The sequence below is a fragment of the Paenibacillus rhizophilus genome, from assembly GCF_003854965.1.
Lineage (GTDB): Bacteria > Bacillota > Bacilli > Paenibacillales > Paenibacillaceae > Paenibacillus_AQ > Paenibacillus_AQ rhizophilus.
In genome coordinates this window covers 1-115,343 of the sequence record NZ_RQPI01000007.1, presented here as the reverse complement: position 1 = coordinate 115,343, position 115,343 = coordinate 1, and the positions used below count along the sequence as shown (strand labels likewise).

Genomic DNA, 115,343 nt, shown 5'->3' with positions numbered 1-115,343 from the left:
CTCCGCCAGCTCCGCGTACGTGATGACTGCGCCATACGGGATATCGCCCAGCGCTGTCCATACCTGCCGCTGAAACGCCGTTCCCCGAAGATCGAGCGGCAGCTCCCGGAAGTCGGGATGAAGCCCGGCAAAGTAGTCCTCCAGCAGGCGAACCGCACCCCATTCCTCAAAGGGCCGTTTATCGTCTGCTACGCTGCTGCCCGGAGCGTAGCGGTCCAGCCAGGCTTGTGCCGTCTGCTCCGTATCATGCTGAAAGGACAGGCGGCACAGGCCGTCCGCGCCTCCCCAAAGCGTCCATGTCCGGCCCCCAAAGTTAAGGGTGTGCCGGTATATTGTACTCTGGCTCATCCGCCGTTCCTCCTTGAAATCGTTCTCTGTATTCCGTGGGCGAAGCGCCCGTGTTCCGGTGAAACCAAGCGGCAAAATGGGAAGCGCCGCGAAAGCCGACCGATCTGCCGATTTCGGACACAGGCATCCGGCTGTGGCGCAGAAGCCCGCAGGCCTTGTCCAGCCGCACCTGGTCCAGCTTGGCAGCCGGAGTAAGGCCGGTCACTTCCTTGTAGACGCGGTGAAGATGAGAGGCGCTGACCTTCAGCCGCTCGGCCAAGCCGTTCAGCGTCAGCCGTTCTCCGTACTCGGCGGTGATCACGGCATCGGCCTGGGCCGCCAGAACGGCGTCCGGGCGCAGCGGCCCACCCTCTTCGGGACGGCATCTTTTGCAGGGCCTGAAGCCTGCCTGAATGGCAGCTGTAAGCGACGGATAGAACGTGACATTGTCCGGCTTGGGCGTTCTGGCCCTGCAGGATGGCCGGCAAACAATGCCGGTGGTCCTTACCCCGGTATAATAAATCCCGTCATACCGGGCGTCACGTGAAGCGACGGCCCGGTACACAAGGTCGAATAATGACTGATCCATGATGCATCCCTCCACACCGCCATTATAACGCATTGCGCCGCGTCTTGGCAGGACGGCAAATAAGAGGGCAAGAATACGACAGTCTTTCAAATCCATTTATAGATCAATGCTAACGCTGGTTGTTTCTTCATATACATCCCTGGACCGAGTGCAGAATCGGCTTGCGGACGGTTTGGGCATTCCCGGCCCCGGCTTATAATAAAGTCGATGTTTTCTGGGGACGGATCTATGGGAGGGGTTATTGTTGTAATTTGGTAAAGGCTTCATTAGTCGCAAGACCATTATTTCAATTCGAGGTGAGTTCCCATTAATACCAACGCTCTTGGCAACAACAAGTATCTGGTGCTGGCCGCGCTGATGATCGGCCTGATCTTTACAGAGCTGGACGAGACGATTGTAGCGACGGCGATGCCCACGATTATCCGCCAGCTGCACGGCCTCCCTCTCTACGGCTGGGTGGCGGGCATTTATATGTTGGCCGTCACGATGTTCATGCCCATTCTCGGCAAGCTCGCCGACCTGTACGGACGCAAGCGGGTGTACTTAAGCTGCATGGCTCTGTTCATCGGCGGTTCCATCGTCAGCGGGTTCGCGCAGTCCATGACGATGCTGCTTGTCGGGCGGGGCATCCAGGGCGTCGGCGCGGGCGGGCTGATGCCGCTTGCGCTCGTCATTATTGGCGAGATCTTTCCGCTGGAGCAGCGCGCCAAAATCCAGAGTCTGGCCGGCCCGATGATGATTATTCCGCAGCTGCTCGGTCCGACACTGGGCGGCTATATCGTCGGACACTTCAGCTGGCATTGGGTGTTCCTGATTAATCTTCCGGTCGGCGTTCTGTCCGCGCTCCTGCTCGGCAAGGGGCTGAACGAATCGCGAAGCGAAGAGAAACGGACCATCGACTGGGCCGGGGCCGGCACGCTGATACTGGCGCTGCTGTCCCTGCTGCTTGCGCCTGTGCTGATTGACAATCAGGGCTATGGGTGGTCCTCTCCCGTTATTATCGGGCTGCTTGCGGCCTCCGCCCTTTTAATCACTCTGTTCATCAACATCGAGCGCCGGGCGGAAGAACCGGTCATCCCCTTGCATTTATTCAAGAATCGAAATGTCGTCGTTCTCTCCATTCTTGTCTTCATCTTGATGCTGGGCATTATGGGCGGGATTGCCCTCTTTCCTTTCTTCTCGCAAAATGTCATGGGTCTGACGCCGACCGCCTCCGGCTATCTGTCGCTGGCGTTTATGGCCGGAGTAATCCCGGCAAGCATTGTGTTCGGTTCTCTGATCACGCGCGTGGCTTACCGGAACCTGTTTATCGTTTTCTTTACGCTGCCCATTGTCGGCTTTTTCCTTCTGTCGCGCATCGGCATCCATACCAGCGTTCTCTACATTATCGCCTGCTTTGTAATCCTGGGCGTCGGCATGGGGGCTTTGTTCGGCGGAAATACGCTGATCGTTCAGGAATCGGTGGAGAAAAAACACAGCGGCATCGCCCTATCCACAGTCCAGCTCTTTCAATCGCTCGGGGCGACCATCGGGCTCAGCGTGTTCGGCAGTCTGCTCTCCGGCCATATCGGCAAAGGCGTGGAACCGCTAAGCAGCCAGCTGCCTGCCGGCTCAGCGGAGAATCTGGCGGCCGGCGGAATCCCCTCCGGCATCTCGCCGCAGCTGCTGACCGAAGTCAAAACGGTGTTCGCGCATGCCTTTCAGAATGTATTCTCCATCTCGCTCGTTTTTGTTATTATTACTTTCTTCATCTGCTGGTTTCTTAAAAAAGAGGTGCTGTCCCCAAAAAAAGAGGACTCCGCCGAAACCATCGCCAAGACGATTCCCGAGACTCTATAATCTTCGCATGCTTGCGCAAAAAACGGCTGCACCTCCCAAATGTTGGGGGTGCAGCCGTTTCGCGCGGCAGAGCCTACATCTGCCGAACTGTGATAAAAATCGCATTTTTCTTAAAAATAAACAGGATTATTATTCCAACCGTCGAACTCGTATTAAAGAAAATGGAGTCAGACCTACATTAGGGGGCGTTGGAAATGAAAAAATTCCCATATTCGGAAATACAATCACAGAGGCAAACAGGCGATTTGATTCTATTCACGGACTGTCCGAACCTGAATGCAGCCATCATGGCGTCCACCTAACCGGACGAAAAATGAAGGATATCATAAAAGCATTATTCGAAGCCTCTAAAATCCGAATTAGCCGGACTGGACGGCTCGCGATCGGACTGATCGTTCTCCTTCTCCTTTTCTACAGTCAAACGGCGGATTCGGCCCGCCTGGAAGAGTCGCCGGATACCGTCAGCCTCCGGACGAATACGGATCTTCAGGACGATCTGAAAATATATGAGGACGAGGACAGCCGGCTCACGATAGAGGATGTGGCTAATCCGGGAATGGATTCGTTGTTCGTTCCGTACAAGACCAGCGGGCTCGGCGGTTCGATTAAGGGTTCCACGTATTGGGTCAAATTGAATTTGTACAACACCTCTTCGAATGCGAGGGAGCTTCTGCTTGAACTGAGCAAACCGCAGCTCAGCCGGGTGACTCTGTACCAGTTTGACGATGAGCGCCAGTTTTTGCGGCAAACCCGTTCAGGAAGAAGCCTGCCTTTTAACGAACGGGCCATTGAACATCGAAACTTTATTTTCAACCTTTCGTTTCCAGCCGAATCCGGAGAGCGCCTGTATTTTCAAATTCAGACCGACAGTTACCTCCAGCTTCCGATGAAGCTGTGGGAGACGCGGAGCTTTCTGGAAAGGGAACTTCACGAAAACCTCCTGTTCGGCATATATTACGGGATTATGTTCGTGATGGCGATATACAACAGCTTTCTCTATGTTTCAATCAGGGACAGGGCATATCTGTACTATGTGCTCTTTATCATTTCTTTTGCCGTCATGCAGGCAGTTTGGGACGGATATGCCTACCAATACTTATGGCCGGGGCATCCCGCCTGGGAGCTGAAATCGAACCCCGTCTTTATTGTGCTAACCTCCCTCTTCGCTTGTCTGTTCTCGCAAAGCTACCTGTCGGTTCCGAAGCATTCGCCGGGAATGGGCAGGATTTTGTCGGTATTTATCGCCGGACTGGTCCTGACGCTGCCACTGATGACGTTCATGACGCCGGGCGCATGCACCAAACTGGCCGTCTGCCTTGCATCCGCCAGCATTCTGCTCTGCGTGTTCACGATTGCGTCCTTACGGTTTCGGATCAGATCCGTTTTGTTTTACATGCTTGCATGGATTGTGCTGCTGGCCAGCTCACTGCTGAACATTATGGCCGCTTACAAACTGGTTCCCTTGAACTTTCTGTCGGTGTATTCCATGCGGTTCGGCTCGGTAGCTGAGACCATCTTGCTGTCACTGGCGCTGGCCGACAGGTTTAGCCGCATCAGACAGGAGAAGCTGCTTGAAGAGAAGCAGGGCACCCTGCTGAAGAATCTGCATGATACGACCAAAAAGCTGACCTCCACCTACGATGTGGATAAGCTCCTTCATTACACCTTGGACTGCTTATCCAAAATCACGGGCTGCGAGAGCGGGTTTATTCTATTAAGAACCGAGGAAGGGTACGGGCTTAAAGCGTCGGTTGGCGCCAGGCCGGGGGACGAGCTGCGTTATATGGAGCGTGAAACGGAGCCCTTTTTCCAAAGCTTGCTCCGGAAAAAAAGGGTGGCGGTCCACGAAGGCAGCAGCGACATTCCCTACGGGGTAGACCCTGGCACGGCGACCTGTATCGAAATCCCGATTCTCTACCACGAGCGTTTGCACGGTCTGGTCGTGCTGTACAGCCGTTTCCCCAGAACCTTTACCGAAAGTGAAAGGGAAATTCTGTGTGATTTTGCAGGACAGGTCGGCATCTCCATTGAAAATGCCCGGCTGTTCTCCGAGATCAACCGAATGGCGACAACCGACGGTCTGACCGGGGTGTATAACCGAACCTATTTTCTCAAACTGGCCAATAGGCATTTGTCCCAGTCCTGGAGCATGGATAAGCCCTTGTCGCTCATCATGGTCGATATCGACTACTTTAAGAGCATCAATGACCGGTGCGGGCATCTTGCCGGCGACAAGGTCATTCAGGAAACAGCGAGACGGCTTACCGAATTGGCGCAGCCCCGCGGGATTATCGGCCGTTTCGGCGGAGAAGAATTCATGATCCTGCTTCCCGGAATTGCATCCGATCGGGCTTACCGCCTGGCGGAAATCATGTGCAAGAGCATCTCCGGCTCCCCCGTCCCGCTCGAGCATTCGGACAGCATCAGGTACACGATCAGTTTGGGCGTCGCGGCGGCCTCGCCGGACACAAACGGCATTACGATGCTTATCGACCAGGCGGATCAAGCGCTGTACAAAGCCAAAAAGTACGGGCGAAACTGCGTAAAGGAATATGAAACCACGGGGCACTTCGCTTAACCCCTCTCCCGGACGAATAATAAACTCGCGCCGGTCCTGCTCATAAGAAGTGGTATAATGGAACAACCTTATGCTTACGGGAGAGTAACTTTATGCAATCGACACACCTCCTTGATGACGCCGGTTGGGGCCGGCTCATCCAAGATGCGGCGTATTATTTCGACGATCTGGCCCTTAAACGGGGCTTTCAATATTATAAGCAGAAGCGCGTTTCCGGATTGGCGGCTGTTCCGCCCGGACTCGTTACGGCCTTCGTGGACGGAACAGAGCGGTATAACGTGGAAATTATACTGCGCGCTATCTCGATCAGCAGTTGCACCTGCCCGGTCCTTGGGCCGTGCAAGCATATGGCGGCCGTTCTGATGGACTACGCCGGAACGCAGGGACGGCCGGTTCAGCAGCTGGCCAATGCCAAGTCGTCCGCCCAGGCTCGGGCGGCTATGAATTCCGCCCGCCCCGTACCGGGGGCCGGGAATGCCGATGGCGGGGCGGGAAGCCGCTCTGGGATGGGTAGCGGCGCCAATAGAACGGGCTACGCCGGCGGAGCAGACCGCAAAGGCGAAGCCACTGGCGGATTCCTGCACGGAAGCCGCGAATCCTTGAGGGAGCGAGGCCGGCTCATCCCGGTCATGAACGTCGCCCAGTGGCATGAATTGTTCGCCCATTGTGTATCTGCTCTGGCCGGAGATACGCGGAATCCCCGTTATGTAGATGAAGCACTCACGGCGATTCTTCGCATCAAGCCGCCGCTTACGCCTGAACTTGACAAACTGTTCAGTCTGCACGCCCGTCTCTTTGTTCTGGAAACGCTGACCAACCGCTCCGGCGGTCGCGAAGGCGCCTTTGCGCCTTCGCTCGGCTATTATACCCATATAGCCGTAACGGAACTCCAAGATGAAATCGAACGCGGCTTCCATACGGAGCTGCCCCTCGCCTCCGAGCCGGAGCAGTGGAACCGCATAATGGACACGCTCGATTATCTGCGGCAGGAACTGCTGGCGGAGTCCAGGGAACACAACTTCTATTCCGCTCTTTATTATTTGCTGTGGAGAAAATGGATTATTCCCGAAATGCAGGGCAGAACGCTGTTTAAGGAAGAACTGCGGCGGCTGGAACGGGAAGAAGAACAGCGGACGGATGCTCCGCCCCTTCAGGCCCTGCTGACCGCCCGCGCCTGGATGCATTTCCTCCAGTCCGAAGATGATAAGGCCTTAAGCTTGCTGCGCGAGGCGGCCGGACGGCCGGGATTCCATCCGGAACGGCTGGATATGTTCTGGGAGCCGCTGGCGGAAGTCGGGGAGCCGCAGCGTCTTGTGGACTGGCTGACCGAGACCGGCGAACTGCTCGCCGGGCATCGGCGTCACGGGCTTGAGAGCTATGCGCGCTACTGGGAGGAAGCCGTCCGGCTTCTGCCCGAAAGCGAGCCGCAAATGTGGAACGAACTGACCGGCATGCTTCCGCTGAGCGGCGACATTTACGAGGAGAAGCTGCTGGAGCGCGGCCGCTGGCGGGAGTGGATGGATTACCAGCTTAGCTCAGGCAAAGATCCGGCGGATTTCAGGGTGCGGGAGCTGCAGCCTCTTGAGAAGCACGCGCCCGAGCTGCTGCTGCCGTTCTATCATCAGGCGGTAGAGCGGTACGTTTCGGAGAAGAACAGAAGCAGCTATAAAGCGGCGGTAAAGCTGCTGAAACGGTTGAATAAGCTTTATAAGAAACTGAAAGCGGAGGAGCGCTTCGAGCGTTTTCTCGAATCGTTTACCACTCGCCACAGCCGGCTAAGAGCACTCCAGGAAGAGCTTCGGAAAGGAAAACTGACATCATGAACGGACGATTGCGGAATATTGCGGTTCGGATCAGCCTCAGCGAATTCGGGGATGCGCTGTTGTATGGCCTGACGGAAAATGGGGATGATCTTCCCGGCATGGCTCTGAAGCAGCTGCTCTTTGCCTGGCATCAGGAATCATGGTACGGCACCGAGCTGGCCATCCATAAAGCGGGAGAGATCGAACTTGTCGTCCTGCCCGCCGAGCAGGTTCTGCCCTTCTTCGCCGCCGGGCGGCTGCTGACGCATATCGGCTGGTCGTGGGAAGGCGAAGCGGCGCCGCTGGCTCTGCTTGCTCCCTGCTTGTCCTTCTGCCTGGAGAATAAGCGGTATGAGCCAAGCCTTGCCGCATACCGGGAAGGCCGGCTGGAGTGGGCCTGGGATGAGAAGGCTCTCCGGACGGCGGCGGAAGCCGCGGACCGGGAAGCGGGGGCGGGGCGGGAGCTGGAAAAAGCCCTTCCTTATAGCGCCGCCGCCAAGACGGGCAGCGACCGTATTGGAAGCGGCAGTCGGCCTGAAGACAACCCGAACGCGCAGGGCGCGCTGGCCCGGCTGAAAGAAGACGAAGACTTGATGAGAGGTGTCCGGGCGGCCTTCTCCGCCGCCGTATTCGGGCGCCATTACAGCACGGAAGAGCTGGCCGCTGACCTGCGGCGGGAATACCCGATGCTGTTCGAGCGCAGCCGCCTGGCGGCGGCCGGCATGGACGCGGAAGCCTGGCTCGTCTCCATCGGCTGGAAGGCCGATGTATTGCCGTTTCGGCCCGCGCTCCAGCTGCTGGAGCCGAATAAAGCCGAAGCCGCCTGGCGGCTTCGGCTCGTCCTGCAGGACAAGACCGACGCGGCGTCGCTTGTCCCGGTGAAGCTGGCCGCGGACGGCGCCGCCCATGGCGCCTGGCCCGCATCCTGGTCGCCGCATGTGCAGGGCCGCTCGGCAGGCTGGCTGGAGCGCCTGCGCGCCTGCCTGCCCGCCGAGCGCTTCGGGAGCGGCGACGACCTGCTGGGCCGGCCGCTGGACAGCGCGGCCGCCTGGACTTTCCTGACGGCGGACAGCCGCCGTCTGCTGGATGCAGGCTGGCTGGTACTGCTGCCGGCCTGGTGGGAGGCCGCGAGCCGCCGGAAGCCGCGCCTGCGGGCGAAGCTCAGCCCGGAGAGCGAGAACCGGAGCGGCCGCTCGCTGTTCGGCCTGGATGCCATCATCGATTTTGATTGGCGCATCTCGATTGGAGACGCCGACCTCACGGAGGAGGAATTCGCGGCGCTGGTTGCCCGCGGTGAACGTCTGGTGCGTTTCCACGGCCAGTGGATTCCGCTTGATCCCGTGCTGCTGGCTCAAATCCGCAGAGCGATGGACGGCATAGACAAACGCCGGGGATTGTCCTTTCAGGACGTCCTGCAGCTTCATCTCCTGAATACGCAAGAGGAAGCCGGGGATCAAGCAGCGGATGAAGCAGCGGCCCTACCATCTGAAGAGACAAATCGTCTGCAGCTTGAGGTCGAGCTGAACGAGCAGTTCGTCAAGCTTGTCGGGCAGCTTGGCGGCAGGGAAGCCTGGCCTCAGCCCGGGCCGCCCGCCAGCCTGAACGCCGAGCTGCGCCCGTATCAGCTTGAAGGCTATTCCTGGCTTGTCTTCCTGCGCCGATTCGGACTGGGCGCCTGTCTCGCCGACGATATGGGCCTTGGCAAGACCGTCCAGCTGATCTCTTATTTGCTCCGCGTGAAGGAGGACTTCATGGATCGGCCAGAGGGTCCGCGGCCATCGCTTATCATCTGCCCGACCTCGGTGCTCGGCAACTGGCAGAAGGAACTGAACCGGTTCGCGCCTTCGCTCTCGGTCATGCTTCATTACGGGAGCGGCCGCCTTGGCGGGGAAGGCTTTCATGCCGCTGCCGGAGGGTCCGACATTGTGCTCACATCCTACGCAACGGCGGCGCTGGACCAGGAGCTGCTGGCCGGCTGCACCTGGTCGGCGCTGTGCCTGGATGAGGCGCAAAACATCAAGAATGCCCAGACCAAGCAGTCGTTAGCCGTCCGCAGCTTTCCGGCCCTGCACCGGATCGCGCTCACCGGAACGCCGATCGAGAACCGGCTGGCCGAGCTGTGGTCCATTTACGACTTCATTACGCCGGGCTTTCTCGGACCACTTCGCGCTTTTCAGGAACGGTTCATCAACCCGATCGAGAAAGAAGGCGACGCCAAGCGAACGGCCGATCTTCGACAATTGGTCAAGCCATTCATGCTTCGCCGCAAAAAGAAAGATCCCGCCATCCAGCTCGACCTGCCCGACAAGAACGAGATGAAGACCTATGTTCATCTGACAGCCGAGCAGGCGGCCCTTTATGATCAGACGGTAAACGAACTGATGAGCAAAATGAACAAGCTGGAGGGTATTCAGCGCAAAGGCGCCATTCTCGCTGCACTTACCCGGCTTAAGCAGCTATGCGACCACCCGCTGCTCATCACGAAGGAAGCCGCGCCCAACGAAGAGACTTCATACGCCGAACCGATAGACACCGGCCTGCTGATCGAACGCTCCGCCAAGCTGGAGCGGCTGCTCGCTATGGTTAAGGAGCTGCGGGATGAGGGAGAACGCTGTTTGATTTTCACCCAATATGTCGGGATGGGGCTGATGCTTCAGCGCGTGCTGCGGGAAGAGCTTCACGAACCCGTGCTTTATCTGAACGGAAGCACCTCCAAATCGGCGCGGGACCGCATGATCGAAGACTTTCAGGCCGGACGCGAAGCGCTGGTGATTCCGGGGGGAACTTCGGCGGCTTCCTCCCCGGAGAAACGGCAGCAGCCCTGCATCTTCATTCTGTCGCTCAAGGCCGGGGGCGTGGGCCTGAATCTGACCGCTGCCAATCACGTCTTTCATTTCGACCGCTGGTGGAACCCCGCCGTGGAGAACCAGGCTACGGACCGCGCCTATAGGATGGGCCAGACGCGAGATGTCCAGGTGCATAAATTTATTTCCCTTGGAACACTGGAGGAACGGATCGATGAAATGCTGGAGACCAAGCAGCAGCTCAGCGACAGCATCATTACCAGCTCCGAAGGCTGGATTACCGAGCTTTCCACCGACGCTCTGAAGGATTTGTTCGCCTTGCGGCGCGGGTGGTCGGATGCATAGGGCTCCGCTTGAAATGCTCAAAAGCCATCCTCCGCGTTTATATGCGAAGGATGGCTTCTTTATTATTAGCCGCAGCCTGTCCGCCTAATGCTTCCACACATCCTCATACTCCGGATTTCTTCTGAACTGGACGCCGACATACGAGCACTGAGGGATAATCTTGGCCCCCTCCGCTCTCGCTTCCTCCGCCAGACGTTTCAGCAGCCGCTGGGCGATATTGCCGCCCCGGTAATGCGGCGATACATACGTATGATCGGCTATCCAGGTATGCTCGTCTTTTGGCACATAGGTGATTTCTCCGATCGGCCCCTCGTCCGTACGGATAACGAAGGCATTATGCTCTTTATAAATAACGCCAATTTCACTGAATTCTTTGCTGTCCATGTCATTCCCTCCTTGTTGCTTTCCTTGAGCTCTACTATTACTTTACCCAATCGGCTACTTTTTCTTCAGCACCTTCTTATGGACACACCGGCACGGGCTTCAGTCGATCTGACATTCTATTTCAAAAACCTTTATTTCTCTTTTGAATGTTACATAAAGTTTTTTGAGCATGTAAGTTTTGGCGAGAAAAAAAAGAATTTTATCTGGATTTTCCAATTTACCAGTGGTAGAATCTTCTTATCTTTTTTCCTACTAATCTAGGTGGAAATAAACAAGGGAATTAATAGAAAAGGAGAATTCTACATAAGCGATTCACCCGGACGGTAGGAAGCAAACCAATTACACAGAATCTTTGGGAGGGATTTTTTTGGAGTGGGGCAAATTAACACGCAAGCTGTCCGTCGTGGCTCTGGCTTTGGGACTGACAGCTGGATCTATTCCGGGTACGGTCTTTGCCGCCGGCAGTTTGCAAACGCATTTATCATCGAAAAGCATTTCTTTGACTCATACCTCGCCGGGAACGTACATCTCGCCTAAGATCAACACCCATTCGTCTGCGGATGTCCGCGTTATCGTGCAGCTTAGCGGCCAACCGGCGGCCGTAGGGAAATATGCGGTGAAGCAAGGCATTTCCTCTCTGGCCAAATCATCTACTGAAGCGGCTGTAGAAAACCAACAGTCCTCCGTTCTCGACAAAGCTGAGGGCGAAGGTCTGGACCTTAAGGTCAATTATAAGTACAACACGGTATTGAACGGCTTCGAGGTTACCATACCAGCCAATGAGATTCCGGAGCTGGCCCAAATTCCCGGAGTTAAATCTATTTACGAAAACAGCACCTGGTATCCGATACCGGTTGAAGAAGCGGACGCCGCTATACAGGGAACGCTCGAGCATGGCGCAGCTCCTCTGCACCAAATCGGGGCCGATGCAGCCTGGGCAAAAGACTTTACAGGCGCAGGGCTCAAAGTAGGTGTAATTGATACCGGTGTCGATTATCTTCATCCGGATATCGCTCCCGCTTATAAAGGCGGCTGGGATTCTTTCTATAATGACGATGATCCTTACGAGGAAGAACCTAACGCAGACAAGAAGTTTGAAGGCACCTCTCACGGTACACACGTTTCTGGTACGATCATTGGGCGGTTCGCGAATCCGACCAGCGAGATCGTTCAAAAAGGGGTTGCCTATGGTGCGGATCTCTATGTTTATAAAGTGCTGGGTTATAATCCGGCCAATCCGAGCTCCGCATCCGGATCCTCCGCTCAAGTTATTGACGGGATTGAGCGCTCCGTAAAAGACGGCATGGATGTCATTAACCTGTCGCTCGGCTCCGACGCTGAGAAGGATGTCAATTCTCCGGACGCCATAGCCATCAATAATGCTATTCTTTCCGGTGTCACGGCGGTAATTGCCAACGGCAATGCAGGACCGGGTGAATATACGCTCGGCTCTCCGGCCACTTCGCAGCTGGCCATTTCGGTTGGTGCGGTAACAAGTCCAACCAAGAACTTCTCCGGAAAATTTGAGACCACCTTTACAGGTGACAGCGTGACGACCGCAACTTATGCTACTTACGGCGATTTTAATGTAATGGCATGGGAATTGGGCAGCGAGAACTTTGCCGACCCAAGCCTTGTAGGCACGGCGCCGTTAAAAGTCGTTTACGCAGGTCTCGGCGCGGATGACGATTATAAAGGCTACACTGCGGATGAGGTCAAAGACTCGGTAGTCTTCGTCTCGCGCGGGCTGCTCGCGTTTACCGAAAAAATTGGAAACGCCAAAGAACGCGGAGCTAAAGCTATCGTAATCTTTAACGGCAACGCAACCGCGGACGGTAAAGTCGACCTGAGCGAAAACATCAAAAACCGCAACGGCTATATAAACTCTTACCTGGGTGACACCTATGACAGCCTTCCGACCTTTGATATAGAAGGTGCCAAGGGACGCGCATTGGCAAGAGCTATTCTTGCAAACCCCAATACACCCGTCACCTTTACATTCGGGAATGATTACCACAAAACCCAATCTTCGGGAGATGAGCTCGCCAGCTTTACTTCCTGGGGTCCGAACGTTGACAAGAATTTAAGCATTAAACCGGATTTCGTCGCTCCGGGTGTAGGTATTTTGTCAACCTGGCCCGCTTACAAGAAATACGACGCCTATAAAGGCGCGTCTTATGACGAAGCCTACAACCGCATTAGCGGAACAAGCATGGCTACGCCGCATGTGGCCGGTCTTGCCCTTCTTTTGAAACAAGCGCATCCGAGCTGGGGGCCATTTGAGATTCGGGCGGCACTTGCCAATACAGCTGATATTCTTGACGAGTACAGCGTGTATCAGCAAGGAGCCGGACGCGTAAATGTTGCGAAAGCCATTGATACGCCGGCAGTGCTTGAATCTGTTGAACCGATCACGATTCTCGACAAAAACTTCCAACCGGAGGACATTACCAACTATAACTCTTCAGCCAATTTTGGTGTTGTGGCTCCCGGAAGTTCGAAGGTTGAAGATTTGCGTCTTTACAATACCGGGGGTACCAGTTTAACTTATACGGCCTCCGTGACATGGCATGGTGCAGCCCCAGACGGAATCGCAGCTGCACTAAGCCAAACAGACGTAACAGCAGCCGAGTATCAGGCAAAAGCATTTTCTCTGAAAGTGGATGTGGCCAACGGGGTTAAATCCGGCTTCTATGAGGGTCAAATCAACCTCACATCCGGAAATCTGCCTGCACTGCACTTGCCGTTCTCAGTATATGTAGGCACTGATCTGCCTGACAGCCCTGTGGGCATTCAGGAAATTTCATTGACTCATCCTATCATTTATCCAAAACGAAGCGCTCAGGCGACGACTGATCTCAGCTTTAAATTGACTGCTGACGATGCGAACCTGTATGAACTCGACGTCTATAACCTGGATGATGAACTCATTGGATATAAGGATTATTACGATACGGTGTATGAAGCTACGTATTTTGAACCAAAAGTTTATAATTTCGAAGGCCTTGATAATTCTTATTACAAGTATGATGAAGAAGGCCATCCAGTATTCGACGCTAATGGCAAACCGAGTGTCGGGTATCTGACAGATGGCACTTACAAACTCAATATCGTGTTCGCTCATATCACCGCCCAAGGCAATGTGACCAATATTTACAACGGCTTTATCTCGCTGCGTGTCGATAACTCCACAAGCAGCAGCGGCGAAGGCGGATCAACTGGCGGCGGAGCAGGCGGTGGCGGTGGCGGCGGTGCAGTTACACCAACTACACCACCTGCACCAACGGTTTCCGAGTCCGCCACAGCCCTAGTCGACCAAGGCTACAAGCAAGTAACCGTCACTTCGGCAACGACTGTGCAAAACGGTCTTACAACCATCACGGTGTCGGATAGCGACCTAAAGGCAGCTTTGGCTAATGCCGCCACTACCCAAACCGCTGTGATCATTTCCGCTCCTTCGGTCAGCGGTTCCGCCGCCAAAGTCAGCCTGACTTCGGATCAAGTGAAGCTGCTTGCAGCGATCTCTTCCGGCAGCAAGGTCATCGTCAGCACGAAGGATGCCGCGGTTTCCCTGCCGGTATCGCTGCTGAGCGGTTCACCTACTGGCGCAGCCTTTGAGCTGTCCATCAAGCCGGTTTCGGAGGAAGCTAGCAAATTCACCGCAAGCACGGCCGGTTCGTCCGTTATCGGAACGCCGTTATCCTTTGAAGCGAGCTGGGCAACGGCAACCGGCAGCACGTATCTGACGGTGCCTAGCAACACATTTATCAAGCGATCCTTCACCGTTCCGGGAAGCATCACTCCAAATACGGCCGGTGTTCTGTTTGAAGAGAACGGCAAGATTACTCCGGTATCTTCCGTATTCAAGACGCAGGCTGACGGAACGACGCTGGTTACCGTTAACCGTCCGGGCTTCTCGACTTATGCCGCGGTAAGCCGTCCGGCAACGTTCACCGATATCGCGACTTCACCTGCGGCTGCGGACATCACGGCACTGGCTAACAAGCTGATCTTCAAAGGCACTTCGGCAACGACCTTCTCGCCGAAGAGCAACCTGACCCGCGCCGAATTTACGGCCATCCTCGTACGCGCGCTCGGTCTGCGCTCAGGCGCAGCGGCAACCTTCACCGATGTGAAGGCGACCGACTGGTTTGCAGCCGATGTTGCAGCCGCTACGAAGGCCGGATTGATTCTGGGTGTTGGCGGCGGCAAGTTCGCACCGAAGGCCAATGTCTCCCGTCAGGAAGTGGCCGTTATTCTGGATAGAGCCGTGAAGCTGGCCGGAATTGAGCTGACCCCAGCCAACCCGTCCTTCACCGCTTACAGCGATAACGCCAAGATCGCGGCCTATGCGAAGGACAGCGTACAGTCCTTGTCCGCAGCAGGCATCCTCACCGGTACCTCCGGTTCGGTATTCAATCCTACCGCTCCGGCTACCCGCGAGACGATTGCCGCTACCCTGCACCAGCTGCTGGTCAAAGCCGGACTGGCTGAGTAACACGTAAACAGCAACGGGCCGATCAAGGATGATTCCTTGACCGGCCCGTTTTTTTTCACATAGCGGCACTGATTAAACTATCGTTTCCCGAGGGAGCGTAATGAAAAAGCAGCCGTAGTTTGGCTGCCTCTGCTCAAATGGGCTATTACAATATAATTTCAGGTAAGTGAAGTTCAAAAATTAAGTGCGCTGTTCGGTGAGATACGTTTTGACTGAAGGAGCCTTATAAATCGAGAACTGCTTCAGAATCCCTTCTGGAGTATTATCTGTAATGACCATAGCACGATACTTCGATTGCATGAAATGGTCGCGTTCCATAGTATCAAACATGGATACAAGTGGATCAAAATATTGATTGATGTTCAGCAATCCACATGGCTTTTGATGCAATCCTAACTGACCCCATGTAAAGATTTCAAAATACTCTTCTAATGTTCCAGGTCCACCAGGAAGAGCAATAAACCCATCTGCCAATTCCGCCATCTTTGCTTTACGCTCATGCATCGAATCCACCATTATAAGCTCTGTTAAGCCCGTATGCGCTATCTCACGGTTTTGGAGAAATTGAGGGAGTACTCCAATAACAGAACCTCCATGCTCCAGCACAGCATCAGCAACAATACCCATAAGTCCGACATTAGCTCCACCGTAAATTAGAGTGACTTGTTGTTTGGCAAGCTCTTGTCCTAATTTAAGTGCGTTTTCTTTATAAATTGAAGAAGCTCCTTCACTAGAACCACAAAATACAGCGATTGATTTCATAACCCATCTCCCATTTATTTTAATTTTCTGAATAACGTGCCTGAAGCTTTTGTTTATGCGATATCAGGATATCTTCAAGCGATATATCATATTTATTGGCGATCACAATGAGATTTCCTAAAACATCTCCAAGTTCTTCTGTTAATTCAGATTTATTCTCTTGAAATGTGCCTGCAACCTCATCTGGACGATCCCTACCAATCTCTAATGCACGAATTGCACGAGCTACTTCCCCAGTTTCCTCAGCAAGAAATCCAATACGGACAAATATATCTAAGTCTGACCAGTTACGATTCTTATAATATTCCTTAACCCATTGTTGAAATTCAACGATATCCATGTTTCCCTCCAACATAACAAGATTGCTCGATCTCAAAAACTCGAAAATAATAATACCATATTGAAGTTTAATAATCTATTTAGCCAATTTCATCGGTTGCTTTATGTGAATTAATCATTGGAACTAACCTGCCCTTTAGCTTAATGAAAAAACAAGGAGCAGTTGCCGTGGCAGACTGCTCCTTGTTTCGTTTAACTAACGTTTCCCGTTAAAAACCTAAGGTGAATTTCCTTCCTTCTTCTCATGTCGGTTTTTCGTTTTTACGTCTATCTAACTCAGCATGTTTAAGTTTGCTTCTTCAAGTGAAGGTAAGAGAAATTTATGATCGATAGGCGATGACATCACGATTAGAATCGTGTAGGTCCCGTATTTATCACATTGATTTCCGAACTCCTCGAGGGATCGTGTGGAGTCCGATATTACTTTCAATAAGTAGTTGTGTTCTCCACTTATGCGGTAACATTCGACGACATCGGGAGTTGATCGGCAGAAATCAAGGAATGCATGACAATCGCTTGTACGAAATAGGATGTAGGCAGCAGCATGTTTTCCGATTTTTTCTGGGGAAACAATGATGCGATACTCCCTGATGATCCCCTTTTCCTCCATACGCCTAACTCTTTCCGTTACTGCGGGTTGTGATAAACCGACACATTTGCCTAGTTCCGTCATAGAAACTCTCGCTTGGGATTGAAGGTGGATAAGGATTTGCTTATCAACATGGTCCATCGAATCGACTCCTCCCTTTAAATTTAAGGATTTTCCCACAAACTAGCTTGTTTTTAATTGTTACAAGGCCAATATAACTTGATTGCCTTATGTAATCAATTTAACTTATTTTATATAATTAACTCACAATAGTAAAGTGTTTAAAGCTTTAACTATTCCGAAAGGATGAAGGATGTTGAGTATGTTGAATTCGAACAAAGTTAATCCAGACTGTTTACCAGGTCGCATCGATGAAGTAATCGATCGAACGCTTGCCGACAACAGGTTGGTCGGCGCTGTCATTAAAGTGGCGATAGATGGGGAACTGGTATATAGCCGCGCTGCCGGTCTTGCCGACCGCGAGATGAACCTGCCCATGCGAGAAGATGCCTTATTCCGGCTAGCCTCGGTTTCTAAACCTATCGTGACAACGGCTGCCCTAGTACTAGTTGCGCAAGGTCACTTAAAGCTTGACGACCGTATTGATCGCTGGCTTCCAGAGTTTCAGCCACGTTTGCAGAACGGTGAATTTGCCATATTGACGATTCGTCACCTGATGACGCACACCGCGGGTCTGACTTACCGCTTCTTTCAGGAAGAGAATGGTTCATATCAGCTCGCTGGGGTATCGGATGGCATGGATCACTCCGACATCACGTTGGAAGAGAACCTGCGTCGCATCGCCTCTGTTCCACTCCTTTATGCTCCAGGCACCGAGTGGAAATATTCTATCGCGACAGATGTACTTGGGGCAGTGATTGAAAAGGTTACAGAAATGCCACTCAGCGAAGCCGTTCGTTCACTGGTGACAAAGCCGCTAGGCATGAGCGACACCGGTTTTACTGCAGCCGACCCAGAGCGACTTGCTACTGCCTATGCCAATGAGGCTCCAGAGCCACGGCGTCTACATGATCCCGATAGCATTGCCTTTTTGAAGGGCACAGCGGGCTTCCGGCTTGCCCCTGGTCGGGCACTTGACGACACTGCCTATCCCTCCGGAGGAGCCGGCATGGTCGGCAGCGCCGGGGACTTTTTGCAACTGCTGGAAACATTACGCAAGGGCGGATCGCCCCTGCTGCCGGAATCTATGGTTCGCGAAATGACTACCAACCAGATCGGTGATCTGCCAATGGCCTTTTGGCCAGGGCGAGGCTTCGGCCTTGGTATTACGCTGCTCAAGGATCCTGTCGCCGCAGCCACTCCGGAATCCCCGGGTACATGGCGCATGGGTGGCACCTATGGTCATTCGTGGTTCGTCGATCCTAAGCAGCGGCTCAGCGTCGTGGCGTTCACCAATACCGCACTGGAAGGCATGTCGGGTCAGTTTACTGTTGACCTTTGTCAAGCCGTTTATGATGAGATAACTAAATAGAGAATGAACACAAGAGCCTTGGTCCGGTATGAACCGGCCAAGGCTCCTTGTGTAGTAAGATTGTTGCAAATAGAATCAAAAATAAAACTCTTAAACACTATATTCTTTATTGCTCTGGACTTATTCGAAGTGCATATCATTGAGTTTGGCATTAGCAGAATACTACCGACTATTTTTGAACATTACAACATAAGTCGCCATTTAATCTATTAGGCATTAATCGCTTTTAATTTATAAAAGAGAGGTGCTTCTGAAATGAGCCAAAACACAACTTCTGTCACACAGAGTGCCTTCAGCACTCCCTCTTCTGAACGTCTCCCATGGACTGGATTACTCGCCCTTGCTATAACGGGGTTTATCTGTATTCTTACCGAAACGATTCCGGCCGGCTTGTTGCTCCAGATAGGTGAGGGGCTTGGAGTCTCGGAGGCCCTTGCGGGTCAACTCGTCACCTTGTACGCCCTTGGTTCACTTTTGGCCGCGATTCCCTTAACCGCCGCGACACGCGGATGGCGGCGGCGACCACTGCTACTAATATGCATCCTTGGTTTTCTCGTATTCAACACCGTCACCACTCTTTCTTCCAATTATACACTGACGCTGACAGCACGGTTCTTCGCGGGCGTATCCGCTGGTGTCTTATGGGGTATGATAGCAGGTTATGCCCGGCGCATGGTGCCGGAGTCACTCAAGGGACGAGCTATGGCGGTGGCGATGGTCGGTACGCCACTCGCCCTGGCACTCGGTGTCCCTGCTGGAACACTTTTCGGTGCCCTTGTAGGCTGGCGCTCTGTCTTCGGGATCATGTCACTGCTGGCTCTGATACTGGTTGCCTGGGTGCTTTGGAAGCTGCCGGACTATCCAGGGGAGGCCGCCGATAAGCGGCTCCCACTCTACAAGGTCTTTGTTATTCCTGGGGTGCGGCCGGTACTGTTTGTCGTTCTGACTTGGGTGCTAGCACATAACATCCTGTATACCTATATTGCACCGTATCTTGCTCAGGCTGGGCTTACCCAGCGCGTTGACTTGGTACTGCTTATTTTTGGAATTACAGCGCTTGTTGGCATCTGGGTCATCGGTGTTTTGATCGATCAGAAACTGCGGCCATTGGTTCTGATCAGCCTCGCTACTTTCACCTTGGCGTCCGTTGCATTAGGCATAAGCAGCAGCCAGCCCGTCGTGATATACCTAGTGGTAGCTGTGTGGGGGTTAACGTTCGGGGGCGCGGCGACATTGCTACAGACAGCAGTTGCTGAAGCTGCTGGCGAGAGTGCAGATGTAGCCCAGTCGATGCTGGTGACGGCATGGAACCTAGGAATCGGCGGCGGTGGTGTGATGGGCGGTATTCTTATCGAAACACTTGGTGTCGGCTCCTTCCCATGGGCATTGTTTATTCTACTGATCCTTGCGTTACTAGTAGCGTGGCGCGCTAGAGAATACGGATTTCCTTTAAAAAAGCGTTGAGGCACACAAACTTGCAATGACATAATAATCAGCTGGATACGGATTGTTTATAGCGAATTGCCCGCTAAAAATGTACCCGTCGCGCAAAATAGAATCTAAAGTCTAGCTTACGTTTGCAGCAAGCAGCCCGCAACAATTCATATTTTCGATTTTTCAACAAACGGGCGATTTAATGGAGCAACGAAAAAAGCCTAATTTCTCAATTTTAATGCTGAGAAATTGGGCTTTTTAAAATTAGAATTTCCTTAAAATTGTAAATCAGCCACATTTTCCTGACGCTCCCCTAGAAGTGTCTGTTACCTAATATAAACTTTCAGCATCATTTGATTCGAGCAATTTAAGAACAATCCTCATCGACTTTTAGTAACTCCCCTAAGTTAAGAACTCAATTAATTATTATCTGGCCCATTCTTTTCCCACTTCTTATTCAACTATCCTGCCCGTTAGCGCAAAACCTCTGCTAGTCTACCCTAAACCAAACAGAAGGCTGTCCCGAGCGGATCCCACATGACCCTTAACGGAACAGCCTTCTACTATATCACCTATGCGTAAGCGAGCGGTTTCCATTCAACCCGAACCTTACTCCCCACTGTCTCCCAGCAGCGTAAGTACCGTCTCCAGCATTACATTGACGCCTTTTTCGCAATCCTCGTACGAGGTCAGCTCTTCTTCACAGTGGCTCTTGCCCTTCACACTCGGTACGAAAATCATCGCCGACGGCAGGTAGCTTGCGACGAACTGGGCGTCGTGTCCGGCGCCGCTGGCCATTACTTTATGGGAATAGCCAAGCGACTTCACCGAGCTTTCAATCGCTCCGCGCACCTTCTCGTCGAACCAGACTGTATCGCGGCCCCACAGCTTCTTCTTTGTCACGGAGCAGCCTGTCTGCGTCTCCGGAAGCGAGTTAATGATCGACACCACTTCGGCGATAACCTCTTCATTCTTATGCCGCGCCTCGACCGTGAAGACGACTTTATTCGGGATTACCGTATGAATATTGGGATACACATTGACCCGGCCCATTGTATAGACCAGTTCGGAGTCCAGCTCGCCCAGCTTGCTCCGCAGCTCCGCCACCAAATCCGTAGCGGCGAAAAAAGCATCATTCCTCATCCCCATCGGCGTCGTTCCGGCGTGATTGGATTCTCCGGTGACTTCGATTTCATAACAGACCATGCCGACCACGCAGTCCACGAGCCCGATCGACAGTTCTTCTTTTTCAAGCACGGGCCCTTGTTCGATATGCAGTTCCAAATAAGCGGACGCTTCCTTGATGCGGTTTTCGATTTCCCCTTCGTATCCGCTGGCCTTCAGCGCTTCCCCGAAGGTTACACCCTCCGGATCTTTGCTCTTCAGCATGACCTCTTTATCGAATTTGCCCGACAGCACGCCGGACGCCATCATCGAAGGCTCGAACCGCGCGCCTTCCTCATTGGTAAAGTTCATGACCGTCACCGGAATGCGCGGCTTGATGCCATGGTCCACCAGCGTCCGCACAACCTCAAGACCCGTGATCACGCCCAGAACGCCATCGAAGCGCCCGCCTTTCACTACGGTATCGAGGTGGGACCCCATTACGATCGGGGGTTTATCCTCGGTGCCTTCCAGCGTCGCATACATACAGCCCATATCGTCCACTTTGACCGTCATTCCCAGTTCTTCGCAGCAGGAACGGAAGTAATTCCGCACCTTGATATCCTCTTCGCTAAAGCACAGCCGGGTGACCCCGTTCGCGGGCGTACGCCCGAAATCGGCAAAGGCCTCAATGGTAGCTTTCAGCCGGGCTCCGTTAACGAATATGTTTTGCGTCTGCATTCCTATCCCTCCGTCCATGATCTGGTCGTTCCTAACACTATGTTACGACCCGTATCCTCGCTTTTCATTGTACAGAGTGTAATAAGATTGGCTCGAGAATGCCCGGTTTATGTTACATCCATGTATATATTTTCTGCCATATCATTCGCGCATCCGCCATATCTTCCATCAACCTTCCGTAAACCACTGATTCAACTGCCGGGTCTCTTCGGTCAAAATATCCAGGTAGATCGAGAACCGGTAATGGGTGTCCTTCAGATTTTTCCCCGTGATTTCGGCGATCCGGTTCAATCTGTACATCAAGGTATTGGTATGGATATGCAAAAAGGAGGACGACTCTTTCAGATTACCGTTAAAGGTAAGATAGACGGCAACGGTTTTGACAAAATCGGTCTTGTGCACCCGGTCATGCTCCTTCAGCGGATAGAGCAAAGGGCTTCTGCGGTTGCGGCTTCGTTTCTGCTCGATAATCGCCGGAAGATGCGCCCAAAATCCCATATCCTCGTAAAGCAGAAGCTCGCGGGCCTGAAAAGGCAGCAGCCGCTTGATCTCGGCAATCGACGCCGCCTCCATATAGGCGACTGCCGCAGAGAGATACTCCCCGTAATAGAGACTGCATCCCCCGGATATCCGGCAGTCTTCGTTTTTGTTCGTCTGGTCGATGAGCAGCCGCATAAAGGAAGACAGCGCCTGCGTGCCCTCAATCGGAAAATGAAAAGAAAACAAAATAATGATCCGGTTATGCTCCGTGGTCAGGAACACAAGCGATACGCCGGAATACCCTTCCGCGGTCTGCCGGAATTTCAGCAGAAAATGATTGTCCACCGTCCGGTCCGATTCGAATACGCCGATAAAATAACCCGAAGGCAGCGTAATGCCATCCGCCCCCGCATCCCTCCGGATATCCTGCTCCGTACCGTAATGCGAGGTCAGCAGCTTCCAGAAAAAATCCTCCTGCACCTGGGTCTGCTTCGTCTTCCAGCCCCGCTGCTTCAGCAGGTAACGGGCGGCGATCTGCGCCGCCTTGCTTACGACGCTCTCCGCATAGCCTTCCTTCAGATTGCCCGCATCGACAACCCAGATATAGCCGAGGACTTCCTTCTGGTGCTTGATGCACATCGCCAGGCGGGGGCCAAGCCCCACCTCCATCACCCCGGAAATCCGGATCGGATGGGGCGTATTTTCAAGCTGACGCATGATTCCCTTTTTGCGCAGGCCGATAATGACGGAGTCGGGCACCCGCTTGCCGATAATGGTCGAAATCCGCGCCGGATCGCTCTCGAATTGATGGGAGCTGTAGCCGATCACATGATGGTTGTCATCCTCAATGGTCACTTGAGATTGCAGCGATTCGCTGATGGCATCCGCCAAGGACTCCATGCTGTCAAAAAAACGGTCAAAGGATAAGCTTGCTTCTGTCACTGTCCCCACTCCAACCTTCAGAATAGCCGCGTGTTACACGCAAATCAGCCTTCGTACTACTAATCGGTTGTTTCATTATAGTACGCTTCGTTTGCGCTGACTATAGGCTGGGCAAAGTTGTGAGAGGAAACCTTCCATCCCTTCAAAAAAACAACCGAATCCGCTGCACAGAACCTTAATCGTTCACGCCAAAAAAGAACAGCCCCGTATTAACGGGCACTGTCCTTGATTGGGGTTCCTCTTCTTCACCGGGAAACATCCTTATCTCTATAAGCCGACTTATCTTTTTCTGTATTTTAGATCAGTGTAAACTCCTGGGACATGGCTTGGGCTACCGTGTAGTATTCTTCGCCGAGCGCGTCGGCAACGGCTTTGCAGGTAATTTTGCCGTTAGCGATATTGACGCCGTTGAGCAATCCTTCATTCTCTTGGACAGCCTTCAGCGCGCCTTTGCCTGCGATTTGCAGCGCGTAAGGAACGGTAACGTTCGTCAAGGCAATCGTCGATGTCTTGGCGACGGCACCCGGCATATTGGCTACCGAATAGTGAAGCACGCCGTGTTTTTCGAATACCGGATTGTCATGTGTCGTAACTTGGTCAATCGTCTCCACGATACCGCCTTGGTCAATGGCCACATCGACGATTACAGAGCCCGCTTTCATCGTCTTCACCATTTCTTCCGTTACCAGCTTCGGAGCTTTGGCGCCCGGAATGAGCACTGCGCCTACCAGCACGTCCGCTTCGGCAACAGCTTTGGCGATGTTATACGGGTTGGAGATCAGGGTATTGATTTGTGCGCCGAAAATATCGTCCAGCTGGCGCAGTCTGTCGGCGCTCAGGTCAACAATTGTAACATCCGCTCCGAGTCCGATGGCCATCTTGGCCGCATTCGTTCCGACAACACCGCCGCCGATGATGCTGACCTTGCCTCTGCTTACTCCGGGAACGCCGGCAAGCAGAATGCCTTGGCCGCCGTGGTTTTTTTGCAGGAATTGAGCGCCCAGCTGCACCGACATGCGGCCGGCCACTTCACTCATCGGCGTCAGCAGCGGCAGAGTGCGACCTTCGGTAACCGTTTCGTAGCCGATGGCGAATACACCTTTTTCCTTAAGCGCCGTTGCCAGGGCAGGCTCGGGAGCCAGATGCAGATAAGTGAACAGAACCAGACCTGCACGGAAATATCCGTACTCGCTCTCCAGCGGTTCTTTAACCTTCATTACCATCTCTGCGCTGTTCCACACCTCGGCTGCGCCGTTAATCAGCTCGGCTCCGGCTTGTGCATATTCCTCATCCAGAAATCCGCTGCCCAGACCTGCGCCTTTTTCTACCAGAACCTTGTGACCTTCTTTGACAAAGCTGACTACACCGCCCGGCGTAATGGCTACACGATTTTCATTGTTTTTAATTTCCTTGGGTACTCCGATGATCATTTTCTTCACATCTCCTGTCTTGTGGATGTCTCTTATGTAAAGAATGATAACATACCCTGCGGCTTTTCCATTTGGTGAAAATTAAAAACTTTATCTGCCATGATTGTGTTTTATCACAATGCGGCTGCCAGTTTTTCATTCAGCAGGGCAAACGCCCGCCGCAGCTCGTCCTTGGGAATACGGGCATACCGGTCGCCGATGCTGGTCTCGAAATAGCACGATGCTTCGCCTTTTTCCCGCAAATAATGCGTTAATCCGACACCCGTTTCCTCATATAGCTCCATCAGCAAAGGCTCCAGTCTTTCTTTAGGCAGCTTCACATGGACATGGAACATATTGGAGACAGGCTCCTCCGGAAGAGTAGAGATTTGGTGGCATTCATTAAAAAAACCGGCCAGTTCCCTCGCACCTTCATAGTACCGTTCCATGTTAGGAAACCTTTCTTCAAAATAAAAATCAGCGGAGAGTATGTAAGGATAAAGGCTGATCAAGTCCCCGCCGTGACGTCTTTTCCAAACCTTGGACCTTTCCATGAATTCGGCATCACCCGCGAGAATCGCTCCGGCAATACCGCCAATGCCTTTATAAAAGGATACATATACGCTGTCGAACAGCGCACAGATCTCCGCCGCCGATTTACGGTAATACGGCAGAATCTCAAACAGTCTCGCTCCGTCCAGGTGCAGGGCAATCCCCCGTTCGCGGCAGTACGCCGATATGGCTTCAAGCTCGCCGTAATCCGGCAGCTGCCCGCCGATTTCGCGCTGGGGCAGTTCAAGCAGCAGGCAGGCGATGGTGTCGTCCAGCTCCTTCACATCGCCGAGATCAATTAACCTGTCCTTGCCTCCAAGCAGCACCGGCTCGATCCCGTGAAGCTCGTGAAGCCCCCGCTGTTCGTGAATCTCCAGATGACATAGCGGGTGGTAAGCGGCCCTCTTTATTCCCCTGCGGTCGCACCAGATCCGCAGCGCAATCTGCTGCGCCATTGTTCCGCTGGGGAAGAAGACGGCCGCTTCTTTTCCGAGAATCCCGGCCATTTTGCCCTGAAAATCTTCGATCAGCCTGCCGGCGCCGTACACATCGCTGTCCAATTCGCCCTCATAAGCATCCAGCGCTTCCTTTAATACTTGAACATTCCGTTTGCCGTGGCCGGTGATCGGGTATGCTGTCCGGTTAAACGCTTCCTGAAGCGGATTGCTCATTGTTATACTTCTCCTCTATTCTAGGATATCGTTATGACTTCGTACTGGGCGGAAAGCTCGATGAAATGTCCCATGCTTGAGACTTCCCCCGCATACAGCTGATCCCCGACTCCATAGTAGTTCACGCATGTGGAGCAGGCCAACACCGGAACTCCGCGTTCGGCCAGTTCTTTTAAATGAAGGGAAGCCATCGATTTCCCCGTTAGCGCGAGCACTCCACGATTGACGCAGAACACGGCGGCCGGAAGCTGCTCCTGCTGCTTGAGAAGCGTGAAATACGTTTCCAGAAGCTGTTCTCCGAGCCGAACGTCTCCGTTCCCCATACTTTCAGTTGTCAGAAAAATAATTTTACGATTCATCTTCTTCATCCTTTCTCATGTAAAAAACGGCGGGCTGCGCTTATGGCGCTCTGGTTGGTGTAATAAGTATATAACATTGGCAGTGCAGGATGAAAAAATGGAGCCTCTGTGCTACAATACTGGAATTGGCAGAGGGAATTTCTTAGGGAGGTTTATGAAAACGCCATGCTTATTATAGGTATCGCCGGCGGAACAGGCTCCGGCAAAACAACGGTGGCCCGTTCCGTCATCGACCGGCTCGGTCCGGGTAAAGTAACTTTTATCTCTCAGGATAATTATTATAAGGATCATTCGCATCTCAGCCTTGCCGACCGCGGAGCGATCAATTACGATCATCCGTTTGCCTTCGACAATGCGCTGCTCATCGAACACATAAAGTGCTTGAAACTGGGGCAGCAGGCGCAGGCTCCGGTATACGACTTTACGGTTCATGCCCGGTCGACGACGGAGACGGTTGAGCTCCTGCCCAATCATATCGTCATTATCGAGGGGCTTCATGTGCTGTCCGACGAGAGCCTGCGCGAACTGCTCGACATCAAGGTATTCGTCGATACCGACCCGGACGTCCGCATTCTCCGCCGGGTTCTGCGGGATATCGAGGAGCGCGGCCGCACCATCCAGTCGATACACCAGCAGTATTTGACGACGGTCAAACCGATGCACGAGGCTTTTATCGAGCCGTCCAAGAAATACGCCGACATCATTATTCCCGAAGGCGGGCACAACGAGGTCGGCATTCAGCTCCTGTCCATCCTGACCGAGAAATATTTGACGGGCGAGAACTGGTCCAGAGCGTAAGAACCGCCGTCCTCAGGTAGAAAAAAGCCATTATCACGTTGCGGCCCGATCCAAACGCAGCAGCCGCAAGTCCTCATCAGACAGCATTTTGGGATGGTAGCTGTCGCGGCCACCGCCGGGATAAGCGGCGTCAAAGATCGAATCGTCCAGGCGGTTTACGGCAATTTTGACGACACGAACGAGGGGATTTTCTGGAATGTCTTCTTCTAAATCCATTGGCAGGAAAAGTTGGTCCATGGTATATTGAATGTACAAAGAAATCGCTCCTTTTAGAGATGGCGGGTGGTACTTCCATTTTACCAAAGGGCGATTTCTTTTTGTGTTTTTAAGAAAGAATTTTAGTAACAGTTACAGCTGAAAGCAGCGGAGGGGACGAAACGATTGTGGAAAAGCGGTAGCGGTCGCCTTTGTGTCCGGATTTTCACCGCTAAGGGGAATGAAAAAAATCTGGACACAACAGCGATTGGAACAACGGTCCGTTCGCGGAGCGTCCACACCAAGTGCTTACCTAAATCCTACTCAAAAAACGAGGGGCGTCCCAAGCAGCCATTTCATGGCTTTTGGGACACCCCCTTGTGTTTTTCATTCGGATTCATTAAAGCAGTATAAGAACGGTTGTGGCATCCTGTTGGGGGATGACAAAGCAGCCCTGACTATTCTTCAAAATCCACGTTATGATAAACTTGCTGCACGTCTTCCAGATCCTCCAGAACATCGATCAGCTTCTCGAACTGCGCCTGGGAATCTTCCGAAATCGTCACATAGTTCTGGGGAAGCATCGTCAGCTCGGCAACAGTAAATTCGTCTACACCCGAGTTCTTTAACGCTTCCTGAACGGCATGGAACTGATCCGGCTCGGCGTATACAATAACGGCCTCGTCTTCTTCCAGAATATCGCGCGCATCCACGTCCGCTTCCATCAGAGTTTCCAGCACTTCGTCTGCGCTCTTGCCGACAAGGCCGATGACCGCCGTCGAATCGAACATATAGCTGACCGATCCGCTGACGCCAAGGCTTCCGCCGTTCTTGCTGAATGCGGCGCGAACTTCGGAGGCGGTACGGTTCACATTATTGGTGAGCGCGTCGACGATAATCATCGATCCGTTCGGTCCGAAGCCTTCATAGCGCAGCTCATCATAAGTCTCATCCGAATTGCCTTTCGCTTTCTCCAGCGCGCGGTCGATAATCGCCTTTGGCACATTGTACGTCTTGGCACGCTCCAGCACGACCCTCAGCGCCCGGTTCGATTCCGGGTCCGGCTCGCCCTGCTTGGCCACCACATAAATTTCACGACCGAATCTTGCATATATACGACTTGTGTTGGCGTCCTTGGACGCCTTCTTTTCCTTAATATTATTCCACTTACGGCCCATACGTTATCGCTCTCTTTCAACAGTAATTAGACGCAGTCCCTTATATTATACTCCTGTCATTATATCTCTTAAAGGGGGTACGGTACAAATAAGCGGACTTAGAGCCGGTTAAATCGAAAATTCGGTGTCCGGCAGCAGCCTGACGCTCATATCCAGCGGCTTCGCGAAGAACAGGCCGGTCGTCACCAGCACGTCGACGCCGGAAGCCGCATAGGCTGCGGCGTTGTGCTCGTCGATGCCCCCCGCCGCCAGCAGCACCACATTGGGATTCACGGCCCGAAGCTCCGCGCTTCCCGCAAGCAGTTCATCCGGGGACAGCTTGTCGAACTGCACACAATCCACCCCGGCGCGGCAAAGACGGAGGGCGTATTCCACAGAGTCCGTCTCGACCACCAGCTTTTTCTCCGGGACTCTGGATTTCAGTTCTCCGATCCGCTCGACCAAAGCATCCGGACCGCCGCAAAAGCCTGCATGTTCCTTGAAGACGAGCACGGTCTCGGACAACCCCAGCCGGTGGGGAGCGGCGCCTCCGCACAGAATCGCCTTGACGCTCATCGCCTTGGTGCCGGGAAAGCTTTTTCTCGTGCTTGCCACGGAAACAGCCGGATTAACCGACTTCACTTTGTCTACAATTCTTCTTGTCTTGGTTGCAATGCCGGAGCAGCATTCCAGCAGATTTTGCGTCACTTTCCAGGCCATCTGCAGCGACTGCGCCGTACCCGTTCCCGACAGAAATACCTGCCCCGGTTCAACCGCCGTACCCGACGGAAGGCTGAACTCGGGCGCAGCCCCCAGCTTGACCAACATGCGCAGCACCTCTTCCGTCCCGCACAGCACCGCCTTCTCTCTGGAGAAATATTCAATTTTCCCCCGTTTTCCGCCGATATCAAGCGCCCATGTCGTCAAATCGAGATAAGGAATATCCTCTCCGATCATCCGGTCAATGGCCTCATCGGGAATGTAGATCATAGCTTGACCCTCCTGTTCAGGCGATAGCCCCTTCCCATCCTTCCATGATGCTAATAAACGGTTCATCTGCCTATTCTTTTTTGAATTAAATATGGCGCTTATTGTATTCCTTATTCAAGTTAATACAAATGAAGAAATTCATAGAGCAGGCGGTGTCGCCACCATCTTGTGAGCTTTCATAACATAAGACCGATTAGAACAGCCCTGGTTTCCCCTCATTTTGCCAAAATGTCAAGTTATCTATTATACTCTCCTTAGAAATATTTAAAATTTTTGTGAACCCGGCTGTTTACGTTCGCTTATAACTACCGTATGACATTTTTGTTGTCGCTAGATGATAGAGTTTGTGCTACACTTTATAGACAACTAAATATGCAAGAACAATGTCTCTACTGCTCTGTCGGAATGGACGTGCCGGCTATATGCCCGGCGCTGCATCTGTCACCTGAACCTTTCACGAATCACATTATTAAAAAGGGAGGCGGTAAGCATGACGTTCTTGGAAAAATTGTTAACGTATCGGGACAAGGAGAATGATCTCTTCTGGGAAGGCTCCTTTCTCGATTACTTGCAGCTCGTTAGAGAAAATCCGCGAATCGCCGGGACATCTCACGAATTAGTCTACCGGATGATCGAGGCGGCAGGCATAACCGAGCTGGGGGACGGACGGCGGGAGTACGCTTTTTTCAGCGGCACGCTGTTCGGCCTGGAGGATGCGATTCAGCTGCTCGTGGAAGAATACTTCCGGCCGTCGGCCCAGCGGCTTGATGTCCGCAAGCGTCTGCTGCTGCTTATGGGTCCGGTCAGCGGCGGCAAATCGACGCTCGTCACCCTGCTGAAGAACGGACTTGAATCTTTTACACGTACGCCGGAAGGCGCGCTCTACGCCATTCAAGGGTGCCCGATGCAAGAGGAGCCCCTCCATCTTATCCCCCGCGAGCTGCGCGAGGAATTCCGCAAGGAGTACGGGGTGCATATTGAAGGCGATCTCTGCCCGGTCTGCCGGATGAGACTGGAGAGTGAACACGGAGGCCGAATCGAGGATATGCCCGTGGTCCGGGTGCTGTTCTCGGAAAGCGACCGGACGGGAATCGGAACGTTTGCGCCGTCAGACCCCAAATCGCAGGATATTGCCGATCTGACCGGCAGCATCGATTTTTCCACGATTACCCGTTACGGTTCCGAATCCGACCCCAGAGCCTACCGTTTTGACGGCGAACTTAACAAGGCCAACCGCGGCCTGATGGAATTTCAGGAAATACTGAAATGCGATGAAAAGTTTCTGTGGAATTTGCTCTCCCTGACACAGGAAGGCAATTTTAAAGCGGGACGATTTGCGCTTATCTCCGCCGACGAACTGATCATAGCCCATACGAACGAAACTGAATACCGCGCATTTATCTCCAATAAGAAGAATGAAGCCCTCCACTCCCGCATGATCGTCATGCGAATACCCTATAATTTGAAAGCCAGTCAGGAAGAACGGATCTACCGCAAGCTCGTCGACGCCTCGGGCCTGAACAATCAGGTGCATCTGGCTCCGGGAGCGCTGTGGACAGCCTCCGTCTTCACGGTCATGTCCCGCCTGAAAGAACCGAAGAAACCGGGCATTGATCTTGTCAAAAAAATGTACCTCTACGACGGCGTCGAAGTCGACGGCGTGAAAAAGGCCGATGTGGAAGAGCTGCAGCGGGAGCATCAAGACGAGGGCATGTCCGGCGTCGATCCCCGGTATGTCATCAACCGGATTTCCAGCGCACTCATCAAAGGCAGCAAGTCCTGCATCAACGCCCTGGACGTTCTCCGTTCCCTCAAAGAGGGGCTGGATCAGCATCCATCGATCTCCAAGGAAGAACGCGAGCGGCTGATGAATCTGATTACGCAGGCCCGCAAGGAATACGATCATAAAGCGAAGACCGAAGTTCAGCGCGCGTTTGTCTACTCCTTCGAGGAATCGGCGCACACGATGCTAAACAACTATCTAGATAATGTCGAAGCCTACTGCAGCGGTCACAAAATGAAAGACCCGATCACCTCCGAGGAGCATGATCCCGACGAGAAGCTGATGCGTTCCATAGAGGAGCAAATCGGCGTGACCGAGAATCAGAAACGGGCATTCCGCGAGGAAATTCTGATCAAAATTTCGTCGTTCGCGCGCCGCGGCCGGCAGTTCGAATATACGTCGCATGAGCCGCTGAAGGATGCCATCGAGAAGAAGCTGTTCGCCGACCTGAAGGACGTCATCAAAATAACGACCTCGACGATCAATCCGGATGAGGGCCAGCTCAAGCGTATGAACGAAGTGTCCCGGCGTCTGATCGACCATCACGGCTACTGCGCCACTTGCGCGAACGAGCTGATGAAATACGTCGGCAGTTTGCTGAATCGGTGATACGATACCATCATTTTCCGGGAGGTGGGCGGCATGGACAAACGATTGTTCGTGATCGCGCGCGACGACTGGTCGCTGCACCGCAAGGGAGAAATCGACCAGGAGCGTCACAAGCGCAAAGTAAAGGAAGCGATTCGTGAAAATCTCGCCGACCTTGTCAGCGAAGAGTCGATTATAATGCCCCAGGGCGATAAAGTGATCAAGGTTCCGATCCGCAGCCTGGATGAGCCGAAATTCCGCTACAACTCCCAGGACAAGCCGCAGGTTGGACAGGGACAGGGCGGCACCCAAGTAGGCGATATCATCGGCAAGGCGGGGCAAGGCGAGGCGGCGGGGCCGGGCAAGGGACGCGAAGCGGGCGATCAGCCGGGAACCGACTATTACGAGGCGGAGCTGACGATCGATGAGCTGGCCGAGCTCGTGTTCGAGGATTTGAAGCTGCCGAAGCTGAAACCGAAGGCCGCGCCGGATTTGACCGTCGAAGACGTCCGGTTCGAAGACGTCCGCAAGCAGGGCATGATCTCGAATGTCGATAAAAAGCGGACGCTGTTTGAAGCGATCAAACGCCAGGCATTAAGCAGCGGACTGCAGGGAGCGCCGGGCGCGGCGTGGTCGGAATCCTCCGCCGATTACGGCGACTACGATATCGATACCGGCGGCGGGAATGCCGGGGCCGCTTCTGGCCCTGGGGCGAATAATCTGGTCGGAACGGCGGCGCGGCTCGGACTGACTCTCGGGTTCCAGTCGGCGGAAAGCGCAGGCTACATGCCGGACTCCGGCGCATCGGTACCGGTTCTCGGCCCGATTATCGGCGAAGATCTGCGGTTTAAGACATGGGAAGATATCCGTAAGCCCCAGTCCTCGGCCGTCGTACTCGCCATGATGGATACGTCGGGCTCCATGGGCAGTTTCGAGAAATATGTGGCCCGCAGCTTCTTCTTCTGGATGGTCCGCTTCCTGCGAACCAAATACGAAAATGTGCAAATCCGGTTTCTGTCGCACTGTACGGAGGCGAAAGAGGTGGACGAGGATTCCTTCTTCCGCAAAGGCGAAAGCGGCGGTACGAGATGCTCCTCGGTCTACGAACTGGCGCTGAATATCCTGGAGAAGGATTACCCTCCTGGCCAATACAACGCCTACGCCTTTCACTTCTCGGACGGGGACAATCTCGACAGCGACAACCTTACGACCGTAAAGCTGGCAGGCGACCTGCTGGAGAAAGTCAATGTGCTTGGTTACGGCGAAATCCGGCAGCATGTTTACGGAAGCAAACGGCTCTGGGAGTCGATGTCCGGTCTGAAATCGCCCGATTTTATCCGGTCCGTCCTGAAGGAGAAAGAGGATGTGTTCAAGACGCTGAAGGCTTTCTTCGGCGACGAAGTAGAGGCAAGCTGAAACAAGTCCGAAGCGGGATTTGGCTTCGAAGTCTGATGGGGTGCTTGGCTGGCCCCGAAAAAAACCGGCGGCGGTCTTTGCGGAGATGGAAATCTCGGAACGCAAAGGCCGCCGTATGACATAGGAGGAGCAGCGCTTATGATCGATCATGATGCGGAGCAATTGGAACAAGCGGCGGAGCGCTTGACGGAGCTTGCGCTGGAGAGCGGGCTCGACTTCTTCCCGATGCGCTACCAGGTATGCCCGGCGGAAGTGCTGTATTCCATCGGAGCCTACGGCATGCCGACCCGGTTCGCGCACTGGAGCTTCGGCAAAGCCTATCAGCGCATGAAGACGGAATACGATCATGGGCTGAGCAAAATTTACGAGCTGGTCATCAACTCCGATCCCTGCTATGCTTTCCTGCTGGATAGCAACACCCTGCTTCAGAACAAGCTGATTGTGGCACATGTCCTGGGACACAGCGATTTCTTCAAAAATAACGCCATGTTCGCAGGCACAGACCGGCAGATGGTTGACCGTATGGCCGTATTCGCCGACCGCATCGAGCATTTCAGCCACGAATTCGGCGCGGACGAAGTCGAAGCCTTTCTGGACGCCGGCATTGCCATTCAAGAGCATGTCGACCCGTTTGTACGGTTCGGCCGAACGGAGGGCTTCCGAGAAGCGGACGGAGGTGTGAAGGATGTTATCGGCTATATCGCGGGACAGAGCCGGTATCTGGAGGAATGGCAGCGGGAAATTTTGTATATGCTCCGCGCCGAAATGCTGTATTTCTGGCCTCAGATGGAGACGAAGATTATGAATGAGGGCTGGGCTAGCTATTGGCATCTGAAGCTCGTCCGCGAGCTTGACCTCAGCGATTCGGAAATTGTCGAATTTGCGAAAATGAATGCCGGCGTCATCCAGCCCTCCCCCGGGCGGATCAATCCGTACTATCTCGGTCTTATGATGCTCCGGCATATCGAGAAGAAGGAAGGGCTTGAAGCGCTGTTTGAAATCCGGGAGACGGAGTCGGATGTATCGTTCATCCGCAACTATTTGACGAAAGAGCTGGCGGAAGAGATGGATCTGTTCGTCTTCAAGCAGGAAGATCAGGTATACAAAGTAACGGCGAAAGACGTTGAAGAAATCAAGGATAACCTGATCCGTTCCCGGACCAACGGCGGCTTCCCCTACCTTACGGTCAAAGACGACGACCTGTACGGCCGGGGCGAGCTGCTGCTGGACAACCGCTTTGAGGGCCTGGAGCTTGACCGAAAATACATCGAGCGTACGCTTCCCCTTGTTCACCGGCTGTGGGGCCGGAATGTGCATTTGAAGACCGTGGTCGACGGGCAGGAGAAAATATACATGTATGACGGCAAGCAGCTGGCGGGATAAGGCGGTAACGCAGTCCCAACCAGCGCCTGAAAGCCCGATCCTCCACTTAACTCCATATGGCCGAAAAACGGCCGGGAGGCGTTCGGCCTGTACTCTCGGCCGAACGCCTCCCGGTTTTTTATAGTTAGACAACGGCAGTCTCGCTGCGGAATATCGGCAGCCGTTCATCCTCAATTTTGTATATATCATTCCAAATTCCGTCAGCCGAGGCGCTGGAATCATACAGCTGCTCATAGGTAAACCCGGCACTGCGGAAAATATCAACGGTCTTGTACGCAACGTCCAAATGCCATTCCGGAAGCGGCGACCGGTGGCCCTCATACTCCGAACCGAGATTCGGAATCCAGGACCCGGCGTAGGCGATTACCCCCTGGGAGGCAAGATATTTCACGCCTTCCAGCGTTGATTTCTTCGTATCCATGCCGCCAACAAAGTTGGAGCGGACACGGCCATGACCGAAGACGACCGCAGCCCGTTCCAGCGCTTTCACCCAATGATCCCAGCCGCCGCAGTGAATCACTTTTCCGGGGCAGACCGAATTAAAAATATTTTTATCCCATATCTCGAGATTCATGGCAACCGTACGGTAGCCGGCATCTTTGTAACGCTCCAGGATGCTGAGATCCAGCGGCGCGCCGATTACAGCCGTACCATTGAAGTCCTGAAGTCCGGTATGCTCCTGAATCGCCTCCGCCACGTCGAAGTAATAATCAATCTCCCGCCGCTCGGGGATAAATCCTCCGCTGATTGTAATATGCTTGGCTCCCTCTTTGTAAGCGACCGCAGCGGTTTCGCCAATCTGGCGCGGGTATTTCCAGCTTACGCCATGCTCTTCCCCATACGTATCATGCGTATAGTTGATATTGCAATATTTGCAGTCATGGCCGGTTTCCTTCAGGAAGCACTCGTTGCTGTAGGAGACGAAGATGGCCCCTTCCCCGTTGTGAGTCGCAACCTGATTCATATTGGCGCCGTCAGACGTTTTCAGGCTGTAGTACTTGGGGCGTTTTTTCAGGCTTACCGGAAACAGTTCCTTGCGCTCATTGTACAGGATGAACTGGTTGCCCTCTCTGCGCAGCTTGTAAGGAGAGCGGTCATTCCAGCGGTAGGCCACCCGCAGTCCCCCCGGTGTATAGAAGCACATCGGCAGCACAACACCCGTATGATTATGCAGATTGTAATCAAACAGCGTCTGGATTTGTTCCTGGTAGTTGTCGCCCAGCCCTACCCCTTCAAAAATGGCAGGATCGGCGTTGATGCCCTCAACCTGACAGGCGTTCTTGATGGCAAGCTCCTCATGGAGCCGGATTTTCAAATCGCTCATTGGTATGCATCTCCTTTATTTTTTACTTAATATCGACTTTATCGGGGAAGGCTTCCTTCAGACCATCCAGAGCCAGCTTGTCGTCAAGATTGAAATCCTGCTCGATATAGCCGTTGGCAATGCTCCATTCCTTGATCTCCTTCAACTGGTCATAGTCCTCCTGCTTGAAGCGGACATCAAAATCCCATTGATTCTTAATCTCGTTCAATGCGTTTTCCTTGGGAATCTTCAACTCCTTGAATGCCAGTTCGGCGGCCTCTTCCGGATGATCGATAATATACTGGGAAGCTTCCGCCAGCGACTTGTTCAGTGCCGCCGAGATTTGGGGATTATCCTTGATCAGGGAGCCCTTTGCAACCAAAAATCCCTTCGTCCGGACGTTGATGGCGGATTGGTCGATAAGCGCTGCCGAGCCCTTTACCTTTTCGGCCTTGTCAAAAAACGCGGTGCCGAACCAGGCGGCCTGAATGTCGCCTCTGTCGTATGCAGCCAATATTTCAGCAGTGGATTGCAGCGGGACGAGCGTAACAGCCTTGCTGTCGATATGGAACGTTTCAAAATATTTGCCCCAAATGTACTCGTTCACGGTTCCCTTCTGTACGCCAAGCTTCTTGCCCACCAGATCCTCCGGCTTGCTGATTCCGTCTCGGGCGAAGAGCTTCGAACTGGTCGCTTTCGGCGAGGAGAACAAGGACAATACCTTGAGGTCTCCTTTGGAAATCGCGCTAAGGGCCGCATAGTCCATCGCCTCCCCGACGTCCACCCGATCGGTCAGTACGGCATTAAGTGTGTCGATCCCGAAGGAGAATGTCGAGATTTCGGCGTCAATTCCGTTCTTTTCAAAGATTCCCTGTTCCTTGGCTACCCGAAATTGCAGCGAGAATATGGCAGAGTCTCCCCCGATGCGCACCTTCTGCAGCGCCGGGGCGCCCGAAGCTTCCTTCGTCTCCGCCTTGGCGTCTCCGCAGCCTGACAGCGAAACCAGTATTCCCGTCAACAACATGGCTCCTGCTATCGCTTTCCAAATCCGACTTTGCTTGTTTCTCACTTGTCTTGTCCCCCCATTGGTTACTTTCAAATTCACCTTCCAAATCTTGTTTCCTTGGCAATTCCATAGCGCTTCAGCGATGTCTTTCCCAGCCAGCGCAGCAGCTGATCTCCGATAAAGCCCATCAGTCCAAGCAGCAGCAGACCAACGAAAATCCAGTCCGTCTTGGAGTACAGCCGCGAAGTCCAGATGAGATAGCCGACCCCTTCGTTGGCGGCGATCATTTCCGCGCCGACAATGGCCATGAACGAATTCCCCATCGCCAGCCGAACCCCGTTAAAGAAGGCGGGAACGACGGCGGGAATAATCACATGGATTAAAATCTGCCGCTCCGAGGCTCCAAGCGACCTTGCCGAGCGGATTTTGTCGTCCTCGACGTTCACTACGCCGGCTGCCGTGTTCAGAATGACGATGAACAGCGTCGCATACATAATCAGAATGACCTTCGACTGCTCTCCGATCCCAAACCACAGAATGAACAAAGTGATGAAGGCCAGGGCCGGAATGAACCGGAAGAAGTTCAGGTAAGGCTCGACCAGCTGCCGGAGCCATTTGAACCGGCCGATCAAGAGGCCCGCCGGAATGCCCAGCAGGCTGCCAAGCAGCCAACCGAGCAGCACCCGTTTAAAGCTGATAAAGACATAAGTGAACAGCGAATTGTCCGCAATCAGCTCAATCGCTCCGTGAAGCGTCTGAACGGGAGTCGGAAAATAGTCCTGATTCGAATTCATGGCAAACAGCTGCCACAGGACCAGGAACAGCAGCCAAGAAACAATTCCCATCTGCAGTCCCTTCCGAACATAACGCATACGTTTTCCTCCTTTCTGTTACAAATGGAAATAAAGATCGTCTTGAAAGATACCCTGCAGCTTCTTCTGTATCAGATTAAATTCCCGCGAGGTCAAATCACGGGGATACTCCAGGCGATTGTCCATAATTTCGAATACCCGCGAGTCCGGACCTATGGACATGATCCCGATCCGGCCGCCGAGTAGCACCGCTTCCTGGATATCATGCGTGACGAAAATGATCGTCTTCTTCGTCTCCGACCAGATTCGCACCAGCTCCTCCTGCATAACTCTGCGGGTGAACGCGTCCAAAGCTCCGAGCGGTTCGTCCATCAGCAGAATGTCCGGCTCATTGGCGAGCACTCTGGCGATTTGCACCCGCTGCTTCATGCCCCCGGACAGCTCACGCGGAAATTTGCGTTCATGTCCCGTAAGACCCGCCAGTTCAATGTAACGGTCGGATATCGCTTTGCGCTCCCCCTTCTTCATCCCCTGCATGCGAAGGCCAAATTCAATATTTTCTCTCACATTCAGCCAGGGGAACAAAGAGGCATCCGGATGCTGAAATACCATCGCGCGCTCTTTTCCGGGACGTTCGATTGCCTGGCCATCCACAAGCAGCTCGCCCTCGGTTTGCTTCTCAAAGCCGGCGATCAGGTTAAGCAATGTGGATTTGCCGCAGCCGCTGGGGCCCAGGAGGATAAAAAACTCCCCTTTATTAATGTTCAGATCGACATCTTTCAGCACCTGATAGCGAACGGCATTCTTACCGGCTCCGGACTGAAAAGATTTGCCGAGCTGCCGTATAGATATAATGGGCGACTGGACATTCTCCTCAGGGGAACCTTCGATGATCGTGCCGGATGAGATCAAAGGATAATAGGACACCTCAATCACTCCTTTTAAATTAGATTTTTTCAATGTGAATACTCGGTTTTAAAGTTACATAGTTTCTGCACATTATAAAAATTACGCCGGCAACATCCAAATTTCTACAAAAAAAGCCGCTACATTCCCCTTAAGAGGAAAGTACGGCCTGCGGTTATCCGCTCGACTTTAGCTATGGCTGGTGCATTCTTTCACAAGGTTTGGGTCAATCCCTACTTACTTGATAGGATTATATTGTTTTTCCCATTGCTGCGTCAATGACCAGATTGCATACTTTTCATGTTTTTATGAGATTGTTACAATTTTGTGTTTATGATTGACCGAAATAACGGGTGCGGAATCCCTCATCCGAACGGATGAATAGAAGGTGAACTATCGAGGTATATACACTTGTTTGGTATAAGGATTAAACTAAAGCTAAAACCATTTATTATCAAAAATATAAGACATAAAGCATTGGATTCCCGTTATACTCAGCTGGCGGAATAACCCGAAAGAGGTGAACCAACCATTGACTGACAGCAAACGATTGTCTGTTGTGATCATCACTCAGAACGAAGAAGAGAAAATCGAGCAAGCTATTCTCTCCTGCCGCCCTTTTGCGGATGATATCGTCGTCGTCGACGGAGGCAGCACAGATGGAACGGTTCTTATCGCTGAGCATCTGGGCTGCAGCGTCTACCACAATCCTTGGCCGGGGTATGCCAAACAGCGTATATTCGGAGCGGAGAAAGCCCCCAGCAACTGGATCTTTTTTATCGATTCGGATGAAGAAGTCAGCGAAGAGCTTCAGAAATCGTTGTCGAACTGGAAAAGGCAGCCGGAAAATGAGGTAAAAGCCTATACAGTCTACCGGATCGGCGATTTTCTCGGCAAGTGGATGCCGAAGGGCGAGCATCTCGTCAGACTGTACAAAAAAGACGAAGTGCGGATGAAAGATGTCCTCGTTCACGAAGGACCGGATGTCGACCCTGCCGCCGTGCCTTGTCTGGAAGGTACTCTCTGGCATCATGGCTACCGCAGCATCCAGGACCATGTGCGACGCTTCAACAAGTACACCGACCTTGAGGCGCGAAAAGAATATGACAGGCAGCGGCCGTTCAGCCTGATGAGACTTCTGTTCCGTCCGCCCGCCAAGCTGGTCTATACCCTGTTCGTCCGCAAGATGATTACGAAAGGAATTGCCGGGTTCAGCGTCGCTTTTTTCTGGATGTATTATGAGTTCCTTAAGGAAATCAAGTTATACGAGCTGTACGGTCGAGAGAAAAAGCGCGAGAAGCCGGTCTATGTTATAGAAAGCGAGAAACGGCCTGTATAAGGAGGGAAGCTTGATGCGTATCCTTCATGTTGCCAATCACGTGAAAGAGTCGGGCAACGGCATCGTCAACGTCATGATCGACTTGGCCTGCGAACAGACTGCAAGAAATCATCAGGTAGGAATTATATCGGCAGGCGGCCAGTACGAAGAACTTCTTACCCGATATCATATTCGTCACTACCGCCTGGACCAGACGAGAAAGCCCGCCCAGCTTATGCGGGCTGTTTTTGATTTCAGACGGATGGTTGCGGACTTCGCACCCGATATCATTCATGCGCATATGATGACCGGCGCGGTGCTCGCCCGCTTTCTGAGGGGCTTCCGCAAATACAAGATCGTGACCCATGTCCATAACGAATTTCAAAAGAGCGCCGATTTCATGAAAGTCGGCGACAGGGTGATCGCCGTCAGCCAGGCGGTCTGCGATGCTATGGCGAGCCGGGGCGTCAAACGGGACAAGCTGCGCGTCATTCTGAACGGCACGATCGGAAGCCCGCGCAATTCGGATTCCGGCCCCGAACCCTTGGAAGGGCGGGCCATTGTCACGGTTGCCGGCATGTACGAGCGCAAAGGAATCTCCGACCTCATTGACGCTTTTAATCTCCTTGCAGGCTGCCATCCGGATGTAAAGCTATACATCGTAGGCGACGGTCCGGACAGGGCAAGGTTCGAAGAGCACGCTTCGTCCTCCCCATATTCCGGCCGCATCCGGTTCGCAGGCTTCCAATCCGAAAGCCGCCGGTGGATGAAAGCGGCCGATGTGTTCGTCCTCGCCTCCCATAAGGAACCGTTCGGACTTGTCCTGATTGAGGCCAGGGAATCGGGTTGCGCCATCGTCGCGACCGAGGTAGACGGCATTCCCGAGGCGCTGGATCATGGGGAATCCGGCATATTGGTGCCGCCCAGAGACGCCAAGACGCTCGCAGACGCGATCGCCCGGCTCCTCGACGATGATGTAATGCGGCAGCACTACCGCGCCCGTTCCGGAATGGGGCTCGACTACTACCGTGCCGGACGCATGGCGGAAGAGATGCTCGGCGTTTATCGCGAATTGCTGCCGGGAGCGTCACCACTGGCGGAAGTGCCGGGAACAAAACATGGATTGTAATGTCCGCAGACTGAAAGCGCCATGATTGAACAGTTCCGGAGGGAAAAAAGCATACGGGGAACAACATCTAACTTCCGCTTCAGATAACATCTATAATTGACGGAGGACTCAGGCAATAACCAGCTTCTCTTGCGCATGCTTAAGCGAGATATAATCGGTACTGAACGCAATCCCGAGCTCCTTCAGCTCCTCCAAGGCCCCCATGCCGATCCGGCTGACAAGCACGGTGCCGCAATCGGATAAAAGGCCGATGATTTTGTTCAACTGCTCCTGGCTGTGCCTCCCTGTGAAGCTGTCGCTTCCCGTTTTGCGTATTTCCACCAGCGTCCATGTGCTCTCTCATTTCAAACGCCGCTATGAATAGTTCAACCTTACTCACGATTGGGAAGATGGGCAGGCGCTTCCCTGGTCATTCATCTGGCATCCTGTGTTGTATCCCGAGGGAACTTCACAAAGACCGATCTCCTTCAGGTATTCCGAATCGAAGCCCGCAAGAAGCTGGCTGCCGGTATTCATCAGCGGGCGCTTAATCAGGATAGGGTCGCTGCATAATAAGTCCAGCGTCTCCTCCCGGGAAAGGGCTCCCGGAACGACCCGGCCCGCTTTGACCGAGGGGGCATTAAAATAATATGCGCCATTCATGTACCCCCTAAAGACGGATTTGTTAAATAAGACGGTGCTGATACCATTTTTTCCCGAGGAACCGTTTGAGAAAAATCCCGCCCCGTACGGCCCATTCGCAATCCATCGCGAGCCAGACGCCGAGAATGCCCAAATGCAGAACAATCCCCAAAATATAACCGAGCACGACGCGGAACAGCCACATGGACAGCATGGAAACGATAGACGTAAATTTGGAATCCCCCGCCGCTCTAAGCGCAGAAGGCATTACAAAGCTGGCGGACCACAGCGGGATTTGGGCAATTGTATTGATAAGTACGATCAAGAAAATATCGTCAACAATTTCAGCGGGGGGATGAAACAGCGATACAAGCGGTTTGAAGATCGGCAGGATCAACAGCCCCATGACTACAAAGGAAAGCGAAGATGCCACAGTAAAAGATTTAGTGAATTTTCTAGCATCTTTGACATTTTCGCTTCCCATACACTGGCCGACCACCGTAATAATCGTCAAAGCCAACGCATTCGCAGGAATTTGCATAACTCCGGCAAGAGCGGAGCAGATCGCGTTGGTGGCAATCGCATACGTGCCCAGGCTGACAATGAAAATTTGGGTCAAAATTTTGCCACCGTTAAAAAACATCTGTTCCGCCGCGAACGGCAGGCCGATAAACATGATTTTTTTTAGCATGGATAGATTAAACGTAAGGATATCACGAAGTTTGATTTGCAGGCTGCTGTCCATCCGGAACAAATAATACAGAGCGCAAGCCGCCCCCAAATAGCGGGCTGCATTGATGGAAATCGTCATGCCAAGAACGCCCATATGCAAGAGATTGATAAACAGGAGATTAAGGAGGACATACATCAGATTCATGATCAGCGAAAGCACCAGCGACGCCCGCGTTCTTCCGATTCCCCTGAGGGCTCCGCATACCGCTTCCACGACAGCAATGCCTAGGTAGGACACGCTGCTTCCGATCAAATACGTTCGGGCATTGGCCATAACATCCGGTTCAGCCGCGCCGAACAGCAGGTTAAGCAGCGGACCATGGAACAAAATGCCGAATAAACCGACGAACAGCGCGAGCAGAGACACCGAAGATACAGCTCCGGCGGTCGCCTTGGAGACCATGGCATCGTTGCCGCTTCCTTTATACTGGGCCACTACAACCGTCCCGCCCGTCGCAACGGCGATAAACACGCTGAGAAGAAAAATATTAAGCGAGTCAATCATGTTCACCGCGCTGATCGCTGCCACTCCCGCCGAGCTGATCATGGCCGTGTTGATCAAATTAAGACCGACCACGAAAGCCTGGTCAATCAGAATCGGGATAAAAAGCGAGATAATCTGCCGGTAATCTATCGCTTCGCCGGAAAAATATTTATCAAGAAATCCTTGTTTAACGTTCGCATTGGGCGAAATCATAACCTCACTTCATTTCAAATAGAATATGTCGCCGAAAAAGAAAAAGGCTCTTCATATTGAAGAGCTGCTCAAGGGATCGGCCTGCATTGATGTTGTCTGTCTATTTAAAATGCGGTCGAGAGGACTCGAACCTCCACGGGGGGTTAGCCCACACGGACCTGAACCGTGCGCGTCTGCCAATTCCGCCACGACCGCGTATGCAATAAAAAATAGTGCGGGCACAAAAAATAATATAGCATGAATTAATTGAAAGGACAATAAGAGTTTTTTAATTATAAATAGAGACCGAAAAAGACACCATGTTTGGTGTCTTTAACGTCTCTAGCTGTATTTTACATTAAGCTCCTTGCTTACGAACAGGACCATCCAATCCGAGTGAATTCAAACCTGCCGGCCTCTTGTTCAAAGCCTCCATCTTCAGAAACCGCCGACGAGACGGTAAAGCTCTTCCATATTGTTAAGCACAACATCCGGACAGGACAGAATCTGGCCCGGCTCCCGCTTCCAGACGGAAGAATCGGCCGGGGCGCCGTTGGTAATCCATACGGATTTCAGTCCGGCGCGTGCGCTGCCCAGAATATCGGTATCCGGATTGTCCCCGACCATCACGCAGCTGTCGGGTGCCGCATCGTACAGCTTCATGCCGTATAGGAACATGTAAGGCTCAGGCTTGCCGATACACTCCGCCGTAGTCCCTGTCATGGCCTCAATAGAAGCCAGCAGAGCGCCGGTCTCCGGAATTTTTATGCCATCCGCGCCCGGGTGGTAAATATCCGGATTGGTCGCGACAAGCCGCGCCCCGGAGAGGATGTCCGACGAAATCTGCTGCAGCTTGTCGTAATGAAAGGCCGTATCCCGGCCAACGACGACAATGTCGGCCTTCCCTTCATCCCAGCTCACCGTCCGGTGCCCCGCCGCCGAAATTCCGCGCTCCAGACTTTCGCTTCCGATCGTCTTCACGGTGACGGCTCCGTACTTGTCCCGGATGAATCTTCCGGCAATATCTGTTACCGGAAGAATACATTCGGGGGCGACCTCCAAACCCATGCCGGCAAGTCTTCCGCCAATTTCAGCAGCGCTCAGCCTGGAGTTGTTCGTGAGAAACGCGTAGTCGATGCCGAGCTGCCGCAGCCGCCCGAGGAGCGGGATAATCCCCGGGGATAACTGGTCTCCGTGATAGACACATCCGTCAAGATCAAAGAAGTACACTTTTGCGCGGGTAAGAAAGCCGTGATCCAATATCCATACCCTCCGCTTCTATTTCAGCAAGGCGTTGGCTTCGTTTGCCGCGTCCTTGACCGCTTGATCGACGGATTTTTGCTGCAAGAGCGCCGCCTGGATGTTATCCTGAACAATTTTGTATACCTTCGATCCTGATGTCCCCGGGAAGTTGTACCAAGGCACCATGTTATCGACCTGATTATACGTAACCTTCGCCGCCGGTACTTCGTTGAGGAAATTCCCCATCATTGCCGGGTTCTCCAAAGCGCTTTGGCGCGTGACCATATAACCGATTTCCTGCGCGATCATCGTTGTCGCTTCAGGCGAAGTGGCATATTTAACGAAATCCCAGGCGGCTTCCTGCTTCTTCGGGTCCTTGGCGAGAATGACAAGGTTGTTGCCGCCCGCCGGTACGGTACGGTTGCCGTCCAAAGAGGGGAAGAGAGCCGTTCGCAGGTCGAACTCGGACTGCTTGCGGAATCCGGTAAGCGCCGCCGTTGTCGTCACATACATGGAAATTCCGCCGGATTGGAAGCTTTGGGAAGCCTGCTTGCTGTCCAGGTTCGGCATCGATTTATCCTGGTTCACCAGATCCACCCAATACTGAAGCGCCTTGCGTCCGGCATCGGAATCAAATCCGACCGATTTCAAATCCTTGGACATCATTTGTCCGCCCGCCGTTTCCGTCATCGCCTGATACAGCCAGTTCCCGGTAATCTGATAGTCAAAAAATATGCCGTAGCGTCCGTCTTTCGTCAGTTTCTTGGCGGCTTCGCGCACTTCTTCCCAGGTTGTGGGCGGCTTATTCGGGTCCAGCCCGGCTTCCTTGAAATGATCGGCATTGTAATATACAAGCGGAGTGCTGACGGCAAAAGGCATCATATACTGTTTCCCGTCATCGCCTTTGCCCAAATTCAGCATCGATGGGAAGAAATCCGACAGATCGGTCTTTTCCTTGTCGATGAAGGTATAGGCCGGCACAACCGGCAGCGTGTCGATGGCAAAACGGTTATATACGAATCCGTTCGTAAATACGTCCGGGAACTTTCCTGACGCCGCCTGCGTCTGGATTTTCTCGATCACGCCTTCGTAAGAACCCTGTACGAACGTCGGCTTTACTCTGACTTTATCCTGCGATTGGTTGTACTTTTCCACAAGCCTGTCGATGATATCGCCGGAATGCTGATGCAAAAATTCGATTTCCACAACTTCTCCGGACACCGCCGCTCCGTTCTGCTTTCCCGTTTCCGCAGCTGCATCCCCTTGCCCGGTTTTGCCGCAGGCTGACAAAATAGCCGTTAGAAGCATGATTATGGCGAGCAGGCAGATCTTCATTTGTTTTTTCATTTATTGTTATCCTCCCTATATGTGGTGATACCAAATCAACGTTATTGTGATGAGACAGATTAACCTTTCAGACCGCTGTTCATGAATCCTTCAATAAATTGCTTTTGCGCCGCAAGATACAGGGCGAGGATCGGCAGCATGGACAACGTGGCCACCGCCATCGTCGGCACCCATTCCAGGGATTCTTCCTCGCGGAACTGGACGAAAGCAACCGGCAGCGTCTGCATGCTTTTCTCAGCCAGGACGAGCAGCGGCCAATGATAATCGTTCCAGTTTCCGACAAAGAGAATAACCGCCAAGGCGCTCATAACCGTACCCGATAATCGCAGATACACATGCCACATGGTGCCGAAAGCGGTACAGCCGTCGATAACGGCCGCGTCTCCCAGTTCGCGGGGAATCGTCATGAACGTCTGCCGGAGCAGGAAAATCGCATAACCGCTGGCCAGATGGGGGACAATGACTCCGCCAAAAGTATTCAGCAGGTGCATCTCATTAACGATCATGTAGACCGGCACCATCGTTACCTGAGGGGGGATCATCATGGTCATCAGAACAAAGAAGAACAGTGCGTCGCGGCCGGGAAAGCGGTAATGGGCGAAAGCAAAGGCCGCCGCCAGGCCGACAACAAGCTGTCCCAGCGTCTGCAATGCGGCAATAAACGAGCTGTTCCAAGCCCACAAGGCAAACGGAATATCCCGAAATACCCGGAGATAACCGTCCAGGTTAAAGTGTGCCGCCCAGAACAGATGACCAGAGAAAACTTCCTGTGGCGCTTTTACCGATGTGACCAGCATCCACAAAATTGGAATCAGAGTAACAAGGGCGATGGCGACGAGCAGGAGATGCTTTCCCCCTTCTTCCATCAAGCGCAAAGTGCGTTGCATTCAAAAAGCCTCCTTTCTGAAAACATGTTTACTGGTAATGGACCATTTTTTGCGACAGCCGGAGCTGCACAATCGTAAGAGTGCCAACAATAACGAGCAGGAGTGTGGATGAAGCTGCCGCCGCTCCGATATTGAAGAATTGAAAGGCCTCCTGATAAATCTGGTACACCAGCACATTGGTGGAATTGTTCGGACCGCCGCGTGTAATGATCTGGATCGTCGCAAATACCTGAAACGAAGAGATGATGCTCATAACCAGAATGAAAAAGGTAACCGGAGACAGCAGCGGTAAGGTCACATGACGGAATTGCCCCCGCCGTCCGGCGCCGTCAATGGCTGCCGCCTCGTAAAGGCTGCGGTCAATCGACTTGAGTCCGGAGATATAGAGCACCATGTTATAGCCGAACCCCTTCCAAATCCCGACAATGGCCAGCGCCCATAGCGCCATCGCCGGATCGTTAATCCAGTTCGGTCCCTGAATACCGAATGAAGCAAGCAGCGCATTGACGGCGCCGACCTGCGGATTATACATCAGGCCCCACACGATGCTGATGACGCCGATCGAAGAGACGACTGGGAGAAAGAACACAAGCCGGTACAGCCGCTTACCCTTCCACATGCTCTCCACGAGCAGCGCCATCGCCAGGCCGATTCCTACGGCAAGCGGAACGGTCATCAGAACATATAGAGCCGAGTTTCGCAGCGAAATCCAGAACACATCGTCATGCAGCAGATGGATATAGTTCGCAAGTCCGACGAATTCCTTGTCGGGACTGATCAAATTCCATTTTTGAAAGCTCAGGCTGAGGGAGAACAAGAACGGATAAACAAAAAACACGGCATACAGGCCAAGGGCCGGGAGTAAAAAGGCTAACGGAATCCACAATTTTTTAAGCTTGCCGCGTCTGCGTCTGCGGGTTCCGGCTTTGCCCCGTTCGTTCATAGCGGACACAGCCTCATTCTGCTCGCCGTCCAACCGGTTCAAAATGACCAAAGCCTTACCTCCTCCTTCCAAAGCGAATCCAGCTCGCTGCCGTCCGTATCTTTAAGTTCCGTTCCCAGAAGACGGGCGATAGTCGGAGCAACATCTACGATACGGATTTCAGGAAGGCTCGCTCCGGGCCGAATGGACGGGCCGGATGCGACGAACACAGCCTTCAGCTCCTCCCGCTGCGGGAGAAAGCCGTGCATCCCCTTGAACTTAGTAAAGCTCGTGTTGACCTCATCACCGCTATAATCGAAGTGAACGAAGCAGTCCGGCTCGGCTTCAAAGGCGAAGTCCGGGCAGTGGTCGTCCATTTCTCCTGCCGCCGGCAGACCCAGTGACGGAAAGTCTTCCTGTTCGAACAACCGTCCGACCCCCTCGCTTTCGGCCAATGCGCGGCGCACCTCGTCCATAAGCAGCTCTTTAGCTCCGGCATTGTCTTCAAGCACATAGACATATCCCGAACCTCCGTTGGATACGGCAACGACCCTGCTGTCCTTCAAATCATGCTCATCTTTCAAATTCTGGGCGAGCCAGCCTTTATGTTTAAACAGCACGTTCGGATAGAACGTCCTGGTTGTATTTACAAAGCCATGGTCGGACAAAACAATTACATCCGTCTTGTCCAAAATGCCCTTCTGTTTCAATGCTTTCAGCACCTCGCCGATCCGCTCGTCCACATATTCGAGCGACCAGTATACTTCTTTGGACCGAACGCCATAGTCATGCTGGTAGCTGTCCGGCAGCAAGTAGTGAAGCTGAAGGAGATTGGGGCTGTGCCGATCGATAATGTATTTGGCGATTTCTGTCGTAAGCCAGTCCTGCATCGGTCCGCGGGCATGGTCTTTGCTCCACTCGCCGTAAAGCTCCATCGGAAGCCCTGCCGCCTTCAGTTCATCCCAGAGAGAACGAGTACAGTGCGACTCGAACAGCTCCTGCTCGTAAAACTCGGGAATATTGTAATCAATCGTGTCCGCTCCCCGCGTAACAGGCCAGCAGATCGAAGCGGTTGTCCAGCCCATTCGCTTGGCGGCGTCGTACCAGGTTTCTCCCCGCAGCACATCCTGCTTGTCCCACATGCGGTCGCCGAAGTGCTCGCCTACTCGGTAGTTCGGCCGGTCGACAACCCAGTTGCCCAGAACGCCGTGCTTGCGCGGATAGTTCCCGGTCACCAAGCTGGAATGAATCGCCCAGGTCGCTGTCGGAAAGACGCTTTCCATCGCTTCAGCGCATGTGCCGCTGCGGATAAGCTCCCTCAAATTGGGCATACGGACATTCGGGTCCTGCAAATAGTAGTTGGCCATGCCGTCAATACTGATGACGAGTACATACCTATCGGGCTTCGGGCGACTAGCGGATTCCATATAATACCTCCTAAGTTTTGTAATGCAAAAAAGAGAAAGCGAAAGGCAATAAACCAAGGCATTAAGTCCCTCGTTCATTGTCTTAGAGCTTTCTCTCGTCCCTCACTCCAACAGACAGTGTATGAAATTGTACGGAATAACAGGTTATTGCAGATCGTCAAACGAACAGTTCCAGAGCGCCGGAGCACTGACGGACAGTGCAGTCGCACCGGCATGCAGGCTTTCCCCGGCTTCCGCTTTCGTTTGAATCAGACCGCTTGCGACAATCGGAATATCTTCCAGACTCTCGGCAAATGTGCGGATAATCTTGCAGATTGTGCCCGGCATAAGTTCAATGGCATCGGGTTGGATATTTTCGGCCACTTTGAGGCCGTTTTGCAGGGCTGATGAATCAATGACGAACAGATGCAGAATGCCGTAGAGCCCCGCTTTCTTCGCTTCCTTGATTAAATGGCCTTTTGGGGTCACAATCCCGTCGGCGCCCACGTAATCCGAGATGAAATCGACGCTTTCCTTATCCGTGCTGGAAAGGCCACGAATCAAATCCAGATGAACAAAAGCGCCTTTCTTGCATTCCTTCGTCAGCCGGACCGCTTGAATGATTTCTTTTACATTGCAGCCCATAAAAAACAGATTCTCCACCGTGCTGTCCAATGCAGCCTCGATATCCGCCGGTTTGCGTACCGCTGCGATAATGGGATTGCTCCCAATCTTATAAAGTAAGGACATCGGGAATTGTTCCTTTCATTCCTGACTTCTACTTCATATTAACGGCCAATTGTTCGATGATTATAAAATGGAGTGTCGGAATTTGTAAAAGAGTGTCGAGCAATGAATATACACCCTAATTAGCATTGCTTCCCGCCCACTGCTCCGCTATTTCCGGAAAATCGATAAACGGGTTGCGGTTGCCCTGCAGCTCGAAAACCGCCAAATTCCGGTGCTGTTCATAAAGCGTAACCGGAAACCGGTAGTGCCATTCCAGCAACAGCTTGCTATCCACATGGCTGCTATCGATGACGCCGGGGTAGCGGAGCAGGAAATAAAGGGTTGCGCGGGCGACGATGCCTTTGCCGTATTCAGGCTCAAACCGGCCGTCCTCCTGCTTGCCGCAGCCCGCAATGACACTCTGCACACCCGCTTCCGGCGTATAATCCAAAAAATCATAATACGGATGATTCCCTCTCCGGCTGTTGCAGCCCGGCTCGCAGGCAAACAGATGATGCAGGTCGCCCCGCATCGGCTCTTGCTTCCTGAACCATGACTGCGGCACGACATGCTCGCAATTCAGCAGACCCTCGCCCGCCAGGCTTACATCATCCGCCGCTTGAAGCAGCCGGATATCCGCTTCAATCGCTTCAAGCGGGGACATAGCACGGCCGGAATACAGGCTTTTGATCTGCCCATTCTCCTGCAGATCGACCCACGGATAGACGTAGCGGTAAGGCTTGTAAGGCAGCCGGTGGTCATGAGTCCGCTCCAGCAGCTGCTGGAGTTCACTTATATTCGTAATGCCACCGCTGTAGTAACTAGCTTTCAGCTCGTTATCCCGGTCTTTGTCGTAGTAAGGACGTTCGCTGGTCATCGCGAGGTGTATTTTCCTGGCCGCGTCAAGCTCAAGCGCCAGCATCCGTATATGCGTCATAGACTTAATACCTTCGCGACGACAGCGGGCGTGAAGACTTTGGCCAGTTCCTCCTGAGCCGTCAGGTACAAGAGTCCGTTGCCCTCCAGCCGCGGCGAGTTGCCAAGCGGGATCGTCCGTTTGATCAGCTGCGCATACAGCTCGGGTTCGGTCAGGTCACGGCCGAAGCTTTCGTTCGCGATCAGCTTGATAAGCGCCATCGCACCCGATACGTGCGGCGTCGCCATGGAGGTGCCGCTGAGCGTCGCATAGGTCTTGTTCAAATAGGTTGACAGAATTCCCGCACCCGGCGCGACAAGGTCCACTTCATTATTCGAATTCGTAAAATTGGTCGAGTTCCGCTGTAAATCGACGGCGCCCACGCTGATGACTTCATTATAGGAGCCGGGATAGCCGAATTCGTCGGTAGCGAAATTACCGTCGCCTTCATTCCCCGCCGCGCAGATCACCAAAATATTCGCCGCCACCGCCCGCTGGATCGCTTCATGCATCTCCGGCACATCCTCCGGTCCGCCGAGCGACATGGAGATGATATCCGCCTTTTGCTCAACAGCGTAATTGATTCCATTGATAATCCATTCATATTGGCCTGAGCCGTCCTTGTTCAGCACCTTCAGGATCAACAGATTCGCTTCCGGCGCTGCACCAACCACGCCGGTATTATTGCTGATCGCCGCTATTGTCCCGGCTACATGCGTACCGTGCCCGTTATAATCCACGAACACGTCCGGATTACCGTTGTCATCGTCCGTAAAGTTCCGCCCGCCTGCGACCCGTCCCTTCAAATCCGGATGCGAGACTTCGCACCCCGTATCCAGAATGGCTACCGTAATACCTTTGCCCCTTGTCTGACCCCACACCGCCGGCGCCTGAATCATCTCGATGCCTTTCGGGATTTCGCTCACCTGCTCAACCCGCGCTTCCACCCGATAAGGAAAAAGCTTGATTTTCCGTCGTTCCATTTCTCTCCTCCTCCTCAAGAGTAAAAATGAAAATCGCCAGCCAATAAACCCTTAATATCTTAATTCTAGTATTTTTTGGAGCAACTAATTATAACATCCGTAGATGCTCACACTCAATAAATAGGAACATAAGTTCTTAATTATTATTAGTTTAACAGAACATTCCAAATAAAACAAGCGGATTCATGTCGGCAGAAAACCGGCAAACCCGCTTGTTGATCTCACATTTTTTATACAATTTAGACGTTCTTAGGTCCGCCGCTTCCTTCGATCTGCTGGGCACCGGGTATTTGTAACATTTTATCCACGAATTACACTTCTATATATAATATAATTAAGCGGTCTGGCTACAATTTCACGTTCACGAAACATGTCGACATGTATCGCCAAAGAATTGGAGGAGGTGAAAAATCATGAATCAAATAGACGTGTACCAGGCGCTTGAAGCTTCGCCAAAAATGCCCGTTATTCCACCGGCAATCCGTGATATTTTTGAAATGATCAGACAACCGGATCTGCTGGACGTCGACCTTCTGGCGGAAAAAGTATCCCTATACGATGGATTGAATCAAGCGGTTCTGGCAAATGTGAATTCCGGATATTATCAAATATCCAGAACGATCAATAATATAAATGAAGCCATAGTCTTCCTGGGCATGAAAACGATGCGGAACTTGTTGATTTATTTTATTACAGAACTGTTATTCCATGATGAATTAGGAAAATCGACGCTTTTCTCAGCCCATCAATATTGGAAACATAACCTTGGAACCGCGGCAGCCTGCAATATGCTCTCGTCCAAACTGAAGATCGGGGACAAATTCCAGCTTTTCTCCTATGGCCTATGTCATGATATTGGCTTCGCCATCCTCAACGCGTGTCTTCCGGAGCTTGTTGATAAGATATATGAAGCTATGCATAGAGGCGTCCATCATATCGTGGCGGAAAAAATCTCCTTGGGAGGAAAGACTCACGCCGATATCGGCTCCTGGATTTGCGAACGATGGGGTCTTCCCGAAGATCTGGGGCTCGTTGTTAAATACCACCATTCCCCTTTGCTGTCCACAGACAATTTAAACGAAATTGAACTCATTCACGTAGCCGACTGCATCAGCACAGAATACTATCAAAGGCTGATCGGACTCGAAGTACAGCATCCCATAAATGCAAGAGTCATGCAAAACCTGGGAATCACAAACGATATGGTAGAAGAAATAGGAAAGTCGCTTCCGGACGAAGTCGAGAAAGTTAGCAGGATCTTTGCATGATCATTCAAAAAAAGGAGCTCGCAATCTCATTTAGTGGCAGGCTCCTTTTTGTTGTTGGGATTTTCGCGTATGGCGGCGCGGCTTAAATGCTGCTCATGGAAGTTGCATACCCCGATGGCGCGCACATGGGCTTCTGCGGGTCCAACTTTAATGTGCCGAACGATAATCTATGTATGTAATAACGATATGCGTGACTCCAAAAATCACGGTCGGCACAACAGCAGGAATCTTATGAAGCCAAATTTCCGCCAGAATGAAATACGCCACAGGTACAACAGCCATTCCAAGCAGCACGGTGAAATTTTTGTAGCCTCGAAAATAGAATATCCATAACAAATAATATAAAAGCAATAATATTGCCATGCCTATAGTATATGGACTTAACATGGGGGCGCCTTGTTTACTTATCAAAAACACTAGAAGAAAAATGAAAATAGCTTGACTTCCATGTTCCATAATATCCAAAATCAAATGTTTGCTTGGGGTTCTTCCCGATCCACTTGAATTTGGAAGCCAAAAATAAAACAGATTAGGTATCATAACCAATATGAAAACCACAAGCCCTTCCCACGAAAATCCCCAGAAATAGTTCACTCTAATATATATCCCCTTTATAAAAAATGGATAATATGTATTTAGTATATCAGCAATTCAAGCGGAATCAGCTCTATTCGTTATTATATCATTTAAATGCTTCTTATCGCTCCACTGATGCTCCTGTGATACTCACTCTATCTATTAAAAGCGGATCTCAAGAACCGTATCATAACGGGCTCTTTAACCGCCATGTATAAGTCCAAAACAGCCGAGAAAACGAAAAAGACACCCTTTCGGGTGTCTTTCGCTGCCATATAGAGCCGCCGTGCAGATAATTTGGGCTTCAGAATATTTCTTCGGCTTGGAAAGAGCCTCTCACATTAACAACGTTACTCTATATACGCTTTATTGAGGAAAGGTTTGTTGCGCCGGCCTGGCATCTATCCGATTTCGGTTCGCCTGCTTCCCTGTCGTTCCGACGAGCCACCGCCCGAACGACAGCTTGCTGAGCAGCTTGGCAAGCGTGATCGAACCCGCCGCCGTTAGCACAAAGGTAAGGACCGCCACAGGCAGATGGTAGCCGGTGAGCGCAAGCGGCCTGGTGATGGTGCTGATCAGCATCAGAACAAAGGCATGCGCGAGAAAACCGCCAAAGGAATAAGTGCCGATAAAGCGAAACATCTTGCGCGCAGCTCCTCCCCTCTTCTGTACGATCCATACCACACCGTACAACAGCAGCAGCTGGGACACGATAAGAACGAAGGTAAAAGGCCTCAAGTATCCGGCATAGTTCAGGTTTATGGTTTCCGTGGAATGGTTAAGGATCTCATGACCTTGCCAGATGTACAGCGCAATAAATGCAAATCCGAACCAGACAAAGCCATCTTCCACAAAACGCCGCCAGCGCTGAATTCCATAGGCGCAAACCGCACCAAGCAGAAAGTAGAAAAAGTAAAAAACAAAATAGTACGACCGATAAGAGAGTGCGCTCGCCCAGAACCCGCCCCAATCGGCCGCCCAGTCCGGCATCCGGTAACTGGATAACCACATCAGGATGCCGTATAACGCACCCATCACGGCAACAATCATAAACACGCGGCTGAAGGACGCTTCTCCCGGCTTCGCTTGAAGCTTTTGGCGCACCTTTTGGATCACGAGCGCAAACAGCGGGAACAAGAGATAATATTGAAAAATCATTGGAATAAACCACAGATGATAACCGTATGTCGGCAGGAACAACTCATGGAGCAACGTCCTCGGCCAGTCTGCCGGATTTCCCAATTGACCGAACGCAAGCCACTGTACGGCGATCCAATAAATGACCGTCCAGCATACAAACGGTAAGTAAATATCCATCAGCCTTTTTCGAACAAAGGGCCAATAGGAAAGCTTGCCGTTGTTGTTGTAAAACAGCAGCAGCCCGGAAAGAAACACAAATGTCGGCGTCCCGAAGCGTGTGAAATCAAACAGCATCGCCAGCATGATAGCATCGGACTGCAAAATATCGCTCCGGTAAATATATTCCGCTATGCTGTGCTGCATGGTAATTGCAAGAAACGCAAACGCCCTTAGCAGAGTTATTTCTTCTATTCGTTCTTTCTTTTTCGTCGACATTCTCATCATTCTCCCCTCATTTCTGGCTTTCCTGACATTAAGAGATTCTTACCCATCTATATTAATAGAAGCTTAAAAACCGGAATTCAATTAAATAATCGTCCGCAAAAAATGGTTTCCCTTATCCGCCAGGCGGAGGTTCCGACGTATTGTTCCGGTTGGTCGCCTCTTACGCCGAGAAGCATCTGGGCAAACCGATTGTACCAGTCAATATGGCAGGCGCATCGGCAACTATTGGTTCCAGGTATGTAAAAGATGCCGCTCCGGACGGCTATACGATTCTCGGATCTCACCAGGTTGTTGCCGCAGCGCAGCATACCGGAATTGTAGATTACAGCTTTTCTTCTTTCGAAGGCATCGCCCAGATTACGTCCACCCCGCACATTCCTGCAGTCACCAAAGAATTCTCCCAAAAGAACAATGTCAAAAACATGACCGATTTTATCAATTATGTGAAAAAAAATCCCGGTAAAGTGATTTGGGCCTATACGGTCGGATCCGAGGACCACTACACCATTGCGTCGCTTTTGGACAAAGCGGGCGTAGATACGAAATCGTTGAAATACGTAAACTATCCGGGTACCGGGCCACAATATGCCGCCATGGTCGCCAATCAGGTCGAAGGTATGGTTGCCGACTACGCATCCGGTAAAGGATATTTTGAGTCGGGCGATCTGGTACCGCTCGGTATCGTTAACACGGAGCGCGATGCCGCATTGCCGAATGTGCCTACAATGATTGAACAGGGTATCGATTTCTCCCTTCCGGTATCCCGTGGAATGTTTGCACCGAAAGGAACTCCGGCCGAAATTCTCGATGTGCTGGACAACGCATACGAGAAAGCTTTGGCAGATCCGGAGCTGCAGAAAAAAATCAAAGACTTGGGCAGCAATCCGAAGTTCGTGCCGCATGACGAGTTCAGCACTTTTGTGAAAGATCTGGACGCGGAAATGGCCAAGCTTGCAGACAAAATGAAGTAAGGGGTATTTCTATGGCAGACAAAATCTTTTCAATCGTTACCTTAACCATAGCCGGGATTTTTCTTATCAATTCCCGGCTTTTCGCGGAGAAATCTGGCACACAGGCCGTTTCCTCCGCTTTTTTCCCAAGAATAATCATTTATGCGCTCATCTTCTCTTCACTCATCCTTCTAGTATCAAGCTTCCTCAAAAAGAGCAAACAACAGGGCGAAGGCGCTAAAGGAGCTTCAATCGCTTTCTTGCGGCATCATTGGCGCGTACCCTTCATGTTCGCATGGTTTATGATTTATTTGATCTTAATGCCGATTCTAGGATTTTTTCCAAGCACGGTTTTGTTCCTTTTTGTCGGATATCTTGTGCTCAATATCTCGTTTCTGAAGAAAAAGCTTTTGATATATATTCCTCTGTCTTTGATTTTAACTTTTGTCATTCAGTTTATTTTTGAGAATGAATTGCAGGTTATCCTGCCTTAGTATGATACACAGGAGTGAATACGCATGGATTACGTACACGTCCTACAGGCTTTTTATGAGGTCCTTAAACTGGTCAATCTTTTTTATCTGTTTATCGGAACGTTAGCTGGAATCATTGCCGGCACCATACCGGGGCTCACATTTACGACCGCTATCATACTTGCTTTGCCTTTTACTTTTGGCATGGACCCGATCTCAGGCTTGACCTTGATGATCGGCATCTATACCGGCGGCGCGTCCGGCGGTTTGGTAACAAGCACTCTGATCGGTATCCCCGGAACACCGTCGGCGGTGACCACCATGTTCGACGGACACCCCATGTCTCAGAAGGGAGAGTCGGGACGGGCGCTTGGCCTGGGCATCATAGCGTCGGTTTTCGGTACAATATTCGGAGCGATCATTTTGTTTTTCTTTGGTCCGCTGGTGGCAAAAATTTCACTTAAATTCGGTCCCTGGGAAGTGTTCTCTCTCATGGTATTCGCATTGACGCTCATTGCCGGGTTGAGCGGTGCATCGCTGCTTAAGGGGCTGATCGCGGGATTGTTCGGTTTATTGATTGCCACGATCGGATATGATCCGAACGGTCAGCTCCGATTCGACTTCGGTATGGACAGTCTGGCTTCGGGAATTGCACCACTGCCTGCTCTCATGGGACTTTTTGGATTATCCACGCTGCTGAAAAATATAGAAGAATTGCGAAATCCAATTAGTAAACCCAAAACGAAAGCAAACATTCGCATCCCGATGCTGCAAGTATGTAAAGATATGATTCGGGAGAAATTTGTCGTCGTACAATCATCGATTATCGGCGTCTTGATCGGAGCGCTGCCTGCCGCCGGAGCGGAAACGGCCGCCTTCATTGCCTATGACCAGGCTAAAAAGTTTGCCAAAGACAAGGAAAAATACGGCACAGGGCATCCGGGCGGAATTATCGCATCTGAAGCGTCCAACAATGCAAACGCCGGGGGATCGTTTATCCCTTCGATTACGCTTGGCATTCCGGGAGACATGGCCTCAGCGGTCATGCTTGGCGTCCTGATTATGCACGGAATTACACCAGGACCCGGATTGTTTCAAGCCCAGCCGGTTTTGGCCCAATCCATTTTCGTCGCCCTCTTGTTGAGCGCCTTTATGCTGTTGATTACCCAAACCGCCTTACTGCCTTTACTGGTCCGCATTTCCTACATTCCGATGGCGGTACTCGTTCCGAGCATTATTGTGTTCAGCTGCTTGGGAGCATTTGCATTGAACAACCAGATGGTCGATGTATGGATGGTCGTCATTTTCGGATTAATCGGTTATGTGTTGGATAAAATAGACGTCCCTATAGGTCCGATCATTTTGGGTCTGCTCCTGGGTCCGAAAGCGGAAGAGGAACTAATGAAGGCTTTGCAAATCAATTCGGAAATTACCCCCTTTTTCGCTCATCCAATCTCATTAATCTTTTTGCTTCTAACCGTTTCATCCATTGTGCTCACCATTTGGAAAAACAGAAAGAGTAAAACGATAACGAAAGCAGAATAAATTCCCATTGCAGCGGGAATGCGGTTTCAATGCAGGTGACTTTTAGACTTAAATAAACAAGCCCAGATTCATCTGGGCTTGTTTATTTAAGTCTGCTGTTACCCGGATTGATCACTCGCCGCGATACGCTCAACAATTCCCTGCAGGCGTAAGAAAAAATGAACAGCAATAACCCCTGTCCGAAGATAACGCCACATAGGCTTCTACGAGTATAGTGACAAATTTGATGTCACCTGAGTCTTGCACAGACCACGAAAGATTTTCAATTAAATTTTATATATTTCACAAAAAAGGAAAGTATAATAGAAGAGGCAGGATGTCAAAATACTGGAGGAAATCATGGGCCGACTAGTTCATTTCGAAATTCATGTAGATGACATGGAACGCGCTAAGAAATTTTATGGCGAGGTGTTTGGATGGACATTTGAGGATTGGAGTGATTATGCTGGAATGTCCTATTGGGGAGCCGTGACAGGCGATGTAAATCAGCCCGGAATCAACGGGGCTTTGATGCAGCGTCAAGGTGCTTCCCCACAACCCGGTCAGGCAATGAATGGATACGCGTGTACCATGGGAGTAGAAGACTACGATTCTACTGAAACCAAAATTCTAAATCTTGGAGGTAATCTCGCACTGCCTGGAATGGCGTGGCAAGGGTATTACATTGATACAGAAGGAAATCTTTTTGGTATTCATCAGCCAGATAAGCATGCAAAATAGAGTTGTAAAATCCATGGCACGGGAGACCGTCCCGAAGAGCCTCCTCAATATCCTATCCTCTCCGCGGAAACGGCAGAGCTTCTTTATCTCTAACGATTCAAACCCATACCTATCAAAAAAGACACCCCTCAAGGTGTCTTTTCTTCTCCATATGGAGCCGAGGGGAGTCGAACCCCTGTCCGAAGATAACGCCACATAAGCTTCTACGAGTGTAGTGACAGATTTGATGTCACCCTAGAGACTCCCTGTCACCGGATTCCCTTCGGGTCAGCCTGATTATCTTCTTCCGTCCTCTAAGAACCAAATTTCAATATTCCCAGTCAATACTCTCTAATTTTTTCAATAAAATATCTCCCAATGGTTTATTTACCATCCTTATATAATATACTCTACCAAACAAATGATCTTTATAATTTGATTTATTTATTCTGGAATTTAATATATGGTTAGAGACTCCAAAACGTAAACAATAGTGAATCTCTTGACTTAATTTACGTATAAATTCCTTCTTTATTGCTACCTTATCATTTACCACCAAGCCTGTAACTACTTGTCGCTGATTACGGAATAATACTTGGCTTTTATCTTCATTGATGACAAAACCATGCTTGGTTATAGTCTTTCGAATGTTCGGAATATAATTCTCTATTTCAACGCCACCAGAAAAAGTCATATCATCTGCGTAACGAGTAAATCTTATAGCTCTTGACTGACAAAATATAGCTAAGTCTTGATCTAGATTTCTACAAATCAAATTTGAAAGATATGGACTTGTCGGAGCACCTTGGGGCAAACATTTCTCAAGAGTACATATTTGAGTGAAAAGTGTAGCTAGTTCTTTAGTATACCCAGCCGAACGGAATATTTTATGTACTCTTACAGACGTTATACTATCAAAAAAATTCTTTAAATCTAGATTAATTACACAATCTTGTTTAACATGAACTTTAGCATTCTTGATAATAGATGTTCCTGGCTTGTAAGCAGTCGCCCAACTAGATACTTTAAGTGGTTTTAAGATAAAGACCTGTATCCATTTCTGCACTTGTTTTAATAAAGGGTTTGGAGCAAGTATATTTCTTAATCGATAATTCACCAAAAGTTCAAATTCATGATAATGCTCTGGCTTATTTGTTAGTATATTTCTTAATTCGCTTGTTTTTAGTCCAGTTAACAAAAGAAAATGAGCCTTATCAAAAATAACTGGAACATTATTATTCTCTAGATCATTTGCATATTTTATACATAACTCTATGTACTCAGTTGAGTAACCTGTGCTAACCATTTTTCCACGAAGGCTATCTAGATATTCACTCATTGTTCCACTTCCGAGGCTAGATTTTAGACAACAAAGCAATGGGTTGTTACAGAAAAAAACAAATGATAAATTTAGTACCATTACTTTTTTGGAAAGGCGACATCGCCCCCCAACTTACCTAATCAACCCATTGCCTTGTCATTTTATGATATCATATTTTGAATTTGAAGTCTTTAGGGATATACAAATCTAGAAAATTTGGTTTCATGTTTATGTACCTATGGTCATCCTTGAGAGAACCTATCACTGAAAAGTCCGACAAATTATATTGTGAAAGAAATGATTCCCCTTTTCCAGTGACTATGTAACCTCCATATGACGTATATTTGATGTATTCATTATCGATCAATTTCTGGACTAAATTATCCAATTCACGAAAGTTAAGGGATAATAAAGTTTGTAAATCCTTATGAGAGTATTCCGTCCCCTGTTCAGACAAGTAAAGTATAATAACTATTTCTTTTATTTTCAATTTCGGTGCTTTTCTTCGAGCTACTCTATCGCGTTGTTCCATTTGTTAGTTTCTCCTTGATTTTTGAGTAAATCACCTTTGCTAAATTATTCTTTTTAATGTCTCTTTTCTTTATTGCCTCCAGTGTATTCACTGAATTCTCGATTGGAAGTTCCTCTCCTCTAATTGTACGTGGGAATATGGGATGCCACGTTACCTTTGCCTCCTGTTCCCAAAATGTTGATAAGGTATTGTTGGGTGTATTATGAAAGAAAGCAACTAATCCCTCAGAATTTTGGAAACCCATTATATCATCATTGCGTTTCGCGACTTTTTCTTCATAAAATTTAACAATCTGTTTTGCTGCTATTCTTTCTTTTTCTGTTTTAAAAAGCATTCCTTGCTCAAAAGCCTTAGATAATCCATATCCGTTGATGCAGTGTATTTCAATTCCATGTTGCTTACCTATAGAATTCATCTTGTTAATTCCTTTAGGATGGGCCACTAAACATAAAACATATATTTTTTTATTTTTAAATTGGTGAGAAAATTCCTCAATAAGAGGATTTAGAAAATCCCTGAATGTTGTTCCTGTTCCGATGATATCATCAATAAGAACAATATTAGATACCTCTGAAGTATTGAACATCTTCAAAAAATCACGAAGCTGGAATGCTATCCGTGTAGGTCTTACCTCTGGATTACATACCTCCCTAAAAATTGAGAAAAACTCGTTAGTTCCATTGTAAATGGGCCTTTTAGGCGTGATTGGTGCGTATATGGTATTTTCCCAACTAGTCTCGCTTAATCTGAATCGCTCGTAAACTGATACGAAGGTATTATGAACTTTCTCTCTATTAAAGTAATTTAAATACTTTAGAAGCAATAAAAAAATCGGTCGATGTGGCTCTTCAATTTCACTTAGCCATTGAGGTATTCTCTCGTATAAGCCTTGAAGCCGCTTGTCATTACTTATTGATTCTTCGGATAAATTATTAATGCTTAAAAATTCTTTCAGATACTGTTCCATACTTCCCCCGTTTGCAATAAACATAATTTCACTTAATGTATACATATTACATAATATTTCCCTAAATTTACGGGTGAAATACTGCAAATTATAAATGGCACTCAATAAAATCGTCACACTATCCAATGACTCTGCTTCCACTCGTTCATCGGCTTTTCGTGCTTTATTGGAGCGAAGCTACCCGAGAGACATCCTGGAACCGGCTAGTAGTGACATACTAAAATCCACATACTATAAACCAGATATCATAAACTCTCAACTAGATATGTCCCCGCTTCATTAAATCCTTTGAATGAACTCATATTGGCAACTTCAAAACCTTCATCATCATATTCATATATGAAGGACAGGAACGCTTCTTCCTCCACATCCATAACAATGATGCCAATCCTTTGACCTTTTAGCAACCAACATTTTTCAGGATACTTCGGCAATTCAACTCTACTTGGAATACGTCTATCGACGTCTGTCTTCATAACTCTCTTAATATTTTCAGGCAAAATTAAATTATCTTCAAATTCAATTGCTAATGTCTTAGAATGATATATATGAAACTCTGGCAAGAATGATAAAACTTCTCCATTTTCTAAATAATGATATGCTGCATCATCGAAAAAATCTTTTGGTAACGGAAATTTTGCATTGGGGTTATGAAAAACTTCTAATCCTTCCCCCCAAGATTCATCAATACGATCATCGAGATCGTACTTAAATTCTTTAGGTCTTAAAGCCTTCGGATCAAAGTCATAACACACCCCTTCTCGGTACATCTTTATAAACCTACTAACACATCCGTAATAGTAACCCATTCTTTTGAATTTCGCCGTTGTTCCGCTGTTAGTAAATATAATTGCACTAATATTTTCAGTGTTAGGTTGTTGAAAAAATACGGATGGAATAACTTTGTTCCCCGATCTGTGCTCATTAATATCACTCTTATATACCGAATCTCGACCCTCTTGGTCAACATGCAGTTCTTGCCTTTTACCATATAGATACTGTATTAATGCATTACTTGTAAAACTCAATGAATCTTCTTCATGAAATGCTTCTATAGCTAAAACGAGAGGCATATCTTTGCAATGATCGAGTTCCCAATATTTTTTCTTTAGCTTTGAAAAAAGTGGGCTTCCAAACTTTATTGGTAGCTCATTACGCAATTTTTCATATAATTCCTCTACAGATAAATCTCGATGGGCTTTCTTTCCGTCAATTCTTTGTTTCTTATCTACAGTTGGATTAACTGTTGTAGCCTCAATAGCAACTTTTAATCCGTCACGTTCTACTATAAAATCAGGCCGCTCATAATCGCGATTAAGTTTATATCCTGACTCCAAAAAGTAGGAGGACAAGTATAACTCAAAGACTCGGGCGTCAAAACCAGTAGTTTGAAATTGTTCCAAAAAGTTTCCATCAATGTCATTGAAAAATTCAAATGCCTTATTCATCATTACTCGTGTTGGTTCATTCAATGCACCATCTTTTAATATTGAAAAGTTTCTATTCAGCTTATCCATAGGAACAATTGGCTTAAACAAATCTACTGACATACAATACTCTCTCCCCTACAAATTATCCTCATTCGTTCAGATGCCTTGAAGTCGTTTCATCTGTGATATAACAGCATTCAGCACCCCTGCTATCCACAACATCTCACCCTGTCCAAGGATAAGATTTGCCAAAGGGAGTTGCCCAGTGTTTTCACGTTTTCGATCAATAACGTTTTCCAAATATGATTTAGTTCCGCTCTCTGAAATCCCCCTTGTCTGCACCAGTGTGCTTGCAACAATTTGATCGAGAATACGATTACTTTCCGCTATAGCTTGTTCAACACTAAGTTATAACTCTTCCCAGTCGATATCAAGTCCCGAAACATGGAGAACATCGCCTTCACGCTTTGCCACCCACTGCTCCCCATGGTCATTTTCATAATATGAAAAGTATGTACCGCTCTGATCGCCTATCGCCCACGACGGTGGATTTTTGCCCTGAATACTGATGCGAAGCTCGGCCGACAATCGCAACAACTCCTTCAATATATTGGAATGAGATATCCCAATATTCCCACACCATGAATTCACTGTCAAAGCATTTTGTCGGCCGAGCTAATTTATAATTGCATTACAGCGTGCCTACAATGTTCTTCTCATACAAAACCTCATCCGCGTTCGCAAATCGCACCGTAATATGCAGATGCTTCGTCTCCCTCTTCACCCGTACCTGCGATACAAACTTGCCAATCAACGAATGCAACAATCGGATTCTGCACCTCCGCATCCAGTAATCCAATCAGCGTCTGAATATCATACTTTACAGAAGTACTGTATTCTTCCGGCACATCGATCTCATGTAGTCCTGCTGACAACGTCTCATGCTCGGCCTTCTTCTCCGTTAATTCCGTCTGCATCTCATCCAGCATCTCTTGATGAAACGACTTGCCCTTACAAGCCTGTATATCGTCCTTAATCGCATCCACACGTTTCTCCAAAAAAGCGATCTCCGCCGCCAAGCTGGATATCTGAGCGACGACAAGCTTGTTATTCTCGTTATGATACATGCGGATTTCTTCCTCCAACTGGTTGTCCATCGACAGCTGCAACAGTGTTGTACGGAGCTTGTTGGTGACAATCTCTTCAACCAGTTCTTTCCGCCAGCCTACATACGGGCAGAACTCTTTGCCTTTCCGCAAATAACCACCGAATACATAATACCGTTGCCCGCCGCTTTTACTCCGTGTAGAAGTTGAGTCCCGACCATCCTTGACCCGCATTTATCGCATACCATAACTCCACGCAACCAGAAGGGCGATGCGGGCTTGGAGCCAAATGGCTTATGCGTTTCACCCCCGCCGTTGTTGCGTTGCTTGGCGACAGTCTGACATTGTTCAAACAATTCCTTGGTAATGTTAGCCGGATGAGCATTCTCCGTGATGATCCATTCCGAGCGATCCTGCCACTTTTTACCCTTGGTCTGATAATCTTGCTTGTTCCACACCTTGCTTCCGATATAGGCTTCATTAAAGATAATGGCTCTTATCGTACTTGCCGACCACGTACGCCCCTTCTGCGTCGGTATCTGCCGCTGATTCAGCTCAGACGCGATCTTGTGGTACCCCATACCTTCATACGCATACTGATTGAATATCCAGCGTACAACGTCGATTTCCTCTCGCGGCCCCGGCACCCACACGGCCTTTGTATTCTGATGCCCGAGAGCAATATGCTCCGTCCGATAGCCGTACGGAGGTGTGCCGCCATTGTTGTACCCTTGCTTCGCGTTCTGCGTCATTCCTTTCTGAACCTCGGTCGCCAGATTCACGTTGAAGAACTCACTGATGATCTCCAGCATCCCCTCCAAAAGCATATCCTGCGGCGTCTCCGCTTCTGTTTTCTCCATCACCGAAATGACTTTGACTCCCCATTGGTGGAGCAGAGCTTTGTAGATGACATCGTCATAGCGTTTCCGCGAGAAACGGTCGAACTTATGGACAACAACATCGTCAAAAGGACGGTTGGAGCGTTTCGATAATGCAATCATCTTCTGAAACTCCGGCCGATCATCCGTTTTGGCCGATTTCCCTTTTTCAATGAATTCGCTGACGATGTGCCACCCCTTGTCTTAGCAATACTGCTGGATGGCTTTGATTTGAGCAGGAATCGACAATTCCTTCTCGGCCTGACGCTCCGACGACATACACACATAAATAGTTACCTGGATACAGTTTCCATTGGTATATTGGATTTTGGGCATGAAAAAGCAGGCACTCCCGCTTAGGACATACCTGCTAATTATCTACAACTATTTAGAAAGGGCTCAGACAATTATATAACTTCATCCAGCCGATAAAATACTCCATCGCCTACTCGAGAACTTTCTTCTATTATTTCTTCTCCATTTTTCCACTGTTTAATTATACGTTTCGAGTGCTCCCAATAAGTTTTTACCTCTGCAGGGTCAAAAACTCTGTGTCCGTTGATTCGTAGCTCAGGCCGCTTTAGCATATCGTCATAAATGAAAAGTACTGCCTTTGCAGCCAAGCTTTCTAGTGTGTACGTTACTGTAAATCCCCTAGATCTTCTTCTTAAATGATCAGCTTCTTTCCAAGCATTAATATTAAAGTAAGTCACAAGTTCTCTTTGCTCGGAGTGACTGTAACAATCACCACACACTTCACAAGTAAGCTCGATTCCATTATCATGCTCGCGGCTAAGTCCAGTGCAGATTCTAAATGTGTAGGGCTTATTGCATTTTGGACAGGTCACATTTTCATCCACTACTTGCTTCAATATTTCCATGAAGTCAAATATCATTTCTTGTACAAGCTCCTCATCGTCGCCCGATGAGTGCTTCCGGATTAACTCCGTTTGTAATTTAAAAAGAGAAAAAACTGAACCTTTTCTTACCAAACGCTCAGCTAACTGCTTATAATCCTGAAGAGCTTGACTTATTTCAGATTCAACTATAACTTGACTCATTAGAATCACTCCAAATCTATTATTTGATTACTTCTATCATCTCCAAATAATAGATCTTCATACCAAAAAGACACCCCTAAAGGTGTCTTCACTGATACTCCATATGGAGCCGAGGGGAGTCGAACCCCTGTCCGAAGATAACGCCACATAAGCTTCTACGAGTGTAGTGACAGATTTGATGTCACCCTAGAGACTCCCTGTCACCGGATTCCCTTCGGGTCAGCCTGATTATCTTCTTCCGTTGACCCCAGGCGGAGACCAAGCGGCGTATCCCACTACTTGTTAGCCCCTATCCCTGTCACATGGGCGATGCAGGGTAGAAGCACGCACACAGTTTCTTAGGCTGCGAAAGCGTAGTTTGTTTGTTGTTTGCCGTTTAATAGGCTTTAGCGTTGATGAAGCGGACGCGTCCCCACTACTCGCTACCCATGCTCGAACTACCCCCGTCGAATCCAAAAACGGCCCCTCATTAAAAGGGCTTCCTGGATCAAGGGAATCGCCGGCAAGAGCGATCCGTATCCATTATCCTTCCCGCCATCTGGCGAAAAGATAATCTGAAGCATTTGCCTTACATAAAAGAGTATATCACATTTTGCAGCATAATCATATAGAACTTGCAGGAAACAAAGGCTGAGTTTGGCAGTCTTATCTTGCGACTTTCTGCTTCTCCCGCAATGCCCGCTGTATATCGCGCTGCGCGTCGCGTTTGGCAGCGGAGTCGCGTTTGTCGTACTGTTTCTTCCCTTTGCCAATGCCCAGCAGCAGCTTGGCGTAGCCGTTGCGGACGTAGACTTTCAGCGGCACAATCGTGTACCCTTCCTGCTTGGAGTGCCCGAGCAACTTGCTGATTTGTTCTTTATGCAGCAAGAGCTTGCGCGTACGCGTCGGGTCGTCCGGATTGGCTCGGTTGCCCTGATCGAATGGACTGATATGCATGTTGTGCACAAAAATCTCGCCGCCGCGGATCGTAGCAAACGCATCCCCGATATTCGCACGGCCATTGCGCAGCGATTTGATCTCCGTTCCCGTCAGCACCATGCCCGCCTCGTAGGTGTCCTCAATAAAATAATCATGGGAAGCCTTTTTGTTCTGGGCGAGCACTTTCCCGTCTGCTTTTTTACCCATGACAATCACTCCTTGATCCGATAGTTACGGCGTCTCTTCATCTGCTGTTGCTGCATGCAAATCAACCGAACAGAAAACGTCCGACTTCTATTGTATCAAAAGCGCTCCCGCTAAAGCAAGGAACGATAAAAGCGTTTGCTCCCGCCCATTTCCTCCGGATAAAATGAACGGTTCAAAGTACTTCGGGCAGTCAGAGGAATCGTTGGCTCAATGAAATCGCCGAGAAGCTGCCGATTTTCAACGTGTATCCTTACGCCAGGTTAAAGTCAGGACATCTTTATAGTCGGTCATCTATCAGTAAAAAAAGCGCCGCTCCCCGTCACCGAGAGACACAGCGCTTTGATTATCATGAAAAGTTAAATGATCCAGCTTTATTTTTTCTTCTTCCGCTTCCTGCCTTCGCCGCTTTTAGGGCTGAAATCGGTAGCGGCCTCGACGTTACCCGGCGTCACCGACTCGCCGATAAAGACGCCGTTTTTCGATTTTCTCTTGCGGCGGCCTTTGCCTCCTGCCGCTCCTGCGGCCCCACCGCCACCGAAGTCGCCCCCGAGGTCCTCGCGGGTACGGAACTTCGTGTCGCCGTTGATCCCGGTGTACACGTCGCCGCGGCCGTTCGGCCCGCTTGGCGGCGCACCGTAGCCGCCCTTGCCGGAGCCGAAGCCGAAGTTGATGCCGCGGGAACCGCCGGCATCCCCGGCTTCGCCCTTCGGGCTGCGCGCACCAGCGCCCGGCCCTGCGCCGGCGGCCAATGCGCCGCCGTTGCCTCTGCCCCGGCCGGCCGGCGCTTCGCCGCCGCGTGCCCGGCCGCCGCTGCGCTCGGCGGCGCCTCCGGCCTGTTCGGCGCCGAGTACGCGCCCGCCGCGGCCTCGCTTGCCGCGGCCGCCCGCACCGGCGGCGGCACCGCCTTTACCGCCGCCGCGGCTCTTGCCGCCTCCGGCGCCAGCGGCAGCCGGAGCACCGTGGCCGCCTCGGCGGTCGCGCCCGCCCTTGCCTCCGCGGCCGCCGCCAAAGCCTCCGCTGCGGTGCTCGCCTGCCGCGCGCGGCTTCATGTCGACCAGCTCGAAGTCGATCGTGTGGTCGTCCATGTTCACCTTGGCGACGCGGATCTTCACCTCGTCGCCGATGCGGAACACCTTCGAGGTGCGCTCGCCGATGAGCGCCATGTGGCCCTCGTCGAAGTGGTAATAATCATCCGTCAGATTGCTCAGACGGATCAGCCCTTCGACGGTATTTTCCAGCTCGACGAACATGCCGAAGCTGGTCACGCTGCTGACCATCGCCTCGAATTCCTCGCCGACCTTGTCCAACATGTACTCCGCCTTTTTAAGCTGCTCCGTATCCCGCTCCGCCTCTACCGCGACGCGTTCGCGCTCGGAGGACTGCTGGGCGATGTCCGGCATCCGGCTCGCCAGATACTCTTGGCGTTTCTCGCTGAGCGCCCCGCCGCCCTCCAGCACCTCGCGCATAACCCGGTGAATAACGAGGTCGGGATACCGCCGGATCGGTGACGTGAAGTGGGAATAATATTCGGCGGCCAGCCCGAAATGTCCTGTGCTCTCTGCGTCGTACTTCGCCTGCTTCATAGAGCGGAGCATCATCGTGCTGATGACCGTCTGCTCCTTCGTTCCCTGAATATCCTCCAGCAGCTTTTGCAGCGCCCGGGGATGCACGGAGTTGCCCCGTCCCTTGACGTGATAGCCGAAGTTGGCTGCGAACGCCATGAAGTTCTGCAGCTTCTCGGGGTCCGGGTCCTCGTGAATCCGGTACAGGAACGGCACCTTGAGCCAGTGGAAATGCTCAGCCACCGTCTCGTTCGCCGCCAGCATGAATTCTTCAATGATCTGCTCCGCGATAGAGCGTTCCCTTTTTACGATATCGACCGCTTTGCCGTTTTCGTCGACGATGATTTTGCTCTCCTGGAAGTCAAAATCGACCGCACCGCGCCGCATACGCGCATCCCGCAGCTTCATCGCAATTTCACGCATCAGCCGGAAGTCCTCAATAAGGGGAGCGTAGCGCTTCAGCAGCTCTGGGTCTTCATCCAACAGAATTTTACGCACATTGGTGTAGGTCATCCGTTCCTTGGTGCGGATCACGCTGGTAAAAACATCGTGCTTCACGACCTTCATATTCTCGTCGAATTCCATCTCGCAGGACATCGTCAGCCTGTCCACCTGCGGATTCAAAGAGCAGATGCCGTTCGACAGACGGTGCGGCAGCATCGGAATGACCCGGTCGACAAGATAGACGCTGCAGCCCCGGTCATACGCTTCCTTATCCAGCGGCGAGTTCTCGCGCACATAATAGCTGACGTCGGCAATATGCACGCCAAGCTTGTAATGGCCGTTCTCCAGACGGGCGACGTTGACCGCGTCATCCAGGTCTTTGGCGTCTTCCCCGTCGATGGTGACGATATTCAGGCCCCGCAGGTCGCGGCGGCCCTGTTCCACGATTTCTTCTTCCGTAATGGAATCGGGAGCGGCATTCGCTTCGGCCATGACTTCTTCATGAAAAGCCTCCGGCAGTTGATGCTTGCGGATAACGGACAAAATATCGACGCCGGGATCATCCTTATGTCCCAGAATTTCGATAATTTCCCCTTCCGCCGCCGCGCGCCCTTCCGGATAGTTTACAATACGGACCACGACTTTTTCCCCATCGACTGCACCGTTAAACGATTCCTTCGGGATAAAAATATCGCGGTTAATCCGCTTATCATCCGGCAGCACAAAGCCGTAAGTCTCCAGATTCTGAAACACGCCGACCGTCTGCAGCACGCCTCTGCGCACAATGCGCACGACTTCACCTTCCATCCGGCCGCCGGCATGGCTCCGCGAGGTAACCCGGACAAGGACGATATCGCCGTTCATGGCGCTTTTGATATCGTTGGCATGAATGTACACGTCGGGATGCTCCCGGTCGTCGGGTATTAAAAAGGCAAAGCCCTTCGCATGGGCCTGTAGACGTCCGCGCAGCAAATCCATCCGCTCCGGCACGCCATAGCGTCTGGTACGGGTCAGCACGATCCGTCCTTCTTGCTCCAGGGAGTTCAGCAAAACGTTAAACTCCTTCAGCACCTCTTCTTCCGCAAAATGAAAATGGTCAATCAATTCCTCGTAAGTCATCGGTTTATAAGCGGTTTCCCGCATGAAATCCAGCAGATTCTCTTGTGTTATCATCATCGTCACCTCGGCCCGCCGCGGCGCAGGCCGCCGGCTGGTATGTACTTTTATGTCTTATATACTTCATACCCTAGTATACACGAAATCAATCCTCGGCATCCCTTCCCGCCGCTGCAAAATCCCGTTTCGAACAAGACGCCGCTTCCTCCACCATTTTATAGCGATTCGGTAAGTTCCGTCCTTCTTATTGTTATTCTTGCTTAGAAATCCAACTTCTATCCCGCATCTGTCTTTGCCTAAGGAATGTCGGCTGGGCAATAGGATCCACGTTTGCAGAGTTCCATTTTCCAATTCTTACATATCCCAAGCCAGCTACAAAAAAACCCCCGCTCCATCGTAAAGAGCGAAGGTTCCATTAGTCTATTTTAGTCAACCACAACGGCAACAATAATGGACAGAATAAAGAATCCCGCCGCCAGTCCTACCGTTATACGCTGCAGCACCAGGTCCATACCCCGCGCTTTCGTCTTGCCAAACAGATGCTCAGCTCCACCGGAGATGGCGCCTGCAAGGCCTGCGCTCTTGCCTTTTTGCAGCAGAACCACCGTAATCAGTCCGATAGAAAAAATCAGAAGCAGCACTTTCAGAAAAATATCCATTCATTCCACCCCCTACGCCTAAGCATCACTATCTATGGGAATTTACTACTCACGTTTCATAAACAGCATTTTTATTTTACCATACAGCCTGTAGTAATACAACTTAATTGATTGCTGAGACACGTTGCAGGCCGCACACTATTGAAAAAAGACTGCCCCTCGATCATTAAATGACCGGGAAGCAGTCTCTATATCTTAACCGTTCATAAGGTTCGAGTGAACCCTATTATCTTTTCAGGTTGTAGAAGGATTTCAGGCCGTTGTATTGAGCCAGTTCGCCCAGTTCGTCTTCGATACGAAGCAGTTGGTTGTACTTGGCGATACGGTCAGTACGGGAAGGTGCGCCTGTTTTGATTTGACCAGCGTTGGTAGCAACGGCGATGTCGGCGATGGTGCTGTCTTCGGACTCACCGGAACGGTGGGAAATAACAGCAGTGTAGCCTGCACGTTTTGCCATTTCGATCGCGTCGAATGTTTCAGTCAGCGTACCGATTTGGTTAACTTTGATCAGGATGGAGTTGCCGATACCTTCTTCGATACCTTTGCCCAGACGCTCGGTGTTGGTTACGAACAGGTCGTCGCCAACCAGTTGGATTTTGTTGCCCAGTTTCTCGGTGAGCAGTTTCCAACCTTCCCAGTCATCTTCGGAGCAGCCGTCTTCGATTGTGATGATCGGGTATTTGTCAACCCAGGAAGAGAGCAGGTCAACGAATTCCGCAGGAGTGAAGGATTTACCTTCGCCTTCCAGGTGGTATTTGCCATCTTTGAAGAACTCAGTGGAAGCAACGTCCATGCCCAGGAATACGTCAACGCCCGGTTTGTAGCCGGCTTTTTCGATGGCTTCCATGATGGAGGACAGTGCGTCTTCGTTGGAAGTGAAGTTAGGAGCGAAGCCGCCTTCGTCGCCAACCGCAGTGTTCAGGCCTTTGCCTTTCAGTACGGATTTCAGGTTGTGGAAGATTTCCGCGCCTGTACGCAGAGCTTCTTTGAAAGTAGGAGCGCCTACTGGGAGAACCATGAACTCTTGCACGTCAACGTTGTTGTCGGCATGAGCGCCGCCGTTAACGATGTTCATCATCGGAACCGGAAGCTGCTTAGCGTTGAATCCGCCGAGGTATGTGTACAGAGGCACGTCCAGAGCTGCGGCTGCAGCGCGGGCTACTGCCATGGAAACAGCCAGGATGGCGTTGGCGCCCAGTTTGCCTTTGTTGTGCGTTCCGTCCAGAGCGATCATGGCTTTGTCGATGCCCAGTTGGTCCAGAGCGTCCATGCCGATAACTTCAGGAGCGATGATTTCGTTAACGTTCTTCACTGCGTTCAGAACGCCTTTTCCCAAGTAACGGGATTTGTCGTCGTCGCGAAGCTCAACGGCTTCGTGAGCGCCAGTGGAAGCGCCGGAAGGAACGATAGCGCGGCCTTTCGCGCCGGATTCCAGGTAAACGTCAACCTCAACAGTAGGATTGCCGCGGGAGTCAAGTACCTCGCGTGCATAAACGTCGGAAATAATGGTCATGTCAATTCAATCTCCTTTTTAACAAAGATTTAGTCTTGATAAGCCTTGCAGTACATCGTAAAGTCTTGTCCTTATTACTTGCGGCTGGCAATCATGGATTGTCCGGTCATTTCCGCAGGCTGCGGAAGGCCCATCAGGTCCAGAATCGTCGGCGCCACATCCGCGAGAATGCCGTGATCGCGAAGAACCACATTCTCATCCGTCAAGATAAACGGAACTGGGTTGGTCGTATGCGCCGTAAAAGGACGGCCTTCTTCGTCGAATACCATATCGGCATTGCCGTGGTCGGCAATAATGATCGTCACGCCGCCTTTGGCGCGAACAGCCTCGACTACTTTGCCTACACATTCGTCTGTCACTTCAACCGCCTTAATCGTCGGCTCCAGCATGCCGGAGTGCCCAACCATGTCGGGATTGGCGAAGTTCAGAATAATGGCATCGTGTTTGTCTGCTTCAATCTCAGCCACACAAGCGGCAGCCACCTCGTAGGCGCTCATTTCCGGCTGCAGGTCGTACGTTGCCACTTTCGGGGAGTTGATCAAAATACGGGTCTCTCCCGGCAGTTCGACGTCGCGTCCGCCGCTGAAAAAGAACGTTACGTGCGGATACTTCTCGGTCTCCGCAATGCGCAGCTGCTTCTTGTTGTTCTGAACCAGCACTTCGCCGAGTGTGTTGTCCAGATTCTTCGGTTTGTAGGCGACATATCCCTGAACGGTTTCGCTGAACGTGGTCAAGCAGACGAAATGAAGATTTTGCGGGAACAACGGGCCCCGATCAAAGCCGCGGAAATCCGCGTTCGTAAATACTTGGGACAGCTGAATGGCACGGTCCGGGCGGAAGTTCAGGAATACGACGGAATCGCCGCTTTCCACGGTCGTTACCGGTTTGCCTTCTCCGTCCACGATCACGCAAGGCTCAACGAACTCATCATACACGGAATTCTGGTACGAAGCTGTGATCGCCTGCAATGCGTCCGTAAATTTCGGTCCTTCGCCGTAAACCATGGCGCGGTAAGCCTTTTCCACCCGATCCCAGCGTTTGTCGCGGTCCATTGCGAAGTAACGTCCGGATACCGTAGCGATTTTGCCTACCCCTAATTCTTCAATCTTCGCAATAAGAGATTGAACGAACTTCTGGCCGCTGTCTGGCGGCACGTCGCGACCGTCCATGAAGGCGTGGATGAACACGTCGTTCAACTCTTCCTTCTTGGCAAGCTCAAGCATGGCGAACAAGTGATTGATATGGCTGTGTACCCCTCCGTCGGATACCAGCGCGTACAAATGCAGCTTTTTGCCGGTCGACTTGGCGTGTTTTACCGCTTCCACCAGCGTTTCATTCTCAAAAAACTCTCCGTCGCGAATGGACTTATCGATGCGGGTCAGATCCTGGTATACAATCCGGCCTGCGCCGATGTTAAGGTGTCCCACTTCGGAGTTGCCCATTTGACCTTCCGGAAGTCCTACGGCTTCGCCACAGGCGGTAAGCGTCGTGTTAGGGTATTGCTTCAGGTAACGGTCGTAGTTAGGCTTGTTGGCCTGTGCGACGGCGTTGCCTTCCGCCGTGTTACGCAGACCGAAACCGTCCATAATAATCAGTGCTACCGGTCTAGGTGCAGACATTACTTCGCCCCCTCAACCAACTGGATGAAGGAAGCAGGCTGCAGACTTGCACCGCCGACGAGAGCGCCGTCGATGTCGCTTTGGCCCATATATTCGGTAACGTTCTCCGGCTTCACGCTGCCGCCGTACTGGATACGGATAACTTCGGCAGTCACTTCATCATAAAGATCCTTGATCAGGCTGCGGATGTAAGCAATAACCTCATTGGCATCCGCCGAAGTGGAGGATTTGCCGGTACCGATAGCCCAGATTGGCTCATAGGCGATAACGGTTTGGGCTGCCTGCTCCGCGCTCAGACCTTGGAACGCGCCTTCGGTTTGCACTTTGCAGACTTCCTTCGTTTGGTCGGCTTCACGCTCTTCGAGCTTCTCGCCTACGCATACGATTGGAGTAATGCCGTGGCGGAATGCCGCATGCATCTTCTTGTTCACGATTTCGTCCGTTTCACCGAAGTAAGCACGGCGCTCGGAGTGGCCGAGAATAACATAGTCTACGCCGAGATCCTTCAGCATAACGCCGCTGATTTCACCCGTGTAAGCACCGTTGTCCTCGAAATGCAGATTCTGGGCGCCGATCTTGATGTTCGTGCCTTGAGCCGCTTTCGTCAGAGCCGGCAGATTGGTGAATGGAGCGCAGATTACCGTTTCTACGCCTTCTACTTCCGCCTGGCCTTTAACCTCGGCGAAAAAGCTTTCGGCTTCCGGAACCGTCTTGAACATCTTCCAGTTGCCAGCAATGATTGGTGTTCTACTCATAGCAAAGCTTGCCTCCCTTTATACGTCTTACTTGTCGTTCAGCGCCACTACGCCAGGAAGAGCCTTGCCTTCCATGAATTCAAGCGATGCGCCGCCGCCGGTGGAGATATGGTCCATTTGATCGGCCAGCTTGAACTTCTCAGCCGCAGCTGCGGAGTCGCCGCCGCCGATAACGGTGTAGCCTTCGGTTTTCGCGCAGGCTTCAGCAACTGCTTTCGTGCCTTCTGCGAAAATATCGATTTCAAATACGCCCATCGGTCCGTTCCAAACGACCAGCTTGGAGTTCTTGATTACATCTGCATACATTGCGGCGGTCTTCGGACCGATATCCAGACCCATCCAGTCTGCCGGAATTTCGGAAATGTCTACGGTCTTCGTGTTTGCGTCGGCACCAAATTTGTCGGCCACGACAGCGTCAACCGGCAGCAGAAAGTTCTTGCCGAGCTTCTTTGCTTTTTCAATAAAGCCAAGTGCGGTATCGATTTTTTCTTCATCGAGCAAGGATTTTCCGACTTCGTGTCCTTGAGCTTTGGAGAAAGTATAAGACAGCCCGCCGCCGATCAGCACGTTGTCTGCCAGCGTCAGCAGGTTGTCGATAACGTCGATCTTGTCTTTAACCTTCGAACCGCCGATAATCGCGGTGAAAGGACGCTCCGGATTGGACAAGGCTTTGCCCAGAACGTTCAATTCCTTCTCCATCAGAAGTCCAGATACGGCCGGCAGATAATGGGCTATACCTTCGGTCGAAGCATGCGCACGGTGCGCCGCGCCGAATGCGTCGTTAACGAACAGATCGGCCAGTTCGGAGAACTGCTTCGCAAGCTCCGGATCGTTCTTCTCTTCACCCGGGTAGAAACGGACATTCTCAAGCACGAGAACGTCGCCCTCTTTCAATTCGGCGATTTTCGCTTTTACCGCTTCGCCAACCGCTTCGTCAGCTTTGGCAACCGGTTTGCCCAGAAGCACGGACAGACGCTCGGCAGCCGGAGTCAGACGCATGGAATCGACGAATTGGCCTTTAGGACGGCCCATATGGCTCGCCAGAATGATTTTAGCTCCGTTTTCGATCAAATATTTGATCGTCGGCAGCGTCTCGCGGATACGCGTGTCGTCGGTGATTTTGCCATCTTCCAGCGGCACGTTGAAATCCACGCGGACAAATACGCGTTTACCTGTTACTTCTACATCACGGACACTTTTTTTGCTCATGACTTTTAACCTCCACACCCGGAATTGTTCCACTCTTGGAATACAGGGGCACCGCATAGAGTTTGCATCAAGAAGAAACGGCTGCGACCTTCTAAAGGACGGCATCCGTTTTTCCGAAAGAACTATAACATACGATTAGGCGAAATATGCTGCGATTGTCTTGTATTTCGGAAAAGAGCGGAAACAATAAACTGCTGTTTCCGCTCTATGAATGATGCTATTTAAAATCTTTAAATTATTTAGTCAGTTTTGCGAAGTGTTCCAGCGTACGAACGAGCTGAGCAGTGTAGGACATTTCGTTGTCGTACCAAGCTACAGTCTTAACGAGCTGCTTGTCGCCAACGGACAGAACTTTAGTTTGCGTAGCGTCGAACAGGGAACCGAAAGTCAGGCCTTTGATGTCGGAGGATACGATTTCGTCTTCCGTGTAGCCGTAAGTTTCCGGATCGGAAGCTTCTTTCATTGCCGCATTAATTTCGTCTACCGTTACGTTCTTCTCCAGAACAGTAACCAGCTCTGTCAGGGAACCTGTAGGTACCGGTACGCGTTGAGCAGCACCGTCGAGTTTGCCTTTCAGCGCAGGAATAACCAGCCCGATTGCTTTTGCAGCGCCAGTGGTGTTAGGGATAATGTTCTCGGCAGCAGCACGGGCGCGTCTGAAGTCGCCTTTGCTATGCGGAGCGTCCAGCGTGTTTTGGTCGCCGGTGTAAGCATGGATTGTAGTCATCAGGCCTTCAACAACACCGAACTTGTCGTTCAGAACTTTGGCCATAGGAGCCAGGCAGTTCGTTGTGCAGGATGCGCCGGAAATAACGGTTTCGGAACCGTCAAGAACGTCGTGGTTAACGTTGTATACAACAGTCTTCATTTCGCCTGTAGCAGGTGCGGAGATAACGACTTTTTTCGCTCCGCCTTTCAGGTGAAGCTCAGCTTTTTCTTTGGAAGTGAAGAAGCCTGTGCACTCCAGAACGATATCTACGCCCAGGTCGCCCCAAGGCAGTTCTTCAGGGTTGCGGTTAGCCAGAACCTTAACTTCTTGGCCGTTCACTTTGAAGAATCCGTCATGAACTTCAACTTCGCCTTGGAATTTGCCTTGAGTTGTATCATATTTCAACAAGTGCGCCAGCATCTTGGCATCGGTCAGGTCATTAATCGCTACCACTTCGATACCTTCCACGTCTTGAATCCGGCGGAAAGCGAGGCGGCCAATACGGCCAAATCCGTTAATACCTACTTTTACAGTCATTGAATAGTTCCTCCTAAGTTTCGTTTTATTTATTCAAGACAAGCCTTAGGCTTATCAAGACAACAGGTTTAAGTATAAAGCATAATAAATGCTAATGCTCGCCGTAATGCGGAATCTGCTCGGACGCGGCGTTATATTCGTCAATTTCCCTGACGATTTCGGACGCGGCAGCTTCATCTATGACGAGTATGTTCTCTTGGCCGAACCGCAGCACGGCGTGAATGGCTTTGGCCTTCCGCTTGCCTCCGGCTATGCCGATGACGATCTCCGTCCGAATGATATCCTCAAGGCGGAGTCCCATGGTCAACATGGAATGGACCACCTTGCCCTGCTCGTTAAAGTAGTGACCAAAGGATTCGGCAACGGCGCCCGCGCTCTTGATCTTGCTGACGGTCTCGTCGTCCAGTCTTCGGCGGCGAGTCATTTCCAAAGCATCTCCGATTCCATGCACAATAATTCTCGAACGGCGGATAATCTGGACAATTTCCGAAATGTTCGGTTCGTGAGCCAGCGACTGATAGGCATCCTCGCTGAGCAAGTCCGGCACATGCAGCAGCCGGTAATGCGCTCCGATCCGCTTGGCCATCGTCGAAGCGATGGTATTCGCCTGAAATTCCACGCTCTCTCCTAGTCCGCCTCTTGCTGGAACGATCAAGGCGTCCCGGTAAGACAAGGACATTGGAGCGGTCATCTGCTCCGCCAATTCAGACAGCGTCGAGCCGCCTGTGACAGCAACCGTGTCGTCGGTGCGCAGCACGCTCAGCAGCGCTCTGGCTCCGGCTCTCCCGAGCTCTCTCTTGGTAAAGGGCGAAGCTTCACAATCGCCCGGCACCACGACTACCTTCTTCAAACCGTAAGTCGAACGAATTTTCTCTTCCAGATCATCAAGGCCAAACAAGCTTTTGGCCACAGGCTCGAGCAAGTCAAGCAGTTTCCGTCCGGCATCGCTGATCCGCATGCCAACACTCTCGATCTCGATGAGCCCCTGCGACTTCAGAAGGTCCGTTTCCGCACGAAGCACCCGCTCAGTCATATCAAGCGAAGCGGCGAGCGTTCTGCGGCCGATAATATCCGACAACAGGATCTGATGAAGAATCGTATACCGTCTTTTGAGGGTTTCCATGAGATCAGGCAGAAGCTGCTTTTGGATTTCCAATAAGTTACGCATGCTTTCACTCCTGCAACTTCGTCTTTCACTTCTTCCCCTTCTCTATGGTCTTAAAACGTCCCGGGTTAACTTTTTAAGTCCCACCAATTATTCTACCCAAATATTGCCCTGAGCGCAAGGGCTCCGAAACTAGAATTCACAACCTCTTTTCTTCTTATGCATGAACATTCGCATTGTTATCGCGGAGAATCGGTGCTGTTGACCTATATAATGAATCGGGAGTTGCAATGCTCCGTATTTTATATTATAATAATTTCTGTTGCGCCCGTGGTCCAATGGATATGACGTAGGCCTCCGAAGCCTGAGATCCAAGTTCGATTCTTGGCGGGCGCGCCACATTATTTCTTTAACCAAACCTTGAATGTTTAACCCAAGCGCCATGCGATGGCGCTTTTTTTTATGATGAGTTTGACTTTCTTTGACTTTTTGTTTGATTTTGTTTATCATGTGGGTAATACGGTAACAGTTAAGAAGAAGCGGCCAAGTCGGCTTTTTTGAAGACGGCTTTCGTTTCCCGTAAAAAGGATGACGATGATGACATGCGCACAGCATATAAATCCTTGTCCTTTTAAAAAGAAGCTGTACGAAATCCATTTTTGAAGATCTAATTCAAGGAGGTTTTCCACGTGAGTTACATTCCTATGGTCGTAGAACAAAGCAGCCGCGGCGAGCGGGCGTATGATATCTATTCCCGCCTGCTGAAGGACCGCATCATTTTCCTTGGAACTGAGGTTAATGACGTGGTAGCCAATTCCATCATCGCACAAATGCTCTTCCTGGCCGCCGAGGACCCGGAGAAAGATATTTCCTTGTACATTAACAGTCCAGGCGGATCGATCACCGCCGGCATGGCGATTTTCGATACGATGCAGTACATCAAGCCAGACGTATCCACCATCTGCGTCGGTCTCGCCGCTTCCATGGGCGCATTCCTGCTCAACGCCGGAGCGAAGGGCAAACGCTACGCGCTGCCGAACAGCGAGATTATGATTCACCAACCGCTGGGAGGAGCCCAAGGACAAGCTACGGATATTGAAATTCGCGCCCGCCGCATTCTGAAAATGCGCGACAAGCTGAACAAGATTTTGGCGGAACGTACCGGCCAACCGCTTGAGCGCATCGAGAAGGACACGGATCGCGACTATTTCATGAGTGCAGCGGATGCGGCCGAATACGGCCTTGTCGATAAAGTCATCGAAAAACCGGCATCAATCGGCGCATAACACTCCCGTTAAACTTTCATAAAAACGCAAACCCCCTTTGTCCATGATCACGGGCAAAGGGGGTTTTTACGTCTTCAATTTGGGCTCAGGCTTCCATATCCGATCGACTGCAGCCGATCCGCAATGACGCGGTATCCTTTTCCATTAGGGTGAAGATGGTCGATGGAAAGCAATTCCCGCTCGTGTCCGGCAAACGCTCCGTAAATATCTGCAAAGCCGCATACCTTGCTATTGTACTGCGCCATTTGGCGGTTGAACTGCCGGACCCAGCCCGAGGCCTCTTCCACCCGGGGATACGGATTGTATAATCCGACAATCCGGATAATGTAAGGCTTGCCGGCTCCCGCCTTCGCTTGGTAAATCTGTCCCATGATGCCGGCAAAATGCCTCCGGGATTCTTTCAAGGCATTTTGATAAACAGAAGACGGCGAATTGGACTGTCCCCCGGCCTTGGCAGCATGGATCAGATCATTGCCCCCGATCGAAATCGTGATAAGATCCGCCTCCCGAAGTGATTGGCGAAACAGCGGGTTATAACTAACAAGCTTCTCCAGTTCGGCTGTAGTCAAGCCGTTGATTCCAAGGTTCGTATAGGCGACAAAAGTACGGAGCGAAATCTCAGACATCCGCCGGTACACAGGAACAAAGCCGTTGCCCGGCATCGCTCCGAAGCCGGTCGTCAGCGAATCGCCGATCGCCGTATAGTTGTATACCATGACATTCTCCCTCCCCGCTATATGGCTCGGTCACCATTCAGCATATGAACGGCAAGCCGTACTCGCAACGGGAGAATATCCAGTGGCAAAAAACTATTTTAATCCGGCGAACGGACTGCTTCCGTCCGGCAGCAGTTCTTTAAAGGCGAAAGTGAACTCCGGAAAGCCTTCGGCATACGGGGTATATTCATATAATTGAAAGAAGAGTACTACCCGGCCGTCTTTAAGATAAAAGTATTTCTCGGTATTCAGGCCGTTAAAACCGCCAAAATAGCCTTCATCGGCCTTTAACAGCCTGCCGACCTTCTCGTTCAAAAGCTTTTTGTAGTTCGGATTGGCTCCAAACAAGTCGCCCAGAAGCAGACGCTTGCCGTCCTTAAGCGAGAAAGTGAAGGCTTGGCGCAATGTCGTTCCGTGAGCGCCTCCGGTGTAGCCATACTGGCTCATGACCAGGCTCAGCACACCGTCCTGGTTGTAGGTTACCACGTATTTCGAGTCGAATTCATACGGGCGGTCCTGTTCGCTTTTTTCAGCTATCGCCCTGTCGGCGCCGGCGGCAAAACTCATAGCAGCTTTATTTAGCGTATCGTTAATGCTCTTCTGAGCGGAGGCATCCGCAAGTCCTGAAATCTGGGGGTAATCCAGTTGGACCGTTGCCCCATCGGCCTCCTTGGTATACGTCTCCGTCGTTACAGTCAGCTTGTTCAGCGGCCGGTGCATTACATTCAATCTGCCGGAGGAAGCGCTAAAGTCTCCAAGGTAGCCCAAATAATCACTGAGCAGACCAAATGGAACGTAGAGACGGTTATTAAAGTTGCGGCCCTCATACTCGTTGATAAAGTAGCCGTTAACCGCAAGAGAGATTCCGTATTCGGAAAGCATCAGCTTAGTCTGGCGGATTCCCTGTCCGAGGGAATAGCTATTCTCCGCCTTGTCATAGTTGATCGGCAAACCCAGTGAATTTTTAAGAAAAGTTACAGGAATCCATATCTTTCCCTCCCGGAAAATGCCCTGCTGCGAAGTAAGGGTTCCATTGAACTTCAACGCAACCGGAGAATAATCGGCCTTAGCCTTAACCGGCGCCGCCTCACCCGTTGCTGCAGGAAAAACCGTCCCACCCAGCAGCAGCCCGGCTGCAATCATTCCGGCTCCCCATCTGCGTGCAAGCTTCTTCGTCTTGTTCATGGTATAATTATCCTTTTCCGCCCCTAAGCATGCGACAAAAGCCTCTTTATGTCTCGTTAGGTTGTCCGGCCCTGCTAGTTCAATTGATAGATGACGTTAAGCTGCGTGATAATCTTCACCTCTCCCGGCTGAACCGCGGTGCTGGCGGCGCTATCGGCGGCGCCGTACATCATTTTGGCGTTCTGTTCATATAATATCGGGCCCGCGCCGACGTCGTTCTGGCTGACGGTCAGCACCTGGCCGAGCGTTCTCTTGGCCGCTTTGGCAATCGCTGCCGCCTTCACGTCGGCATTGGCCATCGCCTTCTCAATAACCTGCGCTTCGAAAGCCGATGTGTCCTCCACTGCAAAGCGGGCATTGCCGATATTGTTGGCGCCGGCCTCCGAAGCCGCATCGAGCAGCGAGCCCACCTTGGTCAGATCGCGGTATGCGACCTGCAAAACATGATGCGCATTATAGCCTTTCACTTTCTGACCTTCTTTATCGTTGTACGTATAGTTCGGCTGTACGAAGAACTCGCTGGTTTGAATATCCTTATCACTAATCCCCCATGTATTCTTGAGCAGCGCTGTCAATTTTTGAATTTTTGCCCCATTGGACTTTTGGGCTTCCTGGGCGGTTGTCGCCGAAGTATCGACTCCGATCGACAGATAGACGATATCCGGCTTCATCGACAGTTCTCCTTTGCCCACGACACTGACGATATTCTTCTGCACTTCTTCGGCGTAAGCCTTCTCCGGCTGCTTTAATCCACCGCTGAGCGCAACTCCTCCCACCATTAAGCTTCCTGCAACGAATACTGTCAGGACCGACTTGATCCATCCCTTCATTTTTGCCATCCTCCTTTATTGGATTTGCGTGACTAACGATTGTACCTACTAGACGGGAAGGCCTGGCAAATGTTGCACGGGGACAAAAATAAAAAAAGCCCTCAACGGGCTTTTTGGTCATACCATAAATAGGGCTGTGCTGCAGATACTGTTATTGATTCTCCAGCTCTTCCTTGCTGACAAGGCTCGTCAACGCAGTTACGGCCTGATCGGCATCCGCGCCTTCCGCGCTGATATAAATCTCCGTGCCGGAGCTGATCGCAAGGCTCATAATCCCCATAATGCTTTTGGCGTTAACTTTTTTATCGTCTTTTTCGACGAAAATCTCAGATGAGAACTTGTTGGCTTCCTGCACGAACAATGCTGCCGGCCGAGCATGGAGCCCCGTCTTCAACCGGACGACTACCGGGTGCTTTGTCATGAAACGCTTACCCCCTAATTAAGATGTGCCCAAAAATTTCACAGTAAATTTTATCATATTATATCATTATAACCTAAACGACACTAGAAGAAAATAATAATCATTCGCCCCGAAGCTTCTCCGCCAGCTCGTCGATCTTGCGGAGCCGATGGTTGACGCCGGATTTGCTGACGCTTCCTTTCAGCATTTCACCGACTTCCTTCAGATTGATATCGGGATGGGCCAGCCGGACCTCCGCCACTTCACGCAGCTTGTCGGGCAGATTCTCGAGTCCCATTTCCTTCTCAAGAAACTTGATGTTCTCAATCTGGCGCACCGCCGCGCTGATCGTCTTGTTGAGATTGGCGGTCTCGCAGTTCACAATCCGATTGACGGAGTTTCGCATGTCGCGCATAATGCGCACATCCTCGAATTTGAACAAGGCCTGATGGGCGCCGATCAGGTTCAGGAACTCGATGATCTTCTCGCCTTCCTTGATATAGAGGATGAATCCCTTCTTGCGCTCGATGCAGCGGGCGTTAAGATGAAACTCCCCCGCCAGCTCAACCAGCGCCTTGCAGTGCTCCTCATACATGGAGGCGATCTCCAGATGGTATGACGAGCCCTCAGGATTGTTTACCGAGCCTCCAGCCATAAAAGCGCCGCGCAGGTACGCACGTTTGCAGCAGTTCTTGCGGACAATGCTGTCGTCGATTCCGTCCGTAAACATGAAGCCCTCCGAGACGATTTTGAGGTCGTTCAGAATTTCCTCCACACGGGCGGGGATTCGGACGATATAAACGTTATTTTTCTTCAAACGCATTTTTTTACGCACGAGAAGCTCGGTATGAACCTGGTAATATTTCTTAAGCAAGGAATAAATCCGCCTTGCAATCGCGGCATTTTCTGTTGAGATGTCGAGGACGATCCTTTTACTTGAAAGCTGCACCGATCCATTCATCCGGATCAGCGCGGACATTTCCGCTTTCTCGCAGCATGGGCCGCTCTCGACCATCGTCAGTTCTTTTTTGGTCAGTGCCGCAAAAGACAAGGTTCTCACCTCTTTCGTGTTATCCAATCCTGAACGAGCTGATAAATGTGATGACTCAGCTTATCCGTATCATGCCTCAAATAGGTGCGAAACAAAACCAGTTTGTCGGCAATCAGCTTATATCGCTGATCCTCCTTGGCTTTTTGGTCCAGTTCGACCGGGCTCGCCCCTTTTTCGGCATATTTCCGCTGCACATCCGGCGGAATTTCGCCGTTGTTCACGATAACGTAATCGAACAGGTGCATTCCGATATGATCGTAAACAGCCTGCAAATGATCGCTTACCGTATAGTTATCCGTTTCCCCTGGTTGGGTCATCACGTTGCAAATGAACATCTTGACCGCATTGGATGCAACAACCGCCGCCGCCAGCTTCGGTACAAGCAGATTTGGCAAAATGCTGGTGTACAGGCTGCCGGGACCGAGCAGAATGGCATCGGCGGACCGGATCGCCTCCAGCGCCTCCGGCAGCGGCTCGACATCGGGCGGGTCCAGAAAGACCCGCTTGATTTTGCCCCCGGCTTCCGGAATCTTGGATTCTCCCTTTATGACCGTGCCATCCTCCATCTCCGCACTCAGCACCACCGCTTCGCCGGCTGCCGGCAGCACCCGCCCCCTCACGGCGAAGACCCGGCTCAGTTCCCGGACGGCGGTGACGAAATCGCCGGATATGTCGGTAAGCGCGGCCAAAATCAGATTGCCGAGACTGTGCCCGGCAAGACCCTCTCCGCTGCTGAAGCGGTACTTCATAATGTCGGCCATCAGCGGCTCGACATCGGCCATCGCCGTCAATACGTTGCGGATATCGCCTGGCGGCGGCATTTGCAGCTCGCTGCGCAGGATGCCGGAGCTACCGCCGTCATCGGCCACCGTTACGATAGCGGTAATATCCAGCGGCTTTTCTTTCAAGCCGCGAAGCATAACGGACAGGCCGGTGCCGCCGCCCATGACGACGATTCGCGGACGCTGTCCCGGTTGTTCAGCCACGATTAGATCCCTTCTCTCCTTAATGCCTGTCGCGTTCGGCATCCCGGTGGCTGACCGATACGGTTTCCGTCTCGCTTACCCCCAGCATTTTGCCCAAATATTCGGAAATGGCCACAGAGCGGTGCTTTCCGCCGGTGCAGCCGATTCCGATGATGATCTGGGCCTTGCCTTCCTTGCGGTATTGGGGAATGAGAAAATGCAGCATATCGAGCAGCTTGGTCAGAAATGCCTGCGTCTCGGGCCACTTCATTACATAATCATATACATCGCTGTCTTGTCCCGTGTGGGGCCGAAGGTGGTCCACATAGTGCGGATTAGGCAAAAAGCGGACGTCAAACACAAGATCCGCGTCGATCGGAATGCCGTATTTGAAGCCGAAAGAAGTGATATTGACGGAAAGCGTGCTTTTTCCTAAATGAGAGTAGCGGGAGACAATCTTCTCTTTGAGCTGGGCAGGCTTCATACTGCTCGTATCAATAACCTGCGTGGCCGAATTCTTAAGCTCCTCCAGCATATTGCGCTCCAGCCGGATACCGTCGAGCGGCATGCCCTTCGGAGCAAGCGGATGACGTCGCCGGCTTTCTTTGTAGCGCTGCACCAGTACGGAATCGGTTGCGTCCAGAAACAGAATCTCGCAGCCGATCGTAAATTGATCCTTGATCAAATGCAGCGATTCCGACAGGGCGGTGAAAAACTCGCGGCCTCGCAGGTCAATGACGAGCGCCACTTTCGCGATTTTCCCTTTGGACTGCTCAATCAGCTCAGCGAATTTGGGGATCAGGACGGGCGGAAGATTATCGACGCAGAAAAATCCAAGATCTTCGAGGCTCTGCACGGCGATGGTCTTGCCCGCTCCCGACATTCCGGTAATAATGATCAGGGTGGCCGCAGCCGACGGAATGTTCTCCTCTTCGGTCATTAAGCTTCCCTCCCTAGAATTAGTGTATGAATAATTTCCGGTTCCTAAGAACGCAGCAGAAGGCCTGCGGCGCCGACAATACCTGCATCGTTGCCGAGGAGCGCCGGGATAATTTTTACGTCCTTTTGAAGCGGATCGGGCGCCAATTGCGCGTACACGCGGCGAATTTCCTCAAACAGGATTTCACCGGCCTTGGATACGCCGCCGCCGATAATGAACACCTCGGGATTCAGCACGGCAGCGACAGCCGCCAGCGACTTGCCCAGGTAAAATGCAGCCCGGTTTACGATGCGCAGCGCCACTTCGTCCCCGGCTTTGGCCGCATCGAACACTTCCTTGGCGGCGATCTTTTCCTCCGCCGCAAGCGTTGTGCGATCGCCCCGCGCTACCGCGTCGGTCGCCATGCGAATGATGCCTGTCGCCGAGGAAACGGTTTCCAAACAGCCCATCTTCCCGCAGCCGCACTGAATCGCTTCCAGATCGGGAACGACGGAAATATGGCCGAGCTCGCCGGCAAGGCCGGAGAATCCTTGATAAATTTTACCGTTTATAATAATGCCGCCGCCGACGCCGGTCCCCAGCGTATAGCATACGCAGTTCTCGATGCCCCGCCCGGCACCGCTCCAAGCTTCGCCAAGCGCCGCCACATTGGCATCATTGTCTATTTTGACGGGCTTGTTCAAGCGATCTTCCAAAATGGAACGAATCGGCACGTCTCTGAATCCTATGTTAGGCGCAAGAATGATAATGCCTTCACGAATGTTCGTGAAACCGGCTACTCCCGCTCCAACACCGACAAGCTGATCCCATTCATAAGGTGAATCAGCGACAATTTGACGCACGTACTTTTCGATGTTGTCAATGACGGTATCGACACCGTCCTGGGTTCCAGTAGGCCCTTCATAGGTGTGAAGCAAATGACCTTCGTCATTGCAAATGCCCACCTTAATTGCGGTTCCGCCCAAATCCACGCCTACGTAGATATTTTCCGACATGTAACAAGCCACCTTCTTCTAAACTAAAATAGTAAATCCCACGTTACCCACTATAATAGAAGCGTTCCCTGCGGTCAAGGAAAGGCGGCACACCCGGCTAGGATGCGACGCCGAAAGCCCGAAAGTTATACTGAAAAGGTGAAAAGCCCATAAAAAACCACCCACCTTGCGGCGGATGGCCTGTTCCCGGCAGCAGAAGCGTTGAGAACCGGCCTTTTCCGGTCGCGTCACAACGTTCTGCGAATTCTTTTAAAAGCCAAGGACCACAGGGTCCCTCTCTCGCGCCGCACATGCCTGCTCTTACCGTTCACAGCTTCCTGTCTTCTCCACTGTCTGTCCGCCAGACATTCAAGCTTTTGCCGGTCCTTCTCCATCAGCATTTCCGCTATTGCAGGATGTATCACAATGATCCCGCCCCTTTCTTTCCCGGATCTTACATCCGGATGGTACTTTTAGTATAACTTTTCCAAAAGGGGTAAAAAGGGTATAATCCAAATTATCCACTTCACCTTTTCTACTGAACGAAGGAGGTTTTGCCTTTGCTGGCCGCACTGCAATTCTTTGAACTTCGATCGTCCTACATCGACCGGGAGCTGAATACTCCCTTTCCCGCCACAATTCAAGCGCTGACCGATATATGGCACTGCACTCCGCGCAACGTTAAAATGGTACTCCGCAAGCTGGCCGATCTTGGATGGATTAGCTGGCAGCCCGGGCTTGGGCGGGGGAATTCCTCCATGCTCGCTTTTCTGGCCGACGCGCAGGACATACTCCTTGAAGTAGCTATAGGCCAAACGAAAAAAGGCGATGTCAAAGGAGCGCTCGAACTGATCGACCGCTTCGGCGAGTCCGCACAGGTAAAGGACGGATTTCTGGAATGGCTCTCGGGCGGAATGGGCTTTACCCGGACCCTTGTTACCGACATGATGATGGATACACTCCGGTTTCCGGTGCAGCGATTCATTGTGACGCTCGACCCCGCTTCGATCTATTTTGCTTTTGATTCGCATATTATCGGGCATATCTACGATACGCTTGTCGATTTCGATCCGATTACCGAAACTTTTCGGCCTTCCATTGCCCACTTCTGGGAAAGCTCGCCCGATTGCAGCGAATGGATCATCCACCTGAGAAAAGGCGTCAGCTTTCATCACGGCAGGGAGGTAACCTCGGAAGACGTCATTTATACCTTCGACCGGCTGCGGCTGAATCCGGACCTTTACGAGCAAAGCTGGTTGTTTACGGGAATCGAAGATATCCGTATGCTTGACCGGAAGACGGTACATATTAGGCTCAAAGAGCCCAATTACCTCTTTCTCCACGTCCTTTCCGTCAAAGCGTCTTCCATTCTTCCCGCAGACCTGTGCAGGGCCGATGAAGCAGCCTTCATGAAGCAGCCGGTCGGAACCGGATCGTTCAAGCTAGTCCGTTATGATGAAAGTGTTTGTATACTGGAGGCTTTTTCGTCCCATTTCCGGGGCAGGCCGCATATCGACCGGGTCGAGATCTTCTTCCTCTCCGAACAAGATGCGGGTCTGCTGAAAGAGCCGGATTGGTCCCGCGCCTCCTGTACGGAGCAGAACGTTTACAATGGATATTTGAGAAAAAGCGCCGGCCCGGATGCCGAATGGCGCGAGGTGGAGACCATTTCGCCGGGCTGCAGCATGCTGGTCTTTAACCGCCGCAAGGAAGGACCCCAAAGCAGCCTCGCCTTCCGCCGGGCGCTTGATCTGATTATTGACCGCGGGCAGATGATTGCCGACCTTGGCGAGAACCGGATTTATCCGGCGCGGGGATTTCGCACTGAGCGTGGCGAAGCTGCAGACCCGTCGAAAAAAATGGAACCGGCGGCGGATATCTACCGGCTATTAGAGCAAAGCGGTTACCGGGGAGAAACGTTCCGGCTGTCGACTCACACCCGCCATGTCGCCGACGCGCGTTGGATACAGCGGCGCTGCCGGGATTTCGGTATCCGCATGGAGATTCAGGTGCGCAGGGCAGAGAATATGGCCGATCCGGGCTTTTCGCCGGAGGATGATTGCCAGTTGTATGAGGTCGTTCTCGGTAACGATGAAATTCAGGAGTTGGAGTTATACCTACAAAAAGGATTCTTCCCTTCCGCCTTGGCGGACGGCATGCAGGAGACGGTAAAAGCCTCGGCCCTGGCCGTGATGTCCGACCCTGACCGGCGGAACCGCTGGCGGAGACTGCATGAACTGGAAGACCTGCTGCGCCAGTCTTACAGCGTGCTGTTTCTGCTTCACAAAAAAAGCAACACCCGGTTCCATTCCTCGATCCAGGGAATCAATTTGAATTCCTGCGGCTGGTTCGACTTCCGCACCGTCTGGTTCCAGCCGCATTCCCTGGCATAGGAAATGGGAGAAAATATAGACTTTGGGCAATAATTTCACGAAAAAAACCAAGCTTCCACGTTTGAGATGGAAGCTTGGTTTTTTTAATTCCCAGGATTAAGGCGTTTATTTGCCTCTTATTTATCCAGCGTCTCGCTCCAGTCGTGTACCATGGCGCCTTCAAGATACTTCTCGGCGTCCATAGCCGCCATACATCCTGAACCCGCCGCCGAGATGGCCTGACGATACCGGGTATCCTGAACATCGCCGCAGGCGAACACGCCGGGGATATTCGTCTCGGTCGTGCCCGGACGGACGACGATATAGCCGTTGGCGTCGGTCGTAATCTGGCCGCCGAGAAAAGAGGTGTTCGGCGTATGGCCGATCGCCACGAAGACGCCGTCGACTTCAATCAGTTCCTCCGCGCCGGTCTCATTGTTGCGGACAAGCAGTCCCTTCACTCCGGTCTCGTTCTTCACGACTTCCACCGGAGTGCGGCCCAGCGCCCACGAAATTTTGGCGTTTTCCTTCGCCCGGTCCTGCATAATCTTGGACGCCCGCAGCTCCTCGCGGCGGTGCACCAGGGTAACATTGCTCGCGAACCGTGTCAGGAAGCTCGCTTCCTCCATCGCGGAGTCGCCGCCGCCGACAACAATAATCTTCTTCCCGCGGAAGAAGAAGCCGTCGCAGGTGGCGCAGGTGCTGACTCCGCGTCCTACATTCTCCTGCTCTCCCGGTATGCCAAGATACCTGGCCGAAGCGCCGGTCGAGATAATGACGGTTTCCGCTTCCAGCTGGCCGAGCCCGTCAACGTTCACTTTGAAGGGCCGCTGCGAGAAATCGACGGATTCCACCCAGCCGTTCTTAAACTCTGCTCCGAAGCGTTCCGCCTGCTTGCGCATATTGTCCATAAGATCCGGACCAAGAATGCCTTCCGGAAATCCGGGGAAGTTCTCCACTTCCGTCGTCGTTGTCAACTGTCCGCCCGGCTGCAAGCCTTCAATGACCAGTGGGCTCAAATTCGCGCGCGCCAGATATATGGCGGCGGTCAGACCGGCCGGGCCGGTTCCAATTACAATCGATTTATACATCTTAAGTGACCTCCTCGCAAAACGGATTATTATAGGTTTGGCTGATATGCCAAGCTGGTTATCCCTATTATGCCTCGAATCTTAATGACTTTAGCCGCGCGGAAGCCGCTCTTTCCCTTCCGGGCGCGGCTCCTTCTCCGGCTCCATGCCGATAAGCTTGTGCAGACGGAGCAGGCCGGCTTCCTCCTGCTTGCCGTCCTGGACCGGCTCGCTCAGCAGTTCCTTAAGCGCCTGGACCATCTCCTCGTCGCCGATCCAGCCGAGCGCCTCGGTGACCTGCCGCTTCAGGCTGGCATCTCCGTAGCGCAGCGCCCAGAAGAAGGATGACCGCAGCAGCGGGTTGACCCGAACCTGCTCGGCAAAGCTGCCTCTATTGGCCTTCCACTGCTTGAGCTGCTCCTGAAAAGGAAGCTGGTAATTATAGCTGACGGGCGGCAGAGCCGCCCCTTCCGCTGCGGATTGATGCAGCAGGTTCAGGAAGAACCGGGGCACCGCCGACTCCGGATCGAGCTTGGCGGCCTGCCGCCAGCAGCGCTCGGCCTCCCGCAGCAGTCCGCTATTGCAGGCCGCAGCTGCGCAGTAGTGATAGAGGCCGGCGTCGCCGCCGATCTCCTCGTCTTTCAGCAGACGGCGGAAGTGGCCGTACGCGATTCTGTGCCGTCCCAGAATCCCCATTGTTGTCGCAAGCTTGAAGACATGCTCCCGGTGGAACGGAACAGTAACCTCAAGCATGCGCAGCAGCCCGTCCAGCGTTTCCCGGTCCCCTTCATACTGCAGAAAAATTGCCATATTGCAGAGCGCGTGCAAGTTTCCCGGCTCGTGCTCCAGCACCTGCGCGATACACTCTTTGGCTTTGCCGAACCGCCCCAAATAAAAATAGGCCAGAGCCAAATTATTACGCGCCGCCAAAAAATCGGGCGTGCCCTCGATGATCTCTTCCAGCAGGCGCACCGCCTCCGGAAATTTCCCTTCTTCCAGCAGGCTGCGGGCCCGGTCGTGCTCGACCGCCCCTTCCCTGCTGCGAATCCGGTGAAGCGGAGCGGGCCGGTCGAGCTCGTAATGCAGCAGCTCCAGCAGTTCATCCGATTCGGCAAGAAACTCGCCGTTAGCATCCTCCTCGAGATACGCCACCAACGAACGCTCGGCTTCTTCAAAGTTTTCCATGTTGGCGAAGTTGTTAGCCATATAAAAATGGCACTCCGTCATCGATGGGTCCACTTTTTCCAGAACATGGGCCAAAATAGCGTTGGACGCCTCATAATTTCCCATCTCCGACAGTATACCCGCCATATTGCAATGATTAACCGGATTTTCCGGTTCATATTCAACCGCTTTGCGGAAATTTTTCAATGCTTTCTCATATTGAAAGCGATCCAGCGAACGCACGGCTCTTTCAAAGAAAAAATTGGCGTTCAGAGCAACGGAAATCACATTCCGGCCGTCCGGCTCTGAAGTCTTTTCTATCATGGAAGCAAGGCACCTCCCTTGTAAGCTCCCTAACCCTCTCTTAAACATGTTAACAGAAGACGCGCCCATGCCCGAGCGATTCTCCAAACTTCACGTTTGCCGGATTCCGAATTCCGTCCCGGCTGTCTCCACACAGTATAACACAAAATCGAGGGGGGGTCTCAAGTTGAACGGGCGCCTGAAACAGACAAAAAGTGAGAGGAAAAACGGAGAGCCATCCGCACCGTCGTTATGCCGGCTGTTCTCCTGTATAGTCAAGAAAAAAGACGGGAGATGTTAAATCCCCGCGTCTTCAAGCAGCTTATCGATGGAACCGCCTTCGGTAATAATGCGTGTGGCCCTTGCCAGCATCGGAGCGACCGACAATACAGTGAACCGGCTGGAGTGATCGGGAGGCAGCGCGATTGAATCGGTAACCACCACTTCCTCAATTCCCGGATGCTCCAGCCGGACGATCGCCGGACCTGAGAACAGCCCGTGTGTGGCGCAGATGATGCTGTTCTTCGCGCCTCTCTCCTTAAGTCCTTCGACAACGTTGACAATGGTGGTGCCCGTATCGATCAGATCCTCGATGATGACCGGAGTCCGTCCCTCCACATCGCCGATGACATGGGTAATGACTGATTCGTTATGGGCCGGGCGCTTCTTGATCATTATCGCAAACGGCGAATCGAGCCGGCTCGCCAGCTTCTCGGCCATGGAAGCGCGGCCTGCATCGGGCGATACGACCACCACATCGGACAAATTCTTAGTCTTCAGATAGCCGCTGATCAGGTCAAGCGCGGTCAGGTGGTCCACCGGAATGTTGAAGAAGCCCTGGATCGCCGCGGCATGCAGATCGATGGTCAGGACGCGCGTAGCGCCGGCTGTTGTCAGCACGTCGGCGACCATTTTGGCGGAGATCGGCTCTCTAGGCGCGGATTTGCGCTCCTGACGGGCATAGCCGTAGTATGGAACGATGATATTAACCGTACGGGCGGACGCCCGCTTGGCGGCGTCAATCATTACCAGCAGCTCGACGAACAGTTCATTGATGGGATGGGAGAGTGATTGCACCAAAAAAACATCGCAATTCCGGATGCTTTCTTCATAATGCACATAAATCTCGCCGCTCTTGAAGCGGGTCAGCTTGATCCTCCCCAGCTCCACTCCAAGCCGCCCGGCAATATCTTCGGCCAGCTTCGGATTGGACGAGCCGGAAAAAATACGCAATGAATGGTGCTGCATAACGCCCCTCCTCAAATTGATGATCAGCCTACAAAAGGAACCGCCTCGCGGCGGCGCTCTTTAAACACCGCGAGCTCACGGAATCCCGTCTCCCAGAGCAGCTTGCGCGCATCCGCAAGACCTTCGCCCAGCTTGGCGGGATCATGGGCGTCCGAGCCCAGGGTCAGCGGGATGCCCAGTTCAAGCGCCCCAGCAAGCACATGCGGAGCCGGAAACATCTCCGCGCATGGCTTAAACAGGCCGGAGGCGTTCAGTTCCATCGCGATTCCAGCGTCCGCAATCACTTGCAGCGCGCTTCTTTCCATTGTTCTCACTTCCGCCTTGCCTTCTGATGTATCCGGCCCGTAGCCGAATCTTTTAATAACATCCATATGCCCTATTATATCGTATAATCCCGAAGATGCCGCCTTACTTATCGCTTGATAGTAACGCCGGTATACCTCAAGGGGATCTTGGCCTTCCCAGCCGTGAACCTGCCGGTAATCGGTAATATCCCACTCGCCGAGAAAATGGACCGAGCCGATCAGGTAATCCCATGGGTAGGGAGACAGCAGTTCACGGATTTGCTCTTCATAGCCTTCGATATAATCGGCCTCAAGCCCCACGCGGATATCGATAGTCCCTCGATAGCGCTCCTTCAGGTCAAGGCACTCCTCAACGTAGCGCGGAAGCTCCTCAAGCGGCATCGCCATCTCGGGATAATACTGATCCGGATCGACATGAAGCAGCGGCAGATGATCCGAAAGCCCGAGCTGGTCAAGGCCAAGCTCGATCCCCCGGCGGACATAATCTTCGAGCTTGCCTACAGCATGACCGCAGCGCTCGTGGTGGGTATGGTAATCGATCTGCATAGGAAGCTCCTCCCTTTCTAGTCGCGGCGGGGCCGCTCATGGCGCGCGCTAAGCTCGGCCATAATGTCGTCGAGCGGAAGCTTTCGCTCTTGCAGCAGGACAAGCAAGTGATAAATGAGATCACTGACTTCCAGCCGAAGCTCGGCGTTATCCTTGTTTTTGGCGGCGATGATCGTTTCGGCCGTTTCTTCGCCGACTTTTTTCAGAATCTTATCAACGCCTTTATCGAACAGATAAGTGGTATAGGCCCCTTCTGGACGCTCCGCCTCTCTCTCGCCGATGATTCGCTCCAGCTCGGCCAGCACAGCGAAACGCTCTTCGGCCGGTCTTTCGGCGCTATGTAATTCACCCGCCTCCGCCTTATCCGCCGCAGACTTGCTGCCGAGCGGCAGCTCGCGGTAGAAGCATGAAACCTTGCCCGTATGACAGGCTGGTCCTTCCGGCTTAACCTTGACGAGCAGCGTATCGCTGTCGCAGTCGTAATGAATCGAGGTTATCGCCTGCGTATTGCCCGAAGTGCCGCCTTTATGCCACAGCTCTCCCCGCGAACGGCTCCAGAACCAGGTCTGTCCGCTCTCCAGCGAAAGCTTCAGCGATTCCGGGTTCATATATGCGAACATGAGCACTTCCAAGGTTTTATCGTCTTGCACAATGGCAGGCAGAAGCCCGGCATCGTTCCAGCGTATTCCTTCCAAAATATCCTGTTGTCCAGGCGTTGTATTGTTTTGCTGTCCGCTCATCGGATTTCCACACCCTTTTGTTTTAAGTCGGCCTTCAAATCGCCGATCGCAATTTCCTTATAGTGAAAAATGGTCGCTGCAAGTCCCGCATCCGCTTTGCCCGCAGTGAACACATCGTAAAAATGTTCAATTTTACCCGCTCCGCCCGAAGCGATCACCGGGATATCCACCAAGTCGCTGACGGCCGATGTCAGGCGAAGGTCAAAGCCATCCTTGGTGCCATCGGCATCCATGCTGGTAAGCAGAATCTCTCCGGCTCCCAGCTTCTCGGCCTGTTTCACCCATTCCAGCGCTTTGATTCCGGAAGGCTTGCGTCCGCCGTGGGTGTACACTTCCCACTCGCCCCAAGTTTCATTATATTTGGCATCTACGGCCACTACAATACACTGGGAACCGAACCGCCGCGCGCCTTCGAGAATCAGCTGCGGATTGTTGACGGCCGCGGTGTTGATGCCGATTTTGTCGGCTCCGGCGCGTAATATCGTCTTCATATGCTCGGGAGCCGATATTCCTCCTCCCACGGTGAACGGAATGGAAATTTCGCCCGCCGTCCGGCGCACGACCTCGACCATAGTCGCCCGACCTTCCACCGATGCGGAGATATCCAGGAATACCAGCTCATCAGCGCCTTCCCGGTCGTAAATCGCCGCCAGCTCCACCGGATCGCCGGCATCGCGCAGGTTTACAAAATTAACGCCTTTTACCACCCGCCCGTCTTTAACGTCCAGACAGGGTATGATGCGTTTGGCCAGCATGGTTTGTCCTCCTTAAAAGCGTTTTCGATCCCCCTAAATCCCCCTTAGTCAAGGGGGACCCCGAGGGCCCGCCCTCTGGACACCCGGAAGTTTGGCGGGGTCAGGGGCGAAGGCGCTCCTTAGTTCATTTTTGTGGTGCGACCGCTTATCCCTGCGGGACCGCTTGGAATGCGGCGCACCTGCGGCAAAGCAACACCTTTAAAAGCCTAAGACCTTCGCGTGCCGCGGTCTTGGCCCCTACGGGACGGCGGGCTCGCCCCGCCTGCTTAACAACCTTTAAACCTAAGAACCTTCGCGTGCCGCGGCTTTGGCCCCTGCGGGACGGCGGGCTCGCCCCGCCTGCTTAACAACCTTTAAACCTAAGACCTTCGCGTGCCGCGGGTCTGGCCCTTCGGGCCAGGCTACTTCAGCGCCGCCAAAGCCTCGGCAAGCTTGATGTTGCCGGTATACAGCGCCTTCCCGACGATGGCGCCACCGATACCGCTGTTCTTATGCGCGCTGAGGCTAAGCAGATCATCCTGGACGGTGACCCCGCCGGAGGCAATCACGCTTTTGCCGCTGGCTTGCGCCATAGCAAGAATGCCCTCCACGTTCGGGCCCTGCATCATCCCGTCGCGGGAGATATCCGTGTAGATAAAGGTTTCCGCGCCCTTGGACGCGAGTTCCTTTGCTAAATCCGTAGCCAGCACCTCGGATGTGTTAAGCCAGCCATGGGTGGCGACATAGCCGTTCCGCGCATCGATGCCGATCGCAACCTTAGCGCCGTATTTCGCCAGCACGGCTTCGGTAAATTCCCGGTCATTGATGGCGGCGGTGCCGATGATGACCCGGCTGACGCCGAGCGACAACAGCTTCTCCACATCTTCCAAGGTGCGCAGCCCTCCGCCGACTTGAACCGGCACGTTCACGCCCGCGGCGATCGATCCGATAATGTCGATATTGACCGGATGCCCGGCCTTTGCGCCGTCGAGGTCGACCAGATGGATGAATTCTCCGCCCTGCGCCTCCCATGATTTGGCCATATCCAGCGGGCTATCGCCGTAGACCGTTTCCTGATTATAATCGCCCTGCAGCAGCCGGACGCATTTTCCGTTCCGGATATCAATCGCCGGATACACGATAAAAGAAGACATTTCGCCGTTCCCCGCTTTCTCCTTGCTAAAATCATTTCACTTTGACGCGGCCTCACGTCCAAGCTCTCTGGACCTTCTGCCCAGGATGCCGAAGACGCCTAAAGCCGCATGCTTTTATGAGGCATTGCCCCGTTAAATTTCCAGCTTCAAAAACTGCTCAAGCAGCTTCCTCCCCAGCTCCCCGCTCTTCTCAGGGTGAAACTGCATGCCGAATACGCTGCCCCGCCCGACGATAGCTGTAACCGGGTGACCGTAATCCGTTACGGCCAGCAGATCGCTTTTCTGCTCGACGTGCGCATGGTAGGAATGGACGAAGTAGACATGACCCTCTTCTAGTCCCTTAAGCAGCGGGTTCTCCGGCTGAAGGTACTGCAGCTTGTTCCAGCCCATATGCGGCACCTTGAAACCCTCTCTGGCCTCAAAGCGCACCACCGTTCCCGGCAAAAGATCAAGTCCCTCATGGACGCCGTACTCCTCGCTTTGGGTAAACAGGAGCTGCATGCCCAGGCAGATGCCGAGCAGCGGCTGCCTGCCCGTCGCTGCGACCTCTTTGACGACCGCGTCCAGTCCACTTTCCCGCAGATGATCCATCGCGTCGCCGAATGCGCCGACGCCGGGCAGAATGACGCGGTCCGCGGCCAGAATTTCGCCCGGGTTACCGGTCACGAGCGGCTCGTGGCCGAGACGCTCGATTGCCTTGCTGACGCTGTGCAGGTTGCCGATCCCGTAATCGACGATAGCTACGGTCATGAGCTACAGCACTCCTTTCGTGGATGGAACGCCTTTCACCCGGGGATCGATCGCCGTCGCCTCGTCCAGCGCGCGCCCGAGCGCCTTGAATACCGCTTCGATCATATGATGCGTATTGAAACCGTAATGTACGATGACATGCAGCGTTATCCGCGCTTCCAGCGCGAATTTCCACAGAAATTCATGGACCATCTCCGTGGAGAAACTGCCCACCTGCTGCGAAGGATACTCTGCCCGGTACTCGAAATGCGGTCGGTTGCTGATATCGATGATGACCTGCGCGAGCGCCTCGTCCATCGGCACAAATACACTTGCGTATCGCTTGATGCCCTTCTTGTCGCCGAGCGCTTCGCGCAGAGCCTGTCCGAGGCAAATGCCGATATCCTCTGCCGTATGATGATCGTCAATCTCGATATCGCCGCGCGCCTGGACAGACAGATCGAATTGGCCGTGCTTTGTGAACAAATCGAGCATATGGTTCAGAAAAGGCACATCGGTCTCCAGCTCCGACTGACCGCTTCCGTCCACTGTCAGCGCCAGCTTGATGTCCGTCTCATTCGTTTTGCGGGAAAGACCCGCCTGCCTGATTAGCTGCCCGTTATTCTCCACGCTCTTCTCCACCCTTCGCTTCATTATCCAGCCTGATTTCCACGGCTCTGGCATGGGCCTCCAGCCCTTCGCGACGCGCCAGCTCGATGATGGTTCTTCCGTCGCGCAGCAGCGCCTCCTTGCTGTAATAGATCAGACTGGATTTTTTAATAAAATCGTCAACGTCCACCGGCGATGAGAACCGAGCCGTTCCGTTCGTCGGAATAATGTGATTCGGCCCGGCAAAATAGTCGCCCACCGGCTCCGAGCTGTATGGCCCGAGGAAAATCGCTCCGGCGTTCCGGATCGCTCCGGTCAGCGCCATCGGGTCCTGCGCTACGATTTCCAGATGCTCCGGCGCCAGCCGGTTAACGACGGAAATCCCTTCTTCCAGCGTCTCAACTACGATAATGGCGCCGTAATTTTCCACAGAAGCCCGGGCGATTGCTTCACGCGGCAGCTCCCGAAGCTGCCGCTCCACCTCGGCGGCGACAGCCTCGGCCAGGGCTTGCGAAGGCGTCACAAGGATGGCCGAAGCCATCTCGTCATGCTCCGCCTGAGACAAGAGATCGGCGGCGACATAGGCCGGTTCGGCGGTGTCGTCCGCCAGCACGACGATCTCGCTCGGACCGGCGATGCTGTCGATATCGACGGCGCCGTACACCTCGCGCTTGGCCAGCGCGACGTAAATATTGCCCGGTCCGCAAATTTTATCGACCGGTTCGATCGACTCCGTGCCGAACGCCAGCGCGGCTACCGCCTGGGCGCCTCCGACACGGTATATTTCATTCACGCCGGCCTCCGCGGCGGCGACCAGAATATAAGGGTCGATCCCTTCCCTCCCGCCTGTTGCCGGCGGCGTCACCATAACGATCTCCGGCACGCCGGCGATCTGGGCGGGGATCACGTTCATCAGCACGGAAGAAGGATAGGATGCCTTGCCCCCGGGAACATACACGCCCACGCGCTGGAGCGGCCGGATGATCTGGCCGAGAATCGTGCCGTCGGGCTGCAGGTCCATCCAGGAGTTCCGCTTTTGTCTGGCATGGAATGCGCGGATGTTCTCCGCTGCGGCCCGAATCGCCGCCACAAACGATTCTTCAACATGCTTGTAAGCAGCCTGCAGCTCTTCCTGGGTAACCCGGACATTGTCACGGTCCAGCCGGGCTCCGTCGAATTTTTCCGTATATCGGAAGAGGGCGGCATCGCCCTCCTGTTTGATATCGGCCACAATTTGCTTAACGGCCTTGTTCTGCTCAGGGGTACCGTAATCGACGTCCCGCTGCAGCTTGAAATCCCTGCTGGATTGCACCTTCACTGCTCTTCCTCCTTATATATCACCGGATCGCCCCTGGGCCATCCGCTATGCGCCTCCGGCTTTCTTACGTTTCATGAAAAATGTAACGAGGCGGAAGTCCCTCACAGCTTCTTGTCCGGTTCGTAATCTCTGCGTCCGGCTGCCGAGATGCTTCTAGCGTCCATGAATAACATGCGCCGGGGCAGCATACGCATTACGCAATTACTGGGTCGGCTGGGCGATAACGGCCTGAAGCCGGTCGCACAAATGCTGGATTTCCGCATTTTTCATCCGGTAACTGACCCGATTGGCCACAAGCCGGCTCGTAATCCCGAAAATGCTCTGCATTTCAACGAGTCCATTCTCGCGCAGCGTCTGTCCCGTCTCCACCATATCGACGATTCTTTCGGCAAGTCCGATCAGCGGCGCCAGCTCGATGGAGCCGTTCAGCTTGATGACCTCCACCTGCTGGCCCTGCTCCCGGAAATACCGGGAAGCGACATTCGGATATTTGGTCGCCACGCGCTGATGAATACCCGGCTCCCAGTTCGGCAGGCCGATGATCGACATCCGGCAGCGGGCGATGCCGAGGTCCAGCAGCTCGTACACATCCCGGTTCTCCTCGAGCAGCACATCCTTGCCTACGATTCCGATATCCGCCGCTCCATATTCCACATAGGTGGGCACGTCCACCGGCTTGGCCAAAATAAACTCCATTCCCGCCTCAGGAAGCGGAATGACCAGCTTGCGCGAAGCCTCGCCCTCGGGAGGAATCGGCAGTCCCGCGGAACGGAACAGCTCCGCCGCCTTGTTATAAATGCGGCCCTTCGGCATAGCCACCTTCAGTATCTGCGCCATTAGCTTATGTCCGCCTTTCTGTTCCTATAATTAATATTCTTTATAATATCCGTTGCACCTTTGGACAAATTGTCTTTAGCTGCGCTCCTTAACAAATGAAACGAACGTATAAATATCCCTGTAACGCTTGCCGCCCGCCTCGATAGCGGAATCGGCCGTTGTCAGTTCTCCGGGATTCGACACCAGCTTCGTTATCACAACATGCCCTTCGGAGCGCAGCCGCGCCGACTCCTGCAATCCTTCTCTGCGCTGCTGCGCATCGTACTGGACGAGAGTCGGCAGCTCATACCCATTCTCCGCTCCCCGGACACCATCCAGAATGCGGTTCGTCTTAAGCGAGAAACCCGTCGAAGGAACGGACCGGCCGAACTGCTGCAGCAGATTGTCGTAACGTCCGCCGCTGCAGACCGGAAATCCGAGTTCGGCGGCATAGCCTTCGAACGTCATGCCCGTATAATAGGTGAAATCCCCGACCATGGTCAGATCGATCAGCACATGCCGGGACACTCCATACGCCTCAAGCACCTCCCACACCTTGCACAGATGCTCAATAGAAGCACGGGCGAGCGGATGCCGGCTGAGCCCCAGCGCCTGGCCGCAGATTTCCTTGCCGCCGCGCAGCCGAAGCAGTGCATCCATCTCTTCCTTTTGCGATTCTGTCAAGTTCAGCCGGCCGAGCGCGTCACGGAAAGCAACATAATCGCGGTCCAGCAGATGGCTTTTGAGATCCTCCTGCACCTCCGGCAGTCCCGGTGCCACTTCCTGGAACAAACCGTTTAGGAAGCCGACATGGCCCATGGCGATCTTGAAAGTCTGCACTCCCGCGGCCTTCAGCGATTCGATGGCCAGAGCCACGACCTCCGCGTCTGCTTCAGGGGAATCATCGCCCACCAGTTCGACGCCGGTCTGATAAAATTCGGCCTCGCGTCCGGCCTCTTCCTCAATCGCCCGGAATACATTGGCATGATAAGACAAACGAAGCGGCAGCGGCTCGTCCTTGAGCAGCGAGGACACAACGCGGGCCACCGGGGCCGTCATCTCCGAACGCAGCACCAGCGCCTGGCCGCGGTTGTTCAGCAGTTTATACAGCTTCTGGTCCGAGGTTGAACTGGCAACCCCAACCGTATCGTAGTATTCCAGAGTCGGCGTCATAATCTGGCAGTAGCCCCACTGGTTCATGCAGTTCAGCACATCATTCTCGATCTTGCGCAGCTTGCTCACGGCATGCGGGAGGTAATCCCGAAAGCCTGTGGGCTTCTCGAAACCCTTCGGTTTGGACATATTGAAATTCACCTCATCGGTTATTGAAAAATCAGTCAGCTAAATCTGTTAAAGGACATCCCTGTTCTTTACTGTGGTAAAGTGGTAGCAAAGTAAAGCATTTTTGATATCGTACCATGACATGTTATTTTTCGTCAATTCAAGCCTGAAAATTCACTCAATTATACGATCAAGCTCTTTTTCAATGCATCCATTATATCTTTTTTTCGATCAGCATACCTATTTTAATAATAGAGTTCAGTTCCCATAAAAAAATCGGCTATAAAGCGGTATCAGCAATCGCTTACAAATTTCTCTTTACAAACATCTGTCGTCGTCGTATGATACAGACATAAGTTGTATACAGGTATACATGTATCAATGAAAACGGTTAAAGAGGTGATTATAAATGAAATTGGGTCTGATCGGACTTGGCAAGATGGGCTACAACCTGACGTTGAATTTATTGAACCACGGGCATGAAGTTATTGTAAGCGATCTCAACCCGGAACCCGGACGCCAGCTTGAGAAGCTTGGAGCCGTAGCGGCCTCCGGCATAGCGGAGCTTACGGCGCAGCTTGCCCGCCCAAGGATCGTTTGGGTCATGGTGCCGGCCGGAGCGCCGGTGGACAGCGTTGTGGATACTCTTTCCGGGCTGCTGGACGAAGGAGACATTGTGATTGAAGGAGGCAACTCCCATTACAAAGACTCCATTGCCAGAGCGGAAAAGCTTAGCGCATGCGGGATTCATTTTTTCGATGCCGGCACTTCAGGCGGAACCGAAGGCGCGGCGCAAGGCGCCTGCTTTATGATTGGAGGCAACCCCGAGATATTCGGCACTGTCGAGCCGCTGTTCCGCGATCTTGCCGTTGATAAAGGGTATTTATATGCGGGACCCAGCGGAAGCGGCCATTTTTTGAAAATGATTCATAACGGTATTGAGTATGGGATGATGCAGGCTATTGCCGAAGGCTTTGAGCTGCTGGAGAAAAGCCCCTTCAATTTCAACTATGAGGATGTTGCCCGCGTATGGTCGAACGGTTCAGTCATTCGGGGATGGCTGATGGAGCTTACCGAAAGCGCTTTTTCCAAGGACCCTAAGCTTTCCGGCATTCGCGGAGTCATGCAGAGTTCCGGAGAGGGCAAGTGGACCGTGCAGACGGCGCTTGACCTTGAAGCCAGCACGCCGGTAATCGCGCTCTCTCTGCTGATGCGCTACCGTTCGCTGGAAGAGAATACGTTCCACGGCAAGGTAGTAGCCGCCCTGCGCAATGAATTTGGCGGCCATGCCGTCGTAAGAGAAGAGTAACGTCCGCGCTTCGGCTGTGCCTGTCAGTTATACTGCTTTTCACATCATAGAACCGGAATGCGGATGTATGCTAGAATCGAAAGAAAGAATGCTCACATCCAGCAAATCATCCGCAGAGGAGTCGTGTGAAATGCAGTATCCTACCGCCTGGCTGCAGGGAGTCTCGCTTGGAGAGTCCATTGCCTGCAAACTCAGGCTGCAAATTATAAATGAAGAGCTGAGGTCCGGCGAGGTACTCTCTGAGAACCGGATTGCCGAGGAATTCGGAACAAGCCGGTCTCCGGTTCGGGAAGCCTTAAAGGAACTGGCCGCGGAGGGCTTGATCCGTCTGGAACGGATGGGAGCGGTTGTTGTCGGCCTAAACCTGGAGAACGTCAAGGAATTATACGATGTGCGTTATTTGATCGAAAGCTTTGCCCAGACGAGACTTGCGGGAGCCCCGCAGGATGCGCTGATCCTTCAGCTTGAGCAGACGATCGACCGCATGAAGCTGGCCGTCAAATATAACGATTATGTGGAATTCGCCTATCAGGATTTTTCCTTTCACGAGGCGATTGTCGTTAAGGCCAACCACACCCGGATTCTTCACCTGTGGAACAGCATCCGCCAGATTGTCATGACCGTCATTCTGGTAACTACCGAAAAGAGCTTTGCCGAAGGCGAAGAGCGCATGAACTGGATTGCCGACAAGCACCGGAGCATTGTGGAAGGACTGAGGTCGCATGATGCGGAGAACATCCGCAAGGTCGTGCAGACGTATTTTGCCGATTCGATGCTGACACTGGGACATACGCTCCCATAAAGTCCAAAATTAATGTCATGATTGTGTAAAAAATTTCTTCGTCTTTTCTTGTCGACAAGTATGCAACAAGAAAAGACAGACCATTATGAAAACGCTACAAAAATAGTAAAGCCTTTTCATCGTTTTATTCTTAGTGATTTGCTCATTATAAGGAGGACTATCATGAACAGTTTGTTCGGTCTCAGCCACAATGCAACCCTGTTGGTCTGTACATTGGTTGTCATAGCTTTTCTGGTTACTCTGATCGCCAAATATAAATGGAATCCGTTCGTCACCCTGCTTCTTTCCGCTCTGTCCTTGGGTCTTCTGGCCGGTATGAAATATCAGGATCTGATCAAATCGGTCACCGGTGGTCTTGGCGGCACTCTGGGTACGATTGCCATCGTTATCGGCCTTGGCACCATGCTGGGGAAAATGATGGCCGAATCCGGCGGCGCCGAGCGCATCGCCACTACTCTTGTAGACCGGTTTGGGGAAAAACGGGTTCACTGGGCCATGATGCTCGTCGGTTTTGTCGTTGGGATTCCCGTATTTTTCGAAGTCGGCTTAATCCTGCTTATCCCGGTTGTCTTCATGGTTGCACGCAAAACAAAAATGTCGCTGCTGCAAATCGGCATTCCGGTGCTGGCTGGTCTGTCGACCGTACACGGGCTTGTTCCGCCGCATCCGGCGCCCATGATTGCCATTGACGCTTACGGCGCGAATTTGGGTAAAACGATTCTGTATTCGATTATTGTCGGACTGCCGACCGCCATTATCGCCGGACCGTTGTTCGGTAAATTTATCGGTAAACGCATTCTGGTTCAACCTCCGGAGAAGCTGGCCGAACAGTTTGCTTCCACTAGCGTTAAGGAGCTGCCAGGCTTCGGCATTACGCTCCTGACCATTCTGATGCCTGTTATTTTGATGCTGATCGGCTCTATTGCCGACATCCTCGATCCGGAAGCGGTAAACGCATTTACTCCGTTCGCCAAGTTTATCGGCCATGAAGTTATCGCCCTGCTTATTTCGGCCGTATTCTCCTTCTTCTCGCTCGGCTTTGCCCGGGGCTTTAAGAAAGAGGACATCTCCCGCTTCACAAGCGAATGTCTTGCGCCGACCGCTTCGATTATTCTGATTATCGGCGGCGGCGGAGCATTCAAGCAGGTGCTGATTGACAGCGGCGTCGGCGGAGCCATTGCTTCGCTCGCAACGCAGACCCATGTCAATCTGATCTTCTTCGGCTGGCTTGTCGCCGCGTTGATCCGCGTTGCTACCGGTTCCGCAACCGTTGCGATGACGACGGCGGCCGGCATCGTGGCGCCCGTTCTTGCCGTAAGCTCCGGCGCTCCCATCGAGCTGGTCGTTCTGGCAACCGGCGCCGGCTCGCTCATCCTCTCGCATGTCAATGACGCCGGCTTCTGGATGATCAAAGAATTCTTCGGCATGTCCGTCGTCCAGACCTTGAAGAGCTGGACGGTCATGGAAACGCTCTTGTCTGTCATTGGCCTTATCTTCATCTTGATTTTGAGTGTCTTTGTATAATTCAATAGTAGATAATATGCGACGGGGCGGCTGAGACATCAGTCCTGCCCCTTTCGCAGCATTTTCAGAAAGAAGGTCTGAGTTATGAATACCCAATATATGATTGGCGTCGATATCGGAACTACGAGCACCAAGTCCGTGCTGTTTGCGGAGAATGGAAGCATCTTGACCAAGGCGGATCAGGGCTATCCGCTTCTTACCCCCTCGCCTTCCATCGCCGAGCAGGACCCGGAGCAAATCTTCCGGGCCGTCGTCTATACGATTTCGGCGGTGATGCAAAAAAGCGGGATAGAGGCAAAGGATGTCCTGTTCGTCTCGTTCAGCTCCGCCATGCACAGCGTCATTGCCGTTGACAAGGACGGCCATCCTTTAACGAAGTGTATTACGTGGGCCGACAACCGCAGCGCCGGCCAGACTCTGCGCCTGAAGCATGAGCTCGGCGGACATGAGCTCTATCTGCGCACAGGCACGCCGATCCACCCCATGTCGCCGATTACGAAGCTGATGTGGCTGCGCGAGGAGCAGCCTGCGCTGTTCAAAGAAGCTTCCAAATTCATTTCGATCAAAGAATATGTCTTTGCGAAGCTGTTCGGAGAGTACATTGTCGACCATTCCATCGCCTCCGCCACCGGCATGCTGAATCTGGAGCGGCTGGAATGGGACAAGGAAGCGCTGAATATTGCAGGCATTGATGAAAGCCGGCTGTCCCGCCTTGTGCCGACAACTTATGCCGCCCGCGGGCTGCTGCCGGAAGCGGCCAAAGAAATCGGACTGCTGCCGGACACTCCCTTTGTCGTCGGCGCAAGCGACGGCGTTCTCTCCAATCTCGGCGTAGGCGCCATCGAGCCGGGCGTCGTCGCCGCCACCATCGGTACGAGCGGAGCAATCCGCACGCTGGCCGACCGGCCGGTGGTTGATCCGAAAGGACGGATCTTCTGCTACGCCCTGACTGAGAAGCATTGGGCCATCGGCGGACCGGTCAATAACGGCGGAATGCTCTTCCGCTGGGTTAGGGACGAATTTGCCGCATCCGAGGTGGAGACGGCCAAGCGGCTTGGCATCGATCCGTACGATGTGCTTACCCGGATTGCCGAACATGTGCCGGCGGGAAGCGAGGGCCTGCTGTTTCATCCTTATCTGACAGGCGAGCGCGCTCCGCTTTGGAACTCCGATGCCAGAGGCTCCTTTTTCGGACTTACCATGAACCACCGCAAAGAGCATATGATCCGCTCCGTGCTGGAAGGTGTCATCTTCAATCTGTACACCGTCATGCTGGCGGTGGAGGAGCAGATGGGACGCCCGCAGCGGATTATGGCAACCGGCGGTTTTGCCCGCTCCGCCCTGTGGCGGCAGATGATGGCGGATATTTTCGACCAGGAGGTTGTTGTGCCGGAGAGCTTCGAGAGCTCCTGCCTGGGAGCAGTCGTACTCGGACTGTACGCGACCGGGCGAATCGATTCCCTGAACGCCGTATTTGGCATGATCGGCACTACGCATCGCCATATGCCTATCAAGGCCAACGCAAACGTATATAAGCAGCTGCTGCCTATCTTTATCTCGCTGTTCCGCAGCTTGGAGAGCCAATATGAGGCAATATCCAAATTCCAGCGCGAGCAGGCCGGGGAATAGTCATTATACTTAATAAATTCCAATTAAAAAGGGTGTTTCCGTCATTCAACATGATCAGGAACACCCTTTTTTCTTCGTTTATCCTATCTAAATCCGCTCTCATGATACTCCTGCCGAATCTTCTGCGGCTGCCTTACCGAACCCCGCGGCACCGAGCCGAACAGAATCCACGCTGGCTGGATGTACCGGAAAGCAAGCGCCACAATGATCCAGGAAAGAAGGAGCGCGGCAAGCCAGCCGCCGGCAATGGCCAACGCATAGGCAAGATAGCCGCCGTGAAAATCAATCTTCCGGTAGAAAAAGAGCACGGCCGGATGAACCAGATAAATGCCGAACGAACAGGCCCCGGCCGAAATTAACAGTCTGGACCACAGCCGCTGGCCCGCGCCGTACAACAAGAAGGAAAGCTGAAACAGCACCAGACAGGACAGCAGCGCGTGAGCATTCGCAGCCCCTTCGAACCAAAAGCTGTTGATGACCGTTTTTTGCGTATAATTGCGGTTCCACAGCTCTACATGAACGGTTCCTGCAACAATCCAGACCACCCACAGCACCGCCCACAGCAGCCAGCGCCCCGCCGGTCTCTTATCATCCCCAGGAATCAGCCAAGGCTTAAGGGACGAATAAAACACCGCTATGGCCGCGCCCAGCAAAAAATAGGAGAAGTACGTAATCGCAAGACTGCCCTTCGGCACCTGCCAATAGCCGTGGTTGACCATATACTTATTGAGCACCACGAACCCCCACTGAAGCGCAAGACCGATGAACGGCGCCCAGGCGGCCAGACGGCGGCTTTTTTGCAGACACCACAGCAGCAGCGGAAACAGCACATAGAACTGGATAATGATAATAACGTAGTACAAGTGCGTATAAGCCGTTCCGGTCAGCACATATTTGGCCATCTTGGCTGCCATCTCCTGTGGAGGCATGCTCCACTGATTGCCTGCATAGAGCTTGAGTACAAAATAAAGCACTGAGAATACGATATAAGGCACGAGAATATAGATCAGCCTTCGGCTGTAGAATTTGCCCAGCGTCTTGCCGGTTAGCGGCCGGTCGATATAGTTGTAGAACAGCACAAAACCGCTTAAAAATACAAAAGAAGGCACCGCAAACTGGCTGAATTTATTGATGAACAAAAACGGGTAAAATAACGGCGTATTCAGCGTTTCCGCGAGTGTCCGCGAAGTCGCGTGGATCCCAATCACGGCAAAGATGGAGATTGCCCGAAAAATATCCAACTGCGGGATACGTTCTTTTTGTCCCATGTTCACCTCCTGTAGTAATCGCGATTGCCGCTGAAAAGTCCAACTGGAGAAGCCACGATATTGTTGCAGCGTTCATCCCTGAAATGTACTTTTGCTGCCTTCAGAGGTCGCCACAGGCCCTCAAGAGACAAACTTTATCGGTTTCCCTTTAAGTCCTGCAGCGGATTTCCGCCGACAAAAGCTCCCGCTGGCACATCCCTATGCACAACCGAGCCTGCAGCCACAATGGCCCCGTCACCGATCGTTACGCCGGGAAGAATTGTCGTATTGGCGCCGATGAGCACGTTCTCCCCGATCACAACCTCGCCCAGACGGTACTCCCGGATCAGATATTCATGCGCCAAGATGGTCGTATTATACCCGATGATCGAATTTTCACCAACCGTGATTAGCTCCGGAAAGAACACATCCACCATCGCCATCAGCCCGAAAGCTGTATGTTTCCCCACTTTCATGCCGAGCACTCGGCGATATATCCAGTTTTTGACCGGAAGAATGGGACAATAGCGGGCAATCTGGATGAAAATAAAATTTTTTACGCCTTTCCAAGGACTAACCGTACGGTAAATGTGCCAAAGCGAGTTATTTCCTTCAACCGGATAACGTGTTACCTTCCTGCTCACAGCCCGGCCGTTCCCTCACCTACAATTTCGTATAGGTCGGTCATGTCCCGGAGAATATAATCAGGCTCATACTTGCGGAGCGTATCCTCGCCCTTCAGCGACCACGCCACCCCGGCGGCCCGTACGCCGGCAGCTTTTGCCGACTGGATATCGACTCCGCTGTCACCTACCATCAGCACTTTCTCCGGGCTTAAGCCCAGATTGTTAACCCCCGTCAACACCGGTTCCGGATGTGGCTTCAGATTCGTAACGTCGTCGAGGGTCACAACCGTATCCATGTATTGCAGCAAATCGAACATCTCCAGCGCCCGGATCGTCGTGGGGCGGATTTTGGTCGTAACGACCCCGAGCTTGATGCCCCGGCTTCGCAGTCCTTCCAGCGTTTCGTTCACTTTTGGAAAAGACCGGATCAGCTCGTCATGATGCTCAGTTTGAAAAAGGCGGTAGGAAGCCTCCAGAGGGGCGACATCCTGGAGATTGGTGAAAGCTCTTAATTGGTCCGTAAGACTGGTTCCCATATGGGGAATCATCTGCTCCCGGGTAATCGCAGGCTGTGCATGAAATTCCAGTGCGTGCATAAACGAACTGATAATCAGCTCATTCGTATTGACGATCGTGCCGTCCAAATCAAATAAAATACCTTCAATCATAGATTACTGCTCCTTTTTTTCCTCTTCCAAAGGCGGATGGTTTGGGACGGACGGAGGGGTTGAAGCGTTCTGCTCCGGTTTCCCCTCCTGTTCCATCAGTACAGGATCGGCGGCTTGTGGCTTGGTGGACACAATCGGGTCCGAGTAATGAGCCTTGGCCGCTCCCGTCGTTCGGCGAATAACGATAAGCAAGATGGCCGCGATAATAATAAGCAGGGCCAGCAGTTGAGAGGTCCGGATATTTCCGTAGTTCGGGTCGAGATATCCCTGTTCGAAGCCCAGGCCCGTCATCGGGCTCCACAGGCCATTAATCAACGAGGCCAGAGCATCGCTGCCTTTAAAAGCGAGGCTGTCGGTCCGCAGCCCTTCAATAAAGAACCGTCCGATCGAATACCAGATGAAATACGACAGAAACAATTCTCCCGCACGCATAAACCGCTGTCTGCGCAGCACCATGAGCAGCACTATGCCGACCAGGCTCCACAGCGATTCATACAAAAAGGTCGGATGATGGTACGCCAGATCTTTTTCTATGTACATTTGATTCACAATAAAGTCCGGCAAATGCAGACTGTTCCGCAAAAAAGTCTCATGAACCGGACCGCCATAGGCTTCCTGGTTCACAAAGTTCCCCCATCGGCCAATCATTTGTCCAGCCAGCAGCCCGGGGGCGCAAATATCAGCGATCCGCCAAAAAGGATAACCTTTATAACGGAAGTAAATAATAGCGCAAATAATAGCCCCAATGAGCGCGCCGTAGATGGCGATTCCACCGTTCCATATTTTAAATACATCCACAAAGTTGTTCTTATATTCATCCCAAGTGAAAGCTACGTAATAAATACGCGCACCGATAATCGCCGAAGGGACACCCAGAAGCAGCATATCCATAAAAAATTCCTGCGGTATGCCGAATCTTCTTCCCTCCCGGATCACAAGGAACAGGCCGGTCAAAGCACCAAGTCCCAGAATCAGGCCATACCAATGCACCTTTAAAGCGCCGATTGAAAAGGCAATCGGATCTAGCGCCAGTGGAAACATTCACTCGCCCTCCTAGTCCAGGTCGTCCATATCTTCCGATATGGTTGCAGTAAGCTTGTGGGTGAATTGCAGTGCGGCATTGAAGCCCATTTGCTTCAAGCGGTAATTCATCGCCGCCACTTCGATAATAACGGCAAGGTTCCGTCCCGGACGCACCGGAATGGTCACCAGCGGCACATCGGTGTCGATTATGCGCGTCGTCTCCTCGTCCAGTCCGAGCCTGTCATATTGCTTGTCCTGCTGCCAGGCCTCCAGCTTGACGACCAAGGTAATCCGCTTATGGTTGCGTATTGCTCCAGCGCCGAACAACGTCATAACGTTGATAATGCCAACGCCGCGGATTTCCAGCAGATGCCGAATCAGCTCCGGCGCGGTCCCGTGCAGCTGGTTGTCCGAAGTTTGCCGGATTTCAACGGCATCGTCGGCAATCAGCCGATGTCCGCGTTTGACCAGCTCCAGCGCCGTCTCGCTCTTGCCGATGCCGCTGCTGCCGGTAATCAGCATGCCGACGCCATATACGTCGCAGAGCACACCGTGAATGGTCGCGGTCGGAGCCAGTCTGCCCTCCAGAAAGCTGGTCAAGCGGCTGGAAAAAATCGTTGTCGCCATCGAGCTGCGCAATACGGGCAGCCCTTTCTCATTGCTGACATCAAGCAGTTCCTGCGGCACATCCAGTCCGCGTGTAATAACGATACAGGGGGTCTGATCGTCACAAATGCCGCGAATCCGGCTGATCCGTTCCTCGGCAGGAAGCATTGAGAAGAAGGCCAACTCCGTCTTGCCCATCAGTTGAACCCGGTCTTCAGGATAATATTCGAAATATCCGGCCATTTCGAGACCGGGGCGGTTCAGGTCGTCGACCGTAATCAGCCTTTTCAGGCCTTCTTGTCCGGAAATGACTTCCAGTTGAAAATGCTGTACCAATTCCGATACTTTTACCTTCTTGGCCATATCTGTTTCTTCCTTTCGTCGCCTGCGGTTCTTTCCCAGCTTGCCCTGCTTCCCTTGACCGGCAGCGGCTGTATAATCCTTCCTTCCGGCAGGTAATTCTCCTGCTATCTTAAAGGATAACGGATGCGAATGCAATCATTATACCGGGTTGGACGGTTATGCAGACAGAGTCTTTTTGACAAAATAATCGGTATAGGGATGACCTGTGCTTTATTGAAGATTTGGAGAGGAGACGGAGATGGCAGCATATAAATTCTCCTTAAGAAAGACGCTTGCCGAATCTCTTCATTAATATAAAAAGCCGCCCCGGAGGGCGGCTTCCCAAAAGAGTCTGAACCTGGCGCTTATCCCAGGAAAATGTTCAGCTCCGATTGTTTGTCAAACAAATGCACTTTGTTCATATCAATAGCGAGTTTCGGCTTGTTGCCTTCGCGGGTAGTCGAACGTCCGTCGACGCGGGCGATGATGGAGTCTTTGCCAATGCCGCTCAGGTACAACAGCATTTCATGACCCAGGTTCTCGGTTACTTCTACCAGTGCGGTAAAGACCGTATTCGGCGAAGCTTCCAGGAATACCGGCTCTTCGTGGATGTCTTCCGGACGAACGCCCATGATGACTTCCTTGCCGATGTAGCCTTTGCTGCGGAGCAGCTGAGCTTTGCCGCCAGGAACTTCGACATCCAGGTTGTCTGCGCGGAAACGTACGGAACCGTTAACTTCGGACAAGGTACCCGAAACAAAGTTCATCGTCGGGGAACCGATAAATCCGGCCACGAACAGGTTCTGCGGATGGTTGTACAGTTCTTCAGGAGAAGCGGCCTGTTGGATAATGCCATCCTGCATAACAACGATGCGGTCTCCCATCGTCATGGCTTCCGTTTGGTCATGTGTTACGTAAATGCAAGTGGTCTCAAGACGTTTAACCAGCTTCGTGATCTCGGCGCGCATTTGTCCACGCAGCTTAGCGTCGAGGTTAGAAAGCGGTTCGTCCATCAGGAACACTTGAGGATCGCGGACGATCGCACGGCCCAGAGCGACACGTTGACGTTGACCGCCGGAAAGCGCCTTCGGTTTGCGTTCCAGCAGGTGCTCGATATCAAGAATTTTTGCGGCTTCGCGCACTTTTCTGTCGATCTCGTCTTTTTTCACCTTGCGTAGCTTCAGACCAAACGCCATGTTTTGGTACACGCTCATATGAGGATACAAGGCGTAGGATTGGAACACCATCGCGATGTCGCGGTCTTTAGGAGCTACGTCGTTGACAACGCGTTCGCCGATAAACAGCTTGCCTTCGGAGATTTCCTCCAGCCCTGCGATCATCCGCAAAGTAGTGGATTTACCGCAGCCGGAAGGTCCGACCAGTACGAGGAACTCCTTATCTTTAATGTCAAGATTGACGTCAATTACCGTTGCTTTATCGGAACCTGGATATTTTTTGAATACATGCTCTAAACGTACGCCTGCCATTTGAATTTCCCCCTCGGATAAGTGATAGAGTTCGGAAATAATTCCTGTACTTATCTTAACCCAGAGCAACCGGGCTGGCTATTTGTAACGTTCACAAAAATCCTATTTCCTTTTCGTTACTTTATACAATAGCATGGTAAGTTTTACAATCGCCGCGTCGCCGAAGCTCCGTACGTCCGCGCCCGTCTCCTGTTTGATCTTATCCAGACGATAGAGCAGAGTATTGCGGTGAATGTATAATTTCTTCGCCGTTTCGCTAACATTGCAATCCATTTGAAAAAAAGTTTCCAGCGTTATCAGCATCTCCTTGTCGGCCAGCACGGACGTATAGTCGCCAAACTGTCCAAGCAGCTGCCGCCGCCGCCCGTCGGGAATGCTGTTGACCAGCCTTTCCAATCGAAGGGCCCAAGGCAAATGAATATATTCTCCCACCTGAAAAATACGCCCGAGGCTGATCGTTTCCCTCAGCAGCGTGCTCACTCCCGCTAAGCCTTTGAGAGGAATAATCGAGGAGGAAACGCTCACATGAAATACACCGACCCACTCGGAGGCAATCAATTCGTGAAGGCCCATACAGGCCTGTGCCAAAAGCTCCTCATCGTCGCTCTCCTCTTGCTCTTCCTTCTCCTCCGTGCCTGTGAGCAGATCTTTACGGGCCAATATCAGCCATTCCTTCGCCTGCAAGGGGATGAGCAGCGTCGTATTATCGAAATAGCTCCGGATTAACTTTAACAGTGAACGGTAGGCAATATCAGAGCTATGCGTATTTTCTCCGACCAGTAGGAAAGGAACCATATCGATGAACAGGCGGCTCTTTAAAGCAACTTCGTCAGAAATTTCACCGTCGTCATAATTCTGCTCGAGCTGTGTGTTTAGCCATGCGCCAAGCTGCCGTGCCTCCGCTTCTCCTTCTTCCTTAAAGCCCGAAGCCCTGAGCGCGGCGGCATAATTCTCGGCGGCAAACTGCGCCAGCTGCAGCTCCATCTCGGAAAGGCCTTCCGTCTCGATCCACAGGGCGGTAATCCGGCCCTCGCTCTCATAAAGGGGTATCCAAACGTTTCCTTCAAATAATACCGACCGCTCTACCGCCTCAGATCCCATGTCAAAAAGGGAAGCCGATTTCTGCCTCCCGAATTGCTTGATCCCCGTTTTTTTTCCGGTGAGCTGCTCCATTTTTTGCCGCAACGTCTCAGTGTCCATTGTCAACATACTCCACCACTTTTGCTCTTTTTGCCTATTTTATCATGCTTTTGTATGTTCTTGTAGTCAGCTTAAGTGCAGCGGAACGGTTTGCTTCATTTTCTGAAGCGTTTTATGAATCCAGATAGCCGCAATCGCTCCATCTCCCATAGCAACCGTCGCCTGTTCCGCATGAACAGCCACATCCCCCGCTGCCCATACGCCCTCCACGTTCGTCATCAAAGATCGACGGTTAGCCTCGATATGACGGTTCTTGTGCAATTCCACGCCCAACTGCTCCGCCAGCTCCGAATGCACTGAATTGCCACCCATTGCGATAAATCCACGCTCTGCGGACACCGTTCTTCCATTTTCCAGCGTCACACCTCTAATCATCCCGTCCTCGCCGCTCTCCAACCGCGCAATCGCTTCTTCTATATAAATAATTCCTTGCGCCTCAAGATGGTCCCGCTGCTTGGGGGACAACGCATTTTTCTCATGATTGATGTAGGTGAGATGCGGAGTGCGTTGCCGTAAAATAAACGCCATATTCAACCCGGATATGCCCGAACCTATAAGCACCGTTGACCGATCCTGTATTTCATAGCCGTCGCAATCCGGGCATACATATACGGAACGGCCAAGCGTCTCGCGAAGACCTGGCAACTCCGGAAAACGATCCATAATCCCCGTCGCCAGCAGCAGCGTCTTGGCCGTATATTTCGTCCCCCCGCTTCCTTCCAGATAAAAAAGTCCAGCCCTCTTTGAGGCTCTCAGCACCTTATCGGAAACGAACTCAACACCCGCTCTAGCTGCCTGCAGCTTCCCCCTTGCTCGCAGCTCTTCTCCTGAAATCCCGTCCGGCCATCCCAATATATTATGGTAACTGCGGCACAGCGACGATCGGCCCTGCGCTGCGTCAATGACAAGCACCTGATGAGCAGAATAACGGCCCAGCTGAATGGCAGCCTGAAGACCGGCGATTCCACCCCCAATGATAATCGTATCGTACGTCATATGGCTTCTCCCTCTTTATCTAAGGTTATAACCTTATATTTAAACACAACCCTAATTTTTAAACTTACCAATTGCCCATAGCTTTCAAAAATAATGTGCAAAAAACAAAAAAAGCCATCACCGAAAGGTGATGACTTCTTAAACAGGATGAGCCATGAAGGATTCGAACCTTCGACACCCTGATTAAAAGTCAGGTGCTCTACCAACTGAGCTAATGGCTCAAAAATACTGGTGGAGGCTGATGGATTCGAACCACCGAACTCGTCAGAGAACAGATTTACAGTCTGCTGCGTTTGGCCACTTCGCTAAGCCTCCATGAAAGTGGCTCGGGACGGAATCGAACCGCCGACACGAGGATTTTCAGTCCTCTGCTCTACCGACTGAGCTACCGAGCCATAAATTGACATAAAAATGGCGGAACCGACGGGATTCGAACCCGCGATCTCCTGCGTGACAGGCAGGCATGTTAGGCCTCTACACCACGGTTCCGCGTTTGTGACAATGGTGCCGGCGAGAGGACTTGAACCCCCAACCTACTGATTACAAGTCAGTTGCTCTACCAATTGAGCTACACCGGCAAGATGTCATATGTCAATATTAAATTGTCAAATGGTGGAGGCTGAGGGGATCGAACCCCCGACCCTCTGCTTGTAAGGCAGATGCTCTCCCAGCTGAGCTAAGCCTCCGTATGTATGGTAGCGGCGGAGGGGATCGAACCCCCGACCTCACGGGTATGAACCGTACGCTCTAGCCAGCTGAGCTACACCGCCATACTATAATGATGAATTTGAAATGGCGGAGAGAGAGGGATTCGAACCCTCGCACCGCTTACGCAGTCTAACCCCTTAGCAGAGGGTCCCCTTATAGCCACTTGGGTATCTCTCCAAACAAATCCTCACGCTTCTATTGCAGAACCGTTAAAGATGGGTCTTTCAAATTCATTCAGGCTTGATCGCCTGAAAACTGGAACCGAAACGAAACTTGCGTTTATTCTTGGATAAGCCCTCGACCGATTAGTATTGGTCAGCTCCATGCATTGCTGCACTTCCACCTCCAACCTATCTACCTCGTCGTCTTCAAGGGGTCTTACTAATTGGGAAATCTCATCTTGAGGGGGGCT

101 protein-coding genes, 10 tRNA genes, 1 rRNA gene, 1 other RNA gene and 1 pseudogene (1 of these 114 running past the window's edge) are annotated in these 115,343 nt (G+C 52.1%); 25 read left to right on the top strand and 89 right to left on the bottom strand.

Translation table 11 applies throughout. The annotated features are described in order from the left end of the window. A protein-coding gene (locus EH198_RS14090) for a methylated-DNA--[protein]-cysteine S-methyltransferase (RefSeq protein ID WP_124696164.1) crosses the window boundary here: on the bottom strand, positions 1–348 show its 5' portion. The gene continues 207 nt to the left of window position 1, outside the view; the window shows 348 of its 555 coding nt (coding positions 1–348); the start codon lies at positions 346–348; its stop codon lies beyond the left edge, outside the window. Beyond that, a complete protein-coding gene (locus EH198_RS14085; protein WP_124696163.1) occupies positions 314–916 on the bottom strand; it encodes a bifunctional transcriptional activator/DNA repair enzyme AdaA in 603 nt (200 codons plus the stop codon). The genes EH198_RS14090 and EH198_RS14085 overlap by 35 nt, the downstream gene beginning before the upstream one ends. 342 nt (positions 917–1,258) lie before the next feature. On the opposite strand from EH198_RS14085, the gene EH198_RS14080 reads away from it, so the two are divergent. From EH198_RS14080 to EH198_RS14065, 4 genes are all read left to right on the top strand, one after another. Then, a complete protein-coding gene (locus tag EH198_RS14080; protein ID WP_246014303.1) occupies positions 1,259–2,755 on the top strand; it encodes an MDR family MFS transporter in 1,497 nt (498 codons plus the stop codon). A 313-nt stretch (positions 2,756–3,068) separates the two neighbouring features. Further along, positions 3,069–5,333: a 7TM diverse intracellular signaling domain-containing protein gene (locus EH198_RS14075; protein WP_185702890.1), complete on the top strand. Its 2,265-nt coding sequence runs from the start codon at positions 3,069–3,071 to the stop codon at positions 5,331–5,333. A 92-nt stretch (positions 5,334–5,425) separates the two neighbouring features. Then, complete coding sequence (locus EH198_RS14070) at positions 5,426–7,156, top strand: SWIM zinc finger family protein (protein ID WP_124696161.1); 1,731 nt, start codon at positions 5,426–5,428, stop codon at positions 7,154–7,156. A 98-nt stretch (positions 7,157–7,254) separates the two neighbouring features. After that, complete coding sequence (locus EH198_RS14065; protein WP_379309730.1) at positions 7,255–10,284, top strand: DEAD/DEAH box helicase; 3,030 nt, start codon at positions 7,255–7,257, stop codon at positions 10,282–10,284. Between the two features lie 84 nt (positions 10,285–10,368). Here EH198_RS14065 and EH198_RS14060 read toward each other — a convergent pair whose 3' ends face one another. After that, entirely contained in the window at positions 10,369–10,668 is a 300-nt protein-coding gene (locus EH198_RS14060) for a GNAT family N-acetyltransferase (protein WP_124696159.1), read from the bottom strand. Positions 10,669–11,035: 367 nt separating this feature from the next. On the opposite strand from EH198_RS14060, the gene EH198_RS14055 reads away from it, so the two are divergent. Beyond that, positions 11,036–15,166 carry a S8 family serine peptidase gene (locus tag EH198_RS14055; protein WP_124696158.1) on the top strand — a complete coding sequence of 1,377 codons (4,131 nt, stop codon included), beginning with the start codon at positions 11,036–11,038 and terminating at the stop codon, positions 15,164–15,166. 180 nt (positions 15,167–15,346) lie between these two features. On the opposite strand, the gene EH198_RS14050 is transcribed toward EH198_RS14055, so the two are convergent. The 3 genes from EH198_RS14050 to EH198_RS14040 all read right to left on the bottom strand — a co-directional run bounded on the left by EH198_RS14050 (position 15,347) and on the right by EH198_RS14040 (position 16,997). Continuing rightward, positions 15,347–15,928, bottom strand: a complete 582-nt coding sequence (locus tag EH198_RS14050) for an LOG family protein (protein ID WP_124696157.1) — start codon at positions 15,926–15,928, stop codon at positions 15,347–15,349. A 19-nt stretch (positions 15,929–15,947) separates the two neighbouring features. Beyond that, positions 15,948–16,268 (bottom strand): MazG nucleotide pyrophosphohydrolase domain-containing protein, encoded by a 321-nt coding sequence (locus tag EH198_RS14045; RefSeq protein WP_124696156.1) that lies wholly within the window; start codon positions 16,266–16,268, stop codon positions 15,948–15,950. A gap of 270 nt (positions 16,269–16,538) precedes the next feature. Further along, on the bottom strand, positions 16,539–16,997 hold the full coding sequence (locus tag EH198_RS14040) for an Lrp/AsnC family transcriptional regulator (protein WP_124696155.1): 459 nt from the start codon (positions 16,995–16,997) through the stop codon (positions 16,539–16,541). 181 nt (positions 16,998–17,178) lie between these two features. On the opposite strand from EH198_RS14040, the gene EH198_RS14035 reads away from it, so the two are divergent. Together EH198_RS14035 and EH198_RS14030 are read left to right on the top strand one after the other, a co-directional pair. Continuing rightward, a complete protein-coding gene (locus EH198_RS14035) occupies positions 17,179–18,348 on the top strand; it encodes a serine hydrolase domain-containing protein (protein ID WP_124696154.1) in 1,170 nt (389 codons plus the stop codon). A gap of 255 nt (positions 18,349–18,603) precedes the next feature. Beyond that, positions 18,604–19,812, top strand: a complete 1,209-nt coding sequence (locus EH198_RS14030) for an MFS transporter (protein ID WP_124696153.1) — start codon at positions 18,604–18,606, stop codon at positions 19,810–19,812. A gap of 579 nt (positions 19,813–20,391) precedes the next feature. Here EH198_RS14030 and EH198_RS14025 read toward each other — a convergent pair. The 5 genes from EH198_RS14025 to EH198_RS14005 form a co-directional block, all read right to left on the bottom strand. Further along, a complete protein-coding gene (locus EH198_RS14025; RefSeq protein ID WP_124696152.1) occupies positions 20,392–21,627 on the bottom strand; it encodes a Zn-dependent hydrolase in 1,236 nt (411 codons plus the stop codon). A gap of 168 nt (positions 21,628–21,795) precedes the next feature. Continuing rightward, the gene (locus EH198_RS14020) at positions 21,796–23,049 is read right to left on the bottom strand and encodes a PucR family transcriptional regulator (RefSeq protein ID WP_124696151.1); all 1,254 of its coding nucleotides are present in this window, start codon (positions 23,047–23,049) and stop codon (positions 21,796–21,798) included. Between the two features lie 296 nt (positions 23,050–23,345). Continuing rightward, entirely contained in the window at positions 23,346–24,479 is a 1,134-nt protein-coding gene (gene ald, locus EH198_RS14015) for an alanine dehydrogenase (protein ID WP_124696150.1), read from the bottom strand. Between the two features lie 113 nt (positions 24,480–24,592). Then, entirely contained in the window at positions 24,593–25,681 is a 1,089-nt protein-coding gene (locus EH198_RS14010) for a threonine aldolase family protein (protein WP_124696149.1), read from the bottom strand. Positions 25,682–25,701: 20 nt separating this feature from the next. After that, on the bottom strand, positions 25,702–26,040 hold the full coding sequence (locus tag EH198_RS14005; RefSeq protein WP_124696148.1) for a DsrE family protein: 339 nt from the start codon (positions 26,038–26,040) through the stop codon (positions 25,702–25,704). Between the two features lie 165 nt (positions 26,041–26,205). Here EH198_RS14005 and udk point away from each other — a divergent pair, with 165 nt between their 5' ends. Then, positions 26,206–26,838 (top strand): uridine kinase, encoded by a 633-nt coding sequence (udk, locus tag EH198_RS14000; protein ID WP_124696147.1) that lies wholly within the window; start codon positions 26,206–26,208, stop codon positions 26,836–26,838. Positions 26,839–26,916: 78 nt separating this feature from the next. Here udk and EH198_RS13995 read toward each other — a convergent pair. The 3 genes and pseudogenes from EH198_RS13995 to modD form a co-directional block, all read right to left on the bottom strand. Then, positions 26,917–27,093, bottom strand: a pseudogene (locus tag EH198_RS13995) (IS1182 family transposase); the annotation flags it as partial. 398 nt (positions 27,094–27,491) lie between these two features. Then, positions 27,492–28,211: a YebC/PmpR family DNA-binding transcriptional regulator gene (locus EH198_RS13990; protein WP_124696146.1), complete on the bottom strand. Its 720-nt coding sequence runs from the start codon at positions 28,209–28,211 to the stop codon at positions 27,492–27,494. A 108-nt stretch (positions 28,212–28,319) separates the two neighbouring features. Beyond that, positions 28,320–29,180: a ModD protein gene (modD, locus tag EH198_RS13985; protein ID WP_124696145.1), complete on the bottom strand. Its 861-nt coding sequence runs from the start codon at positions 29,178–29,180 to the stop codon at positions 28,320–28,322. 490 nt (positions 29,181–29,670) lie between these two features. On the opposite strand from modD, the gene EH198_RS13980 reads away from it, so the two are divergent. From EH198_RS13980 to EH198_RS13970, 3 genes are all read left to right on the top strand, one after another. Next, positions 29,671–31,572 carry a PrkA family serine protein kinase gene (locus tag EH198_RS13980; RefSeq protein ID WP_124696144.1) on the top strand — a complete coding sequence of 634 codons (1,902 nt, stop codon included), beginning with the start codon at positions 29,671–29,673 and terminating at the stop codon, positions 31,570–31,572. Between the two features lie 33 nt (positions 31,573–31,605). Next, positions 31,606–32,967 carry a DUF444 family protein gene (locus tag EH198_RS13975; RefSeq protein ID WP_124696143.1) on the top strand — a complete coding sequence of 454 codons (1,362 nt, stop codon included), beginning with the start codon at positions 31,606–31,608 and terminating at the stop codon, positions 32,965–32,967. A gap of 138 nt (positions 32,968–33,105) precedes the next feature. Further along, positions 33,106–34,350 (top strand): SpoVR family protein, encoded by a 1,245-nt coding sequence (locus tag EH198_RS13970; protein WP_124696142.1) that lies wholly within the window; start codon positions 33,106–33,108, stop codon positions 34,348–34,350. 124 nt (positions 34,351–34,474) lie between these two features. On the opposite strand, the gene EH198_RS13965 is transcribed toward EH198_RS13970, so the two are convergent. From EH198_RS13965 to EH198_RS13950, 4 genes are read right to left on the bottom strand one after another with little or no spacing between them, the layout of a single operon-like run. Continuing rightward, a complete protein-coding gene (locus EH198_RS13965) occupies positions 34,475–35,674 on the bottom strand; it encodes a radical SAM protein (RefSeq protein ID WP_124696141.1) in 1,200 nt (399 codons plus the stop codon). A gap of 22 nt (positions 35,675–35,696) precedes the next feature. After that, positions 35,697–36,722 (bottom strand): ABC transporter substrate-binding protein, encoded by a 1,026-nt coding sequence (locus tag EH198_RS13960; RefSeq protein WP_124696140.1) that lies wholly within the window; start codon positions 36,720–36,722, stop codon positions 35,697–35,699. 32 nt (positions 36,723–36,754) lie between these two features. Then, positions 36,755–37,531, bottom strand: coding sequence for an ABC transporter permease (locus EH198_RS13955; protein WP_124696139.1), 777 nt, complete (start codon positions 37,529–37,531; stop codon positions 36,755–36,757). A gap of 18 nt (positions 37,532–37,549) precedes the next feature. Next, positions 37,550–38,362, bottom strand: a complete 813-nt coding sequence (locus EH198_RS13950) for an ABC transporter ATP-binding protein (RefSeq protein WP_221621522.1) — start codon at positions 38,360–38,362, stop codon at positions 37,550–37,552. Positions 38,363–38,909: 547 nt separating this feature from the next. Between EH198_RS13950 and EH198_RS13945 the strand changes: the two genes are divergently transcribed. Together EH198_RS13945 and EH198_RS13940 are read left to right on the top strand one after the other, a co-directional pair. Then, positions 38,910–39,716 carry a glycosyltransferase family 2 protein gene (locus EH198_RS13945; protein ID WP_246014299.1) on the top strand — a complete coding sequence of 269 codons (807 nt, stop codon included), beginning with the start codon at positions 38,910–38,912 and terminating at the stop codon, positions 39,714–39,716. A gap of 13 nt (positions 39,717–39,729) precedes the next feature. After that, positions 39,730–40,824, top strand: a complete 1,095-nt coding sequence (locus EH198_RS13940; RefSeq protein WP_124696137.1) for a glycosyltransferase family 4 protein — start codon at positions 39,730–39,732, stop codon at positions 40,822–40,824. Between the two features lie 108 nt (positions 40,825–40,932). On the opposite strand, the gene EH198_RS13935 is transcribed toward EH198_RS13940, so the two are convergent. The 12 genes from EH198_RS13935 to EH198_RS13880 all read right to left on the bottom strand — a co-directional run bounded on the left by EH198_RS13935 (position 40,933) and on the right by EH198_RS13880 (position 51,285). After that, positions 40,933–41,145, bottom strand: a complete 213-nt coding sequence (locus EH198_RS13935) for a NifB/NifX family molybdenum-iron cluster-binding protein (protein WP_185702889.1) — start codon at positions 41,143–41,145, stop codon at positions 40,933–40,935. 54 nt (positions 41,146–41,199) lie between these two features. Next, a complete protein-coding gene (locus tag EH198_RS13930; protein WP_124696135.1) occupies positions 41,200–41,466 on the bottom strand; it encodes an ArsC/Spx/MgsR family protein in 267 nt (88 codons plus the stop codon). Positions 41,467–41,488: 22 nt separating this feature from the next. Beyond that, positions 41,489–42,874 (bottom strand): MATE family efflux transporter, encoded by a 1,386-nt coding sequence (locus tag EH198_RS13925; RefSeq protein ID WP_124696134.1) that lies wholly within the window; start codon positions 42,872–42,874, stop codon positions 41,489–41,491. Between the two features lie 110 nt (positions 42,875–42,984). Further along, positions 42,985–43,069: transfer RNA gene (locus EH198_RS13920), tRNA-Leu, on the bottom strand. 222 nt (positions 43,070–43,291) lie between these two features. Then, on the bottom strand, positions 43,292–44,113 hold the full coding sequence (locus EH198_RS13915; RefSeq protein ID WP_185702888.1) for an HAD-IIA family hydrolase: 822 nt from the start codon (positions 44,111–44,113) through the stop codon (positions 43,292–43,294). An 18-nt stretch (positions 44,114–44,131) separates the two neighbouring features. Beyond that, positions 44,132–45,442 (bottom strand): ABC transporter substrate-binding protein, encoded by a 1,311-nt coding sequence (locus EH198_RS13910; protein ID WP_124696132.1) that lies wholly within the window; start codon positions 45,440–45,442, stop codon positions 44,132–44,134. 59 nt (positions 45,443–45,501) lie between these two features. Further along, positions 45,502–46,329 carry a carbohydrate ABC transporter permease gene (locus tag EH198_RS13905; protein ID WP_124696131.1) on the bottom strand — a complete coding sequence of 276 codons (828 nt, stop codon included), beginning with the start codon at positions 46,327–46,329 and terminating at the stop codon, positions 45,502–45,504. 28 nt (positions 46,330–46,357) lie between these two features. Continuing rightward, positions 46,358–47,323, bottom strand: coding sequence for a carbohydrate ABC transporter permease (locus tag EH198_RS13900; protein ID WP_246014297.1), 966 nt, complete (start codon positions 47,321–47,323; stop codon positions 46,358–46,360). Continuing rightward, entirely contained in the window at positions 47,311–48,678 is a 1,368-nt protein-coding gene (locus EH198_RS13895; RefSeq protein ID WP_185702887.1) for an alkaline phosphatase family protein, read from the bottom strand. The genes EH198_RS13900 and EH198_RS13895 overlap by 13 nt, the downstream gene beginning before the upstream one ends. A 144-nt stretch (positions 48,679–48,822) precedes the next feature. Next, the gene (locus EH198_RS13890; protein WP_124696129.1) at positions 48,823–49,407 is read right to left on the bottom strand and encodes a glycerol-3-phosphate responsive antiterminator; all 585 of its coding nucleotides are present in this window, start codon (positions 49,405–49,407) and stop codon (positions 48,823–48,825) included. A 115-nt stretch (positions 49,408–49,522) separates the two neighbouring features. Beyond that, positions 49,523–50,323 carry an endonuclease I family protein gene (locus EH198_RS13885; protein ID WP_124696128.1) on the bottom strand — a complete coding sequence of 267 codons (801 nt, stop codon included), beginning with the start codon at positions 50,321–50,323 and terminating at the stop codon, positions 49,523–49,525. After that, entirely contained in the window at positions 50,320–51,285 is a 966-nt protein-coding gene (locus EH198_RS13880) for a S8 family peptidase (RefSeq protein ID WP_124696127.1), read from the bottom strand. The genes EH198_RS13885 and EH198_RS13880 overlap by 4 nt, the downstream gene beginning before the upstream one ends. A 413-nt stretch (positions 51,286–51,698) precedes the next feature. Between EH198_RS13880 and EH198_RS13875 the strand changes: the two genes are divergently transcribed. Continuing rightward, complete coding sequence (locus tag EH198_RS13875) at positions 51,699–52,553, top strand: HDOD domain-containing protein (RefSeq protein ID WP_124696126.1); 855 nt, start codon at positions 51,699–51,701, stop codon at positions 52,551–52,553. A 147-nt stretch (positions 52,554–52,700) separates the two neighbouring features. Here the strand turns inward: EH198_RS13875 and EH198_RS13870 are convergent, their stop codons facing one another. After that, positions 52,701–53,147: a hypothetical protein gene (locus tag EH198_RS13870; protein ID WP_124696125.1), complete on the bottom strand. Its 447-nt coding sequence runs from the start codon at positions 53,145–53,147 to the stop codon at positions 52,701–52,703. A 348-nt stretch (positions 53,148–53,495) separates the two neighbouring features. Beyond that, positions 53,496–54,704 carry an acyltransferase gene (locus tag EH198_RS13865; protein ID WP_185702886.1) on the bottom strand — a complete coding sequence of 403 codons (1,209 nt, stop codon included), beginning with the start codon at positions 54,702–54,704 and terminating at the stop codon, positions 53,496–53,498. 149 nt (positions 54,705–54,853) lie between these two features. Between EH198_RS13865 and EH198_RS13860 the strand changes: the two genes are divergently transcribed. From EH198_RS13860 to EH198_RS13845, 4 genes are all read left to right on the top strand, one after another. Next, the gene (locus EH198_RS13860; RefSeq protein ID WP_124696123.1) at positions 54,854–55,684 is read left to right on the top strand and encodes a Bug family tripartite tricarboxylate transporter substrate binding protein; all 831 of its coding nucleotides are present in this window, start codon (positions 54,854–54,856) and stop codon (positions 55,682–55,684) included. Between the two features lie 11 nt (positions 55,685–55,695). After that, a complete protein-coding gene (locus tag EH198_RS13855) occupies positions 55,696–56,157 on the top strand; it encodes a tripartite tricarboxylate transporter TctB family protein (RefSeq protein ID WP_124696122.1) in 462 nt (153 codons plus the stop codon). A gap of 24 nt (positions 56,158–56,181) precedes the next feature. Further along, positions 56,182–57,681 carry a tripartite tricarboxylate transporter permease gene (locus tag EH198_RS13850; protein WP_124696121.1) on the top strand — a complete coding sequence of 500 codons (1,500 nt, stop codon included), beginning with the start codon at positions 56,182–56,184 and terminating at the stop codon, positions 57,679–57,681. Between the two features lie 339 nt (positions 57,682–58,020). Continuing rightward, positions 58,021–58,401 carry a VOC family protein gene (locus tag EH198_RS13845; RefSeq protein ID WP_124696120.1) on the top strand — a complete coding sequence of 127 codons (381 nt, stop codon included), beginning with the start codon at positions 58,021–58,023 and terminating at the stop codon, positions 58,399–58,401. Between the two features lie 307 nt (positions 58,402–58,708). Here EH198_RS13845 and EH198_RS13840 read toward each other — a convergent pair whose 3' ends face one another. From EH198_RS13840 to EH198_RS13760, 19 genes are all read right to left on the bottom strand, one after another. Further along, positions 58,709–59,719: a reverse transcriptase family protein gene (locus EH198_RS13840; protein WP_185702885.1), complete on the bottom strand. Its 1,011-nt coding sequence runs from the start codon at positions 59,717–59,719 to the stop codon at positions 58,709–58,711. A gap of 151 nt (positions 59,720–59,870) precedes the next feature. Then, the gene (locus tag EH198_RS13835; protein ID WP_124696118.1) at positions 59,871–60,233 is read right to left on the bottom strand and encodes a hypothetical protein; all 363 of its coding nucleotides are present in this window, start codon (positions 60,231–60,233) and stop codon (positions 59,871–59,873) included. Then, positions 60,217–61,341 (bottom strand): phosphoribosyltransferase, encoded by a 1,125-nt coding sequence (locus tag EH198_RS13830; protein WP_148091503.1) that lies wholly within the window; start codon positions 61,339–61,341, stop codon positions 60,217–60,219. The genes EH198_RS13835 and EH198_RS13830 overlap by 17 nt, the downstream gene beginning before the upstream one ends. 104 nt (positions 61,342–61,445) lie before the next feature. Continuing rightward, positions 61,446–62,750: a glycosaminoglycan attachment protein gene (locus EH198_RS13825; protein ID WP_124696116.1), complete on the bottom strand. Its 1,305-nt coding sequence runs from the start codon at positions 62,748–62,750 to the stop codon at positions 61,446–61,448. Between the two features lie 288 nt (positions 62,751–63,038). Further along, a complete protein-coding gene (locus EH198_RS13820; protein WP_124696115.1) occupies positions 63,039–63,218 on the bottom strand; it encodes a hypothetical protein in 180 nt (59 codons plus the stop codon). A gap of 140 nt (positions 63,219–63,358) precedes the next feature. Then, on the bottom strand, positions 63,359–63,889 hold the full coding sequence (locus EH198_RS25180; protein WP_246014294.1) for a hypothetical protein: 531 nt from the start codon (positions 63,887–63,889) through the stop codon (positions 63,359–63,361). After that, positions 63,856–64,803 (bottom strand): recombinase family protein, encoded by a 948-nt coding sequence (locus EH198_RS25175; RefSeq protein ID WP_281278013.1) that lies wholly within the window; start codon positions 64,801–64,803, stop codon positions 63,856–63,858. Before EH198_RS25175 ends, EH198_RS25180 begins: the two co-directional genes overlap by 34 nt. A 15-nt stretch (positions 64,804–64,818) precedes the next feature. Then, positions 64,819–64,950 carry a hypothetical protein gene (locus EH198_RS25355; RefSeq protein WP_281278011.1) on the bottom strand — a complete coding sequence of 44 codons (132 nt, stop codon included), beginning with the start codon at positions 64,948–64,950 and terminating at the stop codon, positions 64,819–64,821. Positions 64,951–65,021: 71 nt separating this feature from the next. Beyond that, on the bottom strand, positions 65,022–65,675 hold the full coding sequence (locus EH198_RS13810) for a hypothetical protein (RefSeq protein WP_124696114.1): 654 nt from the start codon (positions 65,673–65,675) through the stop codon (positions 65,022–65,024). A 101-nt stretch (positions 65,676–65,776) separates the two neighbouring features. After that, positions 65,777–66,141, bottom strand: a transfer-messenger RNA (tmRNA) gene (ssrA, locus tag EH198_RS13805). Between the two features lie 179 nt (positions 66,142–66,320). Continuing rightward, a complete protein-coding gene (smpB, locus tag EH198_RS13800; protein WP_025699847.1) occupies positions 66,321–66,800 on the bottom strand; it encodes an SsrA-binding protein SmpB in 480 nt (159 codons plus the stop codon). Between the two features lie 371 nt (positions 66,801–67,171). Next, complete coding sequence (rnr, locus tag EH198_RS13795; RefSeq protein WP_124696113.1) at positions 67,172–69,979, bottom strand: ribonuclease R; 2,808 nt, start codon at positions 69,977–69,979, stop codon at positions 67,172–67,174. Positions 69,980–70,347: 368 nt separating this feature from the next. Then, positions 70,348–70,581 (bottom strand): preprotein translocase subunit SecG, encoded by a 234-nt coding sequence (gene secG, locus EH198_RS13790; RefSeq protein WP_124696112.1) that lies wholly within the window; start codon positions 70,579–70,581, stop codon positions 70,348–70,350. Between the two features lie 226 nt (positions 70,582–70,807). Beyond that, a complete protein-coding gene (gene eno, locus EH198_RS13785; RefSeq protein ID WP_124696111.1) occupies positions 70,808–72,094 on the bottom strand; it encodes a phosphopyruvate hydratase in 1,287 nt (428 codons plus the stop codon). Positions 72,095–72,168: 74 nt separating this feature from the next. Then, positions 72,169–73,713, bottom strand: coding sequence for a 2,3-bisphosphoglycerate-independent phosphoglycerate mutase (gene gpmI, locus EH198_RS13780; protein WP_124696110.1), 1,545 nt, complete (start codon positions 73,711–73,713; stop codon positions 72,169–72,171). Further along, positions 73,713–74,468 carry a triose-phosphate isomerase gene (gene tpiA, locus EH198_RS13775; protein WP_124696109.1) on the bottom strand — a complete coding sequence of 252 codons (756 nt, stop codon included), beginning with the start codon at positions 74,466–74,468 and terminating at the stop codon, positions 73,713–73,715. Before tpiA ends, gpmI begins: the two co-directional genes overlap by 1 nt. Positions 74,469–74,495: 27 nt before the next feature. Continuing rightward, positions 74,496–75,677, bottom strand: coding sequence for a phosphoglycerate kinase (locus EH198_RS13770; protein WP_124696108.1), 1,182 nt, complete (start codon positions 75,675–75,677; stop codon positions 74,496–74,498). A 235-nt stretch (positions 75,678–75,912) separates the two neighbouring features. Further along, positions 75,913–76,923, bottom strand: coding sequence for a type I glyceraldehyde-3-phosphate dehydrogenase (gap, locus tag EH198_RS13765; RefSeq protein WP_124696107.1), 1,011 nt, complete (start codon positions 76,921–76,923; stop codon positions 75,913–75,915). A 91-nt stretch (positions 76,924–77,014) separates the two neighbouring features. Further along, positions 77,015–78,091 carry a sugar-binding transcriptional regulator gene (locus EH198_RS13760; RefSeq protein WP_124696106.1) on the bottom strand — a complete coding sequence of 359 codons (1,077 nt, stop codon included), beginning with the start codon at positions 78,089–78,091 and terminating at the stop codon, positions 77,015–77,017. 261 nt (positions 78,092–78,352) lie between these two features. On the opposite strand from EH198_RS13760, the gene EH198_RS13755 reads away from it, so the two are divergent. Both EH198_RS13755 and clpP read left to right on the top strand, forming a co-directional pair. Then, positions 78,353–78,427: transfer RNA gene (locus tag EH198_RS13755), tRNA-Arg, on the top strand. Positions 78,428–78,717: 290 nt separating this feature from the next. Then, positions 78,718–79,314 carry an ATP-dependent Clp endopeptidase proteolytic subunit ClpP gene (gene clpP / locus EH198_RS13750; RefSeq protein ID WP_124696105.1) on the top strand — a complete coding sequence of 199 codons (597 nt, stop codon included), beginning with the start codon at positions 78,718–78,720 and terminating at the stop codon, positions 79,312–79,314. Positions 79,315–79,388: 74 nt separating this feature from the next. Here clpP and EH198_RS13745 read toward each other — a convergent pair whose 3' ends face one another. The 9 genes from EH198_RS13745 to EH198_RS24680 all read right to left on the bottom strand — a co-directional run bounded on the left by EH198_RS13745 (position 79,389) and on the right by EH198_RS24680 (position 86,800). Continuing rightward, positions 79,389–80,030 (bottom strand): GDSL-type esterase/lipase family protein, encoded by a 642-nt coding sequence (locus tag EH198_RS13745; protein ID WP_124696104.1) that lies wholly within the window; start codon positions 80,028–80,030, stop codon positions 79,389–79,391. 93 nt (positions 80,031–80,123) lie between these two features. Beyond that, entirely contained in the window at positions 80,124–81,215 is a 1,092-nt protein-coding gene (locus EH198_RS13740; RefSeq protein ID WP_124696103.1) for a DUF3298 and DUF4163 domain-containing protein, read from the bottom strand. Positions 81,216–81,289: 74 nt separating this feature from the next. Continuing rightward, entirely contained in the window at positions 81,290–82,045 is a 756-nt protein-coding gene (locus EH198_RS13735) for an SIMPL domain-containing protein (RefSeq protein ID WP_124696102.1), read from the bottom strand. Between the two features lie 151 nt (positions 82,046–82,196). Then, positions 82,197–82,466 (bottom strand): HPr family phosphocarrier protein, encoded by a 270-nt coding sequence (locus tag EH198_RS13730; RefSeq protein ID WP_025332700.1) that lies wholly within the window; start codon positions 82,464–82,466, stop codon positions 82,197–82,199. Positions 82,467–82,566: 100 nt separating this feature from the next. After that, on the bottom strand, positions 82,567–83,496 hold the full coding sequence (gene whiA, locus EH198_RS13725) for a DNA-binding protein WhiA (RefSeq protein WP_124696101.1): 930 nt from the start codon (positions 83,494–83,496) through the stop codon (positions 82,567–82,569). Positions 83,497–83,501: 5 nt separating this feature from the next. After that, positions 83,502–84,443 carry a gluconeogenesis factor YvcK family protein gene (locus tag EH198_RS13720; protein ID WP_246014316.1) on the bottom strand — a complete coding sequence of 314 codons (942 nt, stop codon included), beginning with the start codon at positions 84,441–84,443 and terminating at the stop codon, positions 83,502–83,504. 58 nt (positions 84,444–84,501) lie between these two features. Continuing rightward, positions 84,502–85,401 carry an RNase adapter RapZ gene (rapZ, locus tag EH198_RS13715; RefSeq protein ID WP_124696099.1) on the bottom strand — a complete coding sequence of 300 codons (900 nt, stop codon included), beginning with the start codon at positions 85,399–85,401 and terminating at the stop codon, positions 84,502–84,504. A gap of 44 nt (positions 85,402–85,445) precedes the next feature. Next, positions 85,446–86,396, bottom strand: a complete 951-nt coding sequence (locus EH198_RS13710; RefSeq protein WP_124696098.1) for an ROK family glucokinase — start codon at positions 86,394–86,396, stop codon at positions 85,446–85,448. Between the two features lie 227 nt (positions 86,397–86,623). Beyond that, on the bottom strand, positions 86,624–86,800 hold the full coding sequence (locus EH198_RS24680) for a hypothetical protein (protein ID WP_185702884.1): 177 nt from the start codon (positions 86,798–86,800) through the stop codon (positions 86,624–86,626). A gap of 135 nt (positions 86,801–86,935) precedes the next feature. Between EH198_RS24680 and EH198_RS13705 the strand changes: the two genes are divergently transcribed. Beyond that, positions 86,936–88,768, top strand: a complete 1,833-nt coding sequence (locus tag EH198_RS13705; RefSeq protein WP_185702883.1) for an ABC transporter substrate-binding protein — start codon at positions 86,936–86,938, stop codon at positions 88,766–88,768. Positions 88,769–88,884: 116 nt separating this feature from the next. Here the strand turns inward: EH198_RS13705 and trxB are convergent, their stop codons facing one another. From trxB to EH198_RS13645, 12 genes are all read right to left on the bottom strand, one after another. Continuing rightward, positions 88,885–89,838, bottom strand: a complete 954-nt coding sequence (trxB, locus tag EH198_RS13700) for a thioredoxin-disulfide reductase (RefSeq protein ID WP_124696096.1) — start codon at positions 89,836–89,838, stop codon at positions 88,885–88,887. A 90-nt stretch (positions 89,839–89,928) separates the two neighbouring features. Then, positions 89,929–91,305 (bottom strand): tetratricopeptide repeat protein, encoded by a 1,377-nt coding sequence (locus EH198_RS13695; RefSeq protein ID WP_342772037.1) that lies wholly within the window; start codon positions 91,303–91,305, stop codon positions 89,929–89,931. A 276-nt stretch (positions 91,306–91,581) separates the two neighbouring features. Beyond that, positions 91,582–92,532, bottom strand: coding sequence for a ribose-phosphate diphosphokinase (locus tag EH198_RS13690; RefSeq protein WP_124696095.1), 951 nt, complete (start codon positions 92,530–92,532; stop codon positions 91,582–91,584). A 23-nt stretch (positions 92,533–92,555) separates the two neighbouring features. Continuing rightward, on the bottom strand, positions 92,556–93,383 hold the full coding sequence (gene hisJ, locus EH198_RS13685; RefSeq protein ID WP_124696094.1) for a histidinol-phosphatase HisJ: 828 nt from the start codon (positions 93,381–93,383) through the stop codon (positions 92,556–92,558). 17 nt (positions 93,384–93,400) lie between these two features. Then, positions 93,401–94,123, bottom strand: a complete 723-nt coding sequence (gene hisIE / locus EH198_RS13680) for a bifunctional phosphoribosyl-AMP cyclohydrolase/phosphoribosyl-ATP diphosphatase HisIE (RefSeq protein WP_124696093.1) — start codon at positions 94,121–94,123, stop codon at positions 93,401–93,403. Continuing rightward, positions 94,120–94,878 carry an imidazole glycerol phosphate synthase subunit HisF gene (gene hisF, locus EH198_RS13675; protein ID WP_124696092.1) on the bottom strand — a complete coding sequence of 253 codons (759 nt, stop codon included), beginning with the start codon at positions 94,876–94,878 and terminating at the stop codon, positions 94,120–94,122. The genes hisIE and hisF overlap by 4 nt, the downstream gene beginning before the upstream one ends. Before the next feature lie 401 nt (positions 94,879–95,279). Next, the gene (hisA, locus tag EH198_RS13670) at positions 95,280–96,011 is read right to left on the bottom strand and encodes a 1-(5-phosphoribosyl)-5-[(5-phosphoribosylamino)methylideneamino]imidazole-4-carboxamide isomerase (RefSeq protein WP_124696091.1); all 732 of its coding nucleotides are present in this window, start codon (positions 96,009–96,011) and stop codon (positions 95,280–95,282) included. Between the two features lie 132 nt (positions 96,012–96,143). Next, entirely contained in the window at positions 96,144–96,761 is a 618-nt protein-coding gene (gene hisH, locus EH198_RS13665) for an imidazole glycerol phosphate synthase subunit HisH (RefSeq protein ID WP_124696090.1), read from the bottom strand. Positions 96,762–96,764: 3 nt separating this feature from the next. After that, positions 96,765–97,394, bottom strand: coding sequence for an imidazoleglycerol-phosphate dehydratase HisB (gene hisB, locus EH198_RS13660; protein WP_124696089.1), 630 nt, complete (start codon positions 97,392–97,394; stop codon positions 96,765–96,767). After that, on the bottom strand, positions 97,360–98,667 hold the full coding sequence (gene hisD, locus EH198_RS13655) for a histidinol dehydrogenase (protein ID WP_124696088.1): 1,308 nt from the start codon (positions 98,665–98,667) through the stop codon (positions 97,360–97,362). The genes hisB and hisD overlap by 35 nt, the downstream gene beginning before the upstream one ends. Before the next feature lie 201 nt (positions 98,668–98,868). Beyond that, positions 98,869–99,504 (bottom strand): ATP phosphoribosyltransferase, encoded by a 636-nt coding sequence (hisG, locus tag EH198_RS13650; RefSeq protein WP_124696087.1) that lies wholly within the window; start codon positions 99,502–99,504, stop codon positions 98,869–98,871. A gap of 75 nt (positions 99,505–99,579) precedes the next feature. Then, a complete protein-coding gene (locus EH198_RS13645) occupies positions 99,580–100,785 on the bottom strand; it encodes an ATP phosphoribosyltransferase regulatory subunit (RefSeq protein ID WP_124696086.1) in 1,206 nt (401 codons plus the stop codon). A 388-nt stretch (positions 100,786–101,173) separates the two neighbouring features. Here EH198_RS13645 and gnd point away from each other — a divergent pair, with 388 nt between their 5' ends. The 4 genes from gnd (at position 101,174) to gntK (ending at position 106,028) form a co-directional block, all read left to right on the top strand. Continuing rightward, positions 101,174–102,073, top strand: a complete 900-nt coding sequence (gnd, locus tag EH198_RS13640) for a phosphogluconate dehydrogenase (NAD(+)-dependent, decarboxylating) (protein WP_124696085.1) — start codon at positions 101,174–101,176, stop codon at positions 102,071–102,073. Between the two features lie 130 nt (positions 102,074–102,203). After that, the gene (locus EH198_RS13635) at positions 102,204–102,875 is read left to right on the top strand and encodes a GntR family transcriptional regulator (protein WP_124696084.1); all 672 of its coding nucleotides are present in this window, start codon (positions 102,204–102,206) and stop codon (positions 102,873–102,875) included. Between the two features lie 162 nt (positions 102,876–103,037). Next, positions 103,038–104,399, top strand: a complete 1,362-nt coding sequence (locus EH198_RS13630) for a GntT/GntP/DsdX family permease (RefSeq protein ID WP_124696083.1) — start codon at positions 103,038–103,040, stop codon at positions 104,397–104,399. A gap of 84 nt (positions 104,400–104,483) precedes the next feature. Then, positions 104,484–106,028 carry a gluconokinase gene (gntK, locus tag EH198_RS13625; protein ID WP_124696082.1) on the top strand — a complete coding sequence of 515 codons (1,545 nt, stop codon included), beginning with the start codon at positions 104,484–104,486 and terminating at the stop codon, positions 106,026–106,028. Between the two features lie 83 nt (positions 106,029–106,111). Here the strand turns inward: gntK and EH198_RS13620 are convergent, their stop codons facing one another. From EH198_RS13620 to EH198_RS13540, 17 genes are all read right to left on the bottom strand, one after another. After that, the gene (locus tag EH198_RS13620) at positions 106,112–107,296 is read right to left on the bottom strand and encodes an acyltransferase (RefSeq protein WP_124696081.1); all 1,185 of its coding nucleotides are present in this window, start codon (positions 107,294–107,296) and stop codon (positions 106,112–106,114) included. Positions 107,297–107,430: 134 nt separating this feature from the next. Next, positions 107,431–107,919, bottom strand: a complete 489-nt coding sequence (locus EH198_RS13615; protein WP_124696080.1) for an acyltransferase — start codon at positions 107,917–107,919, stop codon at positions 107,431–107,433. Beyond that, positions 107,916–108,569, bottom strand: coding sequence for a pyrophosphatase PpaX (gene ppaX / locus EH198_RS13610; protein ID WP_124696079.1), 654 nt, complete (start codon positions 108,567–108,569; stop codon positions 107,916–107,918). Before ppaX ends, EH198_RS13615 begins: the two co-directional genes overlap by 4 nt. A 3-nt stretch (positions 108,570–108,572) precedes the next feature. Beyond that, entirely contained in the window at positions 108,573–109,610 is a 1,038-nt protein-coding gene (lgt, locus tag EH198_RS13605; RefSeq protein WP_124696078.1) for a prolipoprotein diacylglyceryl transferase, read from the bottom strand. Positions 109,611–109,622: 12 nt separating this feature from the next. Beyond that, a complete protein-coding gene (gene hprK, locus EH198_RS13600) occupies positions 109,623–110,561 on the bottom strand; it encodes an HPr(Ser) kinase/phosphatase (RefSeq protein ID WP_124696077.1) in 939 nt (312 codons plus the stop codon). A 344-nt stretch (positions 110,562–110,905) separates the two neighbouring features. Beyond that, positions 110,906–112,027 carry an ABC transporter ATP-binding protein gene (locus tag EH198_RS13595; RefSeq protein WP_124696076.1) on the bottom strand — a complete coding sequence of 374 codons (1,122 nt, stop codon included), beginning with the start codon at positions 112,025–112,027 and terminating at the stop codon, positions 110,906–110,908. Between the two features lie 102 nt (positions 112,028–112,129). Beyond that, on the bottom strand, positions 112,130–113,227 hold the full coding sequence (locus EH198_RS13590) for a PucR family transcriptional regulator (protein ID WP_124696075.1): 1,098 nt from the start codon (positions 113,225–113,227) through the stop codon (positions 112,130–112,132). Positions 113,228–113,293: 66 nt separating this feature from the next. After that, positions 113,294–114,223 (bottom strand): NAD(P)/FAD-dependent oxidoreductase, encoded by a 930-nt coding sequence (locus EH198_RS13585; protein WP_124696074.1) that lies wholly within the window; start codon positions 114,221–114,223, stop codon positions 113,294–113,296. Between the two features lie 148 nt (positions 114,224–114,371). Continuing rightward, positions 114,372–114,444: transfer RNA gene (locus tag EH198_RS13580), tRNA-Lys, on the bottom strand. 8 nt (positions 114,445–114,452) lie between these two features. Further along, positions 114,453–114,538, bottom strand: a tRNA-Tyr gene (locus tag EH198_RS13575). 7 nt (positions 114,539–114,545) lie between these two features. Continuing rightward, a tRNA-Phe gene (locus EH198_RS13570) sits at positions 114,546–114,618 on the bottom strand. 17 nt (positions 114,619–114,635) lie between these two features. Further along, positions 114,636–114,712: transfer RNA gene (locus EH198_RS13565), tRNA-Asp, on the bottom strand. A gap of 13 nt (positions 114,713–114,725) precedes the next feature. Continuing rightward, a tRNA-Thr gene (locus tag EH198_RS13560) sits at positions 114,726–114,801 on the bottom strand. A gap of 32 nt (positions 114,802–114,833) precedes the next feature. Continuing rightward, positions 114,834–114,909, bottom strand: a tRNA-Val gene (locus EH198_RS13555). Positions 114,910–114,916: 7 nt separating this feature from the next. Then, positions 114,917–114,993 (bottom strand) — tRNA-Met (locus tag EH198_RS13550). Positions 114,994–115,016: 23 nt separating this feature from the next. Beyond that, positions 115,017–115,108: transfer RNA gene (locus EH198_RS13545), tRNA-Ser, on the bottom strand. Between the two features lie 108 nt (positions 115,109–115,216). After that, a 23S ribosomal RNA gene (locus EH198_RS13540) occupies positions 115,217–115,343 on the bottom strand; the annotation flags it as partial.

Excerpts from the sequence above, each read along its gene's own strand:
- secG (WP_124696112.1), bottom strand. The coding sequence starts at position 70,581 with ATGGATATTTTTCTGAAAGTGCTGCTTCTGATTTTTTCTATCGGACTG.
- EH198_RS13880 (WP_124696127.1), bottom strand. The coding sequence starts at position 51,285 with ATGGAACGACGGAAAATCAAGCTTTTTCCTTATCGGGTGGAAGCGCGG.
- EH198_RS13885 (WP_124696128.1), bottom strand. The coding sequence starts at position 50,323 with ATGACGCATATACGGATGCTGGCGCTTGAGCTTGACGCGGCCAGGAAA.
- EH198_RS13740 (WP_124696103.1), bottom strand. The coding sequence starts at position 81,215 with ATGAACAAGACGAAGAAGCTTGCACGCAGATGGGGAGCCGGAATGATT.
- EH198_RS13730 (WP_025332700.1), bottom strand. The coding sequence starts at position 82,466 with ATGACAAAGCACCCGGTAGTCGTCCGGTTGAAGACGGGGCTCCATGCT.
- EH198_RS13745 (WP_124696104.1), bottom strand. The coding sequence starts at position 80,030 with ATGGTATACAACTATACGGCGATCGGCGATTCGCTGACGACCGGCTTC.
- EH198_RS14040 (WP_124696155.1), bottom strand. The coding sequence starts at position 16,997 with ATGGACCATGTTGATAAGCAAATCCTTATCCACCTTCAATCCCAAGCG.
- udk (WP_124696147.1), top strand. The coding sequence starts at position 26,206 with ATGCTTATTATAGGTATCGCCGGCGGAACAGGCTCCGGCAAAACAACG.
- EH198_RS14050 (WP_124696157.1), bottom strand. The coding sequence starts at position 15,928 with ATGAAATCAATCGCTGTATTTTGTGGTTCTAGTGAAGGAGCTTCTTCA.
- EH198_RS13925 (WP_124696134.1), bottom strand. The coding sequence starts at position 42,874 with ATGATTTCGCCCAATGCGAACGTTAAACAAGGATTTCTTGATAAATAT.
- trxB (WP_124696096.1), bottom strand. The coding sequence starts at position 89,838 with ATGTATAAATCGATTGTAATTGGAACCGGCCCGGCCGGTCTGACCGCC.
- hisG (WP_124696087.1), bottom strand. The coding sequence starts at position 99,504 with ATGGCGCAGATACTGAAGGTGGCTATGCCGAAGGGCCGCATTTATAAC.
- EH198_RS13895 (WP_185702887.1), bottom strand. The coding sequence starts at position 48,678 with ATGGAATCCGCTAGTCGCCCGAAGCCCGATAGGTATGTACTCGTCATC.
- EH198_RS14005 (WP_124696148.1), bottom strand. The coding sequence starts at position 26,040 with ATGAATCGTAAAATTATTTTTCTGACAACTGAAAGTATGGGGAACGGA.
- EH198_RS13690 (WP_124696095.1), bottom strand. The coding sequence starts at position 92,532 with ATGCAGCACCATTCATTGCGTATTTTTTCCGGCTCGTCCAATCCGAAG.
- rapZ (WP_124696099.1), bottom strand. The coding sequence starts at position 85,401 with ATGACCGAAGAGGAGAACATTCCGTCGGCTGCGGCCACCCTGATCATT.
- EH198_RS13630 (WP_124696083.1), top strand. The coding sequence starts at position 103,038 with ATGAACAGTTTGTTCGGTCTCAGCCACAATGCAACCCTGTTGGTCTGT.
- ald (WP_124696150.1), bottom strand. The coding sequence starts at position 24,479 with ATGATCATCGGAGTACCCAAGGAAATTAAAAACAATGAAAATCGTGTA.
- eno (WP_124696111.1), bottom strand. The coding sequence starts at position 72,094 with ATGACCATTATTTCCGACGTTTATGCACGCGAGGTACTTGACTCCCGC.
- lgt (WP_124696078.1), bottom strand. The coding sequence starts at position 109,610 with ATGTTTCCACTGGCGCTAGATCCGATTGCCTTTTCAATCGGCGCTTTA.
- EH198_RS13980 (WP_124696144.1), top strand. The coding sequence starts at position 29,671 with ATGACGTTCTTGGAAAAATTGTTAACGTATCGGGACAAGGAGAATGAT.
- tpiA (WP_124696109.1), bottom strand. The coding sequence starts at position 74,468 with ATGAGTAGAACACCAATCATTGCTGGCAACTGGAAGATGTTCAAGACG.
- EH198_RS13635 (WP_124696084.1), top strand. The coding sequence starts at position 102,204 with ATGCAGTATCCTACCGCCTGGCTGCAGGGAGTCTCGCTTGGAGAGTCC.
- EH198_RS13735 (WP_124696102.1), bottom strand. The coding sequence starts at position 82,045 with ATGAAGGGATGGATCAAGTCGGTCCTGACAGTATTCGTTGCAGGAAGC.
- EH198_RS14030 (WP_124696153.1), top strand. The coding sequence starts at position 18,604 with ATGAGCCAAAACACAACTTCTGTCACACAGAGTGCCTTCAGCACTCCC.
- EH198_RS13990 (WP_124696146.1), bottom strand. The coding sequence starts at position 28,211 with ATGGGCCGTAAGTGGAATAATATTAAGGAAAAGAAGGCGTCCAAGGAC.
- EH198_RS13825 (WP_124696116.1), bottom strand. The coding sequence starts at position 62,750 with ATGTCAGTAGATTTGTTTAAGCCAATTGTTCCTATGGATAAGCTGAAT.
- EH198_RS13875 (WP_124696126.1), top strand. The coding sequence starts at position 51,699 with ATGAATCAAATAGACGTGTACCAGGCGCTTGAAGCTTCGCCAAAAATG.
- EH198_RS13910 (WP_124696132.1), bottom strand. The coding sequence starts at position 45,442 with ATGAAAAAACAAATGAAGATCTGCCTGCTCGCCATAATCATGCTTCTA.
- hisF (WP_124696092.1), bottom strand. The coding sequence starts at position 94,878 with ATGCTGGCCAAACGCATCATACCCTGTCTGGACGTTAAAGACGGGCGG.
- ppaX (WP_124696079.1), bottom strand. The coding sequence starts at position 108,569 with ATGATTGAAGGTATTTTATTTGATTTGGACGGCACGATCGTCAATACG.
- EH198_RS14060 (WP_124696159.1), bottom strand. The coding sequence starts at position 10,668 with ATGGACAGCAAAGAATTCAGTGAAATTGGCGTTATTTATAAAGAGCAT.
- hisB (WP_124696089.1), bottom strand. The coding sequence starts at position 97,394 with ATGAAGCGAAGGGTGGAGAAGAGCGTGGAGAATAACGGGCAGCTAATC.
- EH198_RS13645 (WP_124696086.1), bottom strand. The coding sequence starts at position 100,785 with ATGTCCAAACCGAAGGGTTTCGAGAAGCCCACAGGCTTTCGGGATTAC.
- EH198_RS14045 (WP_124696156.1), bottom strand. The coding sequence starts at position 16,268 with ATGGATATCGTTGAATTTCAACAATGGGTTAAGGAATATTATAAGAAT.
- EH198_RS13975 (WP_124696143.1), top strand. The coding sequence starts at position 31,606 with ATGGACAAACGATTGTTCGTGATCGCGCGCGACGACTGGTCGCTGCAC.
- EH198_RS13845 (WP_124696120.1), top strand. The coding sequence starts at position 58,021 with ATGGGCCGACTAGTTCATTTCGAAATTCATGTAGATGACATGGAACGC.
- rnr (WP_124696113.1), bottom strand. The coding sequence starts at position 69,979 with ATGATAACACAAGAGAATCTGCTGGATTTCATGCGGGAAACCGCTTAT.
- EH198_RS13850 (WP_124696121.1), top strand. The coding sequence starts at position 56,182 with ATGGATTACGTACACGTCCTACAGGCTTTTTATGAGGTCCTTAAACTG.
- EH198_RS13955 (WP_124696139.1), bottom strand. The coding sequence starts at position 37,531 with ATGCGTTATGTTCGGAAGGGACTGCAGATGGGAATTGTTTCTTGGCTG.
- EH198_RS13770 (WP_124696108.1), bottom strand. The coding sequence starts at position 75,677 with ATGAGCAAAAAAAGTGTCCGTGATGTAGAAGTAACAGGTAAACGCGTA.
- EH198_RS14075 (WP_185702890.1), top strand. The coding sequence starts at position 3,069 with ATGAAGGATATCATAAAAGCATTATTCGAAGCCTCTAAAATCCGAATT.
- EH198_RS13620 (WP_124696081.1), bottom strand. The coding sequence starts at position 107,296 with ATGGGACAAAAAGAACGTATCCCGCAGTTGGATATTTTTCGGGCAATC.
- EH198_RS13970 (WP_124696142.1), top strand. The coding sequence starts at position 33,106 with ATGATCGATCATGATGCGGAGCAATTGGAACAAGCGGCGGAGCGCTTG.
- EH198_RS14085 (WP_124696163.1), bottom strand. The coding sequence starts at position 916 with ATGGATCAGTCATTATTCGACCTTGTGTACCGGGCCGTCGCTTCACGT.
- EH198_RS13905 (WP_124696131.1), bottom strand. The coding sequence starts at position 46,329 with ATGCAACGCACTTTGCGCTTGATGGAAGAAGGGGGAAAGCATCTCCTG.
- EH198_RS13695 (WP_342772037.1), bottom strand. The coding sequence starts at position 91,305 with ATGATAGAAAAGACTTCAGAGCCGGACGGCCGGAATGTGATTTCCGTT.
- smpB (WP_025699847.1), bottom strand. The coding sequence starts at position 66,800 with ATGGGTAAAAAAGCAGACGGGAAAGTGCTCGCCCAGAACAAAAAGGCT.
- hprK (WP_124696077.1), bottom strand. The coding sequence starts at position 110,561 with ATGGCCAAGAAGGTAAAAGTATCGGAATTGGTACAGCATTTTCAACTG.
- EH198_RS13590 (WP_124696075.1), bottom strand. The coding sequence starts at position 113,227 with ATGGACACTGAGACGTTGCGGCAAAAAATGGAGCAGCTCACCGGAAAA.
- EH198_RS13720 (WP_246014316.1), bottom strand. The coding sequence starts at position 84,443 with ATGGGCGGCGGCACCGGCCTGTCCGTTATGCTTCGCGGCTTGAAAGAA.
- EH198_RS14070 (WP_124696161.1), top strand. The coding sequence starts at position 5,426 with ATGCAATCGACACACCTCCTTGATGACGCCGGTTGGGGCCGGCTCATC.
- EH198_RS13965 (WP_124696141.1), bottom strand. The coding sequence starts at position 35,674 with ATGAGCGATTTGAAAATCCGGCTCCATGAGGAGCTTGCCATCAAGAAC.
- modD (WP_124696145.1), bottom strand. The coding sequence starts at position 29,180 with ATGATCTACATTCCCGATGAGGCCATTGACCGGATGATCGGAGAGGAT.
- EH198_RS13940 (WP_124696137.1), top strand. The coding sequence starts at position 39,730 with ATGCGTATCCTTCATGTTGCCAATCACGTGAAAGAGTCGGGCAACGGC.
- gnd (WP_124696085.1), top strand. The coding sequence starts at position 101,174 with ATGAAATTGGGTCTGATCGGACTTGGCAAGATGGGCTACAACCTGACG.
- EH198_RS13595 (WP_124696076.1), bottom strand. The coding sequence starts at position 112,027 with ATGGCAGGCGTACGTTTAGAGCATGTATTCAAAAAATATCCAGGTTCC.
- EH198_RS13930 (WP_124696135.1), bottom strand. The coding sequence starts at position 41,466 with ATGAATGGCGCATATTATTTTAATGCCCCCTCGGTCAAAGCGGGCCGG.
- EH198_RS13760 (WP_124696106.1), bottom strand. The coding sequence starts at position 78,091 with ATGCGTAACTTATTGGAAATCCAAAAGCAGCTTCTGCCTGATCTCATG.
- EH198_RS13810 (WP_124696114.1), bottom strand. The coding sequence starts at position 65,675 with ATGAGTCAAGTTATAGTTGAATCTGAAATAAGTCAAGCTCTTCAGGAT.
- EH198_RS13710 (WP_124696098.1), bottom strand. The coding sequence starts at position 86,396 with ATGTCGGAAAATATCTACGTAGGCGTGGATTTGGGCGGAACCGCAATT.
- EH198_RS13835 (WP_124696118.1), bottom strand. The coding sequence starts at position 60,233 with ATGGAACAACGCGATAGAGTAGCTCGAAGAAAAGCACCGAAATTGAAA.
- gpmI (WP_124696110.1), bottom strand. The coding sequence starts at position 73,713 with ATGTCTGCACCTAGACCGGTAGCACTGATTATTATGGACGGTTTCGGT.
- EH198_RS14065 (WP_379309730.1), top strand. The coding sequence starts at position 7,255 with ATGGCTCTGAAGCAGCTGCTCTTTGCCTGGCATCAGGAATCATGGTAC.
- EH198_RS25355 (WP_281278011.1), bottom strand. The coding sequence starts at position 64,950 with ATGCCCAAAATCCAATATACCAATGGAAACTGTATCCAGGTAACTATT.
- EH198_RS13585 (WP_124696074.1), bottom strand. The coding sequence starts at position 114,223 with ATGACGTACGATACGATTATCATTGGGGGTGGAATCGCCGGTCTTCAG.
- hisIE (WP_124696093.1), bottom strand. The coding sequence starts at position 94,123 with ATGAGCGGACAGCAAAACAATACAACGCCTGGACAACAGGATATTTTG.
- EH198_RS14035 (WP_124696154.1), top strand. The coding sequence starts at position 17,179 with ATGTTGAATTCGAACAAAGTTAATCCAGACTGTTTACCAGGTCGCATC.
- gntK (WP_124696082.1), top strand. The coding sequence starts at position 104,484 with ATGAATACCCAATATATGATTGGCGTCGATATCGGAACTACGAGCACC.
- gap (WP_124696107.1), bottom strand. The coding sequence starts at position 76,923 with ATGACTGTAAAAGTAGGTATTAACGGATTTGGCCGTATTGGCCGCCTC.
- EH198_RS13865 (WP_185702886.1), bottom strand. The coding sequence starts at position 54,704 with ATGTCGACGAAAAAGAAAGAACGAATAGAAGAAATAACTCTGCTAAGG.
- hisH (WP_124696090.1), bottom strand. The coding sequence starts at position 96,761 with ATGACCGTAGCTATCGTCGATTACGGGATCGGCAACCTGCACAGCGTC.
- EH198_RS14025 (WP_124696152.1), bottom strand. The coding sequence starts at position 21,627 with ATGCAGACGCAAAACATATTCGTTAACGGAGCCCGGCTGAAAGCTACC.
- EH198_RS13840 (WP_185702885.1), bottom strand. The coding sequence starts at position 59,719 with ATGAGTGAATATCTAGATAGCCTTCGTGGAAAAATGGTTAGCACAGGT.
- hisA (WP_124696091.1), bottom strand. The coding sequence starts at position 96,011 with ATGTCTTCTTTTATCGTGTATCCGGCGATTGATATCCGGAACGGAAAA.
- hisJ (WP_124696094.1), bottom strand. The coding sequence starts at position 93,383 with ATGCAGATCGATTACCATACCCACCACGAGCGCTGCGGTCATGCTGTA.
- EH198_RS14010 (WP_124696149.1), bottom strand. The coding sequence starts at position 25,681 with ATGAGCAATCCGCTTCAGGAAGCGTTTAACCGGACAGCATACCCGATC.
- EH198_RS13855 (WP_124696122.1), top strand. The coding sequence starts at position 55,696 with ATGGCAGACAAAATCTTTTCAATCGTTACCTTAACCATAGCCGGGATT.
- EH198_RS13890 (WP_124696129.1), bottom strand. The coding sequence starts at position 49,407 with ATGTCCTTACTTTATAAGATTGGGAGCAATCCCATTATCGCAGCGGTA.